This window comes from Alkalihalobacterium alkalinitrilicum (genome assembly GCF_002019605.1).
Lineage (GTDB): Bacteria > Bacillota > Bacilli > Bacillales > Bacillaceae_F > Alkalihalobacterium > Alkalihalobacterium alkalinitrilicum.
Map to the genome: position 1 here is coordinate 4,677,754 of NZ_KV917368.1, position 115,343 is coordinate 4,793,096.

Genomic DNA, 115,343 nt, shown 5'->3' on the forward strand with positions numbered 1-115,343 from the left:
TGAAATGTTAGAAATGGCTAACTTAGGTGCGGGTGTTTTACATCCGAGAGCTGTCGAGTTTGCAAAAAATTATCAAGTGAAGCTAATGGTTGCTTCAAGTATAGTTGAAGAAGTAGGAACCTTAATCGAGGAGGAAGTTTCAATGGAACAAAATTTAGTCGTCCGTGGAATTGCATTTGAAAATGACGTAACGAAAATTACAGTTTCAGGTTTACCAAACGAAATAGGAACATTGTCCGACGTGTTTACATTATTATCAAACCATGGAATTAATGTAGATATTATTATACAAAATCAAATTGCTGAACAAAAATCAAGTGTTTCGTTTTCGACGAGTCGCTCATCGTTAGAAGAGACTTTATCTGTACTGAAAAAGCACCAAGAGGAACTTCAATTTGAAGAAGTAGTACATGAAGGGGATTTGGCCAAAGTGTCGATTATCGGTTCTGGGATGATTTCAAATCCTGGTGTAGCAGCGCAAATGTTTAAAATTTTAGCTGAACATGAAATTTTAATTAAAATGGTAAGTACATCTGAAATCAAAGTGTCCGCTTTAGTTGAAGAAGGTGTTATGGTACCTGCAGTTGAAGCACTTCATCGTGCTTTTCAATTAGATGAACTAGAAGTAATGATTTAAATAATGATGCGGAAGTAGCTAGAAAAGCACGAATATATGAATGCCCCACTTTATCTAATGAAATTAGATAAAGTGGGGTTATTAAACTTTTCTATTCGATAGGGTCTTTTCTATCCCACTTTAGCGTAATAAGTGCTTTATCTTTTTTTTCTTGGACGATAGCTTCTGTTATTAGCTTCTTTTTATATTCATATTGTTCAGCTAAAAAACCAGCTTCTAATTGATACGTCACAGCTAACTTTTCGTTATGATATGGAGAAACGAGTTGAAAGTTGATTTCATCTTTCTTTTCTTTTAGTACAGTAAGATTTCCCCATCCTACTTTTGTAAAAAAGTCAATGATATCTTCTAGGCTTTCTTGTTGATATTTTCTAGCGATACTTTTTCCAGCCCAGTACAAAATACTTTCATGATCTTTACCTAATAAGTCATCCATAAGAATATTTCGAATGATATGGTGCCCAAGTAAGGGAACAACTTGATCACTATTTAATAAGGTCTGTTCATTTATTTTCATTTATGTAAACCCCTCTCTAATCATTTATTATAATCACTCAATTTGTTTTTCTCTATGTTCTATTTGTTGGATTTTAAATTTACTTTCTATTTTTGATCATGGTATACTAAACCGCGAATGAACATGGAGGTAAATTTATGAAATTAGCACTAAACCAGTTTCTTACTCCTTTTCGAATTATATTATTATCCTATATCATTGCAATGGTACTTTTTAGTATTCTTTTGTTTCTACCGATTTCCCAACAATCTGGCGTAAAGCTTACCTTTTCTGAAGCATTATTTACTTCTGTTAGTGCGGTTAGTGTAACGGGTTTAACGGTAGTAAATGTATCAGAAACATATAGTTATATTGGCATTTTATTTTTAGCTCTTGCGATTCAATTAGGTGGAATCGGTATAATGACGTTAGGAACGTTTGTATGGATGCTATTTGGAAAAAAAATTATTCTATCCCAACGTATGCTTATCATGGTTGACCAAAACCAAAATACATTTTCTGGTCTCGTTAATTTAATGAGGGGAATTTTATTTGTTGCTTTAATTATTGAATTAATTGGAGCTGTTATATTAGGTACATATTATATTCGCTACTTTGATACGGTTGGTGAAGCTTACTATCAAGGGGCATTTGCATCGTTAAGCGCATTTACAAATGCGGGATTTGATATTACAGGGCAGTCTTTAATTCCGTTTGCTAATGACTACTATGTTCAATTGGTTGTCATTTTACTAATTTTTGCGGGTGCGATTGGTTTTCCAGTCCTAATGGAAGTAAGAGAATATTTCTCAAAGGAAAACCCTAATTTTAAGTTTAGCTTGTTTACGAAAATTACAACAACAACATATTTTGCTGTGTTTTTAATCGGAGTGGTCGGTATATGGTTACTTGAAGCAGGCCATTTTTATGAAGGTTTAACTTGGCATCAGCAATTATTTTATTCTGTTTTTAATTCAGCCACAGCTAGAAGTGGTGGTTTAGCAACGATGGATGTATCTGACCTAAGTTTAGCGACGTTATTATTCATTTCAGGGTTGATGATAATAGGGGCGAGTCCATCTTCAGTTGGTGGTGGAATTCGTACAACTACATTAGCCGTTATGTTTTTGACCATTTGGAGTTTTGCTTTAGGTAAAACCGATGTAAAAGTTTTTGGTAGACAAATTCACCCAGAAGATCGCCAAAAAGCATTTATTGTGTTAAGTGTATTTATCTTATTATTATTCAGTGCTGTCATTCTTATCGCAGCTTTTGAAAGTGGGAATAACATTCCATTAATGGCGATTATATTTGAAACGGCATCTGCGTTCGGAACGTGTGGCCTTTCAATGGGGATAACAGCTGACTTAAATTTTGCAAGTCAATTTATACTCATGATTTTAATGTTTATAGGACGGGTTGGGTTAATTGCCTTTTTATTCTCTATCCGTCGTAAAGAAACGAAAAGTCATTATAAATATCCAACAGAACGGATTATTATTGGGTAACATAATTCGACAAGAAAAAAATTAGAAAAACCATAACATTGTATGAATAGAAATTTATGTCTATTTTCTTATTTTATATCACAAATAGGGTGAAATGTGAGACAATACGGTGGGAAACCGTATTGTCTCATAGCTGTTATTCGTATTTTTTCTACTAAAAATGTAATCTACTATTATGGAATTTTAAATAAAAGTGAATTTTTTGAATATAACCTGTATACGTTTTCTTGACGATGCAAGTCGATGGGAGTACAATAAATTTGTCGCAATTTATTCACAGAAACTTTACTAAAGTTTCATATTTTACTTATTAATGCTTTACATAAGTCAAAGTAGGGAGGTACAGCATTATAAGCGGACAGAAAAGAGATAATTATAGGACAAGTTGCTAAAAGTCAAAAAAATTTGTGGGGGGACATTAGTATGGCTGGTAATCGAGAGTTTATGAACCGGAAGCTACACTCGTTATTGGGTGTTATTCCAGTTGGAATTTTTTTAATCCAACATTTAGTTGTTAACCATTTTGCTACAAGAGGTGCAAGTGCTTTTAATCAAGCATCTCATTTTATGGAGAGTCTTCCATTTCGTTATTTCTTAGAAATTTTTATCATTTTTATTCCATTACTTTATCATGCAATCTATGGACTTTATATTGCTTTTCAAGCAAGAAATAATGTGAGTCATTACGGTTTTTTCCGTAACTGGATGTTCTTATTACAACGTGTTACAGGGGTTATCACATTGATTTTCGTTGTATGGCACGTATATGAGACTCGAATTCAAGCTGCTTTCGGAGCAGAAGTTAACTATAATATGATGGCTGATATTTTAAGTAGTCCATTTATGTTAGTGTTTTATTTTGTTGGTGTTATCGCTACTATTTTCCACTTTGCGAATGGGTTATGGTCGTTTGCCGTATCTTGGGGTATCACAGTTACTCCTCGTTCGCAAGTTATCTCAACTTACGTAACAATTGGTATTTTCGTAGCCCTAACATGGGTTGGTGTTCGTGCAATCTTAGCATTTATTAATCCAGAATTAGCAAACATTTAAGGAGTGAGTGATAATGAGTAAAGGAAGAGTTATTGTTGTCGGTGGTGGCTTAGCCGGATTAATGGCAACCATTAAAGCAGCGGAAGCAGGCGTACCAGTCGATCTAATTTCATTAGTTCCGGTTAAACGCTCTCACTCCGTATGTGCTCAAGGTGGTATTAATGGTGCTGTAAATACAAAAGGTGAAGGTGACTCTCCGTGGGAGCACTTTGATGATACAGTTTACGGTGGGGACTTCTTAGCAAACCAACCTCCTGTAAAAGCAATGTGTGAAGCAGCGCCTGGAATTATTCACTTAATGGACCGTATGGGGGTAATGTTTAACCGTACACCAGAAGGTTTACTAGATTTCCGTCGTTTTGGTGGTACACAGCATCACCGTACGGCATTTTCAGGTGCAACAACTGGTCAACAGTTATTATATGCACTAGATGAGCAAGTACGACGTTGGGAAGTTGCTGGTCTTGTTACAAAATATGAAGGCTGGGAATTCCTTTCAGCTATTACGGATGACGAGGGTGTCTGTCGTGGGATTACTGCACAAGATTTAAAGACGATGGAAATTCATCACTTTGCAGCGGATGCAGTAATTATGGCTACAGGTGGACCTGGAATTATCTTTGGTAAATCTACAAACTCTGTTATTAATACAGGATATGCTGCAGCTTCTTTATATGAGCAAGGTGTATACTATTCAAACGGTGAGTTCATTCAAATTCATCCAACAGCAATCCCTGGCGATGACAAACTTCGCTTAATGAGTGAGTCGGCACGTGGTGAAGGTGGACGAGTTTGGACGTATAAAGACGGTAAACCATGGTATTTCTTAGAAGAGAAATATCCTGCATACGGTAACCTAGTTCCACGTGATATTGCTACACGTGAAATCTTTGATGTCTGTGTAGAGCAGAAACTAGGTATCAATGGCGAAAACATGGTATATTTAGATCTTTCTCACAAAGATCCAAAAGAACTCGACATTAAACTTGGTGGTATTATTGAAATTTATGAAAAGTTCATGGGAGACGACCCACGTAAAGTCCCTATGAAAATCTTCCCTGCGGTTCACTATTCAATGGGTGGAATGTGGGTAGATTACAACCAAATGACAAATATCCCTGGATTATTTGCAGCGGGTGAATGTGATTATTCTCAGCATGGTGCAAACCGTTTAGGAGCTAACTCCCTATTATCAGCTATTTATGGTGGTATGGTAGCAGGCCCTAATGCTGTTGAATATATTAAAGGCTTAGAAAAATCTGCGGATGCGGTTTCTTCAAGCGTATTTGATGCAGAGAAGAAGAAAGAGCAAGAACGCTATGATAACATCCTAAAAATGGATGGTAAAGAAAATGCATATGTTCTTCATAAAGAGCTAGGTGAATGGATGACTGATAACGTAACAGTTGTTCGTCATAATGATAAGTTATTAAAAACAGATGAGAAAATTCAAGAATTAATGGAACGTTATAAAAATATTAATATCGTTGATACTGCGAAGTGGAGTAACCAAGGAGCTTCATTTACTCGTCAGTTAAATGGAATGTTAAATCTTGCTCGTGTGATTACACTAGGAGCTTACAATCGTAACGAAAGTCGTGGAGCACACTTTAAGCCTGAGTTCCCTGAACGTAACGATGAAGAATTCATGAAAACAACAATGGCTAAGTACAATGCTTCAACTGGAAAGCCTGAATTCCATTATGAAGATATTGACGTATCATTAATTCCACCACGTAAACGTGACTATACGTCGAAGAAGCAAGGAGCTGCTAAATCATGAGTGAAAACAAATTAGTAAAATTTATCGTAACTCGTCAAGAGGATCCAAACAGCGCACCTTATACAGAGGAGTTTGAAGTTCCATACCGTCCAAATATGAATGTTATTTCGGCTCTTATGGAAATTCGCCGTAATCCAGTCAATTCTAAAGGGGATAATACAACACCAGTTAACTGGGAAATGAATTGTTTGGAAGAAGTATGTGGAGCATGTTCAATGGTAATTAACGGCAAGCCTCGTCAATCTTGTACAGCGCTTGTTGATCAATTAGAGCAACCAATCCGTGTGGAACCAATGAAAACATTCCCTGTTGTTCGTGACTTAGTGATCGACCGTAGTCGCATGTTCGACTCGTTGAAGAAAGTAAAAGCTTGGATTCCTATCGATGGTACGTATGATCTAGGTCCTGGACCGCGTATGCCTGAAACAAAGCGTCAGTGGGCGTATGAACTTTCAAAATGTATGACATGTGGAGTATGTTTAGAAGCATGTCCTAACGTAAATAGTAAAGCTGACTTTATTGGACCAGCACCACTATCTCAAGTACGTCTATTCAATGCTCATCCAACTGGAGAAATGAACAAAGAAGAGCGTCTTGAAACGATTATGGGAGACGGTGGACTAGCGAATTGTGGTAACTCACAAAACTGTGTACAGTCATGCCCTAAAGGAATTCCATTAACGACTTCTATCGCTGCTCTTAACCGTTCAACGACAATTCAGTCATTCAAAAACTTCTTTGGTAGTTATTAAAAATCTACTAAAACAGAAACGACTCTCTGAAAATAGAGAGTCGTTTTTTTATATTTGTTTTCAATTGTAATTAACGAAAGTAACTCGATAGAAACCCGATTATCCACAGGTGTTAGAAATCAGATATTTTCTATTCAACTTTTAAATAGAAATACATAAATAGTAGGTGATGAAAGCTAAGAAAGGCACGTTAATCGTTTTGTAATACGTTTCGAATATGCTAAAATTCCTTATATCAAGAAAGTAAAAAATTTCAATATACTTTTTTAAGTTAGAAAGTAGAGGTTATGAATATGTCAACGATTCCATAATTGACAATATAGAAGAATGGGAAAAAACATTTTCATTCTTTTGTCCAGTAAAAGTCCGCTTTTCAGAAACAGATGCGTTTGGGCATTTGAATAATACCCGAGTTTTTGTTTGTTTTGAGGAAGCACGCATAGAATATTTTAAAGCGTTAGGGTTAATGGAGGATTGGATGATTAAAGAAAATGACTTAATTGTAGTTACTGCCGACCTTCAATGCAATTATATTAAACAAGTATTTTTTGATGAAAAATTAAAGGTGTACGTAAATGCGCCACAAATCGGAAATTCGTCTGCTGACCTTCACTATATGGTAAAAAATGAAAAAGGAGAAATTTGTTTAACAGGAAGAGGAAGAATCGTTCAAATTTCTAAACAAACGGGTAAACCAGTCGAATGGGCGCAATCGGTTATCGAAAAAATGAATGAGAATAGGAAAAAAGTTAAGATATAAGCACTTTTTTAGCTCATATGAATTCACAACGTTACTGTACGGTACATATAATATTTTGACTAAATACCTTCTGTAAGAGTTTACCTGAACCTGCATAAAACGTTTGGAATTCTCTTATTTGAAGCCTCTTTGGTGTACAGCCTGAGCAAGAAGGGGTGAATTCATTGAAAGGAGCAGAATACGGACCAAAACCTTTACTTACAAAAAGGGAACGAGAAGTATTTGAGCTATTGGTTCAAGACCAAACGACGAAAGAAATTGCTCAGCAGCTTTTCATTAGTGAAAAAACAGTTCGCAATCACATTTCCAACACGATGCAAAAGCTTGGAGTTAAGGGGCGCTCCCAAGCAGTGATCGAGTTAATACGACTAGGTGAACTCGAGATTTGATTAAAACGAGGTTGACTCTTATGTGTCTTTGTTTAGACTTTTATAGACTACTTGCTGACGTAGCTGTATTGGTAACGCTAAACTTGACACATCACGTTTGGGTCAGCCTCTTTTATTTTTAGTAGGGTTATCACGTAAAATTGATGCATGAAATCGATTCTAGGAGTCGATTTATGAATTAGGCATCCCCATAGCCTTTTTTTAGATACTCGCCATTTGGCGAGTTTTTTATTTTGTAGAAAATTCAATTTTTTAAGTATTGGTATGAAACATAGGATTTATCCAACAAAAAAATAATCCCCCTTCACGCTTAGAACATGAAGGGGGATTTATTATCCCATTTCTTCTGCTTCAATATCTTTTTTCGAAATATAATAACCATGGTCTTCTTTAACAGAACGTGCAATCATCGCTCCAAAGGTTATCACAAATCCAGCGCCAGTCACAATGAATGGGTGAATCCAAGGTTCATTCATGTTCATCATAATAAATCCAAACCCTATGAAGAACAAACCAATCGCTATAATCAAAGGCAGAATGGATCCGTTAGGCATATGAATATCTTGCACTGGTTCTGCAGCTTTAATCTTTCCATTTCCATGTACTTTTTCATAAAATAAAGGATCTAGTGACCGGACTTGTGGTGTTTGTGCAAAATTATATTCAGGCACTGGGTTCGGTGTCGACCACTCCAGTGTTCTCCCATCCCAAGGGTCGCCGTTTTCTACACGTTCTCCTTTATAAGCGGAATATACGATATTAATGACAAGTACGATTACCCCGAAAGACATAAAGAATGTTCCGATCGTACTTATGTAATTCATTGCATCCCAACCTTGGTCACCAAGGAAAGTGTATACACGACGCGGCATACCGATAAGACCAAGAATATGTTGAATAAAGAACGTGAGGTGGAAACCAATATAGAAAATCCAAAACATGAGTTTCCCTAGCGTTTCATTTAAACGATGTCCGAACATTTTTGGATACCAATAGAAGAGTCCAGCAAACAGTCCTAATACGATTCCACCTACAATAATATAATGGAAATGGGCTACGACAAAATACGTATCATGATATAGATGGTCAACAGGGGCCATTGCAACCATAACGCCTGTAACGCCACCAAGTACAAATGTTGGTACGAAAGAGGAAGCAAATAACATCGCTGTATTAAACGTAATCTTACCGCCCCACATTGTAAACAACCAGTTAAATATTTTAATTCCAGTAGGTACCGCAATTAACATTGTTGTAATCGCAAAAACAGAATTGGCAATCGGGCCCATTCCAACCGTAAACATGTGGTGAGCCCAAACCATAAAGCCAAGAAAAGCAATTAAAATGGTTGCAAACACCATTGTAGTATATCCAAATAATCGCTTTCTTGAAAAAGCAGGAATGACCTCAGAAATAATACCAAATGCTGGTAAAACTAAAATGTATACTTCTGGATGTCCAAATACCCAAAAAATATGTTGCCAAATAATAACATTTCCGCTCATGTCAGGCATAAAAAATTGAGCACCGAAAATTCGATCTAACATAAGTAGTAATAACCCAGCTGCTAGTGGCGTAAATGCAAACAATATTAACGTTGATACAACAAATGTCGTCCAGACAAATAATGGCATCCGCATTAAAGTCATACCAGGAGCACGCATATTAATAATTGTCACTAAAAAATTAATGGCAGCAATTAATGTACCAATGCCGCTGACTTGTAAGCCAAGAACATAAAAATCTAGGCCTAATCCCGCGTAATCCCTTCCTGAAAGCGGTACATATGCTGTCCAACCAGCATCAGGACCACCTCCAAAAAACCATGTTAAACTCATTAAAGTAGCCCCAGCTAAAAATATCCAAAACCCTAGGGCATTAACAAATGGAAATGCAACATCTCTTGCTCCTATTTGAAGAGGAACGATAAAATTCATAAATCCTAAAATAAGCGGTGTGACTGCAATAAAAAGCATTAACGTTCCATGCATAGTTAACACTTCATTATACGTTTGTCCACTCATAAACAAGCTTTCAGGATACATAAGCTGAATACGAATAAGGAGTGCCATGATACCAGCCTTAACAAAGAAAAAGGTACCAGCAATTAAATACATAACCCCGATCTTTTTATGGTCTACGGTTGTCAGCCAGTCCCATATTACACTTTTTTCTTTCTTTCCAGTTTCTACTTTTGCAGTTCCTAATTCCACGGATAAGATCCTCCTTTAAATCTTCGAATGAATAGAAGATGTTCACATTAACGGAATAAACTACTAGCTAGCTAAATTTTTCCTTCCTATTTTGTCTCACTTTTATAAACGTTATACTTGAAAAATATGAAGAAGGAGATTACGATGACATACGAAGGCTATTTAGAAAGGAACTGCTAGATGAGGGGTATGTACTTTATCAAAAAAATATTAAATAATAATGTTGTCATCGCAATCAATCCTAAAGATATTGAAGTAGTAATTATTGGGAAAGGTATTGGTTTTGGGAAGAAAACAGGGGAACAAATAAATAATGAAAGTGTAGACCAACTTTTCCAGCTTGTGGATGAACAACAGCAAGAAGAGTATAAACAATTGTTATTACAAATTGATGACTCTATCCTAGATGTAATGAATGAAGCAATTACTTTCATTCGTACGGAACTGAATAAAAAGTTAAATGAGCGAATTCATATTGCCTTAACGGATCACATTGCTTTTGCCATTCGAAGACTCGAGCAAGGTATTTTGATTACAAATCCTTTTTTAGAGGAAACGCAGACGATGTATCCAGAGGAATTTCAGGTTGCTGAACAAGTCGTATCTTTTATTAATGATCGCCTTAACATAAGTTTACCGAAAGATGAGGTTGGTTTTGTTACGTTACACATACAAAGTGCTCTAGATAATAAACCAATATCTCATATGCAAGAGGGGACAAAGCTAATTGCAAAGCTTGTCGAACTCATAGAGGCAGAGTTAATAACGCAATTACCTAAGAATTCTCTTCAATACTCCCGTCTGGTAACTCACCTTCGACATGTAATCGATCGTGTTGTTCAACGGGAGTCGGTTGAATTAAATGATAAATTTGTGAAGTTATTGAAGCAGGAGTACCCATTATGTTATAATCTTGCTTGGAAGTTGATAAAAGTGATTCAAAATCATTATCAATTACCCGTCGCTGAGGCGGAAGCAGTCTATTTAACGATGCATTTGCAAAGGCTTACTCAAAATAAATAATAACACTCGATTTACGTGTTACTGATTCGATCAGGCATGAGTAAAAGAAGTGTATATGTAGTAGAAGTTGGGCAATCTATCGATAGGTTTGCCATATCTACTCGTATGCTCACTTTCACTCATGTCTTTTTTGTGCTCTGAAGAACTACTCCTTTAAAAGGATCAAGGATACAAAAGACAATGGTTTTGGCCAACCTGGGCGATAAATCGGGTTTTTATGTAGGAGTTTAAGAAGATGCCTTCCATGTAGTACTTGGCTTTAAATGTTTTACCTTTAAATCGAGATCCAAAACATATAGAGAGGACTAAGGATAAGAATGTAAAAGATTGCTTTTTCATAAGAGTGACACAAACAACAAGAATGAGGACAAATGGTAAGGAGTGTGACACGATGTTTAAAAAGGCGTTTGGAACTTTACAGCGTGTAGGTCGCGCATTAATGACTCCCGTTTCAGTATTACCTGCAGCAGGTTTACTATTGGGGCTAGGCCATGAAAATGTGTTAGATATTCCGATCATGGCGGAAGCGGGTGGAGTCATCTTTGGTAATTTAGCCCTTTTGTTTGCGGTCGGGGTTGCAATTGGGTTAGCAGATGGTGATGGTGTTGCAGGGTTAGCTGCTGTTATTGGTTACCTTGTCATGAATACCACATTAGGAATAATGGCTGGATATTATGGAGCGGAAACGGTCACCGTTTTAGGAATTGAGACATTGCAAACAGGAGTCTTCGGTGGAATTATTATGGGTCTTGTAGCAGCAGCACTTTATAAACGGTTTTATAATATTGAATTACCACCGTTTTTAGGTTTTTTTGCAGGAAAAAGATTTGTTCCAATTATTACGGCTGCTACAGCAGTGTTATTAGGGATTATCTTTGTCTTCGTATGGCCACCAATCCAAGGTGTCATTGATTGGTTTTCGCATCTGGCAACGGAAACAGGTACGACCGTTGCAGCTTTTGTCTTCGGTTTTACACAAAGAGCACTGATTCCGTTTGGGTTACATCATATTTTCTATCAGCCGTTTTGGTTTGAATTCGGAACTTTTACAAATGCGGCAGGTGATGTAGTAAGAGGCGATATGACGAGATTTTTCGCAGGAGATCCAACAGCAGGTACATTTATGGCTGGGTTATTCCCATTCATGCTCTTCGGGCTTCCAGCGGCAGCCTTAGCCATTTATCACGAAGCGAGACCAGAACGTAAAAAAGCGGTAGCAGGTATTATGGCGTCCGCCGCGCTTACAAGCTTTTTAACAGGTATTACAGAACCTATTGAATTTGCTTTTCTATTTGTAGCACCTGTATTATTTTTAATCCATTGTATCTTTGCAGGTTTTTCGTTTGTCATTATGGATTTACTTGGGGTTAAAGCTGGTTTCACATTCTCGGGTGGATTTATCGATTATGTACTATATTGGGGCTTGTCAACAAACTCTTGGCTAATAATCCCAGTTGGTATTGCCTTTGGTTTTGTTTATTACTTTGGATTTCGTTTTGCGATCCGAAAATGGAATTTAAAAACACCAGGACGTGAACCAAAGGAAGAACAAGTGAGTGAAGAAGTTGCAAAAGGTGGGAAAAGGGAATTAGCGAGCAATGTCTTACATGCACTAGGTGGAAAGCAAAACATTACAGCTTTAGACGCTTGCATTACAAGATTACGGGTATCTGTAAAGGAACCTAGTGAAGTCGATAGTGCACAATTAAAAAAATTAGGTGCTTCAGGTGTACTTGAAATGGGTAATAATATTCAAGCGATCTTTGGTACTCAATCAGATGCATTGAAAGGACAAATTAAAGATCTTATCAATGGAAAAGAAGTAATGAATGATTTAGATGATCAAGAAGTAGATGAAACGAAAGTTGTTGCACCAGATGCACAGCCACCTGAAACAGCAAAGAAAGTTGAGCTAGTCTCACCGATTCAAGGAAAGTTACTCCCAATCACACAAGTACCAGATAAGGTATTTGCAGAGAAAATGATGGGAGATGGGTTTGCGATCGAGCCAACAGAAGGAAAAGTTGTATCACCAGTAGATGGTAAGATCATGAATATTTTTCCGACAAAACATGCGATAGGGATCCTTGCGAATAGTGGACATGAAATATTAATTCATGTTGGGATCGACACAGTTAAAATGAATGGAGAAGGCTTCGAAACATTCGTTAAAGAAGGAGATGAGATCAAGTCGGGTCAAAAACTCCTAGAAATGGATTTGAATTTAATTCAAGAAAAAGCTTCTTCAATCATAACGCCTATTGTATTCACTAACTTAAAAGAAGCAGAAAAAATTACCTTACAAACTGAAGGTAATGTTGATGTAGGAGAAACTGGAATAGTTTCCATTGAAAATAAATAACAAATATAGTTCAAGAAAGAGGTAGATCTCATGGTAGAAAAAACGTTTAAAATTACTGCAGAAACCGGAATACATGCACGTCCAGCAACACAACTTGTTAACAAAGCGGGTCAATTTTCTTCAGATCTCACGTTAGAATATAAAGGTAAATCAGTGAATTTAAAATCAATTATGGGGGTTATGTCATTAGGTGTTGGCCAAGGGGCAGAAGTAACAATTAAAGCCGATGGTTCAGATGAGGCGGAAGCATTACAAGCCATTGAAGGTGTTATTAAGGAAGGGTTAGGAGAATAATGAAACAAATTACAGGAATAGCTGCTTCAACTGGAATCGCGATTGCACAGGCCTATCTACTCGAAGAGCCTGACTATTCCTTTGAGAAAAAGACAGTGGAAGATGTTTCAGGTGAGAAATCAAGACTTGAAACGGCATTAGAAAAAGCGAAAGCTGATCTTACCCTCATAAAGGAAAAAGCAGAAGTCGACTTAGGAGAAGAAGAAGCAGCAATTTTCGCTGCTCATCTCCTTGTATTGAGTGACCCTGAATTTATGGGTGGAATGCAATCTCATATCGACAATGAAAAAGTAAATGCAGAAACAGCAGTACATGAAGTGTCAAAAACATTTATTTCAATGTTTGAATCAATGGACAATGAATATATGAAAGAGCGAGCCGCGGATATTCGTGATGTATCCAAACGAGTATTAGGTCACTTACTTGGAATACAGATGAAGTCATTAGCCGCAATAGATGAAGCAACGATTGTTATTGCGAAGGATTTAACTCCATCGGATACCGCACAACTCAACCCTAAGTTTGTTCAAGGGTTTGCAGCTGATATTGGTGGGAGAACTTCTCATTCCGCTATTATGGCGCGTTCAATGGAAATTCCAGCTGTTGTCGGAACGAAAGAAGCGACTTCATCTATAGTAAATGGCAATATAGTCATAATTGATGGACTTGAAGGAATCGTCATTGTTCAACCTGATGAAGCAACAATACGTGCTTATGAGCAGAAAAAGGAAAAGTATGAACTACAAAAGATAGAGTGGGCAAAGTTAGTGAACGAACCGTCCAAAACAACGGATGGACATCACGTCGAACTAGCTGCAAACATCGGTACACTAGAAGATTTATCAGGTGTTATTAATAACGGTGCAGAAGGAATCGGCTTATATCGAACCGAGTTTCTATACATGGGTAGAGATCAACTACCAACAGAAGAAGAACAGTATAAAGCTTATAAAACTGTTCTAGAGCGTATGGAAAATAAACCTGTTGTTATTCGTACCCTCGATATTGGTGGGGATAAAGAGCTCCCATACTTAGATCTTCCAAAAGAAATGAATCCATTTTTAGGGTTTAGAGCGATTAGGCTTTGTCTAGAGCATCAAGATATTTTCCGTACACAACTCCGTGCACTACTGCGAGCTAGTATGTACGGGAACTTAAAAATCATGTTTCCGATGATTGCAACCATTGAAGAGTTGAGACAAGCGAAAGCTATACTAGCAGAGGAAAAAGCGAAACTTCAAGAAGAAGGGCATCAAGTTTCAGATTCAATTGAAGTTGGAATGATGGTAGAAATTCCTTCAACAGCAGTAACCGCGGACCTGTTTGCTAAAGAAACGGATTTCTTTAGTGTTGGAACCAACGATTTAATTCAATATACGATGGCGGCTGATCGTATGAACGAACAAGTATCTTATTTATACCAGCCGTATCATCCTGCAATTCTTCGCCTCGTGAATATGGTTATTGAGGCAGCACATAAAGAAGGAAAGTGGGCAGGAATGTGTGGAGAGATGGCTGGTGATGAAATCGCAATCCCTATTTTATTAGGATTAGGACTTGATGAGTTTAGTATGAGTGCAACCTCTATATTACCTGCACGTAGTCAAATTGCTAAATTGTCAAAGCAAGAATTAGAAATGTTTGCAAGAGAAATGTTAGGGAAAAGTACGGCTGAAGAAGTAGAGCAAGCAGTAAAAGAGAGATTAACATTGTATACGAGTCAATAATAATAGAAGAAGAAGAGTTGTCATTTGACAACTCTTCTTCACATTTGCCAAGCATTTTCTGTTGCAATTCTCTATGAAAACAGGGAAAATAGTTAAGATAACGTCAATAACAATAAACTTTATATAGAAAAACGATAATAGGAGGGAAGATCATGGCAGAAGTACAGCAAGTAGAGCACATTGAAAAGTCATTAAGAAAAGTCGCTCAAATTATAAAACAAAAAGGTCGTGTCATACTTAATCAATTTCCAATTACCCCACCACAATTTGTAGCTTTACAGTGGTTAAATGAAATAGGTGATATGACGATCGGAGATTTATCAAATAAAATGTACCTAGCGTGCAGTACAACGACTGACCTTGTAGATCGTATGGAAAAAAACGAGTTAGTCGAACGAGTAAAAGATCAAAATGACAGAAGAGTCGTTCGCATTCACTTACTAGAAAAAGGAGAAACGATTATTCAAGAAGTAATAAAGAAAAGACAAGATTATCTAAAAGATGTCCTACAAAATTTTTCCGACGAAGAAATTGCATTCCTAGAAAAGAGTTTACATGTTCTTCATCAGGAAATGGAGTCATCAGCAAAAGACATAAATAACTAAAATACTTTTAAAAGGCAGTCAAAGTGCGCAACGGAAGTGGATATATTTTCTTCATAGGCGAGTTTTTTGACTGATAAAGACAACATAGATAGAAATTGAGGGAGAATATTGGATAGACCGATTGGTGTTATTGATTCAGGACTAGGAGGATTAACGGTTGCAAAAGAAATCCTTCGTCAGTTACCTAAAGAACAAATTATTTATATTGGGGATACCGTTCGCTGTCCATATGGGCCACGACCACAAGAGGAAGTGCGTGCGTTTACATGGCAAATGATTGAACGGCTATTGCAAGAACGTATAAAGATGTTAGTTATTGCCTGTAACACAGCCACTGCAGTCGTTCTAGAAGAAGTGAAGGAAAAATTGTCTATTCCTGTGATAGGTGTTGTTCATCCTGGGGCAATTACTGCATTAAAAGTGACGAAAAATGATCATGTTGCGGTTATTGGAACAACGGGAACGATCCAAAGTAAAGCATATAATAAAGCATTGAAAGATATTAATAGTAATGTAAATGTTGAAAGCATGGCTTGTCCGCCGTTCGTTCCTTTAGTTGAAAGAGGGATATTCAAGGGTCAAGAAGTTATGGATATTGTATCGGAAACGTTAAAGCCACTTCTTCAAAAAAAGTTTGATACGCTAATCCTAGGTTGTACACACTATCCGTTACTACGTCAAGTCATTCAACGTGTAGTTGGCAGTGAGATCACGTTAATTAGTTCTGGGGACGAAACCGCTCGTGAAGTGAGCGCCCTTTTATATCATCAAAAACTACTTTTTACAGATGACCGCCATCCAAATCATGTATTTTACACGACAGGTGATAGTGAAACATTTAAAAAAATTGCAAGTAGTTGGCTCAAAATTGACCTTGATCATGTAGAAACGATTTATTTAGGGTAATACGGAAAAAATAGAAGGCTGGAATTTTCTAGCCTTTTTTGCTCTGTTTCTTTAAAAAGATTATAGGAATTAAAGTCATTTTTTGTTCTCGCGATTAAACGTTTTTTCTACTGAATTAGGGTTAGTTATTTTTTATTTTAGTTAAAATACGTAAAGCCGCTCAAAATGAACTCGCTTTTTTCCCTGTCCTAATTTTCTAGACAAAGATGGTCTATTTTTAAAAATAGGCTCGTATACATACTAGTACAAACTACCTTAGGAGGGAAAAGAATGAGCAAATTGTTCAAAACAGGAGTCCCGCTGCTACTATTTCTAACGCTAATTATATCTGGATGTTCTCTTGGTTCAAATGATGCGATGCAGGAAATGGATGCTCCTCAAATAAATTATGTTGATGAAGGCGAAGCACTCGAGGAGGAGGAATTTGAAACCATCGGAACGGAAGAAGAACCAGTTGAAGAACAAGATGCACCAATGGAAACTGTAAAAAGAGAGTTATACTTAATTGACCAAAACGGAATGGTAGTTTCACAAACATTTGATTTACCGAGGACTCAAGGTGTCTTAAAACAATCATTAGAGTATTTAGTAGATGGCGGTCCAGTATCTAATCTGCTACCTAATGGTTTTAAAGCGGTATTACCTGCAGGTACTGAAGTAGATGTTCATTTTAAAGAAGAAGAACGAACAGCGATTGCTGACTTCTCTGAAGATTTTAAAACATATAACCCAGAACAAGAGTTACAAATTCTACAATCGATTACTTGGACGCTAACTCAATTTGAAAATGTAGATAAAGTACAGATCCGAATTAACGGATACGATCAAGAAACAATGCCTGTTAATAACACTCCGATTGGAGAAGGTTATAGTCGTACCAATGGTATCAACTTTGAACAAAGTGAAGTGGCTGACGTGGTAAATAGTAAAGGGGTAACCCTTTACTTCCTTGCTCAAAATGGGGACAACACTTATTATGTACCTGTAACGAGACGAGTAAAAAATTCTGATGATCTAATTCAAGAAGTCGTTAATCAGCTCCTCGCAGGGCCTTCTATCTACTCTAATTTACTAACGGATATTAGGAATGGAGCTGAGTTACTAGACAGCCCTAGATATGAAAATGGAGTGGTAACCGTTAATTTTAATGAAGCCATTTTAAATCAAATGGAAAACACAGCTATTTCTGATGAGGTGTTAAACTTGCTCGTATTATCTTTAACTGAACAGCCTGGTGTTGAAAAAGTAGCGATTGAAGTGAATGGAGAAGCGAAGGTCTTGAAAGCTTCAGGTGAGCCTTTGTCTGAGCCAGTTGGACGACCAATCAATGTTAATACAGGAAAATTTTAAAGACGAGCATATTAGATTAAAGGAAAATTTGCTATAATAACGAAGTAGTTTAAGAAGGGCAGCAACATTGCTGCCTTTTTACGTGGACAGCGAATTTCACCTTATATTCGAATGAAAAAAGGTGGATACTACATAAGTAAGGCTTTTACAGGGAGGAATTTTATTAAATGAGAATAGATAATAGAGAACAAGACCAATTACGAGAAGTAGAAATTATTAGAGATTACTTAATGCACCCAGAAGGATCTGTCCTTATTTCTTTTGGGAATACGAAAGTGATATGTACTGCTTCAATCGAAGATAGAGTTCCGCCTTTTATGAGAAATCAAGGCAAAGGTTGGATTACCGCTGAATATTCGATGTTACCAAGAGCAACCGAACAAAGAAATATTCGTGAATCGTCCAAAGGGAAAGTAAGTGGACGAACAATGGAAATACAACGCTTGATTGGAAGAGCATTACGGACTGTCATTGATTTAGAAAAATTGGGTGAGAGAACCGTATGGATTGATTGTGATGTTATCCAAGCTGATGGTGGGACGCGAACAGCTGCGATTACAGGAGCTTATGTTGCTATGGTGTTAGCATTACAAAAATATGTTGAGAAAAAGAAACTAATCGAATTGCCTGTTACCGATTTTTTAGCAGCTGTTTCTGTTGGTATTACCAACGAACAAGGTGAAATTTTAGACTTGTGTTATCGTGAAGACGCAAGTGCTGAAGTGGACATGAATGTTGTCATGACAGGTAAAGGAGAATTTGTTGAACTTCAGGGAACTGGAGAAGAAGCGACGTTTTCACGTAAACAGTTAGATAAACTTTTATATTTGGCTGAACTAGGAATTGAAGATTTAATCGAAAAACAAAAAACAGCACTTGGTGAAAAGATATCAGAAGTGCTAACGAAAAAAATAGAAGGAACGCAAGGGGAAGCAACAGAATGAAAGAAATAATCGTAGCTACAAAAAATAAAGGGAAAGTGAAAGAGTTTGAAGCGATACTAGGGCAACTAGGCTATACAATCACTTCTCTTTTTGATTACCCAGACATACCAGACGTTGAGGAAACAGGTGAAACTTTTGTTGATAATGCGCTTTTAAAGGCAACTACAATCGCAAATCATTTGCAGAAGCCTGTAATTGCGGATGATTCAGGGCTTATTGTTGATGCTTTAGACGGGAGACCAGGAGTGTTCTCGGCTCGTTATGCTGGAGAAAGTAAAAATGATGCCGAAAATCTAATGAAAGTATTAACAGAAATGGAAGGAATTCCTGAGAAAGAGAGAACGGCTCGCTTTCATTGTGCGATCGCCCTAGCATATCCAGATGGATATACAGAATGTTTTGAAGGAAGTTGTGAAGGGAAAATAACAAAAGAACCTGAAGGAGTAAATGGCTTCGGTTATGATCCGATTATGTACATAGAAGAGAAACAAAAAACGATGGCACAATTAACATCTGAAGAAAAAAATGAAATTAGCCATCGTGCAAAAGCTCTTCAACAATTAAAAGAGAGATGGTAAGACATCACATAACCAAAATGAAGTGGTAGTAAACGGGAGATGAGCAAATGCCAAAAATTCTAATTATAAGTGATAGCCATGGTTGGAGAACCGAGCTATTGAATGTATTAGAACGCCATCGAAAAGAAGTTGATTACATTGTTCATTGTGGAGACTCAGAATTAGAAATAGATGCAAAAGAGTTAAAAGGTGTAATAGTAGTAAGAGGAAATTGTGATTGGGGAAGTGAATTCCCTGAGGATGTAACATTAAATATATCAGAGCAAATGACGCTTTATGCCACTCATGGTCATCACTATAATGTAAAAATGACGTCTGTTCCATTAAGCTATCGCGCAGAAGAAGTCGGAGCACAAATCGTTTGTTTCGGTCATTCCCATATTGCAACCACTTTTATGGAAAATGGAGTAGTCTATATAAATCCAGGCAGTATTAGGCTGCCGCGAAACCGAAAAGAACAAACGTATTGTATGTGTACGATAGAAAATAATAACCAAGTTGACGTGACGTTTTATTCTATAGAAGGTAAAATCGTAGAAGATTTATCCCGCAACAACTGGCAGTAATACCCCCATTTCAAGACTTCGAGGAATCAAATAAGGATAAGTGGAGGATAAATCACTAGTAATTAGATAAATGAACATAGAATGCGCCACGTCCTGTGGCCCTCAACTAACCATCAGTGGGGGAAGAGGAAACCCCCTAACTGATGGAAGTTTCACTTTATCGAATACTTACGCGATAAAGAGTCGGCTTGTATGGAATACATATTGCATGTAGTTGACTTAAAAATGAAAATACACATTTTACTTATAATGATCCTAATAATATGGTATACTATATAAGTAAAGTCTTTAGTAGTAATTAAATTGAGTCAGCAACATTTAAAAAGTTTTAAGGAACTGTTGACTTTTGATCTGAAATATTATATATTATTAATTGTCGTTACGAACATTGTTTCTAACGCAACACACAAAATCAATAACATGCGGGTGTAGTTTAATGGTAAAACTCTAGCCTTCCAAGCTAATGTCGTGGGTTCGATTCCCATCACCCGCTCCAAATTTATTTGTCCCAGTAGCTCAGCAGGATAGAGCAACGGCCTTCAAGAATAGGAGCCTCTGTAAGAAAAGAGAAACTTGCAGAGTGGACGACACTATATCGGTGAAGCCTTAACAGGTAATGCTGATGGTAATACCGAGGAAACTTACGATCTCCAAAGGAGTGGTTGGATTGAAACACCACACGAAGACTAAAGGAGATTTAGGTGTTTTAAAGGCTCAGCATAATTTCGAAAGATCTATTACACTGAGGGTAAAAACGCCAAAGAATAATCAAACAAAGTATATTCACAATGCTATTGATTATCGTGAGGTTCCGTAGAGACTACACGTGTCGCACCTGAAATGGTGAAGATATAGTCCAGACTACAAACAACAATAGTTGGTGGCGAAAGCCATGGTGGTAAGCTAAGCCGTCGGTCGGGAGTTCGAATCTCTCCTGGGACGCCATTACATAATAATCAAGCACTCTTATCTTTTGATAGGGGTGTTTTTTTATGCCCAACGATAAAGTATTGCATAAATAGCAAAAACGGCGAACGGATCGTTCTCCTCCCTTTTTTACTAACGCTAAGATCTCAACTTCAAGGCATTGAGGAAAAAAGACGAAGTGGGAGACAAGGTTTGAGTTACAAACAAAAGAACACAGACTAAGGAAGCCTCGACCTGTGAGATCCATATCGTGTGGAGCTCGCCTAACATTCAGTGGGGATAAATAAAATCACACTTTGTAATGTAACTAGTCATAAACGTTAAAAGAGAGAGCGGCACCTACCTTATCCGCTCTCTCTTTTAAATAATTAAGAAAGAAGTTGTTTATAGCTGTTTGCTTCTTGATGGATTTGAAGAACGACGTTTTTAACATTGTTATTTAGGTCTTCTTCGTTATAGTAGATAATAGTCCAACCTTCTTTTTTTAACGTTTTCTCAAATTTTTCATCCCTAGCTTGCTTTTCATCGATAATCGCAATTCGAAAAGGGATAAGTGCTAAGTTAATAACGAACCTTCCGCACTCTACATAAGGGGTTACATAATAATTCTGTGAAAAGAGTGCTTGATACAATTTTCGTTCACAATCTTTTTTGCACTTATGTTCTTCTAAATTCACGGGTACGAGAAAAGGTGGTTTTTTTCTTCGAATGGAAAGTGTAGGTAAAGCAATTTTAGTAAATAAAATTTTGTAATTTTTCCATTTAATTTTTAACATATTCATCACCGAACCTAGTTTTTACAATTCTTCTTCTAACTATTACAAAAGAAGTAAAATTCTTTCTAACTAGAGGTAAAAAATTTTAAAATAACATTTTCCTAATGTAGTAATGATGTAAGCGGATACAACAAAATTCACAAATCGAAATAGTCAAAAAATTTTAGAAAAAGTGGTTGACCAGCACCGATAATAAGCGTATTATAATCCTCAAATACAAAATTGTTTGAAAAGAAAAATAACAAACAAAATGCATAGATAAAGATAATCTTTTATAATTAATCACTTAATCATTGTAGAAAATGATATGTTTCTATCTATACGACAAGAATTCAAAATTTTCTAACAATTGTTACGCAACAAGAGGAGTGTATCGTATGAGTGAACAATGGATTTATTTAAATGGGGAATTTGTTGAAAAGCATAATGCGAAGGTTTCAGTATATGATCACGGCTTTTTATATGGTGATGGTGTATTCGAAGGAATTCGTGTTTATGACGGTAACATTTTTCAGTTAAAAGAACATTTAGAGCGACTCTATAATTCAGCAAAATCAATTCTGCTTACTATTCCTCATTCATTAGAGGAGTTAACGCAGATTATTGTCGAAACGATAAAGATTAATGAACTACAAGACGCTTATATTCGCCTGGTTGTTTCAAGAGGAGTAGGTAACTTAGGATTAGATCCAGCATCATGTCCTACACCTAACGTAATTGTTATTGCAGAACAATTATCTATCTTTCCAAAAGAATTATACGATAAAGGGTTAGAGATTGTTACAGTAGCAACAAGACGAAATCGACCAGATGTTTTAAGTCCTAAAGTAAAATCACTTAATTATTTAAATAATATATTAGTAAAAATAGAAGCATCATTAGCTGGAGTAAGTGAAGCATTGATGTTAAATAATGAAGGTTATGTAGCAGAAGGATCAGCAGACAACGTATTTATTGTTAAAGGAAACAAAATTCTTACACCTCCAGGTTATATTGGAGCACTAGAAGGAATTACAAGAAATGCGATTATCGACATAGCTAAAGATCTTGGATATGAAGTCAAGGAAGAGCCATTTACCCGCCATGACGTCTATGTAGCTGATGAAGTATTTTTAACTGGTACAGCAGCAGAAGTCATTGCTGTTGTAAAAGTAGACGGTAGAGTCATTGGTGATGGGAAACCAGGTAAAGAAACAAATAAATTACTTCAAGCGTTCCGTCAAAAAGTCGTTGAAGATGGCGAAAAAGTGTACTCAGCTAATACAGAAGTAGAAGTTAGCTAAAAAAACGTTCAAGTAGAAGATAAGACAAAAGATGTGGGAGAGAACAAATATGAGAAGTAATATGATTAAAAAAGGCATCGATCGTGCCCCACACCGAAGTTTACTAAGGGCTGCTGGGGTAAAAGAAGAGGATATGGACAAACCATTTATCGGTGTTTGTAATTCATACATCGATATCATTCCAGGGCACATGCATTTAAATAAGTTTGCCGAAGTTGCAAAGGAAGCAATCCGAGAAGCTGGAGGTATTCCGTTTGAATTTAACACAATTGGTGTGGATGACGGGATCGCAATGGGACATATCGGAATGCGTTATTCATTACCAAGTCGAGAAATTATTTGTGACGCAGCTGAAACAGTGATCAATGCGCACTGGTTTGATGGAGTATTTTACATCCCAAACTGTGACAAAATAACTCCAGGTATGCTTATGGCATCTGTTCGGACAAATGTTCCATCTGTCTTTGTATCAGGAGGACCGATGGAAGCAGGAAGAACGAAAGATGGAAAGAGTTTATCACTAGCATCTGTATTTGAAGGTGTCGGAGCATTTGCTTCTGGAAGTATGTCACGTGAGGAACTATTAGAAATTGAACAATCAGCATGCCCGACATGTGGATCTTGTTCAGGGATGTTCACAGCTAACTCAATGAATACATTAATGGAAATGCTCGGTGTAGCCCTTCCAGGAAATGGAACACTTGTAGCAACTTCAGAAGGTAGACATCAATTAATAAAAGATGCAGCTAAACATTTAATGACGTTAATAGAAAAAGATATTCGTCCACGTGACATCATTACAAAAGAAGCAATTGACGATGCATTCGCATTAGATATGGCAATGGGTGGATCAACAAATACTGTTCTTCATACATTAGCGATTGCGAATGAAGCAGAAATTGATTATAACATTAGCGACATTAACAAAATTGCTGAACGTGTACCGTATTTAAGTAAAATTAGTCCAGCATCGGACTATTCAATGGATGATGTTCATAAAGCGGGTGGTGTTAGTGCCATCATGAAAGAACTTTGTCAAATTGAAGGAGCGATCCATCCTGAACGTATTACGATTTCAGGTAAAACAATTTGGGAAACTGTTAAAGATGCTGAAATCACGAATGATGAAGTTATTCGTAGAAAAGATAATCCTTATAGCTCAGTAGGTGGATTATCGGTGTTATTCGGAAATTTAGCACCAGATGGTGGAGTTATAAAAGTTGGAGCTGTAGATGCATCCATCAAAGTATTTGAAGGTGATGCTATCGTCTATAACTCACAAGAAGAAGCACTAGAAGGAATTAACAACGGCGATGTAAGAGAAGGTCATGTTGTCGTCATTCGTTATGAAGGTCCAAAAGGTGGACCAGGAATGCCTGAAATGCTAGCACCGACTTCATCGATTGTTGGACGCGGCTTAGGAACAAAGGTTGCACTAATTACTGATGGACGTTTCTCGGGTGCCTCAAGAGGTATTTCAATTGGTCATATTAGCCCAGAAGCAGCTGAGGGTGGACCAATTGCCTTTGTTGAAAATGGAGACAAAATCACATTAGATTTAACCAACCGTACGATTACACTCAATGTTGATGATGTTGAGCTGGCAAATAGAAAAGAAGGTTGGAAAGAGCCAGAACCGAAAGTGAAAAAAGGTTACTTAGCTCGCTATTCTAAACTAGTTACATCAGCTAATACTGGTGGCGTCATGAAAATATAACAATAGATATAAATAACTATAAATATAAAACGTTGAAGAGGAAAAGTAGTTAGTAAGGAACAGCATCTACAGAGAGCCGCATGTGCTGAGAGGCGGCGATGCTCCTACTGATGAACTCACCTCTGAGTGCCAATTCGAACGTAAGCAAGTAGGGTTGGTCGGGTGTTCACTGCACTCGTTATTAAAACTGGATGTGGTTTAAAGCTACGTCTATAAGGTGACACTTGTAAAAGTGTCATAAAAAAGGGTGGTACCGTGGAAAGATAACATCTTTTCGCCCCTTCTGCTAGAACCAATAGGTTCATTGATGGGGTGGAGAGGTGTTTTTATTTATATTTAGTCAAAAATCAACTGGTAGTGAGGAGGAAGAAAATTGAGTACCAAGTTGAAAAACAAAGATCTTTCAGTAGTAGAGGAGCAGCAACCATTATCAGGGTCTAGCATGTTAATTAGAGCACTTGCTAAAGAAGGTGTTGATGTTATCTTTGGCTATCCTGGTGGGGCAATTTTACCGACATATGATGAAATTTATAAGTCTGGCATTCGTCATATACTCGCTCGTCACGAGCAAGGAGCTATTCATGCGGCTGAAGGGTATGCAAGAGTCTCAGGTAAACCAGGGGTTTGTATAGTGACATCTGGTCCTGGAGCAACAAATGTTGTTACTGGTATTGCTGATGCAATGATTGACTCATTACCACTCGTTGTTATTACCGGCCAAGTGGCAACTTCAGTTATTGGTACAGATGCTTTCCAGGAAGCTGACATGATTGGTATCACAATGCCAATTACAAAGCACAATTTTCAAGTAAGAAAGGTCGAGGAACTCCCACGCATTATGAAAGAAGCTTTTCATATTGCAACAACGGGTAGACCCGGACCAGTACTTATCGATTTACCGAAAGATGTTTCAGTTGCTACAGGGTTGTTTAATTATGATAAAGAAGTGGATTTACCAGGTTATCAACCGACTGTCATTCCCAATAAATTACAAATCAGAAAACTTGCCGAAGCAGTTGCTGAAGCAAAAAAGCCTTGTATTTTATCTGGGGCTGGTGTCCTTCACGCACATGCATACGACGAATTATTTGAATACGCTGAAAAAATGCGCATTCCAGTGGCAAGTACATTATTAGGTCTTGGAGCATTTCCAGGTGAAAATGAGTTGTTTTTGGGAATGGCTGGTATGCATGGGACATACGCTGCCAATATGGCTATTCACCAAAGTGACTTATTAATTAGTATCGGTGCCCGTTTTGATGATCGCCTAACTGGAGCCTTACAGCACTTTGCTCCAAATGCAAAGATCGCTCACATCGATATCGATCCAGCTGAAATAGGTAAGAACATAGAAACAGCTATTCCAGTTGTAGGTGATGCGAAAGCAGCATTAAAAATGCTTTTAGAAGAAAATGGTGCCGTAGGAGAAACTGGAGTTTGGTTAGCTGAGTTAACAAAGATGAAAGCAGAGTATCCACTTTGGTATAAAGAAGATGGAGAAACAATAAAACCACAAAAGCTAATGGAGTTAATATATGAAGTAACAAATGGTGAAGCTATTGTTACAACAGACGTTGGGCAACATCAAATGTGGGCAGCACAATATTACAAGTTTAATAAGCCGAACCGTTGGGTTACATCAGGTGGTTTAGGAACGATGGGCTTTGGTTTTCCAGCAGCTATTGGAGCTCAATTCGCAGAGCCTGATACACCAGTCGTTTCTATCTTAGGTGATGCTGGGTTCCAAATGACAGCACAAGAGCTTTCTATCCTTCAAGATTTAAATTTACCAGTGAAAATTATTATCGTAAATAATTCTGCACTCGGTATGGTTCGTCAATGGCAACAGCTTTTCTATGAAGAACGCTACTCGAATTCAGTATTTAATACACAGCCGAACTTTGTAAAACTAGCGGAAGCTTATGATGTTAAGGGGATGCGAATTGATAAAGTCGAGGATGTAAAAGGCGCGTTAGAAGAGGCACTTGCTCACGATGGTCCAGTTTTAATGGACTTTAGAGTTACTCAAGTAGAAAACGTATATCCAATGATTGCTCCTGGTAAAGGACAGCATGAAATGGAGGGAATTAAACCATGAAACGAACAATAACTGCTCTAGTCAATAATACGTCAGGTGTACTTAATCGAATTACAGGGTTATTTGCCAGACGTAATTTCAATATTGAAAGTATCACTGTAGGAATAACTGAAAATCCTTCCATTTCGAGAATGACATTTGTAGTCGTTGTCGATACGATTGGGAATATTGATCAAGTCATCAAACAACTAAACAAACAAGTGGACATTCTTAAAGTAAGGGATATTACTGATGAACAAACAGTGGCTAGAGAACTAGCGTTAATTAAAGTAGGTGTTACTCCACAACAGCGTGGTGAAATAGCAGCTCTTGTCAATCCATTTAGAGCAGCGATCATTGATGTAGCTCGTGAAAATATGACGATTGAAATTACTGGAGATCATGAAAAAGTCGAGGCGTTATTAGACCTCCTTAGACCGTATGGCATTCAAGACTTAGCCCGTACAGGAATTACTGCACTTAAACGTGGAACAAAAAGATCTCTTGATACAAACCGAATTACACTAATTAATTAATTTTTAATTATAAAAAAAACTAAACTAACATTTAAAGAGGAGAGATTTATCATGGCAAACATCTATTATAACGGAGATATCAACGAAGGCGTATTACAAGGGAAAACTGTAGCAATTATCGGATATGGTTCTCAAGGTCATGCTCATGCACAAAACTTACGTGAAAGTGGAACTAGTGTTGTTGTAGGCCTACGCCCAGGGAAATCTTTTGATCAAGCGGTAAATGACGGATTTGAAGTACTACCAGTTCGTGAAGCTGCTGCAAAAGCTGAAGTAATCATGGTATTACTTCCAGACGAAAACCAACCAAAAGTTTATAAAGAATCAATTGAGCCTGAATTAACAGCTGGTAAAGCATTAGTATTTGCTCACGGTTTCAACATTCACTTCAACCAAATTCAACCTCCAGCTGATGTTGATGTATTCTTAGCTGCACCTAAAGGGCCAGGACACCTAGTACGTCGTACGTACACTGAAGGTGCTGGGGTTCCAGGACTTATCGCAGTATATCAAGATGCAACAGGTCAAGCAAAAGAACTTGCATTAGCTTATGCAAAACAAATTGGGTCAGCTCGTGGTGGTGTTATTGAAACGACATTCCAAGAAGAAACAGAAACTGATTTATTCGGTGAGCAAGCAGTACTTTGTGGTGGAACTACAGCGCTAGTAAAAGCTGGTTTTGAAACGTTAGTAGAAGCAGGATATCAACCTGAAGTAGCGTACTTCGAATGTTTACATGAGTTAAAACTTATCGTTGACTTAATGTATGAAGGTGGACTTGAGGGAATGCGTTACTCAATCTCTGATACAGCTCAATGGGGTGACTTCGTTGCAGGACCTCAAGTTGTAACTGAAGATACGAAAAAAGCGATGAAATCAATCTTAAGTGATATTCAAACAGGTAAATTTGCTAAAGGTTGGATCTTAGAAAACCAAGCAAACCGTCCTGAGTTTAACGCAATCAATGAAAGTGAGAAAAAACATCCAATTGAAGTGGTTGGCCGTGAGCTTCGTGAAATGATGCCTTTCGTCAAGGCCAAATCAAAAGGAGTGGTAGGTAGTGCGAAAAATTAATGTATTCGATACAACTTTAAGAGACGGTGAACAATCAGCGGGTGTCAATTTAAACTTTGAAGAAAAAATGGAAATCGCCAAGCAATTAGAAAGACTTGGGGTTGACGTGATGGAAGCCGGTTTTCCGGCTGCCTCCCCTGGGGACTTTAATTCAGTAAAAGCGATTGCTGATACGATTAAAGGATGCTCAGTGATAGGATTATCACGAAGCGTAGAATCAGATATTGATGCTGCTTGGGATGCGTTAAAGGGTGGGGCAGAGCCTCGCCTCCATGTTTTCATTGCTACTTCGCCAATTCATATGGAGCATAAGCTTCGTTTAACACCAGACCAAGTTGTTGAAAATGCAGTAGCAGCTGTAAAATATGCAGCAACCCGTTTTCCAAAAATTCAATGGTCCGCAGAAGATGCGTGTCGTTCAGACTTAGACTTTTTAGTGCGTATCATTGAACAAGTAATTGACGCTGGTGCTTCCGTCATTAACATCCCAGATACAGTCGGATATATTACACCAAAAGAAATTACTCATATTTTCAGTTATTTAAAAAATAATGTAAGAAATATGGATAAAGCAATTCTTTCAACACATTGTCATGATGACTTAGGATTAGCAACTGCCAACTCACTTGCTGCAATTGAAGCAGGCGCTGACCAAGTTGAATGTACGATTAACGGAATTGGGGAGCGAGCAGGTAATGCGTCACTTGAAGAAATTGCCGTTGCTCTTCATATTCGTAACGATTTTTATAAAGCAAATACAGGAATAACGTTGAAAGAAATTAAACGTACGAGTTCACTAGTAAGTAAATTAACGGGAATGATTGTCCCTAATAATAAAGCTGTCGTTGGTAATAATGCATTCGCTCACGAAAGTGGTATTCATCAAGATGGTGTTTTAAAAGAAAAATCAACGTATGAAATTATTACACCAGAACTTGTTGGAGTATCATCTAATCGTATGGTACTAGGAAAACATTCTGGGCGTCATGCATTTAAAGATAAAATTAAAGAGCTCGGATATACAGCTTCTGACGAGCAACTTAACAAAGTATTTAAAGCTTTTAAAGAACTCGCTGATAAGAAAAAAGAAATCACTGAAGATGATATCTTTGCTCTTATGACAGAAGAGAAAATTGGTGCAGCTGTTCAGTACTATGAAGTTGATAGCTTACAAGTTAATTATGGTACAGCGAACATTCCAACAGCAACGATTACGATGAAAATGCCAGATGGCGAAGTGGTTCAAGAAGCGGCAACTGGATCAGGAAGTGTTGAAGCGATTTACAATACGCTGGAGCGTATTATCGCATCACCTGTCAAACTTTTAGACTATCGTATTCAATCAATTACTGGTGGTAGAGATGCCCTCGCAGAAGTATACGTAAAGGTACGTTTCGATGGAACTGAAACGAGCGGACGCGGAACAGCTCATGACGTATTAGAAGCATCAGCGCGTGCATATATCAACGCAGTAAATCGTGTGTTAAATCGGAAATCACGTGAACTAGAACCTGTAGAGTAAAAGAAGTAGTAAATGGGTTAATAAGTGGGAGATGAGTGATTTGAAAAAGAAGATTACAGTTTTACCTGGTGACGGAATTGGCCCTGAAGTGATCCAAGGGGCCCTTCAAGTATTAGATGCGATCGCAGAAAAATATAATCATGAATTTGAATATATTTACGCTAAAATTGGTGGAGTGGCGATAGACGAATGTGATACACCACTTCCGCAAGAAACCATTGATGCATGTAAATCAAGTGACGGTGTTCTACTAGGCGCAGTTGGGGGACCAAAATGGGATACGTTACCAGGTCACATGAGGCCTGAAAAAGGGTTATTAGGTATTCGTAAAGCGTTAGATCTTTTTGCAAACCTTCGTCCTGTAACAGCACATGATAGTTTAGCGGACTCTTCAACATTGAAAAGAGAAGTCATTGACGGTGTTGATTTGATGATCGTTCGTGAATTAACGGGTGGTTTATACTTTGGTGAACCGCGTGAACGTCGTGAAGAGGGTGATGATCTTGTTGTCGTTGACACGCTAGCGTACAAACGAAGTGAGATCGAACGAATTATGAAGCAAGGATTTGAGTTAGCACGAGTACGTAATAAGAAATTAATGTCTGTCGATAAAGCCAATGTATTAGAATCAAGTCGCGTCTGGCGTGAAGTAGCTATTGAAGTAGGTAAAGATTATCCAGACGTTGAACTAGAACATATGCTTGTAGATAATGCTGCGATGCAATTAATTCGCAATCCAAAACAATTTGATGTCATCGTTACAGAAAACATGTTTGGAGATATTTTAAGTGATGAAGCATCGATGCTTACAGGTTCATTAGGTATGTTACCGTCTGCAAGTATCGGAAGTGGTGGACCAGGATTATACGAACCGATCCATGGATCAGCTCCTGACATTGCAGGTCAAAATAAAGCTAATCCACTGGCAACGATTGCATCGGTTGCAATGATGCTTAAGTATTCGTTCGGAATGATTGAGGAAGCGACTGCGATTGATCAAGCGATTAGCGAGGTACTTGAAGCTGGTTTCCGTACAGGAGATATTGCGAAGCCAGGCGAGGAAACTCTTTCTACAACAGAAATGACGGCAAAGGTCATTGAACTGATTAAAGGAGAAGTAGTCGTATAACGTTGAACAACCTCTTATAGGAAAATATGAAAGTGGAGGAAGAGTAGAATGAAACCAAAAACAATTATTGAAAAGATTTGGGAAAACCATACAGTGCTTGATGAACCTGGTAAACCAAATCTACTATATATTGATTTGCACATGGTTCATGAAGTTACTTCACCGCAAGCATTTGAAGGGCTTAGAATTAACGATCGTAAAGTTCGCCGTCCGGATTTAACGTTTGCAACTATGGACCACAATGTACCAACTGTCGATCGTTTAAACGTTACGGATCCAATTGCAAAAAAACAAATGGAGACATTAGAAAACAATTGTAACGAGTTTGGCATTACAATCGCTGGAATTGATAGCCCTGATAATGGAATCGTACATGTTATTGGACCAGAACTTGGCTTAACACAGCCAGGTAAAACCATTGTTTGTGGTGATAGTCACACGGCAACTCACGGCGCATTCGGAGCATTAGCGTTTGGAATTGGAACGAGTGAAGTTGAACATGTTTTAGCGACACAATCTTTGTGGCAAAGTAAACCAAAGACGATGGAAGTTCGAGTTAATGGCCGTTTGGCACAAGGCATTACAGCAAAAGATGTTATTTTAGCGATTATCGCTAAATTTGGTGTTGATTTCGGAACAGGATATGTAATGGAATATACAGGTGAAGCTATCCATGGTATGACGATGGAAGAGCGAATGACGATCTGTAATATGTCCATTGAAGCTGGTGCGAAAGCAGGACTCATTAGCCCAGACCAAGTGACATATGACTACTTAAAAGGTCGTGTATATGTCCCACAAGGTGAAGAATTTGAAAAAGTCGTTGAAAAATGGAAAGCATTGGCTACTGACGAAGGTGCCGTTTATGACAAGTCTGTTGTCATTGAAGCAGATGAAATTCAGCCGATGGTCACATGGGGAACAAATCCATCACAAGGTATTGGTATTGATCAACCAATTCCTAGTCCAGAAGATGTGACGACTACTTCAGAAAAGAAAGCCATTGAACAAGCGCTTGAGTACATGGGCTTAGAGCCAGGTACAAAAATGTCAGAAGTGGGTATTCAACACGTATTTATTGGATCATGTACAAATTCTCGAATGAGTGATCTTCGTGCAGCGGCTGCTGTTGCAAAAGGTAGAAAAGTAGCAGTAGGTGTACGTGCTATCGTCGTTCCAGGATCTCAAAAAATCAAACAACGTGCTGAAGAAGAAGGTTTAGACAAAATTTTTGTTGAAGCTGGATTCGAATGGCGTGAGTCAGGATGTAGTATGTGTTTGAGTATGAACCCAGACTTTGTTCCTGAGGGAGAGCGTTGTGCGTCTACTTCAAACCGTAACTTCGAAGGTCGTCAAGGTAAAGGGGCAAGGACCCACCTTGTAAGTCCAGCTATGGCAGCGGCTGCGGCGATCAATGGAAAATTTGTAGATGTACGTACATTAGATAAATCACCAGTTTAAATAAAACATTATTTACTTCAATCGTGTAGATTGAGCCTAGTACACAAATACTTATCTAAAGTAGAAGAAGGTGGAAAATATGGAACCAATCGTAGTTCATACTGGAAAAGCGGCTGGAATGAACCGAGTAAACGTTGATACTGATCAAATCATTCCGAAGCAGTTTTTAAAACGTATTGAGCGTACTGGATTTGGAAAATTTTTATTCTTTGACTGGCGTTATAATGCAGACGGAACAGATAATCCAAACTTTGAGTTAAACCAACCTCATAATCAAGGTTCAACAATCTTAGTTGCAGCTAATAATTTCGGCTGTGGTTCGTCTCGTGAACATGCTCCTTGGGCATTACAAGATTATGGCTTTAAAGTAGTTATCGCACCAAGTTTTGCTGATATTTTCTATAATAACTGTTTTAAAAATGGGATCCTTCCTATTCGTTTAGAAGAAGCTCAAGTGTATGAATTAATTGAAAAAGCAGACAGAGACATTTATGAACTGACTGTAAACTTGAAAGAGCAAAAAGTTACAGACTCTAAAGGTTTTGAAGCTTCTTTTGAGATCGATCCTTATTGGAAAGAAATGCTTATTAACGGTTGGGATGAAATTGGATTAACGTTACGTTATGAAGATAAGATTTCGGAATATGAAAAAGCAAATGCTTAAATAATCATAGGAGCTGAGGAAATTTTCCTCAGCTTTCTTATATAGTAGTTGTTGCAACAGAAAAAGTATTTTAAAATGGAATAAGTAGATCAATATAAATTAAGGGAAAATAGTTTTCTAACCTTGGATTTATCTAACTAGAACTGTTTTTACGGTTGTTTATTTTTGTAACCGCTTCCAGTAAGAGTGGAGTAAAACTTAACTTCATTTCCAGGCCATAAACAGTTACATTGAAGCCTATGTTTTAGACGGATATCTCCTATGCAAACGTTTGTATTTGACCCTATGAACTGTTAGACTTATTAGTAATTGATCAATTTTCCAAGAGTGGAGCGTTCATATGAATGATGAAACGAAAAGCAAAGAAAATGTAATTCCATTTCCTGGAGTTGTTGAAAAACTAGTGGAGAAAGGAATGGATGCATTAAAGGAAAAACGACTAAATGATGCATTAGAAGACTTCCAACAAGCATTAAAACATAATCAAAACCATCCTCAAGCTCGTTATGGAGTTGTTCTTACTTATATCGAATTAGGTCAATTAGATGATGCCGTTGCTGAGAGTAAGCGAATGTTACAAGAAGGAATTGGCGATTATTTTGATGTATTGCAAGTTCATGTATCACTTCTAGTCCAACTTGCCTGCTATGAAGAGGTTGTTACAATGTTAGAAGCGGTTTTAGCAGAGGGGAAATTACCTTCTACTCAAGCGGAAACTTTTTATCAGTTGTTACATTTTAGTCGCCAAATGAGTGAAGATGATCATCATATTGTAGATGATACGCTTATTAAAGTAAAAGAAGCTGAGGACGAGCCACCAATTGAGCTTATAAACCTTTTAGACGATCAAAATGTAAAGAAACAATGGGCAGCCATTCAAAAATTAAAAAAACATAATCATCCGCTTGTTTTTGAAAAATACATAGAGTTTCTAAAAGATGAAGAAAAAGATCTCATACTTAAAACACTCATTCTTCAAAATTTAAAAGACAAAAACATAGATGAACAAGTTGAAATAAGAAAATTAGGTCAAGTTGAATACATAAACCCGCAAGCTTTAACCGATTTATTTGAAAATCCGTTCGGTCAAAAAGTAGCAAACAGGATTACTTATCACTTAGAACAAGATAATCCGAGCTTGAAAGAGATGGTTTTACAGCTATGGTGGCAATATCTTTTTGCACTCGTTCCCTTTTCACCACAGCCTAAAGAAGAGAATGTTTGGGCAGGAGCTGTCCATTTAGTTGTGGTTGAAAGCTTAGGTGCAGAATTTGATGAAAAAGAAATTTCCGAACAGTATAATGTAAATGTAAATGAGTTGGTGAAGGCAGCTAATGAACTCGTGGCTGTTGAAGAGCAGGTATTTCAAGGGGTTGAGTTGTAAACTGCATTGAACTTTTCTTGAAATGCGTCTCTAGTATGTTATAATAGAGTGGTTGTCAAGTATATATAATAGTCGGAATGAATGTTATTTGAAGTTGGAGGGAAATAATTAATGACTGCTAAATGGGAAAAGTTAGAAGGAAACAACGGTGTCTTAACTATTGAAGTTGACGTTGAAAAAGTAGATGTAGCTTTAAATGAGGCATTTAAAAAAGTAAGTCAAAAAGTAAATGTACCTGGATTCCGTAAAGGGAAAATTCCTCGTTCATTATTCGAGCAACGTTTTGGTGTAGAGTCTTTATACCAAGATGCTCTTGATATTTTATTACCAGAAGCTTATATGGGTGCAGTACAAGAAACAGGTATTGAGCCTGTAGATCGTCCTGACATTGATATCGAGCAAATGGAAAAAGGTTCAAACTTAATTTTCACTGCTAAAGTAGTAGTTAAGCCAGAAGTACAACTTGGTGACTATAAAGGTTTAGAAGTAGAAGAAGTAGAAACATCAGTTACTGATGAAGATGTAGAAGCGGAATTAAAGCAACTACAAGAACGTCAAGCTGAGCTTATCGTTGTTGAAGAGGGTACAATTGGTGAAGGCGATACAGCAGTAATGGATTTCGAAGGGTTCATTGATGGAGAAGCTTTTGAAGGTGGAAAAGGAGAAAACTATCCACTAGAAATCGGTTCTAACCAATTTATTCCAGGGTTTGAAGAGCAATTAATCGGTCTTAAATCTGGAGAAGAAAAAGATGTTGAAGTCTCTTTCCCAGAAGAATACCATTCAGAAGATCTAGCTGGAAAAGCTGCAACTTTCAAAGTAACGGTTCATGAAATTAAGCGTAAGGAACTTCCAGAGCTTAATGATGAGTTTGCTAAAGATGTAGACGAAGAAGTGGAAACACTTGAAGAGTTAAAGAAAAACATTAGAGAAAAGTTAGAAAAAGATAAAGCACAACAAGCTGAAAATCAAAAACGTGACACTGTTGTTGAAAAAGCAGCAGAAAACGCAACGGTTGATATTCCAGCTGCAATGATTGAAACAGAAACAGATCGTATGCTTCAAGAATTTGGACAACGTCTCCAAATGCAAGGAATGAATCTTGAAATGTATGCTCAGTTCAGTGGTACAGATGAAGCTGGAATGCGTGAACAGTTCAAAGTTGATGCTGAGAAGCGTGTGAAAGTTAACTTAACATTAGAGGCGATTGCTCTTGCAGAAAACATCGAAGTAACAGATGCTGATGTGGATGCAGAGCTAGAGAAAATGGCTGAAATGTACAAGCGTTCTGTAGAAGAAATTAAAGGTCTTCTTGCAGCACAAGGCGGTACAAATGCAATTAAAGAAGACTTAAAAGTACAAAAAGCTGTTGAATTACTTGTCGAAAACAGCAAAACAGTTGCATAATATTGTTAAGAACAAGGCACGAATTTTCGTGCCTTGTTTTACAAACCACTTAGATTGTAGTAGGGTGTTTCAATAAATACATACATAATGAATTGCATTTGGTAGGCTTTAGCCTTCATGATAAAAATAAATGCCCTCTACTACACCTTGTCTCGGTTATACAGCTCGCCAATAGGCGAGTTTTCTTTATACATCAGGAAGACTGTCTTTTCTAGAGGTTCATGTGAAAAGTAGGAAGTGACTATTCGCTATTTTTATTGAAAATCCATATTTTTCAAAAAAATCTAAAACATAATAAAATAGTTTGGAATAGGGAAAATGAAGTATGATTTTTGGTGTAGTTGAACAAGATGAATAGAAACGTCTCCAACATAAAATGAATAGCAATACATATTTTTTAACACGGTCATACTAAGAAAGAGGATTTTCCATCACTAATATTGAATGTACTATTAGCGTTAGAATTTTAGTCGACATCAATTTGTAAGGCAACTTCTTTACATTCACTACATAAGCTTTACTATTAACGCTTGCTTTGCATTTTGTGATACAATGCTATACATAATTGGGGTAAAAAGAGATCTTTTATAAATACTTCACTTTTTGATGACCTTTATAGATGGATACGATCTAATTCAACTATTGGCTTTGGGGTGTCGACGAGCCATTAACTGGATAGGGCATCTAAGTGGTACAATTCTGTAAGGGGTGATACGATGTTTAAGTTTAATGACGAAAAGGGACAATTAAAGTGTTCTTTTTGTGGGAAAACACAAGATCAAGTTCGAAAACTAGTCGCAGGACCAGGCGTTTATATATGTGATGAATGTATCGAGTTATGTACGGAGATTGTTGAAGAAGAGTTAGGGACGGAAGAAGAGGTTGAATTTCAAGAAGTTCCAAAGCCCCATGAAATTCGAGAAATTTTAGATGATTATGTTATCGGTCAAGACCATGCGAAAAAGTCTCTTTCGGTAGCTGTCTATAATCACTACAAGCGTATTAATTCATTAGGTAAATCAACAGAAGAAGTTGAACTGGCAAAAAGTAATATTGCTTTAATTGGACCAACAGGTAGTGGTAAAACGTTGCTAGCTCAAACGTTGGCAAGAATTTTAAATGTACCATTTGCTATTGCAGATGCGACATCATTAACTGAGGCAGGTTATGTAGGGGAAGATGTAGAAAATATCCTCTTGAAATTAATTCAAGCAGCAGATTATGACGTTGAGAAAGCAGAAAAAGGAATTATTTATATTGATGAAATTGATAAAGTAGCACGTAAATCAGAAAATCCATCGATTACACGAGATGTATCTGGTGAAGGTGTTCAGCAAGCACTTCTCAAAATTCTTGAAGGTACGACTGCGAGTGTACCTCCACAAGGTGGAAGAAAGCATCCACATCAAGAATTTATTCAAATTGATACGACAAATATCCTATTTATTTGTGGTGGAGCGTTTGATGGAATTGAACAAATTATTAAGCGTCGCTTAGGTAAAAAAGTTATCGGATTTGGTTCAGATACAAAACAAGAAGACTTAAAACCAGGTGAATATTTAACTAAAGTTCTTCCAGAAGATTTATTGCGATTTGGATTAATTCCTGAGTTTATCGGTCGTCTTCCAGTCATCTCTAGCTTAGAGCCTTTAGATGAAGGAGCACTAATTGAAATTTTAACAAAGCCGAAAAACGCATTAGTGAAACAATATCAAAAATTATTGGAGATGGACGAAGTAGAGCTTGATTTTACAGAAGAAGCGCTAAGTGCCATTGCAAATAAGGCCATTGAAAGAAAAACAGGGGCTCGTGGTCTTCGTTCCATCATTGAAGGCATTATGCTAGATGTGATGTTCGACTTACCTTCACGTGAAGATATTGCCAAGTGTATAATCACGAAAGAATCAGTGGTTGATAATCAAATGCCTAAATTATTAACAAAAGATGGAGACGAAATAGAAGTACCAAAAGAAAGTGCATAATAAGTTGATTGAGAAGCTGACCAAGTCGTCAGCTTCTTTTTAAGTTGGAGAAATGTTTTTTTACTACATTCTAGGTCTTGTACCCAAAATTTTCTGTGTTTACCTGTACATTCAACAGGCATACTAAAAGAAAATGGCATACATACAACAAGGGGGTACTTATATGAATTGGACAGGAATTGCGTTGCTTATACAATTAGTTTTCGGAACTATTATCGGGCTTTATTTTTGGAATTTATTAAAAAGCCAGCGAAACCAAAAGTCATCAGTGGATCGAGAATCACGTAAAGAAATGGAGCATTTGAGAAAACTAAAATCGATTACGTTAAGTGAACCGTTGTCAGAACGTGTTCGTCCAGGTAACTTTGATGAAATTGTAGGGCAAAAAGAAGGGATTAGGGCATTGCGTGCTGCCCTTTGTGGTCCCAATCCACAACATGTAATTGTATATGGACCTCCAGGTGTAGGTAAAACGGCTGCTGCCAGGCTTGTGTTAGAAGAAGCTAAGAAAAATGGGAAGACGCCATTTAAACAAGATGCTGTGTTTGTAGAATTAGATGGAACAACTGCGCGCTTTGATGAACGTGGAATTGCTGACCCTCTCATCGGCTCGGTACATGATCCTATATATCAAGGGGCAGGAGCTATGGGACAAGCAGGTATTCCGCAACCGAAACAAGGGGCAGTTACAAAAGCTCACGGTGGTGTTTTATTTATTGACGAGATTGGAGAATTACACCCAATCCAATTAAACAAATTACTAAAAGTACTTGAAGACCGAAAAGTATTTTTAGAAAGTGCTTATTATAATGAAGATAATCAAAACATTCCAAGACATATTCATGAAATTTTCCAAAAAGGACTTCCAGCAGATTTTCGCTTAATCGGTGCAACTACGCGAAATCCGCAAGAATTGCCACCAGCATTAAGATCTCGTTGTTTAGAAGTATATTTTAGGGCATTAACTCAAGAAGAAATTGTTAAGATTGCACGAAAAGCTGTTGATAAAATTGGGTTTGAAGTCGAGGAAGGTGTATTAGAAAAAATCGGTGGATATGCTACAAATGGACGTGAAGCTGTCAATGTTATTCAAATAGCAGCAGGAATTGCTACAGGAGAAGATCGGAAACAAGTCACTCTTGCAGATGTTGAATGGGTTATTCAATCAAGTCAATTGTCTCCTCGACCAGAACGAAAGATTTATCCAGATCCGCGAGTTGGTGTTGTTAATGGCTTAGCTGTATTTGGTCCGAATTTAGGAGCCCTAATGGAAATTGAGGTCAATGTTATTACAGTATCAAAAGGAAAAGGAACGATTAATGTTACAGGGATTGTGGAAGAAGAAAGTACAGGGAGTCAAGCGAGGTCGGTTCGTAGAAAAAGTATGGCCAAAGGCTCTGTTGAAAATGTGGTTACTGTATTACGAAAAATGGGTATACCTACTAATGATTATGATATTCATGTCAACTTTCCTGGAGGGACCCCAGTGGATGGACCTTCAGCGGGGATAGCGATTGCTACAGGTATTATTTCAGCAATTAAAGATGTAAAAATTAGTAATAAAGTTGCTTTAACGGGTGAACTTGGCATTCATGGAACGGTAAAACCGATTGGTGGAGTGGTGGCAAAAGTAGAAGCAGCAATCCAAGCTGGTGCAGAAACCGTGATTATCCCAAAAGAAAATGAACAAGCGATTTTAAAAGAACTAGGAGAAGTTAATATTATTCCAGTTTCTTCAATTGAAGAGGTCTTTGATATTGCGCTAATTCAAGACAAAACAGAAGAAGAAGTCATTCCAGCTAATAGCGCAGTCACCTCCCCAGCTGCATCAGTATAACGTAGTAAGGTAGTTGATCCCTATACTACATGAAAGGTTTCACCTACCTTTTGTTTTAAAAAGATTTTATAAAGAGAGGTTGCAGACAAGAGTAGTCATCAGCCTCTCCTCCATTTGTATAGGTTAGTCATGAACTCAAATTAGACAAAGATTGGGCAATAGGATAGAATTGTATAAAGAAATCTTGGTAAACATTTCTACATATTATCATAGTAGTTAAGAACTAATCCTATCGTTCATTGTGAACATCTCCATAGTATGGTTAGACTAACTATGGTGGTCGGAGGTGCTGTTAAAATGGTTGATAAAAATAAAAGAGTAATTCCACTTCTACCTTTGCGAGGACTGCTAGTATTTCCAACGATGGTCCTTCACTTAGACGTTGGCCGTGAAAAATCAGTCAATGCATTAGAAAAGGTAATGTTAGAAGATCATGAAATATTACTCGCAACACAAAAAGAAATATCTATAGATGAACCAAGTGTGGATGAAATTTATCCAATTGGGACATTAGCAAAAGTAAAGCAGATGTTAAAGCTGCCTAACGGAACAATTCGTGTCCTCGTTGAAGGGCTCAATCGTGCAAAAATTGTAAACTTCAGGGATAACGATGAAATGTTTGAAGTGGAAATCACGGTTCTTGAAGAGGAACACATGGAAAATCCTCTCGAAGAAAAAGCAATAATGCGAAACGTACTCGATCAATTTGAACAATATATAAAGCTTTCAAAGAAAATTTCAAATGAAACCTTAGCTTCAGTTGCTGATATTACCGAAGCCGAAAGACTTGCAGATGTAATTTCCTCACATTTGCCTTTGAAAATTGCTGAAAAACAAGAACTGCTTGAGATGACTTCCGTTAAAGGTCGTCTAACGAAAATCATTGAAATTTTAAACAATGAAAAAGAAGTATTAGGTCTTGAGAAAAAGATCGGGCAACGTGTAAAAAAATCAATGGAAAAAACCCAAAAAGAATACTATCTTCGTGAACAAATGAAAGCCATTCAAAAAGAATTAGGCGACAAAGAAGGCCGTTCAGGAGAAGTGTCTTCGTTACGAGAAAAAATTCTTGAAGCGGAAATGCCAGAAAACATTGAAGCAAAAGCACTTAAGGAATTAGAACGTTATGAAAAAATGCCAGCTTCTTCAGCTGAAAGCTCAGTAATTCGCAATTATATTGATTGGCTCTTAAACCTTCCGTGGACAAGAGAAACAGAAGATTTATTAGACATTAAGCACGCAGAAGCAATATTAAACGAAGATCATTATGGACTTGAAAAGGTAAAAGAGCGTGTCCTAGAGTATTTAGCAGTACAACAATTAACAAAAACGTTAAAGGGCCCGATCCTTTGTTTAGCAGGACCCCCAGGGGTCGGTAAAACGTCATTAGCGAGATCGATCGCCCGTTCTCTTAATCGTGAATTCGTTCGCATATCTTTAGGGGGCGTTCGTGATGAAGCCGAAATCCGTGGTCATCGCCGAACGTACGTCGGAGCGATGCCTGGCCGGGTCATCCAAGGAATGAAAAAAGCAGGTTCCATTAACCCTGTATTCCTATTAGATGAAATTGACAAAATGGCATCAGACTTCCGTGGCGATCCTTCGGCTGCTTTACTTGAAGTATTAGATCCTGAACAAAACAATTCGTTTAGTGATCATTTTATTGAAGAACCATATAATCTTTCGAAAGTAATGTTTGTGACGACAGCAAACAATATTGGAACGATCCCAGGACCACTACTCGATCGAATGGAGATCATTTCAATTCCTGGTTATACCGAATTAGAAAAACAACATATTGCAAAAGAATATTTGTTACCAAAACAAATGAAAGAACATGGTATGACCAAAGGAAAACTTCAAGTAAAGGACGAAGCCATTTTAAAAGTAATTCGTTACTATACTAGAGAAGCGGGTGTTCGTAATCTTGAACGGCAAATGGCGACATTATGTCGGAAAGCCGCAAAAGTATTAGTTTCTGGAGAAAAGAAACGAGTCGTTGTAACAGATAAGACGGTTGAAGAGATGCTCGGAAAACCGAGGTTTAGATATGGAATGGCAGAGGAAGAAGATCAAGTTGGTGCTGCTACAGGTCTTGCTTATACAACCGTTGGTGGAGACACGTTATCAATAGAAGTTTCGGTTGTACAAGGGAAAGGTAAGTTAATTTTAACGGGTAAGCTTGGTGACGTCATGAAAGAATCTGCACAAGCGGCGTTTAGCTATATTCGTTCACGTTCAAAAGAACTTGAAGTAGACCCAAGCTTTCATGAGAAAAATGACATTCATATTCACGTACCAGAAGGAGCGACTCCAAAAGATGGACCATCGGCAGGGATTACGATGGCGACGGCTCTCGTTTCAGCACTTACAGGGCGACCAGTGAAGAAAGAAGTCGGAATGACAGGAGAAATAACTTTACGTGGACGTGTACTACCGATTGGTGGATTAAAAGAAAAGTCGATGAGTGCACACCGAGCGGGGTTAAAAACAATCATCATTCCGAAAGATAATGAAAAAGATTTAGAGGACATTCCAGAAAGTGTACGGAAAGAGCTCACTTTTATAGCGGTGTCACATTTGGATGAAGTCCTCAAAGTTGCGTTGGGAGAGAAAAAACAATAATGAAAGTAACAAAAGCAGAATTAGGAACGGTAGCCGTAAAGCCTGAGCAATATCCTACAACGGGTTTACCAGAGTTTGGACTCGCAGGTCGATCGAATGTCGGGAAGTCATCGTTTATTAATAAAATGTTAAACCGTAAAAAGCTGGCCAGAACGTCACAACGTCCAGGAAAAACACAAACGTTAAACTTTTACTTAATTAATGAACTATTGTACTTTGTCGATGTACCAGGGTATGGTTTCGCTAAAGTTTCAAAAACCGAACGTGAAACTTGGGGTAAAATGATTGAAACGTATATTCAAAGTCGCGACCAGCTAAAAGCGGTAATTCAAATCGTTGATATTCGTCACGAGCCTTCGAAAGACGACCGTGCGATGTACGATTGGTTGAAACACTTTGAAATTCCAGTGATCCTGATCGCAACAAAAGCTGATAAAATCCCTAAAGGTAAGTGGGATAAACACTGTAAAATCATCCGCGAAGTATTAAATAAAGACAAAGACGATCCTTTAATTGTCTTTTCTTCAGAAACCGCCCAAGGAAAAGAAGAAGCGTGGAATACGATTTTGGCTTATATGAAAAAATAACACGATAAAAAAAGAAACACTAGGATTTCATAAAAATCCTAGTGTTTTCTGTATTTTGAGCCATTTTCGTTTTACAACGTTAACTGATAGGGCTAAATTAGAAAATATGATCCGAATTCAAGAGTAATGTAATCCTCCCTCAGAAAATACGATTCGAACTTAAGAAATATGCTCTTACTATAGAGAGGTCAAGCGAGTCTCGCAAGCTTCCAACAAAATCAATCACGCTTACTTTCGGCGAAAAATAAGAAACAACCCAAGAACAATTAATAGAAGTGGCCAAAATCCTTCAAATAAATCAAAGAAGGATACGAACCAATGCATAAGGTCGGTTGAAAAGAAACCGAAGCCTGAAATGACAAGCAAAATAATAGCAGGAATGAGACCGTCTCGGTTCGTTCTGAAGTATAAAAGTAGAAAAGAAATGCCGACAATTAGCGTAAACATTGCCCAATGGTTCGGCCAAAATGAAAACATTACGATTGCATGAAAGTGGATCCCTAACCCAACTAGAAGAACACCAGGGAAAATCGTTCCTGAGTCATGACCTAAATACGATTGACAAAGGAAAGCAATTCCAATAACTAGCAAAATGGAAGGCCAGGTTAAAAGCTGGTTGGCGAATGGAAGGTCAAATTGTTGAAGAAGGAAGTACAGCCCAACTCCGATAAATAGTATGCCAGGAAAAATTCCTTGTTTTTTCATGAAATTCCAGTCTCCTTTCATATATTAACTCGTGTTTGGATAAGCTATAAATATATATTTACAAGTTTTTACTACAATCATAAACATCTTCCAGCAATTAAGGCAGTACCAACATAATATCATAGGCTTTCATCATCTGTTCACAATTTTTTTTTGTGTTCAAAAAAAAGCATGTTATAATGGGGACAGAGTATGTCGGAAAAGAGAGAGAATTCCCGATAATATATAGAATGGACGTAGTGGGGGTGAAGTGTTACCATGCATATTTTAGTTGTCGGATTAAATTATAAATCAGCACCTGTAGAAATCCGTGAACGCTTTGCGTTTCAAGAAGGAGAACTTCCACAGGCGCTTCATCAATTACGTAATATGAAAAGCATTTTAGAATGTACGATTGTGTCAACCTGTAACCGCACAGAAATTTATGTTGTCTCGGACCAATTGCATACAGGGCGTCACTTTACGAAAGTCTTTTTATCTGAATGGTTTAATCTAGCTCGTGAAGAATTCACTAGCTATTTAGATATACGCGAAGATGAGCATGCCATAGAACATCTTTTACGAGTAACCTGTGGGTTAGACTCTATGGTCTTAGGGGAAACACAAATTCTTGGGCAAATTAAAGATAGCTTCTTACTAGCTCAAGAAAATGGAGCAACAGGAACAATTTTTAATCACCTGTTTAAACAAGCTGTTACACTTGCAAAACGTGCGCACTCAGAGACTGAGATTGGTAACAATGCAGTGTCTGTTAGTTATGCTGCCGTTGAGTTAGGAAAGAACATCTTTGGTGATTTTAAAGACAAGCACGTGTTAATTCTTGGTGCAGGAAAAATGAGTGAGCTTACAGCTAAGCATTTACATGCAAACGGCGCGAGTCAAATTACGGTTATTAACCGTACAGAAGCAAAAGCGGCAGAACTTGCAGAACGTTTCTTAGGAACGTCTCGTCCGATGACGCAATTGACTGAGGCGCTTATTGATGCTGATATTTTAATTAGTTCTACAGGAGCTAGAGATTATGTCATCACACCAAGTGTTGCGAAACATGCTATGAAAAAACGCAAAGGTCGTCCACTCTTTATGGTTGATATTGCGGTTCCGCGTGATTTAGACCCAGCACTTGCTGATTTTGATGATATTTATTTATATGATATCGACGATCTCGAAGGGATTGTGCAGGCTAATTTAGCCGAGCGTAAGAAAGAAGCAGAAAAGATAGAACTTATGATTGAAGAAGAAATTGTAGAGTTCAATAGATGGTTAAACACATTAGGGGTTGTGCCACTTATTTCTGCTTTGCGTACAAAAGCGTTAGCGATCCAAGCAGATACAATGGATAGTCTCGTTCGCAAACTTCCAGATTTAACAGAGCGCGATAAAAAAGTATTAAGTAAACATACGAAAAGTATCGTCAATCAGTTACTAAAAGAACCGATTACGAGAGTAAAAGAACTAGCAGCCGAAGAGGATGCAACACGTTCACTTGAATTATTTACGAAGATTTTTGCTCTAGAAGAAGAGTTAGCGGAGCAAAAAATAAAAGAGCAAGAAAAGCTACGTATTGAAATGGCTGAACTTCAGTGGGATAAGAAAAAAGCTGAAAATGTTCATTATACAAATGTAAAAGGTGTTGCTGTACGCTCCTAAGGAGGAGTCTTCGTTTGATCATAAATTGGGTGTATCTTTTAACGGTTATTTTATATAGTTTAAGTGTCTTAGGATACTTTATTGATTTCATACAAAACAACCGGAAGGTCAACCAAATGTCCTTCTGGTTGCTTTCTATTGTCTGGGTTTTACAAACCTCATTTTTTATTACTCGGATGCTAGAAGTCAATCGTTTGCCAGTTCTTACAACATTTGAAGGGCTATTTTTTTATGCATGGCTACTTGTTACATTTTCACTTATTATTAACTTACGCTTTCGCGGAGATTTCCTAGTCCTTTTTACAAATGTTGTTGGCTTTATTTTAATGTCTGTCAGTGTGTTTACACCAACTGGAGATGTTCCAGAAGAACTTTCACAATTACTGATCTCGGAACTTCTCATTATTCACGTTACACTTATTTTGCTATCTTATGCCGCTTTTACCTTATCATTTGTTTTTGCCTTTATGTATACGATTCAACATCAAATGTTAAAGCGGAAATTATGGGGAAAACGTCTCATTCGGTTTGGGAATTTAGCAAAACTCGATAAGCTTTCTTATATGAGTGCATTATTTGCCTTCCCTTTACTATTACTTGGTATCATCCTAGGATTTATATGGGCGTCTATTCAGCTAGGAGAATTACCATTTTTAGATGCAAAAGTGATTAGTTCCCTTATAGTTCTTGCGATGTATGGCTATTACTTATATCAACGTACTGTAAAAAATGCAAAAGGGTATTTGATGGCTTTAACGAATATCGCAACCTTCTTGCTTGTATTAATAAATTATTTTTTATCCAGTAGTTTTTCAAACTTTCATCTATGGTATTAAATTCAGTATAATATGTGTAGGAAAATGAACACAATTGCACAATTGGAGGAAACAATGAGAAAAATAGTGATCGGATCTAGAAAAAGTCAGCTTGCTTTAACACAAACAAATTGGGTGATCGAGCAATTAAAGAAGGCAGGACTTCCTTATGAATTTGACGTGAAAAAAATCGTCACAAAAGGGGACCAAATTTTAGATGTTACTCTTTCAAAAGTGGGCGGAAAAGGCTTATTTGTTAAAGAGATTGAACAAGCGATGAGCGATAAAGAAATTGATATTGCCGTTCATAGTATGAAGGATGTTCCGTCAGAGTTGCCTGAAGGGTTTACGTTAGCAGCTGTGACAAAGCGTGTAGACCCACGTGATGCCTTTATTTCAAATGATCATGTTAAATTAGCGGATCTTCCTGCTGGTTCGATTGTTGGAACGAGTAGCTTACGTCGTTCTGCCCAAATTTTAGCGCATCGACCTGACTTAGAAATTCAATGGATCCGTGGAAATATTGATACGAGACTTCGTAAGTTAAAAGAAGAAAACTTTGATGCGATCATTTTAGCGGCTGCAGGATTACAACGTATGGGTTGGTCCGAAGATGTCGTAACCGAATATTTAGAGCCTGAAGTTTGTATTCCAGCTGTTGGTCAAGGCGCTCTTGGAATTGAATGTCGTTCTGATGATCAAGAAGTCATCGACTTACTGCAACATTTAAATGATGCCGCAACAGCGCGTACGGTAGCAGCAGAGCGTGCTTTCCTCCACAAAATTGAAGGCGGATGCCAAGTTCCGATTGCGGCATATGCAACACTTGAAGAGAATAATGATGTGAAGATTACCGCTTTAGTCGGATCACCTGATGGAAAAACAATTCTTCATGAAACATTAACAGGAAGTAACCCTCATGATCTTGGAGAACTTGCAGCACAAAAGTTACTCGATAAGGGAGCAAAGGAAATTTTAATTCAAGTGAAGAAAGACCTTGATCAGTAATGAAGCTTGATCCTCTTTCTGGTGTTACGATCGGTGTAACGAGAGCTAAGGAGCAGTCTCGTTCTTTTATAAAAAAAATAGAGGCGTTAGGAGGGACGGCTATACCTGTCCCACTCCTCGCGTTTCAACCACCAAAAGACAAGCATAAAATCATAACGGCCTTGTCTGAACTACATACATATGATTGGCTTATCTTAACAAGTGCAAATGGGGTACACTTTTTTTTGAATGACGTCCAAGAACAGGATAAGTTTTCAATATTAAACGAAATGAATATTGCTGTGGTTGGAACGAAGACAGGAGAAGTTTTACAATCGTATGGGTTACAGCCTTCACTTCTTCCTGAAAAATTCGTGGCGGAAAGCCTGCTTGAAGAGTTACGAGTTAAATTACCAACAGACAGCCGAGTACTTGTCGTTAAAGGAAATTTATCACGAGATATTATTTATGAAGGCTTGAAGAACGACGGTTTTGCTGTTGAGGAAGTTGTCGTCTATGAAACGGTGGAAAATGACGGTGTAGATGAAGATATCATGCAAGTTCTAACTCAACAAACATTAGACTATCTCACTTTTACAAGCCCATCTACTGTTAACCATTTTGTTAATATTATGAATAAATATGCTCTATCTATAAGTTCAGACCTCATGTTTGTTTGTATTGGTCCTATTACAGCTCAAGCTGCACAGCATGCCAAATTGCATCCCCTGCTTGTCGCAGAGGAATATACAACTGAAGGAATGATCGAAGAAATAGTACAACATATAAGGAGGCAAAAAGATGTCTGATTTATTTTTTCGTCGTCATCGCAGATTAAGAGGATCTGCTTCAATTCGATCTATGGTCCGTGAAACTCAATTACATAAAGAAGATTTGATTTACCCGATTTTTGTAGTGGAAGGTGAACATATTCAAAATGAAATTCCATCGATGCCAGGAGTGTTTCAACTTTCACTTGACCTTTTAAATGAAGAAGTTAATGAAGTCGTTGATTTAGGTATTCCTGCGATTATTGTATTCGGTGTACCAAACGATAAGGATGATGTTGGTTCATCTGCTTACCACGATCATGGTATTGTTCAAAAAGCAATTAGACAAATTAAAGAAGTGCACCCAGAGTTAACAGTCATAGCAGATACTTGTTTATGTCAATTTACCGATCATGGTCATTGCGGTGTTATTGAAGATGGTAAAGTATTAAATGACCCAACGCTTGATTTACTTGCAAAAACGGCCATTTCTCAAGCTGAAGCAGGTGCGGATATTATTGCACCATCGAATATGATGGACGGATTTGTCGCAGCGATCCGTCACGGGTTAGATGAAGCTGGATATCACGATGTGCCGATTATGTCCTATGCAGTAAAATATGCATCTAGCTATTACGGACCATTCCGTGATGCAGCACATTCATCACCGAAATTTGGTGATCGAAAAACGTACCAAATGGATCCTGCGAATCGTCTAGAAGCACTTCGGGAAGCGGAGTCCGATATGAATGAAGGAGCCGATTTCCTCATTGTTAAACCAGCATTATCTTACTTAGATATTATTCGTGAAGTGAAAGAATTCTCGGGTTACCCAATCGTGGCTTACAATGTGAGCGGTGAATATTCAATGATTAAAGCAGCGGCTCAAAACGGTTGGATCGATGAGAAAAGTGTAGTTCTTGAAACGTTAACGAGTATGAAACGTGCAGGAGCAGATGTGATATTAACATATTTTGCAAAAGATGTTGTCCGTTGGTTAAACGAAAAATAAAACGATAGAGGTGAAGTAGTTGAAAACCTATGAAAAGTCACAAGCGGCGTTTTCAGAAGCAAAACCATTAATGCCAGGTGGAGTGAATAGTCCTGTCCGTGCTTTTAAATCGGTTAAAATGGACCCAGTATTTATGGAGCGAGGCGAAGGAGCACGTATTTATGATATCGATGGCAATGAATTTATCGATTACGTTTTATCGTGGGGACCGCTTATTTTAGGACATGCCGATGACCAAGTCGTTGAAGCACTAAAGAAGTCGGTTGAAAAAGGGACAAGTTTTGGGGCACCAAGTGAGTTAGAAACGCAACTAGCCAAACTCGTTATTGAACGCGTTCCATCCATTGAAGTCGTTCGCATGGTTAACTCTGGAACTGAAGCAACGATGAGTGCGTTACGTCTTGCCCGTGGATATACAGGAAGAAATAAAATTGTAAAGTTTGAAGGCTGCTATCATGGCCATGGCGATTCTTTATTAATTAAAGCTGGTTCAGGTGTAGCAACACTTGGGTTACCTGATAGCCCTGGCGTTCCTGAATCAATAGCGCAAAATACGTTAACGGTTCCTTACAATGACCTTGAAAGTTTACAATTAGCGTTTGATAAATTTGGTGATGACATCGCGGGTGTCATATTAGAACCTGTTGCTGGAAATATGGGCGTTGTACGTCCTGAACCAGGGTTTTTAGAGGCGGTTCGCGAAATGACTCACGCTCACGGTAGCTTGCTTATTTTTGATGAAGTAATGACAGGTTTCCGCGTCGGATATCACTGTGCCCAAGGCGAGTTTGGTATTACGCCAGACTTAACATGTCTAGGAAAAGTCATCGGTGGTGGCTTACCAGTTGGTGCTTATGGTGGTCGTCGCGAGATTATGGAACAAATTGCTCCAGCAGGCCCGATCTATCAAGCAGGTACATTATCAGGTAATCCCCTCGCAATGACAGCTGGTTATGAAACACTATCGCAACTGAAGCCAGAGCATTATGAGGAGTTTAACCGACTCGGAAAACGTTTAGCAGATGGACTTTCTGCAGCAGCTACTAAACATGGAATTCCTCACACAACGAGTCAGGCAGGCTCGATGGTTGGATTCTTCTTTACAGATCAACCTGTGAAGAACTTTGCGACTGCATCCACATCGAACTTAGACTTCTTTGCTGCTTATTTTAAAGAAATGCTTAACCAAGGAATATCTTTGCCACCATCTCAGTTTGAAGGGATGTTCTTATCAACGAAACATACGGAAAAAGACATTGATGCTACAATTGCAGCAGCAGACATTGCTTTTTCGAAGTTAAAATAATTAGAAGAGGTTGTTTTAAAGGGAGATATCCTTTAAAACAACCTCTTTTTTCGCTTTTTTATAAATTTTTTTCATAACCGACAAGGTCTTGTCATACAGTTTAATGTACAGAGCATGAACGTAACTGGGGGTAAACTTTTTGAAACAAGGAGGAACGTCAATTGACACAAGATCATCCATCTAAACTGTCATTTTCCATTGAGGAATCGGTGTGGTTAAATAAAGGGCAAGAAGTTGCAGAGATTCTCTCGATGTCATTAGATCCCGAAATCCACATTGAAGAAAAAAATGATCACGTAGTAATTAAAGGCGGTCTCCGTTTATATGGAGAATATCGTCCTGTTCAAAATGAAACTGAAAGCGCACGAGAGGAAGAAGTTGTTTTTCGATCTTTTGAAGAAGTAACGATAAATAATCAAGACATCGGTGAAATTAAACACTTCTTTCCAATCGATGTTACGATTCCTCTCAGTCGGATTCAAAACATTGATGATGTGTATGTGCAAGTAGAGTCTTTTGATTATGATCTACCAGAAAAAAGTTGTCTGCAACTCACAGCCGATGTAGCAATCAGTGGAATGAGTACGCAACAACAAGAAGTAAAGCAGCCTTATGCAGCACCCGAGCGACGCATTCCAGCGGCTAGACCACCAATTCCTAATTCTGTACCAGAATTTGAGCAACCACCGTCACTGCAACCACTGCCGTCATTTTCATTTGAAGCTAGGAAACAGGCAATGGCAAATCCTCAGGAAGAGGCGCAAACTCCTGAAGTGGAAGCAAAAGAACTCTTACCAACTGTTTCAGCTGAAGATAATAGTGATTTAGCATCGAGCTCTGACGCTCCAAAGTATGAAGTGGAAAATGAAGAACCAATTCCTAACCAAGATCCAGTCATACCAAAACAGGCACAAGAACCGAACATTGAAGTTCGCCCAGAAGTGGGTGAACCAGTAGAAAGTAGTCCGATCGCTAATCTTGTACCGAACAACCAACGTTCATCGGATCAAGTATCAGCGAATATTGAAGTTGAAGCAAATGAAGAGATAGAACAAGTAGAACCAATAGAAGCTACCCAAGAAGAAGATGGCCGTGAAGAGGAGACGAAAATTAATTTTACTCCATTGAAAAAATTATCAGAACGTCCTCCTGCAGCGGTAGAAGTAGAAGAAAACAGTGAAAATCAAGAAGAGCCAGCCGATGAAGCAGTAAAAGCAACTAAATCAAGGCAAGATGAAAATGCACTATATTTAACAAAAATGCTCGCGGATGGTGAGGAACAATTTTCTAAATTAAAAATGTGCATCATCCAAGAAAATGAATCATTAGATACGATTGCTGAACGCTATGAGTTATCAACTAGTCAAATTGTTCGTGTAAATCGCTTAAATGAAGAGCAAGTAGAGGAAGGGCAAATCTTATATATTCCAGTAGGATCAAAGCGTTAATATAAACAATTGATGAGGAGGGTGACTCATAATATTAGTGCCAGACACCTCACGACGAAAAGGTGAAACGTATTAAATCCACCTTGAACGGCCTTGTGAGGAATTTGGAACTTTCATGAGTGACCCTCTATCTTTAAAAAAAGGAGAAAAAAAGTATGGACATTCTCCCGTTAATTAAAGAGAACTATCCGTTTGAGGTTATAGCTGAACAAGCTGATGGAATTATTGATACAACACAAGGTAGAAAAAAATACCGACTTTGGCAAGATGAGAAGTTATTAAACTGGCATCAAGAATGGCGGGATAAATGTAGCGACATTCCATACCAATTAACCGACCGGATGATTCAAACAAAAGATGAAAAAAAAGCAGTACAGATCGAAACTGGTTGGTTGACTGTACATGATGAATTGGTTGAATCGTTTCCTACGAAAAATTATGAACATAAGTGGGCAAACTTCATTGCTCGAATGATTGAATTTGGTGACACAAAGAAAGGCGATCTTTCAACAGTGATCAAACGCGAATTTCCATCCACTTCAGAATGGAAAGTGTGGATATCCGAAACGGCACTTCTTAATGATAAAAAGCGAAATATTTTACAGTCGTGTATTCAGGAAGCGATGCGAAGAAAACATAAAGCGCTCGAATTAACGAAAGAAAGTAAAAATAAAAGACTTCCTATAATGGACAAGGTCTCGTCTCTCAACCAAGCTAAAAAAGTTTTCGAGTTGTTTGTATGGCAAGGTACATCTGAAGCTCCTGAAAGTGGGTTTATAAGTTTAACTCATTTTTTACAACAGTGGGTTGGGCAAAATGGGGAGGAGTCTCTAGTAAAACTATTAGATTGTATCGACGATCAAATTGAATTCCGAAAAAAATTTGGAAATGATTTACTTGCAGAGGCGTGGCTACCGTGGGAGCTCGTCGATGCGATGGATCAATTCCAGCAATGTGAAAGAACAGAAGAAGTAGAAATTCATTTTTCAACGTTTCAAAAGGAATGGAATGAACGCCGTCAACTTGTTCTTACTTTAATCCAATGGTTAAAAGAAGATAGAAAGAAGGTGGCAACATGACCGATCGATCTCTCATAGATCGTTATGCTCCCATTCTGTTTCACTATGATTTGTATCTCGAGCACATAGAGCATTGGGGAAAAGTAAAACAAATCCAAACGAGCCGTGGCATGTTCGCTTTGAAAGAAGCTCATATGAACCGCCAGCAAGGAGAAATGTTTGTCCAAGTGATGCGAAAATTAGATCGGCTTGGTTACCATCAATTAATCCCAATCATTCCAACGAAATATGGGGAATACACTCTGTCAACCGATGATCGTTCCTATTATTTAATGCCCTGGATCGACGATGCCCCTTATCAAGCACGAATTTCAAGAGAAGAGAAAATTGTCGAACAGCTAGGGGTCATTCACCGTTTAACGGCGAAAACGGATGAATATCCAAAGGAAACGATCGAAGAAGCTTATCAAGCGTTATTACAACGATGGGAAATGCGGAGGTTAGAGTTAGAACGATTTGCTGATGAAGCAGAAGGAAGGACGTATATCTCACCGTTTCAACTAACCTATTTAACTCATGTTCATCAAATGCTCTTAATGGTCGAAGATGCAAAAAGGCATTTAAAAAACTGGTATGATATTTGTCTCGAAAAAGGAAAGTATAGAACCGTCCTTTGTCATGGAAAAGCATCGAGAAAACATACGATCTTTAACCAAAATGGCGATCCTATATTATTTAATTTTGAACGGGCGTCGATGGATACTCCTGCACGCGACTTGGCTTTATTTTGTCGCCAATCTTTTGCTTATAATCTGTGGGATGAAGAAGAAATGCTGCGCTGGTTTGGGACGTATGACCGAAACATATCGCTATTAGACGAAGAAAAAGAATTACTGTTTGGCTATTTGTGTTTTCCTGAACCCGTGTTGTTTTCGTTACAACTGTATTTGCAACAAAAACAAGAGAAGCCAGAACTTTATCATGTCCAACGTTTAGAAAAACGTTTTCATATGATGAGAAAGGTACACCGGTTGAAAGGCTATTTAATTAAAAAGGAAGAACAAACCGCACAATTTGAGCAACAACAATAAGAGGCTGTCCCATAAGTGTCTACGCTCCTCGCCTGTAGGATATAAAGAAAATCTCTTTATACCGTTGGCTGAGGTGCTTGGTGCTTGTTGGGGACAGTCCCTTTTCGTTTGGAGTGATCCATTTTAAATAACATTGAAAAGGAACAAGAAATATAATATCGCAAAAGATGCTAATAAAATAACATCAAATGTCGTCGGTAACAGAAGTGTTCGGATAAATTGAAAACATAATAATGGAAGTAGTACTTGTATCAAAATTAACCGAAGTCGCAATAACCAAAAAGGGGGACGAAAACGCTTATATCGCTTACCCATAGCGAAGCTCCTTCCTAGAAACAGTCTATATACTACAATATGCATAGGCGAGGTTGATGTGAAATGCAAAATGGTCATGCATAAAAAAAGAAAAAAATGGCGAAGCTTTTATTGACGAAAAACCTTGAAAAAAGGTAGAATAATATGCAGACTACTATACGTATATGACAACCTCTATACATAAATGCATGGACAGGGAAGAGTAAATTCAAAACCCTTCAGAGAGAAAAATCAATAGCTGAAAGATTTTTCAGGATGTATGAATTGAACGTCACCCTCGAGCAACTCAATTGAACGAGACTGAATTTGAAAGCAATGACTTCGACACAAGTGGATTACTTCAATTCAGCGCCAAGTAGATAGAGTCGGCAGCTGCCGTTATCTGAATGAAGTGTGTAAGCTTTTTTTGCTTGCAAACAAAGGTGGTACCGCGAATACAACTCTCTTCGTCCTTTGGGTGGAGGGGGTTTTTGATGTTTTTACGACGTCACTATCGAACGCTAATTCTAGTTATCGATAGATCAATATTATGGTCGTTTGGACTTAGCGATAAGCCGAGTCTTTTAATACATAAGGGAGGTCAAGGAACCTATGGAAAATCAAGACTTAACAATGCCAACAAAGTATAGCCCACAAGATACCGAAGCAAAATGGTACCCATTTTGGGTTAATGGGAAGTTTTTTGAAGCAACAGGTGATGAAAAGAAGAAGCCATATACGATAGTTATTCCGCCACCAAATGTTACAGGGAAACTACATTTAGGACATGCCTGGGATACAACATTACAAGATATTTTAATACGAACGAAACGAATGCAAGGTTATGATGCATTATGGTTACCTGGGATGGATCACGCTGGGATTGCGACTCAAGCTAAAGTAGAAGGAAAACTTCGCGAAGAAGGACTTAGCCGATATGATCTTGGTCGTGAAAAATTCTTAGAAAAATCGTGGGAATGGAAAGAAGAGTACGCTTCACACATTCGTCAGCAATGGTCGAAACTAGGACTAGCATTAGATTATTCACGTGAAAGATTTACGTTAGATGAAGGCTTGTCCAAAGCCGTTCGTGAAGTGTTTGTTCGTCTTTATGAAAAAGGCTTAATTTACCGCGGCGAATATATCATTAACTGGGACCCACAAACGAAAACAGCCTTATCCGACATCGAGGTTATTTATAAAGATGTTCAAGGTGCGTTTTACCATATGAAATATCCACTTGTCGATGGCAGTGGCTATATTGAAGTAGCGACAACTCGTCCTGAAACGATGTTAGGAGATACAGCGGTTGCGGTTCATCCTGAAGATGATCGGTACAAGCATTTAATTGGTAAAAAAGTGAAACTACCAATCGTCGGCCGTGAAATTGAAATTGTCGGTGATGATTATGTTGATATGGAGTTTGGTTCAGGTGCGGTAAAAATTACTCCTGCTCACGATCCGAATGACTTTGAAATTGGAAATCGCCATAACTTAGAACGCGTACTCGTAATGAGCGAAGATGGAAAAATGAATGAAAATGCTGACAAATATCAAGGGCTAGATCGATTTGAATGTCGTAAGCAGATCGTGAAAGACTTACAAGACATGGGAGTTCTCTTTAAAATAGAAGAACATACGCATTCTGTCGGTCATTCTGAGCGTAGTGGCGCTGTTGTTGAACCGTATCTATCAACGCAATGGTTTGTGAAAATGGAGCCATTAGCAGAAGCGGCGATTGAATTACAAAAGTCAGAAGGAAAAGTAAATTTTGTTCCTGACCGTTTTGAAAAAACATATCTTCATTGGATCGAAAACATTCGTGATTGGTGTATTTCTCGTCAATTGTGGTGGGGACATCGTATTCCAGCCTGGTACCACAAACAAACAGGGGAAATCTATGTTGGTCATGAAGCACCAGCAGATATCGAAAACTGGGAGCAAGACCAAGACGTATTAGATACGTGGTTCTCATCAGCTTTATGGCCATTTTCAACTATGGGCTGGCCTGACAAAGAAAGTGCCGACTTTAAACGTTACTATTCAACCGATGTGCTTGTAACGGGCTATGACATCATTTATTTCTGGGTTGCACGAATGATTTTCCAAGGGCTAGAATTTACTGATGAGCGTCCGTTTAAAGATGTCCTCATTCACGGTTTAGTCCGTGATTCACAAGGACGTAAAATGAGTAAATCACTCGGTAACGGTGTTGATCCAATGGACGTTATCGACAAATACGGTGCAGATGCGCTTCGTTTCTTCTTAGCGACAGGAAGTTCACCAGGAAATGATTTACGCTTCTATTGGGAAAAAGTAGAATCAACATGGAACTTTGCGAATAAAATTTGGAACGCTTCACGTTTCGCCTTAATGAATATGAACGGAATGAAGTATGAAGAAATCGATTTAACAGGTGAAAAATCAATCGCGGATCAATGGATCTTAACACGTCTTCAAGAAACGATTGAGTCCGTTACTCGATTAACCGAAGCGTACGAATTCGGCGAAGTGGGCCGTGTGCTTTATAACTTCATTTGGGATGATTTCTGTGACTGGTATATTGAAATGGCGAAGCTACCGCTTTATGGTGATAATGAAGAAGCCAAGAAAACAACACGTTCTGTTCTGGCGTACGTTTTAGATCAAACGCTTCGTTTATTACACCCGTTAATGCCGTTTATTACCGAGGAAATATGGCAACATTTGCCGCATGATGGCGAATCAATTACGGTTGCGGCTTGGCCTGAAAAACAACAAGACTTCATGTTTTCCAATGCTGTTGCGGACTTCAACTTATTGAAAGACATCATTCGTTCTGTACGTAATACGCGTTCTGAGTTGAATGTACCAATGAGTAAGCAAATCGAACTTCACATTAAAGCGAAAGATGAGCAAGTACTTGATCAATTAAACCGTGGACTTCTGTATATTGAAAAGTTCTGTAACCCAAGTGAACTAAAAATCGGAACGGATATACCGACACCTGAAAAATCGATGTCTAACGTCTTAACAGGGGTAGAGTTATACTTGCCACTAGCTGGATTACTAGACCTTGATGCGGAAATTGCTCGTCTCCAAAAAGAACTCGAAAAGTTTGATAAAGAAGTTGACCGTGTGCAGAAAAAGTTAAATAACCAAGGCTTTATCGCTAAAGCACCTGAAAAAGTCATCGAAGAAGAAAAAGCGAAAGAAAAAGATTATATCGAAAAACGTGAAACAGTGAAAGCGCGTATTGCGGAGTTAAGAGGATAATCGAAAAAGAAAAGACTGCCCCAGAAAAGTGTCTACACTCCTCGTCCTTGTGACGAGGGGCTAGCGCATAGGGTCAGTCCTTTTTTAATTTACGAATAATATGGTGTAAATACAGTTCAACAATATTAATGTCAGACGTTGCACTTAACGTTCGGCTTCCGACAACATCTTCAATCTCATTAAATAATAGATTACCTTCTTCATCGAATAAAAAGTCAATGCCGACAAAATCAAACTCAAACTCATCAATAATCGTATAGATGATCTGTTTTTCAGAATCAGATAATGTGTACAGGTGAGCAGAACCACCGAGTGTAAAATTAGCTTTGAAATCAGTTTCTGAACTTCGCAGCACCGCGGCAATAATTTCATCACCAATGACAAACACACGTAAATCTTTCCCGGTCGTACCTGCTGGTCGTTGGACAACGACGTCACGTCCAACAAAAGCATCCACATTTTGTATGAAATCATTTTCATCAGAAATAAGGACCACTTGCTTACCACCACGACCTTCGGCTTCTTTTAAGATCACAGGAAAAGGAAATGGAATGGAAGAACGTTCACCAGAAAAGCGCTGTAAAAAGATCGTATCAACAGTCGGAACAGATAATTGGGCAATAATTTGATGGGTTTTTGCTTTATGGTTACAAACCTCAGAAACGAAAGAAGAATTAAATACTGGGATGTCTAACAACTCTAGTTGTTTACTAAAAAAAGGATCCATGACACGAACAATAGCAAAATTAGGTAGATCGATTTTTTTTCCCTTATAAGTTATCGTTAAGTTTGAATCAATAATGCCTAGCTGAAAGTTTTCCCGTAAAAATAACTGGATGGATAGATTTAGTTTTTCTCCTTCTTCAATCACCCAATTAATAAAGGCTTCGTTTCTAATCGCTTCTGCTTCTGGATAAATGAGCCAGCCGTTCATATTAGGACGCACCTTTTAGCTTTCCAAGGATATATTCGATCATCCAATCCGCCACATTAATTCCAGTACAGTCATAAATATTGCGAATATGTGCATTAGAATTCACTTCGCATACGTAGCGTTCACCATCTTCACCGAATAATAAATCAACACCCGCAAAATCGGTTCCCATAACTTTTGAACATCTTACCGCCAGTTCCACTTCTTCAGCAGTCGGTTGATAAGGTTCCATTGTTGCACCTGCACTCACATTCGCACGGAAATCGGTGGTGGATTGTCTGAGCATCGACGCAACGACTTGATTACCGACAACGTTCAAGCGAATATCTTTTCCATAACTCGCTTCAATTAATTGTTGAATAACAAAGGGGGTCGTACCTAATTGCTTCACTTTGGTGAAAAAAGTTTCGAAGGTATCAATAAGATATACTTGTTGACCGAACGATCCAAAGGCTTCCTTCATAACAAATGGATACCCAAGTTCATTCGCGATCTCACGATAGTAAGAAGCATCGGCATCTTCAACAGGAAAAAAGCGCATCGGTGAAAGAATTGTTTTCGGGATCGGTAATTGATGGTCTGCTAATACTTGATACATTAGGGTTTTATCATCACAGTTTTCGATCGACTGTGCAGAGTTGAACAAAGGAATTCCAAGTGTTTCGAGCTGCTTTGCGAGGCGAATATCTTTATCTGCAAACACGACAAAGTCAGGGTGTTCGCCTTCATAAGGCCCTTTAATGGAAGAGTTGCCGTCTTCAATCGTAATGACGAGTTCATCGTTTTTGATAAGCGTTGTCTGGATTTGATGACGACTGGCTGCTTCTTGAACCCACTTGGCAAAATCTAAAAATTTGTTTTCCTTTAAGCTTCCGTTATAAATGATCCAACCTTTATATTGACTCATAGTTTTCCTCTTTCATTTAAAAAGTAAATAATTTCTGTAAGACAATCAAGAATACGATAAAAGTCTGTCGCATTTCTTTCTAATTTTAAAAAGCGCCAATTGATTTCGATTTGTATTGCTGCGATCCCACATGTTCTTGCGATCGTAGAAGATACGGTATGAGCAAAACCTGCCGTAAAAATATGATCAATCTTTACATTCTCAAATTGATGCTTTAAAAAAAACGCTTGAATCGTTTCACCTAGTTCGATCTGATGTTGAATATTACGCCCTCTCCCTGTTCCAATATCGAATGAGTGGGGGCGTTGGTCTGACATAATATGTAAGTCTAACACATAGCGAATCTCGTGATGCTCTACTTTTTCACGGAGCATGTCTTTATAAGGATTCGTTTTATCGTAATTCGCATCATCTTGATTGTTTTTCGTTTTATAAGCCGCGTGACAGCCTGTCCGCTCGTGAAGAAAGTGAGTGAGAACACCAGTCAAATACTCGGCCCTCTTTTCCAATCCTTCACGTATTTGTGGAACACTATGTGGAGCCGACACAAGTGTAGCGCCTGTTCCTTCTAAAAATATAAAATGATTATCTATACATAAATCTTCATTGATGAACCGTTGCAAAAGTGCATGAATATCTTCTATTGTAGGTAGTTGCATTGATCATTCCCCATTATCAATCATTTGAAATACTTTCTCTCACTTTTGAAAACGATATGTAAACAGAAATCGGTATTAAGATACATAGTATCATTATCATATAGTCTAGGGAAAGACCCGTAGACATCGTAGCTAATACAGCGGCAATAATTGAGAAGAATTGTAAGTTTAAGTTTTTGCGAAATAAATATGGCAAACAACGTTGGACTTCAATAATTTTACCGACATTTTTTAAGCCTAACTCATTGCGGATCGGTGCAGGGATTCCGATTGACACATTCATCGAACTTTCAGACGGAATAATACTCGTTTCTCGTACGAGATCAACTGAATCCATCGCGAGTACGCGAACTTTTACTTCTGTTGCACGATTTTTTAAAATAATCGTATCAGTTTCTTCAAGTCCTAATAGTTTTAATGAATGGGGCGACACCCTCACAATATTACTAGCTTCATCTGTCGAATATGGACGGATTACTTTAAGTTGTAATGTTGCTTGTCGGATCATTTTCTCGGCGATCTCGTTGTTTATTCTTTTAAATATGGAGCGGTTCTCTGTTTTCTTTGAATAATCATGCAAAGGATACAACTTAGCATCCACGTAGCCGACTTTTTGTAAAGATGCTTTAAAAACTTGCCGTTCAATATACGGAAAAAAAGGCACCGCTTCGCCATTTTCGTAATACTTAAGAACTTCATGAACTTGTTCGTCCGCTTTCGGGTGGGTATAGAATTTTTGATAATAATAATCGGACAAAATATCAGGTGGCAGTTCATAGTCAATAAACTGTCTCTGAAGGAAATTTAATTTTACGGTTTCATCATCGAGAGTAGCATTATATGTAATGTTCGAGCGATGAATATCAAAAGAAGCCCCTGTGACTGTGTTCACCATCTCAAACATCGTACACTGTTGGTCGAGAGCGTCATAGATGTTTTTCGATACAATAATGTTTCCATCTTTAATTGCATTAACATTCATGACCCCTATTTTATTGAAAGAAGCGCACGGATATTTCTGAATTAAGAGTTTTGCAACGTTGTTAGCAGTGACTTCTAGCTTGTTTTTTGTCGATAATCCAATTTGGATATCATCTTCGAGGGTGAACTGATCATTCGCTTGCACGACACAACGTCTACACTTCCCGTTAAGAGGGTTCCAAACCGTGACATAATCATTTTCTGCTAATCCGAGTTTCTGCATTTGCTTCGGATGAAGGTCTACTCGATGATGAGGGAAAATGCCTTTCAAGCGAGTGTCGGTTGAAACATTCACTTTTGTCATTGGTCCATTCATAAACACATTACTTTGCTGACTAACTAATGTCAACGCGATGAAAGCTTTTAGTAAGTTATAAAATGATTTCTCTTCGTAATGAGTGTTATGAAAATTTTCTGGAATATGCACCTTGATTGTGACGACGTTGTTTTCACGAGGTTGATCAAGAGATTGAATGTTTACGATAGGGTTTAAGCCGTTTTGTATCCAAATAGCTTCTATTAACTGTTGAAAGGGAACCAGTTTACTAGAATTATGACCTTCTATTGAAATTACTATACGATGTGACTGTTGTTCAGTAGGGTTGCCAATTTGAATGATCGTATGAGGGTGATCTGAGTCTTTCATTTGGTTTATTAATGTAGACAACGAGTTTTCCGAATGTGTCCGTTTCTTTCGGACTCGATAATAAAAAGGACAGCTGGCGAGCTCTTGTATGACACTTCCGATTATATAACTGTTAGGAACGACCTCACTAATCTCATGACCGACTGTAAAGGGTGCATAGAGCATAGCATTACCAATCCCTTTTTTATATTTAAATGATGAAAGTGCAAAGCGTGAGCCACGATAACTAGATTTTAATAACTGCATCTCATGGGTTGAATGGCTCGTAAGCACATTCATAATAGCTTCATCGTTGATCGTTGGCTCAGTACGTTTTACTAACATAACCTATCTCCCTTTGTAGTTGTTCGGAAATTCTATTTTCGTTATAGTTACAATATCATTATTGTACCAAACAATGGACAATCGAAAAATAGGAGAGAAACTCATAATGAAACCATCATTTGAAGAAATCATCACATTGATTCAAAACCGAAACATTATTCAACTCGGCTTAGAAAATATGACAGGGTTTTTAGAGGAAATTGGAAATCCTCATCGAAAACTTAAAGTTATCCATATTGCGGGAACGAACGGTAAAGGCTCTACACTCAATTTTATAAGAGAAATGTTGCTAGAAGCTGGTTATCAAGTGGGAACTTTTACAACGCCAGCCGTCTTCAGCTATGAAGAGCAAATTTCCATCAATAAAGATCCGATAAGTAAAGAGAATTTTGTTGAGGTGTTTCAACATTTAACTCCTCCTCGCGAAACATTTGAACAGCGTGAACAAGTTGTGCTGACAGAATTTGAATGTTTAACCGCGATGATGTTTTACTTTTTTGCAGAAGTTCGGCCTGTTGATTTTGTACTCGTCGAAACAGGAGTAGGAGGAAGACTAGATGCAACGAACGTTACGATGCCTTTATTGACCGTCATTACGAATATTGGGAGGGACCATATGCAGTTGCTCGGTGAATCGAAAGAAGATATTGCTAATGAAAAAGCAGGGATCATCAAACGAGGTGTCCCACTGATTACCGCAGAAGAAGACGAGGCGATATTGGCGAATTTTAAACAACATACCGCCGATAAAAAGGCAAAGCTATATGCATTACATCATGACTTTGCCATTAGTGATCGTGAAGTAGGCAAGGCTAACCAATCGTTTTCGTTTGTATCCCCATTTCGAAAAGTAGATAGCCTCCAACTTTCCATGCTCGGCGAACATCAAGCGAAAAACGCTGCTCTAGCTTTAATGACCGTAGATTACTTAAAAACGTATCAAGCCCTCATGATCAAGGAAGATGATATTCGAAAGGCCTTGAAGAATGCAACTTGGAAGGGACGTTTTGAAAAAGTAAGCGAGCGTCCTCTCATTTATGTAGACGGTGCTCATAATCGTGAAGGAGTAGCTGCATTAGCGAGTATGTTACAGGACCACTTTCAAGAAAAAAACATTAACGTATTGTTTGCGGCGACAAAGGAAAAAGAAATTGAAGCGATGCTCAGTCCTTTATATGAAATCGTTAATGAAATTAGCTTTACTAGTTTTGAATTTCCACGAGCCGCATTAGCAACCGATTTATTTCAACAATCTAGTTTTACAAATAAACGGTTAGTCGAAGATTGGCAGGATGAGATCGAACACCAACTCTCTACGTTAAAAGAGGGTGACTTATTCCTTATAACAGGTTCTTTATATTTTATCGGACAAGTTAAAACGTTTATTATCGAACACCAAAGAGATCATAAATAGTAAAAAAATACTATTGAACAGATTAACACTATACTTATAGCAGGAATTTATACACTGATGTAGTAATATAATATAGATAAAATGAACTTTTTAGAAAACATCGTAGTAGACAAGGGCGGGTGATATAGTGACAAAGAAAGTAAAAAAATCTTTATGGATTATTTGGTTAGTAATGACGGTCATCTTTATTACAGCGTTTGAACAATATGCTCTCTCTTTGCTTGTTGAAAATAAAATGGAGCTTCTATCTTTATTTATTTTAGCAGGTATTACCGCCCTATTCCCAATCCAATACAAAGGATATTCCTTCGTTCTATTCCAATGGGTATCTCTCGCAAGTTTTCTACTGTATGGTCTTTTTATTGAAATAATTGTCACGCAATTCGCACTAGTTATTTCATTGATTGTTATGAAGATTAATCGAGAAAACTTGTACCGAATTCCTCTAAACTCAATCATGTTTTATATAACGTCACTTTCGTCAGCGGGAATTTATTATTTGATGGTTGGACTTTCACTACCAAGCGCTTTAGAAGTAATCGTACCATTAGCCGCGTATGTCGGCACATTTTTATTTGTAAACCATGTGTTAATTTATTCAATTCGCAATTATTTAGTTAAAGTCAAAACGAAGTTTATTGATAAAGGAACCGTTTGGGAACTCTCAACAGCTGCCCTCGTTTTGCCCATGAGTATCATTTTGGTCATGCTTTACCAAGAAATTGGTTATACAGCATCTGGAATGGTTGCCGTAGCTTTTATCGGCATATCGATTATGTTGAAAGTGTACCGAAGAAGTGAACGAATGAATGAACGACTAAAAAAAGTAAATGAGCTCGGCATTGAGTTAAGTAGTACGTGGGAAGTACAAGAAACCGCTCACTTATTTGTGAAAAAAATGAAAGAGTTATTCAAAAACAACTATATTTATATATATACGGTTGAAGACAGAATGTTAAAGTTGTTAGCTTCATATCAAGAACAACCGAGTGAAATTTTATCAATCGAAAAAACAGTTGATTCGATCACAGAGAAAGCCTACCGAAAGAAAAAAGGAGTTGTCTACCAAAAGCGCAGTCAATGGCCAGGACCGGAGCGACTTCTGTTAAAAGGAGCGCATTCTGTTATGATTGTCCCGATTATTCAACATAGTGAAATAAAAGGAGTTATCACAATTGCTGTCAGTGAAAAAAATGCATATAAAAAACAAGATGTCACGTTAGTTGAGATTCTCGCCAATTTTCTCGGTGTTGCTATGGATAACGCCCGCCATTACGAACAGACGATAAAAGAAAGTGAGCGTTGTTCACTAACCGACCTCTACAACTATCGATCATTTGAACGAACATTAATTGAAGAATATGAACGAAGCATCATTCAGAATGAAAAACTAGCTGTTATTTTATTAGACCTCGATCACTTTAAATCGGTCAATGATACGTATGGTCACCAAGCAGGAAATGAAGTACTCTGTCAATTGGCAAAATTAATGGAGAACATCATAGGTGATGATGGCTCTGTAGCCCGTTACGGTGGCGAAGAGTTTGTGATCATGTTAACCAATACAAATCTAACGAATGCACATAAGATAGCCGAACAATTGCGAAGTCAAATTGCCAATAACAGTTTCAATATTCATAATGATCTTAATCATGGTGAGAAAAAGATCATTCACGTTACAGCGAGTATCGGTTTCGCCATAAGTGACAAAGAAGAAACCAATCCCGTTTCACTCGTCCGTCAAGCCGACCGCGCCATGTATACGGGTGCTAAACAAAAAGGAAGAAATCGTGTAGCGCTGTATAGGGATGATTGTGAAGTCGTAAAAAATGTAGATTTTTTAGCGGATACTTTAACGAGATAAAGACTAGAAAGTAGAGGAGATAGAGACAAAGTACGTGAAATGATTTCTACTTTTTGCTAATTATAAAACTCACATTTAAAACTAATGTATCTTTTGTGACTTTAGTCTTAAGATGTTTTAAAAACGCTCATAATTTTTTTTGAAAAACTCTTTAATTTTAAAGATTTCTTGTTATAATCAAAAATATAAGGGTAAGACATTCAGACTAGTGAATAACTGGAAATTCACTAGTTAGTATTACCTGAATTTAATAATTTGCTATAATAGGTTTGGAGCTACTGTAATTAGGGTAATAACTCTTAGAGGTAGTTTGAAAAGGAGCGATGAGTTACGACTTGTAAGTGGGCGCCTAAGTCGTAAGGAGCTAGTGGTGCAACCGACTTTTACATATGACATCTGCGGAGGTGGTCAAAGGTAAAAGTTATTTTTTTGCTTTAAATTTGTCGCATTTTGACAGATTAAGGTAAAAAAGTTAGCGAAACAAGGGGAATCACGCACAAGGACAAGCCAATCTATTAACGATTTTGAGAGCCAAGAACAGCTCTGAAAATAAATTGAAACTATGAGGAAAAAGGGAGAGATAAGAATGAGAGCACTTATTCAAAAACGTCTTAAAAACCAACGCGGTTTAACACTAATCGAGTTACTAGTAGTAATTGTTATTTTGGGGATTATTGCAGCGATAGCGGTACCAGCACTAATGGGGCAACGTGAATCTGCGGCAGAAAATACAAATGCGCAAACTTTAAAAATAGCAGAAGATGCTTTTCAAAGGTATTCTGTGGTAAATGGAGAAGAACCAACATTAAAGTCTCAACTTGTTGGTGATTACTTAGAAAGTTGGCCAAAGTGTGCTGATGGAACTGATCTTCCTGCTGCAGAAGTAGCAGACACTCCTTTAGCGATTACTGAATGTCAATAGACTGTTATTATAAAAGCTGCCGTAAAAATGCGGCAGCTTTTTAACCAGAATTGATAAAAATGCGTAAACTTTAAATCAAAAGGTAATGAATGTAGTTATTTATTAACTGGGTCCTTTTAGACATAATATATTTTAGGAGGAGAGTTAATTGTGATTTTCATAGATATATATGTCATTCTAATAGGATTATTACTCGGCTCCTTCTTCAACGTTGTAGCCATCCGTCTATTAAATAAAAAATCAATCGCCTTCCCTCCTTCTCATTGTCCACATTGCAAACACAAATTATCGGTATTAGATTTAGTTCCTGTCTTCAGTTATGTATTTCTAAAAGGCAAATGTCGTTATTGTCAAACAAAAATATCACCTTTATACCCATTCGGTGAACTTTTAACAGCTACATCGATTTTTATCGTGTATAAATTTGTCGGTCTACAACTAGAGCTAATTCCAGCACTTCTCCTAACTGTTTTACTTGTCATTTCTGTATTAACTGACATTCGTAAACAACTTATTCTAGATGTAGTAACGTTACCAATGCTTGGTGTACTTATCATTTCTCACCTATTTATAGGTACAGAACCATTTTGGTACTATTTACTTGGTGGGGTTGTTGGTTTTGCATTGTTACTACTCATTGCCATCGTTAGTCGAGGTGGAATGGGTGGTGGTGATGTAAAGCTGTATGCGGCGATTGGTGTCGCGTTAGGACCATGGATGACGGTGATGAGTCTCGTTTTAGCATCATTTGTCGGTACGGTCATTGGTGTACTACTATTGGCACTTGGCATCGTGAAGCGTAAACAACCGATTGCGTTTGGGCCGTTTATCTTTATTGGAACGCTTTTAGCTTATTTATTTGGACAGGATATTTGGAATTGGTATATTAACTTCTTATGGTAAGGGTGTGAGAATATGAATAATCAAAAAGGAATTACATTAATTGAGTTACTCGTAACGATTGTTATATTGGGGATTATTGTAATTCCTATTCTCACGTTAATGACCAATGCCTTTACGAACACGGTTTCTCAAGGAAGAGAAACGCAAACTCTTTATTTTGCTCAGCAAGTGATCGAAGAAGTGAGAGTCAATTCGTACCCAAGTGCTTTAAAGGATGAAATAATTTACGGCACTTGTTCCCCTAATAGTGGCTGTACGGAAATTAACATAGCTCAACTTGAACCGCCTTTGTTAGGAGATACAGAAGTACTTTATGAAATCTCATTTAGTGAGTTATCTGACGTAACTGATGATGAGGAAAGAAATCAGATATTAGCAGCTAGCTTTTTTGAAGTAGAAGTAACCGTAAAATCAAACGCACCAAACAGTCAAGATGTTTCTTTAGTTACGGTGGTGAAAAAGCAACCATGAGAAATCAACGAGGTATTACTTTAGTCGAGTTACTTTTGACGATTACCATTATGTCAATGATTTCTATTCCTGTTTATATGTTAGTAAATAGTACATTGAAAGTCCATCAACAAACGAGTATTGATAATCAACTGCAACATGAAGCGCGGTTTATCTCGCAATATATGAGTGAAAAAATTCGCGATGGAGCACAAATTTATAATACTCCTGGAAAATGGGAGTTAAGAAAAGATGGAGAGGTATTTATCCGCTATGATGAGGTTACAAAAGAAGTTTTTCTTAAAGATAGTGGCCATCTATTATCGAATCAAGTAGAAAGTTTTGATGTAACACCTGAGCCAGCCGAAGACCCTGTCAAATACAATATATCCTTATCGTTACAAAATCGAGACCAGTCATATCGATTGCAGTTAACCGTTTATAATAATGCGTACTCACGTTATAAAAAATGAGGGATGGTGAGTCATTATGAATACCTGCTTAAGAAATGAAAAGGGAGCGGCTCTACTTTTAACATTATTTATTATTGTATTTGTTGGAATTGTAGGAGCTAGTTTAATAAATACAACTTTGTACGGTCAAAAAAATACAGTAACTTCTGTTGCAGAACAAGATGAGTTTTATAAACTTGAAACGGGTTTAGATTTTATGTTGCATGAAATGGCAACATTTTCGATTGAAGACGGGATCCTAATGTATGATGATGGGGTTAATGCACCGTATCCAGTTGAAGACGAAAACGGTAACCCACAAAAAATCGTTAAGCGTGGACCGTACTATTATATAGAAACAGGCCAACCATTGAATGTTACATATGAAATTGATAATCAGGAGGTAGAAGTATCAGTTTCATATGAGCATGAAGTGATAGGAGAAGAGACGGAGTATACTTATAAAGTCATAGCTCAATTCCCAAATAGTAAGTTTGAGAGATCACTAGATATGATTGTGAGAGTTCCTGTTAAAAGTGAGTTGATCGAGATCCCTCCCCCACCTCCTGGGCATGTGGGACCCCAAAAACCTCCAAAATTTCCTGGAAATAATGGAGATTTAATAATTTATACAGATAAACATAATATACACAGAGATGATTGGAAAAGTATCTCGGTAAAAAGAAACTCAACGTTTCAAAGCTTTATTGATTATTATGAGTTAGATACTTCAAAAGCAACAACAGTTTGGAATGGTGTTCCTAAACCAAGTAATAATAGTGTTAGATATTATAGTTTAATAAAAGCTAGTGGGAATGAAGTTGGGATAGCAATCCAACCTGGGCATTTAACCTATGCAAAAAACGTAGAAATTAGTGGATGTGGAAGTTCAGGAAGTGTCACAATTCATGGTGTACTAATAGCAGAAAATATCGATATAGGTGGTAATTGTAAATATATCTTATCTGGTGGGATTATCGCAAAAGATTTTACGCAAAGATCAAATGCAACTACATTAGAAGTTGATCCTAATGGAGGTTTTGATGAAGATGGTGGTGCTGACGGTTATGAACCTCCTCCAAGAGAAATCCCGACCATTAAAGATTCGGACTACAACTGGGGGCTCAACACGCATTTTGAAATTACGAACATGGAAACGAACAGAAAGTAACATAAGATAATTTGAACTTCGAGGTGACTTCATGTTATTCAACAACAAATACTCAGGCATTGATTTTCGCGAAAAACGAGTGACGTTTGCGACGGTGAGAATGGACAAGCAGCTTCCTGTACTTCAGGAAGTGTATGAAACGGAATTAACGGACTCCATCGTTGTAGCTGGGAAAGTTCAAGAAAAGGGCTTGCTTGCGACGTCACTTCGTAGTTATTTACAACAAAATAAAAACGTATCAAAGCATGCTCATTTAGCGATACCGACGCAGCATTCGTTAATTCGCAAAATCAACTCCTTACCTGATGTAGGAGAGCCTGAGCTTGCGAAGTTGCTTCACTTTCAAATTGGGGAATCGATTCATCTTCCGTTTGAAGAGCCACTTTATGATTTTGTAAAAATTGGATCGATTTTACCTGAAACAAAACAGGAGACAAGTAACGACTCAGGAGAAGAGGATGAATTCACGTTAGAAGAATTAACTAAAAGCGTTGAAAAGGAACTGCAAGGTCCGCGAAGTGAAATTTTATTTTTTGCGACCTCTCGTCAGTTATCAGAAGGTTTGCTTGAAGTTTGTGAGGATGCAGGATATAAACCGTTAACGGCGGAATTACGAGCTTTAGCGTTACAACGGTTGTTGATGTATACACATCCGAATTGGTTAAAAGGAACTGAGATGATCTTGGATGTTTCTAATGATTCAGTTGATATTCACATATTTAAAGAAGAGCTGATCGTCTTTTCTCGTACGATGGAAATGAATCGCAATGACTATTTTAATAGTTTAAATTCAGCTTCTGAAGACGTCCTATCCTTTAATTCGGATACGTTTACCGTTCATGAGGAAATTGCCGCTACGACTGAAAGACCCAAGAACTTCCAAGAGGATGCCTATCTTGATGATTTACTCAATGAAATTCAAAAGGCGCAAAACTTTTATCGATATTCGTTAGGAGAACGAGATAGTGAATTTGATCGTATCATCGTGACGGGTGAAAATACTAAACTCATTTTTTCTCGTTTAGTTGAGCGGCTCCCGAATGAAGTTGTTCAAATAGATTACAGCTCGATAGTTGATTTTGGATTTATGCAACATGATTTACTTGATAGTTGCAGTGTTGCGATTGGTCTTGCCATGCGTGGGAATGAAAAAGGAGAAAAGAAAAAGAAGTAGCAACGAATTTTAACGTTTCATAAGATTGGAGCGATAACAGTGAATATTAACATAGATTTATTACCACAACGAGTCAAGACAAAAGAAGGGGGATTCCCCGTCATTCCTGTAGCTGGTGTTTTAACGGTTGTCGCCACCGCCAGCCTTCTTACGTACACGTATTTTGATACGAAAAGCTCGGTGCAATCGTTAGAAGAACAAATACTCGCACAAACGGAAGTTCAAAACACGTTACAACAAGATTTTCTAACGAAAACGACGGGTCTAACAGAATATAACTATGTTGAGCAGTATACCCATATGAACAGGTTATTAGGAAGTATTTATAAAGATACGATCGATACGAAAGAACGTGTGTATATGCTGTTACCTGAAAAAGCTGAAGTCAATAATTATTCTTTCGTCAATAGTGGTGAACTTTCGATGCAAATCACGTTTCAGTCAAAAGGCGATGCTGCAATTTATTTAAATCGATTATTAAATGCTGATCTTGTGTCAAGTGCGGAAGTACAAACGATTTCAACAAATGATCAAGATTTGGTGTATCAATCTCAATTTACTTTAATGCTTCATACGTTAGTAGGTGAAGAGTCATGAGTGAATGGGTGAATGAAAATAAAAAACAAATTTTATATAGTGTTCTTATTTTCTTTTTAGCATTAGCAGCATTTTATTTATACTTTGTTCGACCATTACAAGCTGAGGAAATTAGCCAAGAAGAAGAGTTACAGCGAATTCAAACAGACATCACTTATTATGAAACACAAATAAATAAGTTATCACCGCAAACATTAACTCGATTGGAGATAAAGAACTTACTCGATCGTGTTCCGATGCGGCCGAATGTAGAGCAAGTCATCGCAGATTTAGAACGAACCGAGCTTGAAACGGGTGTTGTCATTAATAACGTTTCGTTCAGTATTTACCCAAACGAAAGCCAAGAACAAACATGGAAACATATATTATCAGATGATTTATATACTTTACTCGAAACTCAAGTCGCTGATGTTGACGCTCTTTTCGTGTCTTATATAGAAATGAACGTAAATATAAATGGCGAAGAAGAAGATGTGCACACCTTTATAGAAGAAATTGAAAAACTCAAACGTATTATGCATGTCAAAAGTTATAATTATTCGATTGATAATGAGAATGATCGACTACAAGGATTGGTAACGCTACGCGCGTTTTATAGTGAGAACTTTGCTGAGTTTATTGAAGTTGTTGAAGATTTCAAGCTTGATTATGATTTTGACCCGAGCAAGCTCAATCGATATATTGAGGTAGCTTCGGAAATTGGTGACAGAACAGAAACGAGTAGTGATCAACCTACTGACCCTACTTCATCAACAGGTAACGGCCAAACATCGACTTCTGCAGAGCTAAAACCTATTAATCAGTCTCAAAGGTATATTCAACCGCATCCTACAGATGTGAATTCGGATGCTCAGGCGTTCTATGTCGTCCAAACCGGTGGTTATAATACGGAAACGTCATTATATGAACAAATTACGAAGCTAAGAAATGCGGGGATTTACCCAAGAGAAATTGAACGAGATAAAAATCAAACCGAATCTAGTGAAACAAAATTTGTGATTTATACTGGAATATCACATGATCGAGCTTCTGCTGAACGATTAGCGAGTTATGTTTCATCCTTAAATCCAGATTTTACTTCGTGGATCGATCAAATTTCTTATCAAAACCAGGGGTTGTCTTCTTTAGGACAAGCTGCCCATGATGTTGTAGTAGAAGCGACAGATGTGGTGACGAAAGGCATGGCGCAAGAAAATTACCAATTGTCATCCGAACAACTCGAACTTCTTTCGGCAAAAATTCGTGTCTATGAATTAAAAGCCAAAGAGGAAATTAATAAAAGTTCCGATACTACATCAAAATATCAACTAGAAGATACATTGGTGCAAATAAAACAAGTAGAAAATACGTTAAAGCAATATCAAAGTCAAAACCAACGTTCATTGCTATTGCAATCACAAGGAGCGTTGCTTGACTTTATGCTAACGTTGAATGGATATGTAAGTCTTACAGAAAAGTAACATTAGCCTTAATAGCTAGTTTGATAGAAAAGGAGCTATGGATATGGCCATACAAAAACGTAGACGGTTAGGCGATTTGCTCGTTGAAGCAGGTGTTATTACAGAAGACCAATTGATGGAAGCTCTTCATGAACAAAAGGCGACGAAAAATCGTTTAGGTGACCAGCTCGTTCAAATGAATTTCGTCGATGAACAGCAAATTATTGAGGTTCTCGAGTTTCAACTTGGTATTCCTCATATTAATTTATATAAACAAAAAATCGATCCCAAAATCATTGGAATTATTAATGAAGAATTAGCACGTCGCTACCAACTGCTTCCTGTAAAACGAACAGGAGACCGTCTTATGATTGCGATGGCAGATCCACTCGATTATTTTGCAATTGATGACATTCGCTTAAGTACAGGATTTGAAATTGAGCCAGCGATTGCAAAAAAAGATGAGCTTCGGTTAGCAATCAATCGTTATTACGGCATGCAAAAGTCAATTGATCAAATGTTAAAAGATATTAATTCAAATGATGATGAAGAGCTTTTACTTGAAGTTCAACAGTCGGACGATTCTCCTGTTGCGAAAATGATTAATCAGCTCATTAGTCAAGCGGTTCAAGTCGGTGCGAGTGACATTCACTTTGATCCATTAGAAACAGATACAGTCATTCGGTTTCGTGTAGACGGTGTGCTTCGTCCTGAACGTACGCTCCCGAAAAATATGCACAATGTTCTTGTTTCAAGGGTGAAAATTTTATCGGATTTAAATATCGCCGAAAAACGACTGCCTCAAGATGGACGTTTTAAGATGGATATTGACCTTCGTAAAATAGACCTGCGTGTTTCTTGTTTACCAACTATTTTTGGCGAAAAAATCGTTATGCGACTTTTAGATACAGGAAATGTTTTATTAGGAATTGATCGTTTAGGTTTCTCTGAAGTAAATCAAACCAATTTCAAAAAAATGTTAAAGCAAGCATACGGAATTCTTTTAGTTACGGGACCTACAGGAAGCGGAAAATCAACTACGTTGTATTCAGCTTTATCTAATATCAATTCAGAAGATGTGAATATCATTACTGTTGAAGATCCTGTTGAGTATCAGTTAAGAGGAATTAACCAAGTTCAAGTAAATTCAAGTATTGGCATGACGTTTGCTGCAGGTCTGCGTTCGATTTTACGACAAGATCCAGATATTATCATGGTCGGGGAAGTCCGTGACTCAGAAACCGCTGAAATTGCATTGCGATCGGCGATGACAGGACATTTAGTCTTAACGACTCTTCATACGAATGATGCGGTAAGTGCTATTAGCCGTTTGATTGATATGGGAGTTGAACCATTTCTTGTTTCTTCAGCATTGACGGGTGTTGTTGCACAACGGCTTGTTCGGCGTGTTTGTCCTTCGTGTGCAGCGTCTTATGAATTAACGGACAAAGAGCGACAATTGTTTGCTTCAAGAGGGATAGAAACAACGAAAATTGTAAAAGGGCAAGGCTGTGCAACATGTAATAGTACGGGATATAAAGGTCGAATGGCGATTCACGAAACGGTACTAATTGATGATTTTTTACGTGAAATGATTACGAAAAAAGCATCGGATTCAGAGTATCGTCACTACGTCGAGCAAAAGGGCTTTGTCGCTATGTTTGAAGATGGATTAATGAAAGTAGCTAAAGGTTATACGACGTTAGATGAAGTCTTTAGAGTAACTGTTGGAGAGTAGGTGATGTAAATGGATATGAATAAACTTTTATATTTTGCTTTTCAGAACGGAGCTTCCGATTTACACATCACAGTTGATACGACACCGATCGTTCGAATAAACGGTAAGTTGAAAAAAGTTGGCTCACAGATATTAACACAAGAAATAACTCTCAGTTTAGCGAAGCAAATTACGACGGAAAGCCAATTTGAAAAGTTTCAACAAACGAGCGAATTCGATTTTTCTTATACGCTTGAAGATGCATGTCGTTTTCGTGTGAATTTATTTAAACAAATGGGAGCAATCGGTATTGTTTGTCGTGTCATTAATAGTAAAGTACCGACGCTTGAAGATTTAAAACTACCAGACATCGTTAAATATTTTGCAAGACAAACCCAAGGACTCCTACTTGTTACAGGTCCTACTGGAAGTGGTAAGTCAACAACACTGGCGGCGATCATTAATTATATTAATGATAATATGAGTAAACATATTTTAACATTAGAAGATCCAATTGAGTATTTACATCATCATAAAAAAAGTATTATTAACCAGCGTGAAATTGGACAAGATAGTCAATCGTTTTCCATCGGTTTACGTGCTGCTCTTCGTCAAGACCCAGACGTTATTCTAGTCGGTGAGATGCGTGATTTAGACACGATTCATACGGCAATCACGGCAGCGGAGACAGGTCATTTAGTACTCGGTACGCTTCATACGACAACGGCGTCTCAAACCGTTCATCGGATTATTGACGTATTTCCTGGAGAACAGCACCAACAAATTCGGATGCAATTAGCGAGTACGTTATCAGGCGTGATTTCTCAACGACTTATGCCGACAGCTGATGAAAGAGGACGTACAGCGGCATTAGAAATTTTAGTGAGTAATCCTGCGGTCGCTAACTTAATTCGTTCAGATAAGATCCATCAAATCTTAACAATCTTAGAAACGAGTCGAAGTAGTGGCATGCAAACGATCAACATGGCGGTGTTAGATCTCGTCAATAAAGGTATTGTTACGCGGGCAGTTGCTGATGAATTTGTACCAGGCTGGGATAAACACGAGTAAAAATTTGGTATGAAAGGGAGAACAAGATGCTCTATCTCTATAAAGCAATCGACTCCAAAACGGGAAAAGAAGTCAAAGGAAAACTATATGCCGCTAGCCAAGATGCCGCCGTGAAAGAATTAAAAGGCCAAGGTCTTTACATTGCGGAATTGTCGAAGCGGAAAGATACTATTTGGAATAAAGACTTAAAAGATTTAAACATCGTGATTGGAAAGCCAGTTAAAAATCGTGATTTCGTTGTGTTTTGTCGCCAGTTAGCAACATTACTCAAAGCAGGAACACCGATTACAGAAGCGATCCGCATTTTATCTGAGCAAGTTTCTTCGAAAATTTTCCAAAAAGCACTTGATGACGTTTATAACGATATTCGTTCAGGAACTGCGTTTTCTGATGCCTGTTCTGATTTTCCTAAAATCTTTGATAAAGTGTTCGTCAATATGGTACGAGCAGGTGAAACAAGTGGAGACCTAGAAAACGTTATGGACCGTTTAGCAACGTTCTATGAAAAAGAACATCGGGTAAAAGAAAAAGTGAAATCAGCAATGATGTATCCGATTGCCGTTTCTATTATAGCGGTCGTAGTTGTCATCATTTTATTAACGAACGTATTACCGAGTCTATTAAATAACTTGACGAGTATGGGTGGAGAAATTCCTGTGCCAACGTTAATCGTCATGGGTATTTCTGATTTTCTCATTCACAGATGGTATTTAGCTTTAATGTTTGTCACTTTGTTCATTGTTGTATTTATAGCGATCTATCGAAATCCTAAAGGCCATTTTATGCTAGACTATGTGAAATTACGAATTCCTGTCTTTGGAGTACTTATGCAAAAAACGATCATTGCTCGCGTCACACGAACGATGGCTTCCCTTTTTGCCAGCTCTGTTCCCGTATTACAAACGTTAACGATGAGCTCTGAAATTGCCAATAATGATGTTGTTGCTAAAGTACTAGAGGAGTCAAAAGAATCTTTACGAGCAGGGGAAAGTCTATCAGAACCTTTAGCGAAAAGTTGGGTGTTCCCCAAAATCGTCAGTCATATGATTAAAGTCGGGGAAGAAACAGGTCAATTAGATACGATGCTAGAAAAAGTTGCAGATTTTTACGAGGAGGACGTTGAACAAATGGCTTCGCGAATGAGTGCGATCATCGAGCCATTAATGATCGTTATTCTCGGGGTTGTCGTTGGAACGATCGTTCTTGCAGCGATGTTACCGATGTTCTCAATTTATAATAATTTTAGTGGCTAACGATAAGAACAAGACATACTTCTACGTCTTGTTCTTTTTATATCCCGCAACAACTGGCAATAATACCCCCACTTCAAGACTTCTAGGAATCAAAGAAGGATAAGTGGGGGATAAACTGCCAGTAAAAGCTTAATGAACACAGACTAAAGGCGCCACGTCCTGTGGCAACGTCTGTGTGACCCACATCGTGTGGGCCTCAACTAACCGTCAGTGGGGGAAGAGGAAAACCCCTCACTGATGGAAGTTTCACTTTATCTTTAACAATAAGTTTGAGGCGATACCATTGAAACTTAAATAAACATTTTACCAGTAATTAGGTATAATAATAAGTAAATGAGATTTAAGTTCATATTCTTCTTATAAATGGATATGATCGTAACTAACCGAACGTTTAATGAAAAATAATTTCAATAACTAAAAGAGTTCTTCCCCCAATCTCTCCCTGTCGATCATCACAAAAACATTTTCAATAAAATTGTCCTAGATCATAAGAAAACTAGCTATTTTATGTGGCTAAGCAGGAACTCTGCTGCTTACCCTTTTTCTCTATTAAATTTTTACTTTTAGTTCTATCTACTAATTCAAATTAATAGAATAGGAATAAGAAAATAAGAAGTAGGAGAGGAGCGAGTGATGTGGAGCAAGGTAAGCAACGAATTTCGGTAAAGTTGAACGGTAAAGAACATTCGTTTCATGAGATAGAGAAATCAAATGAACCTAAGGTACTTAAAGAACTTAGCGAAAGTGAATTCAGACAACCTCTAGATTTTAGCGAGGTGTCTCAACCTATACAACCGACTCCATGGAAATTCCCTAGTGAGCGAGAAATAGTGGAACCGCCAAATCTAGAGGAAATTCGCGAGAGTGATGAAGAAGAACCACGTATTAACGATAGCTCTAAAGGTTGGTTTAGCAATAACATTATCGACTTTAACAAGTTAAAAGAAGCGAAAGAAGAGAGAAGCCAACCCTTCTGGGATGATGGTAATAGAGGTTGGAGTCCTAAACTCCCCCCTGTAAACCGAAAGAAAAAAGGAACAAATCGTTTCAAAAGTACATTGGCGCAATTACCCATTTCACTCATTGTGGCTGGATTATCCGCCATTATCGTTGGGGTAGGATTTGGATTTATGGTGTTGACCGCCTTTACTGGGGAAGCTGACGGGAATACGGCCTCACTTACGCCAGCGAATGAAGTCGTTGAGACAATAGCGACTGGACAGGCTGTTCAAGCTGCGACTCTCCCAGATTTGTCGGTCGAAATTGTTCAAGGCGGAGCTTTTTCAACATCAGAAAAAGGAAATGAAATTGTCTCAGCGATTAAAGCAAGAGGACAAGCCGCGGTCTTAAAAACAGGCAGTGACCCGATGTATATGTTCATTGGACTCGGACTTCAAAAAGAAGAAGCAGGCCGGTTAAGTCAACTGTATCAAGCGCAAGGGCAAGATACGTATGTGAAACCTTTTGCAGTAAACGGTTCTATTGCTTCGGTTGATAGTGAAGCGGGAAAACAGTTTTTCACACAAGCGGGTAACATGTTTAATGAACTCGTGCGTTTTTCGGTGGCAGGCCTTGCAGGACAAAGTGTAGAGATTGGAAATATAGAAACGTTTCTAAATCAATTTCAAGAGTGGAACAATAATGGAGCCACTGTTCTGTCGGCACTACCAGAAGAAGTTAGAGGACAGGCTCAACAATTCATCACGAGTATGTCAGGAGCTGCCGCCGAATTAGAAGGATATAAAGGGGAACAACAAGAAATCAAGCTGTGGGGTATCCAACAACATTTGTTAGAAGCGCTATTATCATATGAAGCGTTGATACACGTATTAAAATAATAAATTAGAATTAGTTAAGACTCATCTTCGTAAGGTGAGTTTTTTTGTTCTGAGGTAAGTCCGAATTTCTTTATAGGGTTAATTATTATAGAAGACAATAAATTCACGAATATTTATGAGCACTTGCATTAATATATTGGAAAGCTGTTGGGCATCACAAATCAGAGAAATTATTAAGTTAATGTAAAGATTTACTCTGCTATCTTTCATTTAATAAGTATCATTTGTTATCATTTAACTAATCCTTGTACAATAAACATATGAATTGTAAGTTCAGAAAGGTCTTTTTTGAGCTTAATCATAGATTATTGTAAAGGATGTGCCCTTCATGAAACCATTCGTATTAGCCTCAGGTTCACCTCGCAGAAAAGAGTTACTAGAACAAGCGCAAATTTCATTTACCGTACAAACCAGTGATGTTGATGAAACGATCAATTCCAATTTATCTTCAAAAGAATTAGTTCAGTCGTTAGCTTATCAAAAGGCAGAAGCTGTTTTTGCTATGAACCAAAATGCAGTCGTATTAGGCGCAGATACGATCGTCGTATTAGATGGTCAAGTGCTCGGGAAGCCCAATGACCGTAACCATGCAAGAGAGATGCTTTTGAGTTTGTCTGGAAAGAAGCATTCTGTTCTTACTGGAGTATCGATTTTAAGTCAGGAACAACAACGTACTTTTTTTGTTGAAACTTACGTGCAATTTTGGGAATTGTCGAATAAGGAGATTGAACGTTACCTTGATACAAATGAACCTTTTGATAAGGCTGGAGCTTATGGAATTCAAGGCTTTGGTGCAACGTTAGTCAAAGAAATCTCAGGTGACTATTTTTCCGTTGTTGGTTTACCACTGGCTTTGACTGTACGAGAGTTGATCCACTTTGGAATCACCCCCAATTTTTAGTATAAAAATCCCTTTTCGATAGGATGAAATGAAGAATATTGGCAAACGCTAGGAAAGTGAGGATATTACTTTGACCAAGCAGTCCTTATTGATTCGTGATGTACCGTTTCATGAGCGCCCTCGCGAAAGACTTCTCGCAGAAGGGGCCAAGTTTTTATCGAACCAAGAACTGCTTGCGATTATTTTACGAACAGGTTCAAAAGAAGAATCGGTATTACAATTAGCTCAGCGAGTGTTACAAAAGTTTGATGGGTTAATGTTGTTAAAAGATGCGACTGTCGAAGAACTACAAGAAATCAAAGGGATCGGTGAAGCAAAAGCAGTAGAAGTTTGTGCAGTACTTGAGTTGGGTAGGAGAATTAGTAGCTTAAAATTTGATGAACGATACGTCATACGATCACCTGAAGATGTGTCTCGATACGTAATGGAAGACATGCGGTCTCTAACGCAAGAGCATTTCGTATGTCTTTATTTAAATACGAAAAATCACGTCCTTCATCGTGAAACGATTTTTATCGGCAGCTTAAACGCTTCGATTGTTCATCCACGTGAGGTTTTCAAGGAAGCGTTGCGGCGCTCCGCAGCTTCATTCATTTGTCTGCATAATCATCCTTCTGGAGACCCAACTCCGAGTAGGGAAGATATAGAAGTGACGAAACGGTTAACGGAATGCGGAAGAATTCTTGGAATTGAGCTGTTGGACCATGTCATCATTGGTGATCGAACGTATATCAGTTTAAAGGAGAAAGGATATTTGACATGAAATTTTAAGAAATCCACAACATCATAAGAAAAATAAACGTGTAAAATTATCGTATAGGTACTTTGAGACTATTCTTTTGCCTTGATATTCAGTATAATATACTTTATGAGTTTTGGGTTTCATGAAGGGAGATACATAGATGTTTGGTGGCTTTTCAAAAGATTTAGGGATTGATTTAGGTACTGCCAATACTCTTGTATATGTGAAGGGTAAGGGCGTTATTGTTCGTGAACCATCAGTAGTTGCCTTGCGAACAGATACAGGATCGATAGAAGCGGTCGGGAACGATGCAAAAAATATGATCGGACGTACTCCAGGGAATATCGTTGCCATTCGTCCAATGAAGGACGGCGTTATTGCTGATTTCGACACAACTGCAACAATGTTAAAACATTTCATACGACAAGCGCTTCGACAACGTTCAATTTTCACAAGAAAACCGAATGTAATGGTTTGTGTGCCTTCTGGTATTACGGCTGTCGAAAAAAGAGCTGTCGAAGATGCGACAAAACAAGCAGGCGCTCGCGAAGCGTATACGATTGAAGAGCCTTTTGCTGCAGCGATCGGTGCAGATTTACCTGTCTGGGAGCCAACGGGAAGTATGGTTGTCGATATCGGTGGCGGTACGACTGAAGTGGCGATCATTTCACTAGGTGGGATCGTTACAAGTCAGTCGATCCGTGTCGCTGGGGATGAAATGGATGATTCCATTATTCAATACATTAAAAAGACATATAATTTGATGATCGGTGAACGCACAGCTGAGGCTCTTAAGTTAGAAATCGGTTCGGCAGGTTCTCCAGAAGGCGTTGAAGATATGGACATTCGTGGACGTGATCTTGTGACAGGTTTACCGAAGACGGTAACAGTCACTGGTGCAGAGATTTCTGATGCCTTAAAAGATACGGTTGATTCGATTGTCGATGCAGTGAAAAACACATTAGAAAAATCACCACCTGAATTAGCAGCTGACATTATGGATCGAGGAATTGTGTTAACTGGTGGAGGCGCGTTGCTTCGTAATTTAGATCGTGTCCTTAGTGATGAAACAAATATGCCAGTTATTGTTGCTGAAGATCCGCTCGATTGTGTGGCACTCGGTACGGGTCGTGCATTAGAAAATCTTCATTTATTCCGCTCGAGGGCAGGTATCACAGTTCGTTCGGGTCGCAAATCGTAATTGTAAGTAGGTGTAGACAATGACATTTTTTTCAAATAAACGGCTCATTGTCTTAATGGTGAGCATTATTATACTTGTTGCGTTAATTGGATATTCCATGAGTGACCGTGACCGACTAACTTGGCCAGAGCAATTTATGAAGGACACTGTTGGATGGGTTCAAACCCTCGTTTCCAAACCCGCTCATTTTGCAGCGGGTTTCTTTGAGAATCTGAGTGAACTACAAGGAATCTATGCAGAAAATCAAGTATTAAAAGCAAGATTAGAAGAATATGCTCAAGTTTCTGTTGAGCGAAATATGTTGAAAGTAGAAAATGATACGTTAAAAGCAACCCTTGAAATTGAAGAAACACTAAGTGATTACCAAATGCGTACAGCAACTGTCATTCATCGTAATCCTGATCGCTGGAGTGAGTATATTGGAATTAATCGTGGCTCAGAACACGGGATCGAGCGAAATATGGCAGTTATTACATCTGGTGGTTTAATCGGTAAAGTCCATCAAGTCGGTCAATTTTCATCCAAAGTACAGCTCTTAACGGATAATGATCGAACAAATCGAGTATCTGCGATGGTACAAGCAGACGATCCTGTATATGGATTTATTGAAGGGTTCGATCAAGAGTCGGGATTACTTATGTTGAAGAAAATGGATATTGATGCGGATATTGAAGTGGAACAAACGGTAACGACATCAGGACTAGGTGGTGTATATCCGCGTGGCTTGATCATCGGTGAAATTGTGGAGATTGTACCTGATGAATACGGTTTGACAAAAAATGCTTACATTCAGCCTGCGGCTAATTTTTATGGATTGGATTATGTCCTTGTTATTGAACGTACGAGTACGAGCTTACAGCCAGAACTTATGGAGGAGGACGGATCGTGAATCGTATTCTTCTTCCTTTAATCATGCTGTTCTTTTTTGTCGTCGAAGGGTCTCTATTTCAAGTATTTGCCCCAGAGCAATATGGCAGTGGTATACTGTATATTCCTAGGTTTGTCGTCGTTGCAATTGTGATTATCGGTATTTTCTTAGGTCGGACTCATGCAATTATTTACGGATTAATTTTTGGAATTCTGTATGATGTTGTTTATACAGAATTGTTAGGTGTCTATATGTTTTGTCTTGGGTTGATTGGCTATTTGTTGTCGTTATCACACCCTTATGTTAGAAGAAGCTATTCTCTTGTCGTCATTCTCACCTTAGCGGCCGTGCTAATCGTTGAGTATTTCACTTATGGGATTAATTGGATGTTGAATATAACTGGAATGATGCATGATGAATTTTTACGACAACGTTTATTATCAACTTTAGGTATGAACTTTCTTTTTTCACTGATCTTATTGTATCCTTTACGAAAGTATCTTCTTTATTTAAAACGAATGGAAGAAATTCAAAAGCACTAGTCATTGCAATTTTCTCTATAGAAAAAGAGGAGATTTTAGTCTTTTTGTAGAATTAACAGTAATGGTGTAAATGGATTTAACCTATTTTGAGGTGAAATATAAATGGTACAAAAGAAACACCACGTTACAATAAAAGGAACGAAAGACGGATTAACATTTTTATTGGATGATAATTGTTGTTTTGAAAATGTGATGGAAGAACTAAAAGAAAAATTATCATCGAAGCATTATGAAAAATCAGATGGTCCAGCAGTCAAAGTTCATGTAGTTACTGGAAATCGTTATTTAACAGAAGACCAAGAAAACACACTTCGTCAACTTGTTTGTCATGAAAAAAATTTAGTTATTGATAAACTTGAAACCAATGTCATTACCAAAGAAGAAGCTGAAAGAATTGCAGAAGAAAAGCAAATGGTCATGGTTTCAAAAATTGTACGTTCAGGACAAGTCTTTAAAGTCAATGGCGATTTATTACTGATTGGCGACGTAAATCCAGGTGGAACGGTCATTGCGACAGGTAATATTTTTGTCATGGGAGCTTTGCGTGGAATGGCGCAAGCTGGGAGCGAAGGAGATGAAACGGCGGTGATCGCAGCCGCAGTTATGGCACCTTCTCAGTTGAAAATTAATGAGCACTTACGTCAAGAGCCAAATCGAAATGAACAAGTGGACCGACAAATGGAATGTGCCTACATAAATACGAAAGACGGTGCGATTGTCTTAGAACGTATTCAACAATTGCCTTGGCTACGTCCAAGCTTAAATCGATCACCAGAAAAAGTGTTTTCGTAAACGGATAAACCGTATTGGAATTTGACATAGAGGAAGAAAGGGGAAATATGTGTGGGAGAGGCTATCGTAATTACTTCTGGAAAAGGGGGCGTCGGGAAAACGACAACTTCCGCTAACATCGGAACAGCCCTAGCCCTTTCAGGTAAAAGAGTGTGCTTAATCGATACAGATATCGGCCTTCGTAACCTTGATGTTGTTATGGGGCTTGAAAACCGAATCATTTATGATCTTGTCGATGTTGCAGAAGAGCGTTGTCGCTTACAGCAAGCCCTGATTAAAGACAAGCGCTTTGAATGTTTATATTTATTGCCAGCTGCACAAACAAAGGATAAATCGTCAATTAATCCAGATCAAATGAAAATAATCGTTGAAGAGTTAAAACGAGATTATGATTACGTTTTAATCGATTGCCCTGCAGGTATCGAACAAGGATTTAAGAATGCCGTTGCTGGAGCAGATAAAGCGATTGTCGTGACAACTCCTGAGTTGTCAGCCGTTCGTGATGCAGACCGAATTATTGGTCTACTAGAAAAAGAGAATGTGGAACCACCATTGCTCATCGTGAATCGTATTCGAAATCATATGATGAAAAGTGGAGAAATGCTAGATGTTGACGAGATTGTTAGTATTTTAGCTATTGAATTACTAGGAATTGTCGTTGATGATGAAAATGTTATTAAACATTCTAATAAGGGAGAGCCTGTCGCTCTTCATCCTGGAAGCAAAGCATCGATTGCTTACCGGAATATCGCAAGACGTATTTTAGGTGAAACAGTCCCTCTAATGGCATTAGGAGAGGAAAAAGGTGTATTTAACAAAATGAAAAAATTCTTTGGAATTCGGTAAAAACTAGCGAATATAATAACTCGTTTGTAGACCAATTTTAGGGTGATATAAAAGTGATTAAGAAGTGTAGTGGACTTTTCCATTACGCTTCTTTTTTTATCCGTTTTACTGGCGCTAAGACTCCGCCACTCAAGGCAAGTAGGAGAATAAGGATAGTAAAGGTAAATGATAAATAACAACTGATGGTAGTTATTATCATGTTATTTGTAAACTTTTAACAAAATAATCAATGAAGACTCATTTTATGAGTAAAAAACTAACAACCTTCGAAAAAGGCTAAGTTCCTTATTTTATAGCTATTTTGCTAAGTAATTTCACTTACAAAATACTGTTTTCATTGTATGGATAGGGTAAAACCTTGTCAGATCTTCTTTCAATTGAGAACACAGTCGTCATCTTTTATGGCAAAATGACAGTAATTCAAATAGTCAGAAACTTCTTACGGATGTTCACCCAGTATTAGTCAAACAAGAAAAGGACCAAGTGGTCGTCTTACTGTTACTATAATTCCTTGTATCCATATTTGAATAAGGGGAATTAGGTAACCTTACAACCATTCGTAAGAGTAAAAAAAGAATGTTTAGGGGGAATACGAGTTGAAAGTTTCTGATCTTTTTACCTTTAAGGACGAGAGGACGAAAATTTTACACTTTACCTGGTTTGCCTTTTTTGTATCTTTTTTCACCTGGTTCAATATGGCACCACTAGCGACGACGATGCTTGAGAGCTCAGACTGGTTGACGAGTGAACATATTGCAGCATTAGCCATTATCAATGTTGCCTTAACGATCCCAGCTCGAATTGTTATCGGGATGTTGTTAGACCGATTTGGTCCGAGACTTGTCTATTCAAGTTTATTAATTCTAATGTCAATACCAACGTTTGTGTTTGCTTTCGGAGATAGCTGGTCACAAATGATGATTTCGAGGTTATTACTAAGTAGTATTGGTGCAAGCTTTGTTATTGGTATTCGAATGGTAGCAGAGTGGTATCCGCCAAAAGATGTCGGCTTTGCTGAAGGGGTCTACGGTGGTTGGGGGAATTTTGGTTCTGCTGCTGGTGCAATGTTACTTCCTTGGGTTGCCTTAACGATGTTCGGTGGCGATAATGGGTGGCGTTATGCTGTAGCGTTAACAGGAGTCTTTTGTCTCGTGTATGGTGTCATTTACTACTTGAATGTCCGTGATACACCAGAAGGAAAAGAATACGTTAAACCGAAACGAACTGGAGCAATGGAAGTAAGTAGTTGGGGCGATCTAGTCCAACTCATTATTTGGACAGTCCCACTTGGTGGAGCTCTAGCCGTCCTTTCTTGGAGATTGGAAGGGATGGGCTTTATCTCAACGAATGTGCTGTATGCACTATATACGGCAATCGTACTTACTTTTGTTTATCAAGTTTATAAGATATTGAAAGTGAATGTTCCTATCTTAAAAAAAGGTGTGCCAAAAGATGATCAATATAAATTTAAAAATGTAGCTGCATTAAACAGTACCTATTTTGCAAACTTTGGTGCAGAATTAGCGATTGTTTCAATGCTCCCAATGTTTTTTCAACTGACGTTTTCACTAAGTGCAACATCAGCAGGTTTAATTGCGGCATCGTTCGCTTTTATTAACTTAGTCGCACGACCACTTGGTGGTATGCTTTCAGACCGCATGGGCAGCCGAAGGAAAGTGATGCTTGTCTATATGATTGGAATCACTATAGGCCTAGTAGCAATGGGCTTTATAGACTCATCTTGGCCACTTATTGCTGCTGTTGCAGTTATAATATTAACGTCCATATTCATACAGGGTGCTGAAGGCGCAACATTTGCAGTTATTCCGATGATAAAAAAACGGATCACAGGGCAAGTCGCTGGGATGACAGGTGCTTACGGTAGTGTAGGATCAACGATTTATTTAACTTTATATACACTCGTCACACCACAACAATTCTTTTTCATTTTGGCAATAGGTGCATTTCTTAGCTTTTTAGCTTGCTTCTTTCTATTAGAAGAGCCTGAAAATTCGTTTGGTGAGGAATATCATCTCTCATCAGTCGATATGGAAGAGGATGAAGTGGAAGAACAGGTATTAACGAAGAAAGCTCAATAAAAATAGTTTCTTAGAAAATAAATCAAATGGATTTCAGGAGGGGTTACGTTGGAGAAGAAAAAACTTGTACTAATTGGAAATGGTATGGCAGGTGTTCGTAGTATTGAGGAAATTTTAAAGTTGAATGGTCAAGAGGCATTTGATATTAAGATCTTTGGTAGTGAGCCACATGTTAACTATAACCGCATTATGCTTTCCGCTGTATTAGCTGGAGATACAACGATAAAAGATATCGAAATCAACAGTTTAGAATGGTATGAAGAGAATAATATCGAGCTTTTTACGAACGAAACTGTGACAAAGCTAGATACAGAGCGAAAAATTCTTTATACCGATAATGGAAGAGAAATGAGCTATGATCACGTTATTATGGCGACGGGATCGAACCCGTTTATTCTCCCTATACCAGGTGCTGAGTTAGAGGGTGTTATCGCGTTTCGAGATATTAAGGATTGTGAGACGATGATCGATGCATCGAAAAACTATAAAAAAGCTGTTGTTATTGGTGGGGGATTGCTTGGTCTAGAAGCGGCACGTGGTCTATTAAATTTAGGAATGGAAGTAGATGTTGTTCATTTACAAGACTATTTAATGGAAAGACAACTTGACCAAGATGCTGCCAAGTTACTTCGTATTGAACTAGAAAAGCAAGGCATGAACTTCCTTATGCCACAGTTGACAGATAAGATTGTTGGAACAGACCGTGTAGAAAAAGTGGTTTTTAAAGATGGGAGCGAAACAAAGGCAGACCTCGTCGTCATGGCTGTAGGTATCCGTCCTAATACGACATTGGCGAATGAAAGTGGAATTGAAGTGAATCGAGGTGTCGTTGTTAACAACTATATGCAGACAAATGTGTCAAATGTGTATGCGGTTGGAGAATGTGCTGAGCATCGGGAAGTCGTTTACGGACTCGTTGCCCCGCTGTATGAGCAAGGCAAAGTGTTGGCAAAACATATTGTCGGTCAGGATGCTGGCGAAGGATATCAAGGTTCGGTCCTTTCAACGAAATTAAAGGTGTCTGGAGTTAACGTATTTTCAGCTGGCGAATTCATGGACGATGGCTCAACAAGGAGTGTTCGAGTTTATGATGAGTTTGAAGGTATTTATAAAAAAGTAATGATCCGTAATGAGAAAGTGGTCGGCGCTGTGTTATTCGGTGATACGAAGGAAGGTACGAAGCTACTCAGTATGATTAATGAGGGCGCTGACGTTTCAGGTATGGCTCCGATTAATATATTGCAAAGTAGTAGTGGTGGGGAGTCTGAGAGTTTAACAGCAGCACTAGCCGATGGTGATCATGTATGTGGATGTAATGGTGTATCCAAAGGGGCGATCGTTTCAGCGATACGTGAGCAAAGTCTTTGTTCAGTTGAAGAAGTTAGTGGCTGTACAAGTGCAGGACGTTCGTGTGGAACGTGTAAGCCAATGATTTCTGAGCTACTGGCGGATACGCTAGGCGATGAATTTGACGCCGCAGCAAAATCAGAAGCGGTTTGCGGATGTACTGATTTAAGTCATGAACAAGTTGTAGCTGAAATACGTGAAAAAGGTTTAACACATACAAAAGAAGTCATGAATGTCCTCGGATGGAAAAATGAAGGCGGTTGTTCTAAGTGTCGCCCAGCGATTAACTACTATTTAGGAATGGTTCATCCGAAAAACTATGAAGATGAAAAAGAATCTCGATTTGTAAATGAAAGAATGCATGCCAATATTCAAAAAGACGGGACATACTCCGTTGTTCCAAGAATGTACGGTGGCGTAACAAATCCTAAGGAATTAAAGCGAATTGCGGAAGTCGCTGAAAAATATAATGTTCCTCTCGTTAAATTAACAGGAGGTCAACGGATTGACTTGCTCGGAATTAAAAAAGAAGATTTACCGAATGTGTGGAAAGAAATAGGAATGCCATCAGGGCATGCATATGGTAAAACGCTAAGAACGGTGAAAACATGTGTCGGTGAAAGTTTCTGTCGCTTTGGTACCCAAGATTCGATTGGGATGGGGATTGCACTAGAGAAAAAATTCGAAGGGTTGAATACACCACATAAAGTTAAGATGGCTGTGTCCGCTTGTCCAAGAAACTGTGCGGAATCTGGAATCAAAGACGTTGGTATAGTCGGTGTCGAAGGCGCATGGGAAATTTACGTCGGAGGAAATGGCGGCACCGAACTGCGAAAAGGCGATCTTCTATGTAAAGTAAAAACAAGTGAGGAAGTGCTTGTAATAACAGCGGCTTATTTACAACTTTACAGAGAAACGGCTCGTTACTTAGAGAGAACATCTCACTGGATTGAAAGAGTTGGCCTAGATTATGTTATAGACCATATTATTTCCAATGAACAAAACCGTAAAGAACTAAGCGCTAGAATGGATGTTGTTTTATCTACAGTGAAGGATCCTTGGAGTGAAATTTATGAAAGTGATGAACTTCAAAATGAGTTATTTAAAAATAAACACGTTGAAATCATTCAATAAAAGGGGGAACTGTTGATGAGTAAGATAGAAGCAGGGAATAAAGTGATGATTGGAAAATTAACTGATCTTCCAGATAAAGTAGGTAAAGAAGTGATCGTTGGAGACCAGAGTATTGCTGTTTTTCGCTTAGCTAGTGGAAAAGTACGTGCTGTTGAAAATAAGTGCCCGCATAAAAACGGGCCTCTCTCTCAAGGGATTGTAGCGGGTGAACATGTTTTCTGTCCGTTGCATGATTGGAAAGTTTGTTTAGATGATGGGTTAGTTCAAAAACCAGATATTGGTTGTGTGAAGACGTTTGAAACGGTAATTGATGGAGACGCAGTGTTTCTACTAGTTGACTAGAAAATTTACCGATTAGTAGTAGTTTGAACAACCCTTATAAGGGGACCAAGAGGGTGTAAAGTGAATGAGTGATTTAATTCAGTATTTTCGTGAAAAGCAACTAAAGCAAAGCTCTGAACAACTTATGAAAGGGCGCTGCCCCTACTGTAGTATGCAATGTTCGATGGAACTCATTGAAGAGCACATCATTAAACGTAAACGATTTAAAGTAAAGCCGAATAAACAAGATCCAACTTCAGAAGGGCGACTGTGTATAAAAGGTCTTCAAGCCCATCAACATGCGATTAATAGCGAGCGAGTAAAATACCCTCTTTTTAAAATCGATGGAGAATGGGTTCGAATTTCATGGGAATTAGCCATTGAAATGATCGCGGAACAATTTTCGCAAATGCAAAGTGAATATGGAAAAGATTCAATCGGGGTATACGGTGGTGGTTCGTTAACGAATGAAGAAGCTTATTTACTAGGCAAATTTGCTAGAGTCGGTTTGCAAACGAAATATATTGATTACAATGGACGCTTCTGTATGAGTGCAGCAGCGTCTGCAGCCAATGCTACTTTCGGTATCGATCGTGGCATGACAATGCAGTTAACCGAAATTGCTGATGCTAAATGTATTATTTTAGCGGGAACGAACATTGCAGAGTGTCAGCCAACGATCATGCCGTATTTCCGTAAAGCCAAAAAGAATGGAGCTTTTATAATTGCAATTGACCCTCGTGAAACTGCAACGACGAAATTTGCGGATTTGCACATTAAAGTGAAACCAGGGACGGATGCCAATTTAGCGGTAGGCTTACTGAAAGTACTCGTTGACGAAAATTATTGTGATGAAACATTTATTAGTGAGCGAACAAAAGGTTTTGACCAAGTCATTGACGAGTTAAATGGACTTTCGCTATCCGAGATTGCAAAACAATGTGATATTCCAAAGTCAGAGATACTTGAAGCCGCTCGTATTTATGGGAAAGCTGAAACAGGGATGGTCTTTACGGCTAGGGGTGTAGAGCAACATGCCAATGGCTATCAGACAGTTCGTCATTTTTTAAATCTCGTCCTAGCGACAGGAAAGATCGGCAAGCACGCATGTGGTTACGGAGCGATCACGGGTCAAGGAAACGGGCAAGGTGGTAGAGAACATGGTCAGAAAGCGGATCAATTGCCAGGTTATCGCTCGATTGAAATTGAAGCAGATCGTAAATATATTGCTGATGTATGGGGTATAGAAGAAGCTGAACTTCCGCGAAAAGGAGTCTCGGCTTACGAGTTAATAGAGAAGATTGATCAAGAAGAGATTAAAGCATTGTTTTTGATGGGCTCAAATCCAGTTGTTTCAAGTCCGAATGCTATTTTTGTTGAAAAAGCATTGGAAAAGCTAGATTTTTTAGTCGTTGTGGATATGTTTGTTTCAGAAACGGCTCGAATGGCAGACTTAATTTTACCCACTACATCTTATTTAGAAGATGAAGGTACGATGACAAACCTAGAAGGTCGAGTCGTCTTCCGGCATGCGGAGCGAAAAGCACCGAAGGAAGTTAAACACGATTGGGAAATTCTTTGTGAAATTGGGAAGGCTCTTGGGAAAGAAGAATACTTTTCATACGAAAATGCAGAAGACATTTTTACTGAATTGCGAAAAGCAAGTAAAGGTGGAACCGCTGATTACTATGGAATAACGTATGAACGAGTTAAGGATGGGGGTGTCTTTTGGCCGTGTCCAGAGGAAGATCACCCTGGTACACTCCAATTATTTGAAAAAAACTTTCATACTAAAGATGGTTTTGCTTCGTTTAACCTAAGCAACGATCTAATACGAAGTGAGAAGGCCTCGAAGAAATTTCCACTTGTCTTAACGACGGGGCGATTAATGGAACACTATTTAACAGGTGTTCAAACGCGAAGAAGCCAAGAATTAGTCGAGAGGTCTAAAGAACCGTATGTAGAAATTCATCCTGAAACAGCTGAACAATATAACATAGAAGATGATGTTATGGTACGCATTGAGTCGAAACGAGGTTCAGTGATTGTAAAAAGCAAAGTGACAAACAGGATACGTAAAGATACGCTATTTGCCCCATTTCATTGGGGAGACACACAATGTATCAACCGTGTGACAAATCCAGCGTTAGATCCTGTTTGCCGAATGCCAGAATTTAAAATGAGTGCCGTCAATATTAGTCCTATTCAGCTAAGTAAAGAAAAGGTTGAAAAACAATCGGTCGTCATTTAAAAGATAAAGAGGGGGCAAAGGAGATGAAAACAAAAGGGAAGGTGTTCCTTGTCGGAGCAGGACCTGGTGATCCAAAGCTCCTTACAATTAAAGGGTTAGAAGCCATTCAAAAGGCAGATGTTATTGTTTATGATCGTTTAGTAAATTCCGAGTTGATTAAATATGCAGAGCAAAAAGTAGAATTGATATATTGTGGGAAAATGCCCAACCAACATACGATCCCCCAGCACCATATTAATGAGATCTTAGTATATCAAGCAAAAAGAGGAAAACGAGTGGTTCGCCTTAAGGGAGGGGATCCTTGCATGTTTGGTCGAGGTGGTGAGGAAGCAGAGTTTTGCGCTGAACATCATATTGAATTTGAGTTCATCCCAGGAATTACATCAGGCATTTCTGCACCGATGTATGCGGGTATCCCAGTTACCCATCGAGATTATAGCTCTTCAGTTACATTTATTACAGGTCATAAACGTACAGATAAAAAGAGCCTAAGTATTAATTGGGAACAACTTGCGCCTGGTGGTGATACGCTCGTTTTTTATATGGGATTGTCCAACTTAGCAATGATTTGTGAAAAGTTAATGCAATATGGTCGCACGTCGAGTACGCCAGTGGCATTAGTTCAACATGGAACAACCATTCACCAGCGCACGGTGGTAGGTGACCTATCGACAATCGTTGAAAAGGCGGCCGAAGCTAAGATTCAATCTCCAGCTATTATTGTCGTAGGAGAAGTTGTGAAACTAAGAGAGCAACTGGCTTGGTTTGGTGAAGAAAGTATTGAGGAGTTTTCTAGTTTACAAGAGTCAAATATTAGCTAAAAAACGAATATTCATTTTACGGCACACAGTTTGTGTGTCTTTTTATTTTTCTAGGTAGATTTCTCTCCATTCTTAAATGATTTGAGTCATATAAGCAGCGGACAAGTCATAAGATAGAGTAAAAAAGTGGGACGAGACTAGAAGAATTTGTGGGGAAAAGGATGGGGTATGCGATGTCTAAGCGAATTGATAAGATCAAAAAACAAATAGAATCGAGACGACGAGAAGTTCAAGGAAAAGGGGCACGCAAAGAACGAGAACGTTCAGCGCCCCTTTTCTACGATCGTCATGACGAATCGAGAGACGATCCAGATTTTTATGTTTTTCAAGAAAAGAAAGAAGTGTCTCAAGATAGGTGGAAACAAAAAGATTGGTTTTTAATGCGCTCACTCATCGCAGTCGCTCTATTTTTGATGATCGCTATTATGTTTAATAGTGGTATGCCACAACTTGAAAGTGCGAGGCAAGTCGTAAAACAATCCTATGAGCAAGAGTTTCAATTTGCGGCAATTTCAAATTGGTACGAAAATCAATTTGGTCGTCCGTTAGCACTTTTGCCAATGTCGATGGATGTGGCACTTGAAGATACCGATGAAGCCCCACCAGTAGCCTACGCGGTCCCAGCAACGGGACAAATCCGTGAGAACTTTGAACAAAATGGAACTGGAATTTTAGTAGAAACAGCGAAAGATGCAAACGTCGAGGCTGTGAAATCTGGGCTTGTCATTTTCGTAGGCGAAGAGGAGAGGTTAGGACGTACGGTTGCTATTCAGCATTATGATGGTGGACAATCATGGTACGGGATGCTAGAAACGGTCGAGGTAAAATTATATGATCATATCGAAGCAGGTAAACCAGTAGGAAAAGTTTCTAGTGGTGAAGAAAACAAAGGTATTTATTACTTATCAATTAAAGAAGGCGAAGACTATATTGATCCGAACGATGTGATAAGCTTTGAATAATGCGCTTCTTTCAAAAATAAAAATAAATCCTCTATTTTGGTTTGTACTCGGTATCGGTATTTTAACAGGCTATTTTCGAGAAGTCATCATGGTTTTTACGATCGTTTTTATACATGAAATGGGGCATGTGTTGGCTGCGAGATGGTTTAAATGGAGGATTGCTAAAGTGGAGTTGCTTCCATTCGGAGGAGTGGCAGAAATGAATGAGAGCTCGAATCGACCGTTTCGTGAGGAGTTCATCGTTATCGTTTCGGGCCCTGCACAGCACCTTTGGATGATAGGAGCTTCTTTTCTTTTGGTGCAAACCCCTATCTGGTCAACAGCAGATCACCAACTGTTTGTTTGGCATAATGTAATGATACTCGGGTTTAATTTATTACCGATCTGGCCGTTAGACGGTGGAAGAATTATGCATTTAGCTTGTACGTACAGGCTTCCATATAAGCAAGGACAAAAGCTAACATTATTATTTTCTATTATTGGGATTTTGCTAATTGGGATCATAAGCTACCAGTTGTTTCCATTCCATCTCAATCTCTGGGTTGTGCTATTATTTTTATGTGTTTCTAATTACTTAGAATGGAAACAACGCCATTATGTATTTATCCGCTTTTTATTAGACCGTTTATATGTTGAAGATCGTCCTTTAAAGCGTCACTCGATTGCAGTTCATCAACATATGAAGATTCGCCAAGTGTTAGAACAATTTCGTAGAGGGTGTCACCATACGATTACGATTGACCGACGGCACTGTGTTTCTGAAAAAATGCTCCTAGAAGCATATTTTCATAAGAAAGCAGTTGATCGTAATATAAAAGAAGTTTTTATTCCTTAGGTAGAAGTGCCAGTGTACTACTCACCACTTAGCTATCGCTTGAAGAGGAAGGCTTCTTTCTAGGAAGCGTTAAAATTTACGAAAACGAATAAATACTAGCCAAAATAAAAGCAGACGAAGTTTATTCGTCTGCTAACTATATTTAGTCTCATGAACATAGTTATTATGTAAGAGAGTGGTGTTGAAATGTATAATTTAGTTTTTCTTTTAAGTCTGTAATTGAAAATGGCTTTTGTAAAAAAGAAGCAAAGGAACTGCATTCACAAGGTTGATTAGTTACTCCAGTACTTGTAATAATCATGCGAATGGGTTTATTGAGTTTGTCACGGACGATTTGACAGAGTTTTGTAGCTGCCATATCCGCTAATTGGTCGCTAACAATCAAGAACTCAAGGTCTGCTGGCAATGCATCGAGAAAATCTACACTATTTTCAAAATGAATAACCTCATACCCTAGTTTTTCAATATGATAGGTTAGTAACATAGCATGAGCTGGCTCATCCTCAACCAAATAAATAAATGGTTTCCTACCCATAACTCCTCCTATAGTATGAAAAAAAATGTATATCTATCTATCTCTATATGATTAATATTAACTCTTTGTAAAAAATATATCAATTTTTTTAGTGAAAAATTAACAATTTAAAAGGGAATACTATCGAATAATGTGGTTTTTATGTTGAACACCGTTATTCGATGTTATCTTTAACTGATATAAGGGTGTAGAATGAGGAAAGACGATTGTGCGACTTGAACGGTTTTAACGTCGAAGTCTCCCTCTTCAAGCGTGTGAAGGGCGTAGCCCAACGGTAAGGGGGAGATGAATTTCGGTTGGGCTTTAGCCCAAAGGCTTTTTTCTTTTGTCTTTTTTCTCGTTATGTTATAATCAGTCTTATAAAGAATAAGGATTGATATAACAATGAAGTTAGATAGTAATAACCATTCAGTATTCTTGATGTATTATCACCTTGTATTAGTTGTGAAATATCGAAGAAAGGTCATTGATGATACTATTTCAAACTATGCAAGAGATAAATTCGTGTCGTTGAGTGAGAAATACAATATTACATTAGTCGAGTGGAACCATGATATTGACCATGTACATATTCTTTTCAAAGCACAACCTAATAGTGAATTGTCCAAATTTATCAACGCCTACAAAAGTGCAAGTTCAAGACTCATCAAGAAGGATTTTCCTCATGTTCGTAAAAAGTTGTGGAAAGAAATGTTTTGGTCAAGAAGCTTTTGTTTATTGACTACTGGTGGTTCGCCTATTGAAGTGGTGAAAAAATATATTGAAAATCAAGGAATGAAGTGAGGTGATTTGATATGGCTAAACAAAACAAGGCTTATAAGTTTCGACTGTATCCAACAGATGAACAGGCTTTGATGATACGCAAAACTTTTGGTTGCGTTCGTTTTGTCTACAATAAAATGTTAGCAGAACGAAAAGAAACGTACGAAAACCTGAAAGATGATAAAGAAGCATTGAAAAAGGTGAAGCATCCCACTCCTGCTAAATATAAAAAGGAGTTTGCATGGTTAAAAGAAGTAGACTCATTAGCCCTAGCAAATGCACAACTAAACTTGAATAAGGCATATAAAGCATTCTTCAAAGGTAATGCAAAGTTTCCAAATTTCAAAAGTAAGCGACATAACCAAAGCTACACAACGAATGTCGTAAATGGGAATATTCAGTTGTTGGATGGTCATATCAAATTACCGAAACTAAAAATGGTGAAAATCAAACAACATCGAAACATTCCTTCTGACCATACAATCAAATCTTGTACAGTTTCTATGACTTCATCAGGAAAATACTATATTTCCATTCTCACAGAGTACGAAAAAGAGATTAAGAGTAAGGACATTGAAAATGTTGTAGGTTTAGATTTTGCGATGAATGGGTTATTTGTTGATAGTGAAACAGGTAAGAAAGCCAATTACCCACGTTTCTATCGACAAATGATTGATAAATTAGCAATTGAACAACGTAAACTTTCTCGCAAAAAGAAGGGGTCCTCAAATTGGAACAAACAACGTATTCGAGTGGCTAAAATCCAAGAAAAAGTCGCCAATCAACGAAAAAACTACTTACATCATCAATCGAAAGCATTAGTTACATCTTATGATGCGGTTATTATCGAGGACTTGGATATGAAAGGGATGTCACAAGCTCTAAAATTCGGGAAAAGTGTCGCTGATAACGGTTGGGGAATGTTCACTTCTTTCTTACACTACAAGCTAAAAGAACAAGGGAAACAACTTGTCAAAATAGATAAATGGTTCCCATCTACTAAAACTTGTTCGAGTTGTGGTTCGATAAGAGAAATACGATTATCGGAACGTACCTATCAGTGCGATTGTGGGCTAAATCTTGATAGAGATTACAATTCGGCGCTAAATATCAAAAAAGAAGGCATACGCTTATTAGCAACTGCCTAATGCAAATATAAACTCTTGGAACAAGAGGGTTAGCTTGGTCAAATTCGTCAGCTACCAAAAGTGGCGATTACCCAAGAAGCCCCCACTTCAAACAACCCGTAAGGGTGGTAAGTGGTGGGTAGTTCACTTCCGTTTCACTTTATGATAGCTTTACAGTACAATAATAGGATATAAATCGAAGTTGGTGATAGTAGTTGTATCGTATTTACTTTAATATGGCAACAAGAGAAAGACGTGCAGCGATTGTTGAGGACGATAAAGTAGTTGAACTACTGATTGAACGTTCAATAGAAAATCGTATTGTTGGTAATGTATATAAAGGCCGAGTGGTAAACGTTCTTCCTGGAATGCAGGCAGCTTTTGTAGACATTGGTCGTGATAAAAATGCATTTTTATACCGAGATGATTTACTGTCGTTTCAAAAGCTCTCAGTAAGTGATGAAGAGAAGAAGAAAAAGAATATTAGTGAATTAGTGAAAAAAGGGGAAGAGCTTCTTGTTCAAGTAACAAAGGAAGGTTTTGGAACAAAAGGTCCAAGGTTATCGGGTGTAGTTTCATTTCCTGGCAAGTTTGTCGTTTATATGCCAAACGGTAATTACATAGGCGTTTCGCGGAAAATACGTTCAGAAGAAGAGAGAGAAAGGTTACGTATTTTGGGAGAGGAACTTATTGAAAAAGATGAAGGGTTAATTATTCGTACGGTATGTGAAGGCGCAACACATGAAGAAATTGATGAGGATATTCGCATTTTACGTGGCTTCTGGGAGGAAACCTGGAAAGAAAAGAAGGATGAAAAACCGCCTGCACTGATCCATCAAGATACGGGATTAATTGAACGGATTATCCGTGATTTTTCATTAGATCTTGTCGCAGATATTTATATTGATAATTTTCGGGATTACAAAAGACTTGTTGACCTTTTAGGGCCTGAAAGAAAGGAAAAGCTCCATTTTTATCAAGGAAAGGAAAATATTTTTTCTGCTTTTACGATCGATAAAGATTTAGATAAGGCATTAAAACGCCAAGTTTGGTTGAAAAATGGAGCCTATCTTATGATTGATCAAACCGAGGCATTAACGGTGATCGACGTCAACACAGGAAAATTCATTGGGAAAAATGATTTACAAGATACGATTAAGAGGACCAACATTGAAGCGGCAAAAGAAATCGCGAGACAACTCAGGTTAAGAGATATCTCAGGTATTATTATTATCGATTTTATTGATATGAAAGCTGAAAAGGACCAAGTTCAAGTGCTGAATTTTTTCAAAAATGCACTAGAAAACGATCGCACGAAGACAAATGTTCTGGGTATAACAGGTCTTGGGCTTGTTGAGATGACAAGAAAAAAAATAAGACAAAACTTGCAAGATAGCCTTTCAAAAGTTTGTCCGACATGTAAAGGGAAAGGTTCAGTTCTTTCAAACGAAGCGCAAGCGTATCGCGTTGAACGGTTATTATGGGAATACCGCGGTATGGATAATGAAGCATTAGTACTTGAATTACCACCACATATTGCTACTGTTTTACGTGGGAAAAAGGATGAGCATTTAAAACGGTTAGAAGAAGCTTTACATTTTCAAATTCTTTTATTTGAAAATCGAGAACTAGCAGAGGAACAGTATGAAATTCCTTTCATGGGAAGCGTTCCTGAAGCTAAGAAAAAGCTTGAACGCCTCATGAAAGAACATTGACTTTTCTTTTTCATTTATGGTATTATATTTTTTGTTAGTTATTTGGATCGCACCCAAAAAGCTACAACCGCACAGAACAGGTTTGTTAAAGCTACGATTGTAGCTACCTGCAATTGGCGAGTCTTAGAAATCGAGGAGGTGCAAGTACATGTACGCAATTATTGAAACAGGCGGAAAGCAAATTAAAGTACAAGAAGGTCAAGAGGTTTACATCGAGAAGCTAAATACAGCTGATGAGCAAGTGACTTTCGATAAAGTACTATTTGTCGGTGGTGACGATGTTAAAGTCGGAGCTCCATTTGTTGAAGGTGCATCAGTAACGGCTAAAGTTGAAAAACACGGTCGTGCTAAGAAGATCACTGTTTACAAATACAAAGCTAAGAAAAACTACCGTCGTAAGCAAGGTCATCGTCAACCTTACACTAAAGTTGTGATTGAAAAAATCAACGCTTAATAGGCAAACGATGATTACAGTTCAAGTAGAACGTAATGATAAACGACACATACATTCTTTTACAATGAGTGGTCATGCGGACGCTGGTCCTTATGGTCATGACATTGTTTGTGCTGGTGCTTCTGCAGTTTCATTTGGAGCAATCAATGCAATCGCAGAGCTATGTCAAGTGGAACCCCACATTGACATAGAAGGGGACGGTGGCTTTCTCCGCTGTACGGTTCCAGATGGACTAGACGTACAAACATACGAGAAAGTACAACTTCTATTAGAAGGAATGATCGTTGCCTTACGTTCCATTGAAGCAGAGTACAGTAAGCATATTACAATTCAAAACTAGGGGAGGTGAATTCAATGTTAAAAATGAACCTTCAATTTTTCGCAAGTAAAAAAGGGGTAGGTAGTACTAAGAACGGTCGTGACTCTATCTCTAAACGTCTAGGTACAAAGCGTGCTGACGGTCAAACAGTAACAGGTGGTTCTATCCTAGTACGTCAACGTGGAACTCGTATTTACCCAGGTGTAAACGTAGGTAAAGGTGGAGATGACACGTTATTTGCGAAAGTAGACGGCGTTGTAAAATTCGAGCGCGTAGGTCGTGATCGCAAACAAGTAAGTGTATACCCAGCAGCTCAATAATGTTGCCAAAGCTCCTGTACTCTTTTGAGTGCAGGAGCTTTTTCGTCGTATGAGGCATCTTTATCGGAATAATACTGACTGAAACGATGCTAAGCAGGAAATTTATGTATAGGAAGCGAATTATTAATACATGATGAAGAAAGAAGTAAGAGAGGTGAGCGAGCGATTGAAATTTCTATCGGAAATGGAAAAGTTGGTCGTAGACGAACTTGTTCCTCGTCTAAATCCTTCGATTATTTATCTTTTTGGCTCTTATGCCAAAGGTACAGCAACAGAAAGTAGTGATATTGATATAGCTTATTTCTCAGAAACGTCATTAACAAATTATGAAAGATTTATTCTAGCTCAATATCTAGCTGATTTGGTAAAAAAAGAAGTGGACTTAGTCGATATAAAACAAGCATCTACTGTATTTCAAGCGCAGATCGTGGGTTTGGGAAAAGTCATTTATTGCTCTAATGAAAAACAGCGTCATGAATTTGAGATGCTCACATTAAAAATGTATGCAAAATTAAATGAAGAACGTAAACCGATATTAGACCAAATTAAAGAGAGTGGAAAAATCTATGAATGATGATGTAATTATAAATAAGGCCAATATAATTGAACGTTGTTTAAAAAGAATTAACGAAGAATATGATAACAATCCTGAGAATTTGAAGAATTATACTAAGCAAGATTCTATAATCCTAAATTTACAAAGGGCATGTGAAGCATCGATTGACTTAGCAATGCACTTGATAGCAAAGAAAAAGCTTGGAGTTCCTCAAACAAGTAGAGAAGCTTTTGACGTTCTGCACCAACAAGACCTCATACCTGAAGAATTAGCAAAAAAAATGAAAGCGATGGTCGGCTTTAGAAATATAGCCGTTCATGATTATCAAAAAGTAAATTTAGATATTTTGAAAAGTATTCTAGAAAATCATTTAATTGATTTTCAACAATATACAAAAGTTATTATGCAAACTTAAGGAGTGTGAATGAAGATGAGGTTTACTGTACTTGGTTTTTGGCATGGCTTCCCTGAAGCTGGAGAAGCTTCGAGTGGATATTTACTTGAAAAGGATGATTTTCGTCTACTCATTGATTGTGGTAGTGGAGTAGTAAGTCAACTGCAAAAGTATTGCCCGATTGAGGAAGTAGATGCCTTAATTTTATCTCATTACCATCACGACCATTTTAGTGATATTGGTGTTCTTCAATATGCACGGTTAGTTCATAATGCATGGAAAGCTGAAGATAGGAAATTAATGGCTTATGGCCATCTGCTTGATAAAGAAAAATACAATTTGTTATCTTATGAGCCGCATGTTACAGCAATGCCATACAATCCTGACAAAGTATTAAACGTAGGCCCGTTTACAATTTCTTTTTTACGAACTAAACATCCTGCACCATGTTGTGCAATGAAGATAACCGATGGTAATACTACAATAGTGTATACTGCTGATACAAGTTATTTTCAAGAATTACATCAGTTTGCACTAGATTGTGACCTTTTAATTGCGGAATGCACTTTCTATGAACATCAAGATCCGACCGCGGCTGGTCATATGAACAGCCGAGATGTTGGGATACTTTCTCAAAAAGCGAATGCAAAAAAATTGTTACTAACGCACTTACCACACTTTGGAGATCGAAACCAATTAGTGAAACAAGTGGAGTCTTACTATCAAGGTCCTACAGAATTAGCGAAATCAGGGTGGTCATATGAACGCTAACGAATAAGAAGGGTGGAAACATATTATGTTCCACCCTTTTATTTATTCGTAAAAAGTTTTACTTATATTTAACGTATTAAAGAAGATATCGTTTAACAGGACTTAGAGACAATTCGAGTTTTTCCTTGTGATCTTTTAATCTGTTGTTTCAGATTCTTCAATAGGAATTTCCTCATTTTGATCTTCAATCATTTCATTATCGACTTCCCCACATGCGGCTAAAACACTAACAGCTAAAGCTCCAGACATTAAGGTGAGTAACCATTTTTTCTTCATTGTTCTCCCTCCATTGAGATCCATTTCCCGAATGTTTTGACTCACGGGCAAGGTAACGTTGAAGTCACATTAACGATTAGCTAATGTGCTATTGCCTATCTTACTAGAAAAGGTGAGGGAATATAAGTGAAAAAAGGAAATTTTTAGATAATTACAAACCATTTTCATACTTTCACACAATTAGTTAGAGAAATATTAATGGCTGTTTATATTAGTTTAACGTTTTATTAACTCCAACTCATGAATCCCTTAATAATTAAAATCTATACTTGTAATCGAAATGAAACAAAAGAAACAAAAATAACAAAATGGGATTAGGAGAAGGAGGAGCAATATAATGAAATTTAGAGGTAGAATTTTATCAGTTATTTTAGGGGCTTCAATTATGACGCTAGCTGCATGTGGTGGAGGGAACGCTTCAGAACCGACTACAACTGATGATGGGACAACAGGTGGTGACAATACTGAAGATACCACTCCGACAGAAGAGGTAGCAGAGTTACCATCAGGTGCGCTTGACATTCGTGGATCAGACACAATGGTAAACCTCGGACAAGCGCTTGCGGAAACATACATGGAATACAATGAACTGGCTGGTCTTTCAGTAACAGGCGGTGGGTCAGGTACGGGTATTGCGGCCATGATTAATAACAATGTAGACATAGCTCAATCTTCACGTGCGATGAAAGATGAAGAGTTAGATGAAGCAGAAGCCAATGGAGCAGATGCGCATGAATTTATTGTAGCTCAAGACGGTTTAGCAGTGGCTATTCATAACGATAATCCTGTAACTGAAATGACGATGCAACAAGTAAAAGATATTTTCACGGGTAAAACGACAGATTGGTCTGACTTGGGATGGGAGGAAGGCGGAGAAATATCTGTATATTCTCGTCAATCGAACTCAGGTACTTACGTTTATTTCAATGAAAATGTAATGGATGGTGAAGACTTCGGGGCAGGAACTAAATTTATGCCAGGTTCTTCTGCTATTAAAGAAGCGATAGAGCAAGAAGTAAATGCAATTGGCTATATCGGTATTGGATATATTGATGGAATTAATGCTGCTAACATTGCACTTGATGAAAATAGTGAGTATGTAACGCCGTTTGAGGCAAATAACGTTAACACTGGTAAATACCCGATTGCACGGCCACTGTATTTCTATACAAATGGTGTACCTGAAGGTTTACTTTTAGATTATTTAAAATGGGTTATCACTTCAGAAGATGCTCATCAAGTCATTTATGATGTTGGTTTCTATCAAATTGGTCAATATGAAGACCAAAATAACCAAGTAATCGCAAATTTAGGTTTAGATTTTTAATTTTTATCTTTGAAAAAAATCATAGCAGGGAATTATCCAACTGTGGATAATTCCCCGTGTTATGTTAAGACATTTTCGATATGGAGGGGACATAGTGGCATTACATGCTGAAAAGACAAGGGATGACACTCAAATGGATGAGTTGAAGCTTGTTACAAAAGAAAAGTTAACCCAGAAATCGTTCAAATCAAACATTCTAGATTTCATGATTGAAAAAGCATTTTTTATTTTTGGGATGATGGCGATTTTTATTCTGTTTCTATTACTCTTTTTTTTAGTGAGGGAAGGATCAGGAGCAATTCGAGAAGTAGGATTAATGGAGTTTTTAACAGGGACACGTTGGTATCCATCTTCACCACAGGGAGCTGGTTATGGTGCATTACCATTTATCATTAGTTCCTTTATGGTGACTACAGGGGCATTGTTAATTGCTATTCCTTGGGGAATATTCACAGCAATCTATATCGCAGAAATAGCACCGAAAAGAATAAGAGAAGTCTTAAAACCAGTCGTAGAAGTATTAGCCATTTTTCCATCAGTTGTATTAGGATTTATTGCACTAGTTATTTTATCGCCAATCATTGCAAATACCTTTAATTTATCAAATGGTTTAACGGCATTTACAGCATCCGTCATCTTATCGGTAATGGTATTACCTACTGTTATTAGTATTTCTGAGGACTCAATTAAAAGTGTACCGAAAGACTATCGCGAAGCAGCATATGCGCTAGGTGCATCAAAGTGGGAAACGATTAAAATGATTGTCGTTCCAGCTGCAAAGTCAGGAATTGTCGCAGGGATTATGTTAGGCTTTGGTCGAGCAGTTGGTGAAACGATGACCGTGCTAATGGCAGCAGGTAATGCAATAGATATGCCATTACGAGAATTTTTCGGCGTGGTTATTCCAGACTTCTTTACATCTGTACGTACTTTAACAGCCAATATTGCAATTGAAGGATCTGATGTAGCTTGGGGGAGCTTACACTATAGCGCTTTATTTGTTACAGCGCTCATTTTATTTGCCATTACATTCGTCGTCAATTTAATTGCAGATCTTCTTATTTCTAGACAAAGGAGAAAACTCCAAAATGACTAAACAAATGACAGAGAAAATTTGGTTTACAATTTGTGGCCTGTTTGCAGCAATGACCATCGGTGCACTCCTACTATTACTCTATTGGATAGTTAGTAATGGAGCCCACGTATTGAGTTGGACCTTTATTACAGATACCCCTCGAAAAAATATGACAGAAGGTGGAATTTGGCCAGCAATCGTAGGTACCTTTTATGTTGCTTCATTAACAATTTTAATATCAGTACCTGTAGGGATTGGGGCAGCAATTTACTTAAATGAATACGCAAAGCAAGGCCCGGTTGTACAAATAATTCGAATGAGTATTCGCAACCTTGCAGGAGTACCATCCATCGTATATGGTTTATTCGGCTTAGCCATCTTTGCTTCAATGTTAAAGTTAGGAACGGGATTAATTACAGCAGCTATTACTCTAGCTATTATGGTGTTGCCATGGGTAATTACCTCTACAGAAGAAGCATTAAAGGCTGTACCAACCTCATTTAGGGAAGGGGGATTAGCTTTAGGAGCTACAAAGTGGCAAACGATACGTCAACTCGTTTTACCTTCAGCTATTCCAGGAATGGCAACAGGATCTATTCTTGGATTAGCACGTGCGGCAGGGGAAACGGCACCCATTATTTTAACAGGAGCAGCTTACTTTTTACCTGTATTACCTGCTTCTATTCAAGATAATTTCATGGCCTTACCTTATCATTTATATATTTTAGCAACACAGCACGCACAGTCATCTGTTGTCCGTCCAATCGCATATGGTACAGCGTTAGTGCTTATTTTGATGGTCGTTCTCTTAAATTTATCAGCAATTCTATTAAGAAATCATTTCCGTAAAAAGAATGAATTATTGTAGGAATAGTAAGGAAATGTAAAAGTAGCTTTTTAGTTGAAGTAATATGAAGGTAAAAATAATAAGGAGGCATCCATAATGGCGATATTAGAAACGGTTGTAAAATCAAAAGAAACGGTACAGATTGAAACAGGCTTACAAGAAAATATTTTCGATGTCAGAGGTTTAAACCTTTGGTATGGTAATGATCAAGCTTTAAATAATATTAATTTGCAAATTCCAAAAAATGGTGTGACAGCGATCATTGGCCCATCAGGTTGTGGGAAGTCAACATTCTTAAAAACTCTTAATCGAATGGTTGAACTCGTGCCTATCGTAAAAATTAGTGGTGAAGTTGAGTATCATGAAACGAATATATTTGATCCATCTGTTAACCTTGTAGAGTTACGTAGTGCAATAGGGATGGTGTTTCAAAAACCGAACCCATTTCCGAAGACTATTTTTGATAACGTCGCATTTGGACCACGCGTTCATGGATTAAAAGATAAGAAAAAGTTAGCTGTAATTGTAGAGAAAAGTTTACGTGGCGCAGCTTTATGGGAAGAAGTTAAAGATCGTTTAAATGAATCTGCTCTCGGGTTATCAGGAGGGCAACAACAACGTTTATGTATCGCCCGTTGTCTTGCGGTACAACCAGAAGTAATTTTAATGGATGAACCGACCTCGGCCCTTGATCCACGTTCAACAGCAAATATTGAAGAGTTAATTCAAACGTTAAAAGAACAGTACTCGATCATCATTGTTACTCATAATATGCAACAAGCTGCGAGAATTTCCGATAAGACAGCATTTTTCTTAAATGGGGACTTAGTTGAATTTGATAAAACAAATACAATTTTTACAAATCCACAGCACGAAAGCACGGAGAATTACATTACGGGACGTTTCGGTTAATAGAAAGATATATCTTTGCTACTGTATGATGGCGACAGAGATTTGCGTATTATGAAAAAGGTTTACCTTTTAAAGTAAACTATCATTAGTTATACGTTATACTGTAATTAATTATAGGGGAAACACCATGATTGAATTATGAGGTGTTTGGAGGGAGAAAATATGAATGAAAATAACATCCTCTTAATTTCTACTGATCATTCTCTCATCAAGACTTTACGTTATCGACTTGAAGAAGTAGGCTATATTTTATTTACTGCGTCACGTGATGAGGAAGCTCTTGAAATAATTAAAGTGAAAAAGCCATTAACAATTATTACAGAAATGCATGGCTCAGAAATTGATGGAATTGAACTCTGTCGTGAAATGCGTTATGAAGAAAAAAATTGGACACCTATCATCTTAATATCAGAGCATTTCCATGAATTAGATGCAGTGCTGGGGTTAGAGCTCGGAGCAGATGCTTATTATGCAAAGCCACTTCATATGAAAAAGCTTGTTGCAAAAATTAAAGCCATTTTACGACGTGCCCAAGTCGGGTTTGGAGAAAAAACTAAAGTAACTGAAATGGTTTCCTTTCAAAAGAAAAATCGGAAATGTACTGTTGGTGAAATTGATATTTTTCCTGATAGTTTTACTGTTTATTATAAAAAGGAACCGATTGACCTTACACAAAAAGAATTTGAAATTTTAATGTATCTGTACGAAAATCGGGGAAAAGCTGTTTCGCGAAAAAAGCTACTCACAGCTATTCGTGGTTATGAAGAAAAAGGGGATCATCGCATCATTGATGTATTTATTAATCGGATACGTAGCAAAATTGAACCATCGAAGAGTGAAAATAAATATATAAAAACGATTCGTAATGTAGGGTATATGCTTCAAGAAGCAAGTTCAAAAGTATTAGGATTTAGTTGGGTAATTATCATTTAATCGAATGAAAAAACTGTTGACTACATCGTCAGCAGTTTTTTTTTATTGAAGCATTATTTTGAAGAGAAAAAAGAACAAAGTGATCTAATAATTGTAAGGTATTAAATATTGTAAACCTCGTCTAGATAAAGAAACCACTAGTTATAGTGGTAAATCGTGTAATAAAAAGGAAGCTGATAAATTTAAAAATGTTGATACTTCAACGTTTATAAAAAAATGTGTCAAAAAATTATTAAATGAATTCAATAAAATTTACAAAATGTTTACATTACATTCATATCACGTTAATAGATAGGGAGTATTCTTAGAAACGTAGTAGGAAACACAAGCGTCTGAGGAGGGATGGTAGAGGGGGTCTAAACAAATTAACCAATCTATCAAATATAACTATTAATCTAAAAAACAATTAACTCTTAGGGGGAAATATTAATGAGATTTTTCAAACGTTCAGCATTAACATTAGGAATGGCATCAATGATGATGATCGCTACAGCATGTGGCGCAGGTGGAAACGAAACAAGTGGTTCAGGATCTACAACTGATAACAGTAGTTCAGAACCAGCACAAGAAGAACAACAGGATCAAGACGATGCAACATTATCTGGAGAAATTGCAATTGATGGATCGTCGACAGTTTTTCCAATTTTAGAAGCAGTATCTGAAGAATATACTCAAGTTCAGCCAGGTGTACGAGCTCCCGTCGGTGTATCAGGTACTGGTGGTGGATTTAAACGTTTCGTGGTTGGAGAAACAGATATGAGTAATGCATCACGCCATATTAAAGAAGAAGAAGCGGAACTTGCTAAAGAAAATAGTATTGAATATATTGAATTAGAATTAGCATATGACGGATTGTCTGTCGTAGTTAGTCAAGAAAACGACTTCGTTGATTACTTAACAGTTGAAGAGTTAAGTAAAATGTGGACTGATGGTACTGAAGTAGAAACTTGGGCGGATGTGCGTGAGGGATGGCCTGAAGAAAAAATTGAATTTTACAGCCCAGGAACTGACTCAGGTACTTTTGATTACTGGAAAGAAGTTATCTTAGGTAAAGATGCAGACCTTCGTAGAGATGCTACTCTTTCTGAAGATGACAATGTTCTAGTTAATGGTACAGTTGCAAGTCCATATGCTATTGCATATTTCGGTTATGCTTACTATGAAGAAAACCAAGATAAATTAAATATCGTTCCGATTGATAATGGTGATGGAGCAATCATTCCTACAATTGAAACAATTAACGATGGAACTTATGCACCACTTTCTCGTCCGATCTTCACTTATGTGAATGTTGAGTCGGTGAAACGTACTGAAGTTTATGATTACTTGAAATTCTTAAACGAACACGTTGGAGATTTGGCGCTTGAAGTTGGTTATATCAACCTTCCGCAAGAAAGATATGATGCTAACCTAGAGAAAATTGAAGCAGCAGCAAAAAATTAAATTTGAGAGGTAAGGTGTGCTACTGCGCACATCTTACCTTCACTTTTGAAAAATCAAAGGGGTGTAATAAATGGCTTTGCAAAGCCCTAAGGGGAAATCAGTTGCACAAATGATTGAAGACCAACAATCATCAAGACAATTAGGAAATATTATAGAAAAAACTATGCCTAAGTTATTTTTAACTTGTGCGATTGTTTCGATATTAACTACTTTCGGCATTGTATTTACATTGTTGAGTGAAACGTTCACTTTCTTTAACCAAGTATCATTTATTGAATTTATAACTAGTAAAGAATGGTATCCAATGCATAGTAATGCTAGCTTTGGTATTGCACCTTTAATCGTGGGGACATTAAAGGTTGCCATCATTGCGATGTTAGTTGCTATTCCAATTGGATTAGGCGCAGCGATATTTTTGAGTGAGTATGCTTCAGATCGTACTAGAAGAACGGTAAAACCGATATTAGAAGTTTTAGCGGGTGTTCCAACCATCGTTTATGGTTTTTTCGCCTTAACATTTGTTACTCCAATCTTACAAAAAGTTGTTCCTGGTCTTTCTCTTTTTAACGCATTAAGTCCAGGTATAGTTGTTGGTATCATGATTATTCCGATGATCGCTTCATTATCTGAAGACGCAATGAGCTCTGTACCGCGTTCTATTCGTGAAGGTGCTTATGGAATGGGATCTACAAAGTTTGAAGTTGCGATTAAAGTTGTTTTACCTGCAGCACTTTCTGGTGTTATTGCATCGTTTGTTTTAGCGATTTCTCGTGCGATTGGTGAAACGATGATTGTTACAGTTGCTGGTGGAGCAAATCCAAGTATATCTTATGATGTGACTTCGGCAATACAAACACTAACAGCTTATATTGTTCAAGTAAGTTTAGGTGACGCGGGTTATGGAACTATTGAATATTACAGTATATATGCAGTAGGTATGACATTATTTATTTTCACACTCATTATGAACCTATTAGCACAATACATTTCCAAGCGTTTCAGGGAGGAATACTAAAATGAATCTTATCGACCAGCAGAAAGTAATTGATCACATTTCTGGACGATTAGTTAAGAACAAACTATACAAAGGAATTTTCATCATTGCCACGATTTTTGCTTTGTTTGTTTTGTTTATACTTCTTTATCGGATATTCACTCAAGGAATTGGCTATTTAAATTGGGACTTTTTATCGAGCTTTCCATCTAGACGTCCAGAAGATGCTGGAATAAAATCAGCAATTTTTGGAACGATTTGGTTAATGGTTGTTACAGCACCAATAGCATTTATATTAGGTGTGGGTACTGCTGTCTATCTAGAGGAATACTCTAAAAAAGGAAAATTTACTAGATTTGTACAGATGAACATTTCCAATTTAGCAGGAGTGCCATCGATTGTCTTCGGTTTACTCGGGTTAACATTATTTGTTCGTGGTATGGACTTGGGGAGAAGTGTATTAGCAGGTGGATTAACTATGGCATTATTAATTCTACCTATTATTGTAGTAGCTTCACAGGAAGCTATACGTTCTGTTCCAAAAGAGTTACGAGAAGCGTCATTTGGAATGGGAGCGACAAAATGGCAAACAATCCGCCGCGTAGTATTCCCATCGGCTTTACCAGGAATTTTAACAGGTAATATATTAGCACTTTCTAGGGCGATTGGTGAAACCGCACCACTAATTATGATTGGAGCACTTTCATATGTTGCGTTTGTTCCAGATGGAATCCTGTCACAATTTACAGTCATGCCAATTCAGATATACAACTGGACGAGTCGACCACAGGAAACGTTCCATTTCGTTGCTGCAGCGGGAATTATCGTGTTACTTGCAATGTTACTTTTTATGAATTCGATCGCAGTTTGGATCCGGAACAAATTTCAAAATCGTTTTTAATTATTTTGATATAAAAACTTTTCAATTTCAAAAGGGGATGAATTGAAATGGCGGTATTAACAAAGGAAATTCAAGTTAATGTAGATGTAGTTGAAAATGAGTCTACGAACAATAAAACAGCAACCATAGAATCAGTATATAATGTAAAAGGTTTGAACCTATGGTATGGAAATGATCATGCGTTAAAAAATATTGATATGGATATACCGAAAAATCAAGTTACAGCTATTATTGGTCCATCAGGATGTGGGAAATCGACATTTATAAAAACTTTAAATCGAATGGTAGAAATGATTCCGATTGTAAAAACATCTGGAGAAATCGAATATCGTGGTCGTAATATTTTCGATAAAAATTATCGGGTTGAAGAACTTCGTACGAAAGTAGGGATGGTATTTCAAAAACCAAATCCATTTCCTAAATCGATTTACGAAAATATTGCCTATGGACCGAAAATTCATGGAATTCGGGATAAAAGGATTTTAAATGAAATCGTTGAAAAAAGCTTACGTGGCGCAGCTATATGGGATGAAGTAAAGGATCGTTTGCATGAAAATGCTTATGGCTTATCTGGAGGACAGCAACAACGTGTATGTATTGCACGTTGCTTAGCGATTGAACCCGAAGTAATTTTAATGGATGAACCAACATCAGCATTAGATCCAATTTCAACACTAAAAGTAGAGGAGCTTGTCCAAGAGTTAAAGAAAGAATTTAGTATAGCTATTGTTACTCATAATATGCAACAAGCTGCTCGGATTTCAGATAAAACTGCATTCTTTTTAAGTGGTGACTTAGTAGAGTACGATCAAACAGGAAAAATCTTTTCAAACCCTACTGATAAGCGGACGGAAGACTATATTACAGGTCGTTTTGGATAAGGAAAGTGAAGTGATAAGACATGATGATACGAGGCGGATTTGAAAGTGAACTTAAAGAAATAAAATCAAAAATTCTAGAAATGGGTCAAGTCGTCGAAATGGCACTCCAAAGGTCGATTGATTCATTTAAAGTGAATGACCATATAGGTATGGATGAGGTAATACGCAATGATCATAAAATAAATCAGTTTGAACTCAATATTAATGAGAGTGTCACTTTACTAATTGCGAAGCAACAACCAGTAGCATCGGATTTACGCAAACTTATTGTGGCTCTCAAAATTTCAAGTGATCTTGAACGAATAGGAGACCTTGCAGTAGACATTGCAAAAGTTGGGAAACGAGTACGCCCATCTGATTTGAAAGAGTATCGTAGCCAATTGATATCGATTTCTCAACGAGCTACTGAAATGCTTTCAAGCGCAATAGCTGCTTATTATCATAGTGACATATTAAAGGCTCAGAAGATAGCGAATTTAGATGATACGGTTGACAGGATGTATGGTGAATTTATTCAAAGCCTATTTAAATTAGAGAGCAATTCTAGACAAGTGGAGAATGTTATTAATTTAGCTTTTATTGGTCGCTATATTGAGCGAATTGCCGATTATGCCACTAATTTAGCTGAATGTATTGTATATGAAGTGAACGGACAATATTTTGATTTAAATTAAGCATTTAAACTACAAGATATCTAGAATTCTTTAGTTTATTGTCAAATGAATCTTTGTTTCCTTGTAGCACTGCCTTTTTTGGTGGTGCTATTATTTTTTGCTGTTTTCGTAAACTTTGTTGCTTGGCTTTGGTACGAAGGCAAGGAGCACATTCATTGAGAAGAGAGCCTTAATTTAACTGGACATCATATCGAAGATTCCTTTGATAAAAACAATAATTCCTGATACTAACACTTATCTTTGGAAACACTAGGGAATGTCATAACTTAGAGTAAAATTCAAGGAAAATATTTAAAATTAAATAAACTTTACATAATCTTTACATTAATTTATATTTACAATTTCTTAACATACCATTAGTATTGATGAGGGGTTCTTGTAGAGATTTGTCGAAGGGTTATATCATTATTGAAGGGATGATTTGAAGTTGGATACACAAACAATACTATTTATGTTTTTTGGTGGTCTTGGTATCTTTCTATTTGGAATAAAATACCTAGGGGATGGTTTACAAAAGGTAGCAGGTGATGGACTAAGAGACATGTTAGACCGCTTCACTACTAATCCAATTATGGGAATAATTGCTGGTATTTTTGTAACTATTTTATTACAAACGAGTACCGGTACAACTGTATTAACAATTGGATTAGTTAATGCAGGTTTTATGACGTTACAACAAGCTATAGGTGTTATTTTAGGAGCTAATATAGGTACAACAGCAACGGCATTCATTATCGGTATTAAAATATCAAAATATGCATTACCTATCGTTGCCCTCGGGACATTTTTTATTTTCTTCTTTAAAAACCGTAAAATAAATAATTATGGACAAGTTATTTTTGGATTTGGGGCTTTATTTTTAGGTTTAAATTTTATGGGGGATGGCTTAAAACCATTGAGGGAATTACAAACATTTGCTGATTTAACAGTGAGTATGAGTGATAATCCACTATTAGGTGTCCTAATCGGTACAATCTTTACAGTGGTCGTTCAAAGTTCCTCAGCGTCTATAGGTTTGCTACAAACCCTTTTTGCACAAGGAGCAATGACATTAGATGCAGCTTTACCTGTTCTTTTTGGTGACAATATAGGAACAACAATTACGGCTGTATTAGCAGCAATTGGTGCTTCAGTCGCTGCGAAAAGAGCAGCAGCAACCCATGTTATTTTTAACATTATTGGTACAATAATTGTATTAATATTATTGAAACCATTTACTTATTTAATTGCAAATTTACAAGAAACACTTAGTCTTAATCCAGAAATGACGATTGCATTTGCTCACGGAATATTCAATGTTTCTAATACACTTATTCAGCTACCGTTTATCGCAGTGTTAGCATGGATTGTTGTAAAACTTATTCCAGGTAAAGACTCTGCGGTTGAATATAAAGCTGTTCATTTAGATGAAACATTTATCAAACAGTCACCAGCAATTGCCCTTGGTCAAGGGAAGAAAGAGATATTGAGAATGGCTGAGTTAGCAGAAAAGGGACTAGAAGAAACAGGACTTTATTTAAAAACTCATCAAAAGAAGCATGGTGAAATTGTGCCACAATTTGAAGATGCCATTAATAACTTAGACCGTAAAATTACGGATTACCTAATTCAATTATCTTCTCATTCGTTATCTGCTCATGACTCTAAATTACATTCAACACTAATGAGTACGATTCGTGACATAGAACGAATTGGTGACCATATGGAAAACATAATGGAATTGGTTGATTATCAAATAACAAACAAAGTGAAATTCTCAGATACAGCAATTGAGGATTTGGATAGAATGTTTGATTTAACACTCTCAACAATTAGACAATCGATCAAGGCATTAGAAACCAATGACCTTGAAGAAGCTCGAGCTGTTCTCGAAAAAGAAGAAAGAATAGATAAAATGGAACGAGAACTACGGAAAAAGCATATTATCCGCTTAAATGAAGGTAAATGTACAGGACAATCTGGTATCGTTTATGTTGATATCGTTAGTAACTTAGAACGTATCGGTGATCATGCTGTAAACATTGCAGAAGATGTTATCGGAGAAGAAGATTAGATCAATATTTTAAGGCTGACAAGATATTTATTGTCAGTCTTTTGTTTTTCGACAAGGAATTACAAAACTCTTATCGAATATTATAATATCATCAGAGAATAGATAGGAGTTGTCTTTATGGGGGAGAACGCTGACCGATTTTTGGCAGCTTTTAATTCAATTGAAAAAGGGCTAAAAGACCAGTTAAACATGCACCGTCATTTTTCGTTTTCAAGGATGATTGATGGGGCAAAGAAAAAACATCCGATTGTTGCGAAATATGAAATTGATTTAAAAAAGTTTGCGGAACTTAGAAACGTTATTGTTCATGAACAAACTTCACCAGACTTTATCATTGCTGAACCACATAAAGAAATAGTAGCACTGATCGAAAAAATTCATAAAGAACTAATTGAACCTGAAAAAGTAATTCCAAAATATAAGCGGCAAGTCAAAACATTCAGTATCAATGATCCGTTTAGCATTGTTTTAGATACGATAGAGCGACATGCTTATACTCAGTTTCCAATTTATGATCATGGTATTTTTAAGTGTTTACTTACGAATTACGGTATTACTGCTTGGCTAGCGCATCATAAAAATCAATTTGCTTTTGAATTAGACAAAGTGAAACTTTCAGATGTTATTATTTATGAGAAACATATGAACAATGTAAAGTTTGTTTGTAAAGAAAAGTCTATTTATGACGTAAAGGAATTATTTCTGCATTATCTTGATAAAAAAATTACTCGTCTCGAGGCGGTACTAGTTACAGAAAATGGAGATCCAAATGAACCTTTACTTGGTATTGTTACCCCATTTGATGCCATTCGAATTCCTTGATGAAAATGAAGTAGAATTTTTTGGTTTATTGTCGCTGTTATATTATAATAGTAGAGGTTGAAATTTTACGTAATTGTAGGAGGAAAAAATGTATACAGGTTTATTACATACCCACTCGGGTTCTTGGGCGATCACAGTGTTATTATTTTTCATTGCTTATTTTTTATTGAAAGCAAATAAAGAAAAAGGTGCAAAAATTGTTCACATGGTTTTACGCCTGTTCTATGTGATTATGGTTGTTTCTGGAATCGGACTATTAATCCAGTGGAATTTTGCTTTCACATACGTTCTAAAAGGTATTTTAGCAATATCGTTAATTTACTTTATGGAAATGTTATTAGTACGTACAAAAAAGGGAACACTCGCAGGCAAGGAAACATACTATTGGATCATGCTTATTGCTACATTAGTACTCGTCGTATTAATTGGTTTTCGAGTATTAACTTTTTAAATGAAAGAAAAGCAGCAGACTTTGCGGAGTTTGCTGCTTTTCTTTGTATGATTTAATTCGTTGATAAGCTCTTTTCGAGTAGTACCTTCCAATCGTCTGCTGTAATGATTTTACCATGTCCGAGTTCAACTTGACTCGCGATATCTAATAAAATCGGTGCAATATCTTTCGGATCTTCGCCAATTGCTTGAATTCCTGTTTTCATAACTCCAGGATTAAATGCAATCGCTGAAATTCCATTTTGGTATTCCTCTTCTTCAACTGTAAAAGTTAGGGTCTCTAATGCGGCTTTACTTGCACTATAAGCACCAAACCCACTCGAGCCTTGTCTCGCTAGTCCAGTAGTCAGTGAAATAATTCTCCCATTTTTTTGCTTCCGCATCACTGGAAGACATTCTCGTATCATTAAAAATGCACTTCTTACGTTGTTATCAAAATGGTATTGCCAAGACTCAAGTGAAGAGTCAGCAATGGAATAGTTTTCGAAGATAGCGGCATTGTTAATTAATACATCAATCTTTCCAAATCGATCCACGGTTTCTTGTACAAAACGATGAACATCTTCTTCAAGAGAAACATCGGCTTGAACTGCTAAAACATTAGGGGAATGAGTAGATAACAGTTGTTCTACTTCTTGAATACGATTTAAATGTCGGCAGCAAATCGCAACGTTAGCCCCTGCTTGAACGGCTTGGAATGTTGTTTCACGGCCTAATCCAGTACTCGCTCCTGTAATGACAACAACTTTGTTTTGTAATTGATTCATTATAATCCTCCTTAAAACAACTTATTTCATAAAATTTGGGCCAACGTCCATAGGATATTTACGTTAATTCATATATGTTTACTTAGTTTAAGGTTTCACCTTTAAACTGTCAATCTATTTCGAATGTTATCTGTGCGAATGTTCAAAAATTTATGTATTATTTACAAAAAAAGCATTTACAAATATTTCATAGTTGGTTATAATTTCCTTTGTAAGATTTATAACGTAAAAGAAAGGGGCTGAACAACATGATGAGAGCTGTTGCAATGAATGACATACAACTAAATACTTTTATCATTCGTTTGGTTCCTAATTATAGAGTGTTTTCTATTTGAGATTATAATTTCTTTATGTTATAGAAAGCCACGGGT

General features: G+C 37.7%; 103 protein-coding genes, 1 tRNA gene, 1 riboswitch and 3 other annotated features (1 of these 108 running past the window's edge). Of the genes, 93 read left to right on the forward strand and 11 right to left on the reverse strand.

Features of this window, described 5'->3' with window-relative positions; genetic code table 11:
- Positions 1-637, forward strand: the 3' portion of a protein-coding gene (locus BK574_RS22615; RefSeq protein WP_078430173.1) for an aspartate kinase. 593 nt of this gene lie to the left of the window's left edge; 637 of the gene's 1,230 nt are visible here — the last part of the coding sequence; the start codon falls outside the window, past its left edge; it ends in the stop codon at positions 635-637.
- Positions 638-728: 91 nt separating this feature from the next.
- Here the strand turns inward: BK574_RS22615 and BK574_RS22620 are convergent, their stop codons facing one another.
- On the reverse strand, positions 729-1,154 hold the full coding sequence (locus tag BK574_RS22620) for a YslB family protein (RefSeq protein WP_078430174.1): 426 nt from the start codon (positions 1,152-1,154) through the stop codon (positions 729-731).
- 137 nt (positions 1,155-1,291) lie between these two features.
- On the opposite strand from BK574_RS22620, the gene BK574_RS22625 reads away from it, so the two are divergent.
- The 6 genes from BK574_RS22625 (at position 1,292) to BK574_RS22650 (ending at position 7,378) form a co-directional block, all read left to right on the forward strand.
- Positions 1,292-2,641 (forward strand): TrkH family potassium uptake protein, encoded by a 1,350-nt coding sequence (locus tag BK574_RS22625; RefSeq protein WP_078430175.1) that lies wholly within the window; start codon positions 1,292-1,294, stop codon positions 2,639-2,641.
- A gap of 423 nt (positions 2,642-3,064) precedes the next feature.
- Entirely contained in the window at positions 3,065-3,694 is a 630-nt protein-coding gene (locus BK574_RS22630) for a succinate dehydrogenase cytochrome b558 subunit (protein ID WP_075388293.1), read from the forward strand.
- 13 nt (positions 3,695-3,707) lie between these two features.
- Positions 3,708-5,477, forward strand: a complete 1,770-nt coding sequence (gene sdhA / locus BK574_RS22635; RefSeq protein ID WP_078430176.1) for a succinate dehydrogenase flavoprotein subunit — start codon at positions 3,708-3,710, stop codon at positions 5,475-5,477.
- Positions 5,474-6,229, forward strand: coding sequence for a succinate dehydrogenase iron-sulfur subunit (gene sdhB / locus BK574_RS22640; RefSeq protein WP_075388291.1), 756 nt, complete (start codon positions 5,474-5,476; stop codon positions 6,227-6,229). The genes sdhA and sdhB overlap by 4 nt, the downstream gene beginning before the upstream one ends.
- A 256-nt stretch (positions 6,230-6,485) precedes the next feature.
- The gene (locus BK574_RS22645) at positions 6,486-6,989 is read left to right on the forward strand and encodes an acyl-CoA thioesterase (RefSeq protein WP_078430177.1); all 504 of its coding nucleotides are present in this window, start codon (positions 6,486-6,488) and stop codon (positions 6,987-6,989) included.
- Between the two features lie 164 nt (positions 6,990-7,153).
- The gene (locus BK574_RS22650) at positions 7,154-7,378 is read left to right on the forward strand and encodes a helix-turn-helix domain-containing protein (protein WP_075388289.1); all 225 of its coding nucleotides are present in this window, start codon (positions 7,154-7,156) and stop codon (positions 7,376-7,378) included.
- 332 nt (positions 7,379-7,710) lie between these two features.
- Here BK574_RS22650 and ctaD read toward each other — a convergent pair whose 3' ends face one another.
- Positions 7,711-9,591, reverse strand: coding sequence for a cytochrome c oxidase subunit I (ctaD, locus tag BK574_RS22655; RefSeq protein ID WP_142248018.1), 1,881 nt, complete (start codon positions 9,589-9,591; stop codon positions 7,711-7,713).
- A gap of 180 nt (positions 9,592-9,771) precedes the next feature.
- Here ctaD and glcT point away from each other — a divergent pair, with 180 nt between their 5' ends.
- From glcT to BK574_RS22710, 11 genes are all read left to right on the forward strand, one after another.
- A complete protein-coding gene (glcT, locus tag BK574_RS22660) occupies positions 9,772-10,614 on the forward strand; it encodes a glucose PTS transporter transcription antiterminator GlcT (RefSeq protein ID WP_078430179.1) in 843 nt (280 codons plus the stop codon).
- Positions 10,615-11,005: 391 nt separating this feature from the next.
- Positions 11,006-12,976: a glucose-specific PTS transporter subunit IIBC gene (ptsG, locus tag BK574_RS22665; RefSeq protein ID WP_078430180.1), complete on the forward strand. Its 1,971-nt coding sequence runs from the start codon at positions 11,006-11,008 to the stop codon at positions 12,974-12,976.
- Between the two features lie 30 nt (positions 12,977-13,006).
- Positions 13,007-13,270, forward strand: coding sequence for a phosphocarrier protein HPr (locus BK574_RS22670; RefSeq protein ID WP_078430181.1), 264 nt, complete (start codon positions 13,007-13,009; stop codon positions 13,268-13,270).
- A complete protein-coding gene (gene ptsP, locus BK574_RS22675) occupies positions 13,270-14,997 on the forward strand; it encodes a phosphoenolpyruvate--protein phosphotransferase (protein ID WP_078430182.1) in 1,728 nt (575 codons plus the stop codon). The genes BK574_RS22670 and ptsP overlap by 1 nt, the downstream gene beginning before the upstream one ends.
- Positions 14,998-15,149: 152 nt before the next feature.
- Complete coding sequence (locus BK574_RS22680) at positions 15,150-15,602, forward strand: MarR family winged helix-turn-helix transcriptional regulator (RefSeq protein ID WP_075388283.1); 453 nt, start codon at positions 15,150-15,152, stop codon at positions 15,600-15,602.
- Positions 15,603-15,710: 108 nt separating this feature from the next.
- On the forward strand, positions 15,711-16,508 hold the full coding sequence (racE, locus tag BK574_RS22685; protein ID WP_078430183.1) for a glutamate racemase: 798 nt from the start codon (positions 15,711-15,713) through the stop codon (positions 16,506-16,508).
- Between the two features lie 270 nt (positions 16,509-16,778).
- Positions 16,779-17,858, forward strand: coding sequence for a GerMN domain-containing protein (locus BK574_RS22690; protein WP_078430184.1), 1,080 nt, complete (start codon positions 16,779-16,781; stop codon positions 17,856-17,858).
- 167 nt (positions 17,859-18,025) lie between these two features.
- A complete protein-coding gene (rph, locus tag BK574_RS22695) occupies positions 18,026-18,802 on the forward strand; it encodes a ribonuclease PH (protein WP_078430185.1) in 777 nt (258 codons plus the stop codon).
- Positions 18,799-19,380 (forward strand): XTP/dITP diphosphatase, encoded by a 582-nt coding sequence (locus BK574_RS22700; protein WP_078430186.1) that lies wholly within the window; start codon positions 18,799-18,801, stop codon positions 19,378-19,380. The genes rph and BK574_RS22700 overlap by 4 nt, the downstream gene beginning before the upstream one ends.
- 47 nt (positions 19,381-19,427) lie before the next feature.
- Positions 19,428-19,946, forward strand: a complete 519-nt coding sequence (locus BK574_RS22705; protein WP_078430187.1) for a metallophosphoesterase family protein — start codon at positions 19,428-19,430, stop codon at positions 19,944-19,946.
- Between the two features lie 422 nt (positions 19,947-20,368).
- Positions 20,369-20,442, forward strand: a tRNA-Gly gene (locus tag BK574_RS22710).
- 799 nt (positions 20,443-21,241) lie between these two features.
- Here BK574_RS22710 and BK574_RS22715 read toward each other — a convergent pair.
- The gene (locus BK574_RS22715; RefSeq protein WP_158211728.1) at positions 21,242-21,655 is read right to left on the reverse strand and encodes a hypothetical protein; all 414 of its coding nucleotides are present in this window, start codon (positions 21,653-21,655) and stop codon (positions 21,242-21,244) included.
- Positions 21,656-22,026: 371 nt separating this feature from the next.
- On the opposite strand from BK574_RS22715, the gene ilvE reads away from it, so the two are divergent.
- The 15 genes from ilvE (at position 22,027) to yihA (ending at position 42,934) form a co-directional block, all read left to right on the forward strand.
- A complete protein-coding gene (gene ilvE, locus BK574_RS22720; protein ID WP_078430189.1) occupies positions 22,027-22,932 on the forward strand; it encodes a branched-chain-amino-acid transaminase in 906 nt (301 codons plus the stop codon).
- A gap of 49 nt (positions 22,933-22,981) precedes the next feature.
- Positions 22,982-24,649: a dihydroxy-acid dehydratase gene (gene ilvD, locus BK574_RS22725; RefSeq protein ID WP_078430190.1), complete on the forward strand. Its 1,668-nt coding sequence runs from the start codon at positions 22,982-22,984 to the stop codon at positions 24,647-24,649.
- A gap of 23 nt (positions 24,650-24,672) precedes the next feature.
- Positions 24,673-24,934, forward strand: a binding site (T-box leader).
- Between the two features lie 88 nt (positions 24,935-25,022).
- Positions 25,023-26,747, forward strand: a complete 1,725-nt coding sequence (gene ilvB / locus BK574_RS22730; protein WP_078430191.1) for an acetolactate synthase large subunit — start codon at positions 25,023-25,025, stop codon at positions 26,745-26,747.
- Positions 26,744-27,262: an acetolactate synthase small subunit gene (ilvN, locus tag BK574_RS22735; RefSeq protein WP_075385747.1), complete on the forward strand. Its 519-nt coding sequence runs from the start codon at positions 26,744-26,746 to the stop codon at positions 27,260-27,262. Before ilvB ends, ilvN begins: the two co-directional genes overlap by 4 nt.
- 51 nt (positions 27,263-27,313) lie before the next feature.
- The gene (gene ilvC / locus BK574_RS22740) at positions 27,314-28,336 is read left to right on the forward strand and encodes a ketol-acid reductoisomerase (RefSeq protein ID WP_075385748.1); all 1,023 of its coding nucleotides are present in this window, start codon (positions 27,314-27,316) and stop codon (positions 28,334-28,336) included.
- Positions 28,323-29,858, forward strand: a complete 1,536-nt coding sequence (locus tag BK574_RS22745; RefSeq protein WP_078430192.1) for a 2-isopropylmalate synthase — start codon at positions 28,323-28,325, stop codon at positions 29,856-29,858. Before ilvC ends, BK574_RS22745 begins: the two co-directional genes overlap by 14 nt.
- Before the next feature lie 40 nt (positions 29,859-29,898).
- Positions 29,899-30,987, forward strand: a complete 1,089-nt coding sequence (leuB, locus tag BK574_RS22750) for a 3-isopropylmalate dehydrogenase (RefSeq protein ID WP_078430193.1) — start codon at positions 29,899-29,901, stop codon at positions 30,985-30,987.
- 48 nt (positions 30,988-31,035) lie between these two features.
- A complete protein-coding gene (gene leuC, locus BK574_RS22755) occupies positions 31,036-32,448 on the forward strand; it encodes a 3-isopropylmalate dehydratase large subunit (RefSeq protein ID WP_075385751.1) in 1,413 nt (470 codons plus the stop codon).
- Between the two features lie 79 nt (positions 32,449-32,527).
- Entirely contained in the window at positions 32,528-33,112 is a 585-nt protein-coding gene (gene leuD, locus BK574_RS22760; protein WP_075385752.1) for a 3-isopropylmalate dehydratase small subunit, read from the forward strand.
- Positions 33,113-33,452: 340 nt separating this feature from the next.
- A complete protein-coding gene (locus BK574_RS22765; RefSeq protein WP_075385753.1) occupies positions 33,453-34,496 on the forward strand; it encodes a tetratricopeptide repeat protein in 1,044 nt (347 codons plus the stop codon).
- Positions 34,497-34,607: 111 nt separating this feature from the next.
- A complete protein-coding gene (tig, locus tag BK574_RS22770) occupies positions 34,608-35,903 on the forward strand; it encodes a trigger factor (RefSeq protein ID WP_078430194.1) in 1,296 nt (431 codons plus the stop codon).
- Between the two features lie 716 nt (positions 35,904-36,619).
- The gene (gene clpX / locus BK574_RS22775) at positions 36,620-37,885 is read left to right on the forward strand and encodes an ATP-dependent protease ATP-binding subunit ClpX (protein WP_075385755.1); all 1,266 of its coding nucleotides are present in this window, start codon (positions 36,620-36,622) and stop codon (positions 37,883-37,885) included.
- A gap of 163 nt (positions 37,886-38,048) precedes the next feature.
- A complete protein-coding gene (gene lonB, locus BK574_RS22780) occupies positions 38,049-39,722 on the forward strand; it encodes an ATP-dependent protease LonB (protein ID WP_078430195.1) in 1,674 nt (557 codons plus the stop codon).
- 297 nt (positions 39,723-40,019) lie between these two features.
- A complete protein-coding gene (lon, locus tag BK574_RS22785) occupies positions 40,020-42,347 on the forward strand; it encodes an endopeptidase La (protein ID WP_078430196.1) in 2,328 nt (775 codons plus the stop codon).
- Positions 42,347-42,934 carry a ribosome biogenesis GTP-binding protein YihA/YsxC gene (gene yihA / locus BK574_RS22790; RefSeq protein WP_075385758.1) on the forward strand — a complete coding sequence of 196 codons (588 nt, stop codon included), beginning with the start codon at positions 42,347-42,349 and terminating at the stop codon, positions 42,932-42,934. The genes lon and yihA overlap by 1 nt, the downstream gene beginning before the upstream one ends.
- 228 nt (positions 42,935-43,162) lie before the next feature.
- On the opposite strand, the gene BK574_RS22795 is transcribed toward yihA, so the two are convergent.
- A complete protein-coding gene (locus BK574_RS22795; RefSeq protein WP_078430197.1) occupies positions 43,163-43,639 on the reverse strand; it encodes a LiaI-LiaF-like domain-containing protein in 477 nt (158 codons plus the stop codon).
- Between the two features lie 258 nt (positions 43,640-43,897).
- Between BK574_RS22795 and hemA the strand changes: the two genes are divergently transcribed.
- The 10 genes from hemA (at position 43,898) to BK574_RS22850 (ending at position 57,286) form a co-directional block, all read left to right on the forward strand.
- A complete protein-coding gene (hemA, locus tag BK574_RS22800; protein ID WP_078430198.1) occupies positions 43,898-45,289 on the forward strand; it encodes a glutamyl-tRNA reductase in 1,392 nt (463 codons plus the stop codon).
- A 20-nt stretch (positions 45,290-45,309) separates the two neighbouring features.
- Positions 45,310-46,125, forward strand: a complete 816-nt coding sequence (locus BK574_RS22805; RefSeq protein WP_078430959.1) for a cytochrome C assembly family protein — start codon at positions 45,310-45,312, stop codon at positions 46,123-46,125.
- Between the two features lie 54 nt (positions 46,126-46,179).
- Complete coding sequence (gene hemC / locus BK574_RS22810; RefSeq protein ID WP_075385761.1) at positions 46,180-47,112, forward strand: hydroxymethylbilane synthase; 933 nt, start codon at positions 46,180-46,182, stop codon at positions 47,110-47,112.
- Positions 47,112-47,900, forward strand: coding sequence for a uroporphyrinogen-III synthase (locus BK574_RS22815; protein ID WP_078430199.1), 789 nt, complete (start codon positions 47,112-47,114; stop codon positions 47,898-47,900). Before hemC ends, BK574_RS22815 begins: the two co-directional genes overlap by 1 nt.
- Positions 47,893-48,873 carry a porphobilinogen synthase gene (hemB, locus tag BK574_RS22820; protein ID WP_075385763.1) on the forward strand — a complete coding sequence of 327 codons (981 nt, stop codon included), beginning with the start codon at positions 47,893-47,895 and terminating at the stop codon, positions 48,871-48,873. Before BK574_RS22815 ends, hemB begins: the two co-directional genes overlap by 8 nt.
- Positions 48,874-48,892: 19 nt before the next feature.
- The gene (hemL, locus tag BK574_RS22825) at positions 48,893-50,179 is read left to right on the forward strand and encodes a glutamate-1-semialdehyde 2,1-aminomutase (RefSeq protein WP_075385764.1); all 1,287 of its coding nucleotides are present in this window, start codon (positions 48,893-48,895) and stop codon (positions 50,177-50,179) included.
- Between the two features lie 161 nt (positions 50,180-50,340).
- Positions 50,341-51,627, forward strand: a complete 1,287-nt coding sequence (gene spoVID, locus BK574_RS22830) for a stage VI sporulation protein D (protein ID WP_078430200.1) — start codon at positions 50,341-50,343, stop codon at positions 51,625-51,627.
- Between the two features lie 155 nt (positions 51,628-51,782).
- Positions 51,783-52,706, forward strand: a complete 924-nt coding sequence (locus tag BK574_RS22835; protein ID WP_078430201.1) for a hypothetical protein — start codon at positions 51,783-51,785, stop codon at positions 52,704-52,706.
- Entirely contained in the window at positions 52,703-53,737 is a 1,035-nt protein-coding gene (gene ysxE / locus BK574_RS22840; RefSeq protein ID WP_078430202.1) for a spore coat protein YsxE, read from the forward strand. Before BK574_RS22835 ends, ysxE begins: the two co-directional genes overlap by 4 nt.
- 495 nt (positions 53,738-54,232) lie before the next feature.
- Positions 54,233-54,509 (forward strand) — a binding site (T-box leader).
- Positions 54,510-54,643: 134 nt separating this feature from the next.
- Positions 54,644-57,286: a valine--tRNA ligase gene (locus BK574_RS22850; RefSeq protein ID WP_078430203.1), complete on the forward strand. Its 2,643-nt coding sequence runs from the start codon at positions 54,644-54,646 to the stop codon at positions 57,284-57,286.
- 73 nt (positions 57,287-57,359) lie between these two features.
- On the opposite strand, the gene BK574_RS22855 is transcribed toward BK574_RS22850, so the two are convergent.
- Genes BK574_RS22855 through BK574_RS22870 form a run of 4 tightly spaced genes read right to left on the reverse strand, consistent with a single transcriptional unit; the run spans position 57,360 to position 61,737 of the window.
- The gene (locus BK574_RS22855) at positions 57,360-58,220 is read right to left on the reverse strand and encodes an ATP-grasp domain-containing protein (protein ID WP_078430204.1); all 861 of its coding nucleotides are present in this window, start codon (positions 58,218-58,220) and stop codon (positions 57,360-57,362) included.
- Between the two features lies 1 nt (position 58,221).
- Positions 58,222-59,127, reverse strand: coding sequence for an ATP-grasp domain-containing protein (locus tag BK574_RS22860; protein WP_078430205.1), 906 nt, complete (start codon positions 59,125-59,127; stop codon positions 58,222-58,224).
- Positions 59,124-59,786 (reverse strand): hypothetical protein, encoded by a 663-nt coding sequence (locus BK574_RS22865; protein WP_078430206.1) that lies wholly within the window; start codon positions 59,784-59,786, stop codon positions 59,124-59,126. Before BK574_RS22865 ends, BK574_RS22860 begins: the two co-directional genes overlap by 4 nt.
- Before the next feature lie 16 nt (positions 59,787-59,802).
- Positions 59,803-61,737 (reverse strand): hypothetical protein, encoded by a 1,935-nt coding sequence (locus tag BK574_RS22870; protein ID WP_078430207.1) that lies wholly within the window; start codon positions 61,735-61,737, stop codon positions 59,803-59,805.
- 106 nt (positions 61,738-61,843) lie between these two features.
- On the opposite strand from BK574_RS22870, the gene BK574_RS22875 reads away from it, so the two are divergent.
- The 28 genes from BK574_RS22875 to BK574_RS23010 all read left to right on the forward strand — a co-directional run bounded on the left by BK574_RS22875 (position 61,844) and on the right by BK574_RS23010 (position 93,664).
- Entirely contained in the window at positions 61,844-63,151 is a 1,308-nt protein-coding gene (locus tag BK574_RS22875) for a bifunctional folylpolyglutamate synthase/dihydrofolate synthase (RefSeq protein ID WP_158211729.1), read from the forward strand.
- Positions 63,152-63,278: 127 nt separating this feature from the next.
- Positions 63,279-65,015: a sensor domain-containing diguanylate cyclase gene (locus BK574_RS22880; RefSeq protein ID WP_078430209.1), complete on the forward strand. Its 1,737-nt coding sequence runs from the start codon at positions 63,279-63,281 to the stop codon at positions 65,013-65,015.
- A 307-nt stretch (positions 65,016-65,322) separates the two neighbouring features.
- Positions 65,323-65,406: riboswitch (cyclic di-GMP riboswitch) on the forward strand.
- A gap of 195 nt (positions 65,407-65,601) precedes the next feature.
- Positions 65,602-65,937, forward strand: a complete 336-nt coding sequence (locus tag BK574_RS28945) for a type II secretion system protein (protein WP_078430210.1) — start codon at positions 65,602-65,604, stop codon at positions 65,935-65,937.
- 150 nt (positions 65,938-66,087) lie between these two features.
- On the forward strand, positions 66,088-66,840 hold the full coding sequence (locus BK574_RS22890; RefSeq protein WP_238458075.1) for a prepilin peptidase: 753 nt from the start codon (positions 66,088-66,090) through the stop codon (positions 66,838-66,840).
- Positions 66,841-66,852: 12 nt separating this feature from the next.
- A complete protein-coding gene (locus BK574_RS22895) occupies positions 66,853-67,311 on the forward strand; it encodes a type IV pilus modification PilV family protein (protein WP_078430212.1) in 459 nt (152 codons plus the stop codon).
- Complete coding sequence (locus tag BK574_RS22900) at positions 67,308-67,763, forward strand: PilW family protein (RefSeq protein ID WP_078430213.1); 456 nt, start codon at positions 67,308-67,310, stop codon at positions 67,761-67,763. The genes BK574_RS22895 and BK574_RS22900 overlap by 4 nt, the downstream gene beginning before the upstream one ends.
- Positions 67,764-67,779: 16 nt before the next feature.
- Positions 67,780-68,913 (forward strand): hypothetical protein, encoded by a 1,134-nt coding sequence (locus tag BK574_RS22905; protein ID WP_078430214.1) that lies wholly within the window; start codon positions 67,780-67,782, stop codon positions 68,911-68,913.
- 31 nt (positions 68,914-68,944) lie between these two features.
- Positions 68,945-70,087 (forward strand): type IV pilus biogenesis protein PilM, encoded by a 1,143-nt coding sequence (gene pilM / locus BK574_RS22910; protein WP_078430215.1) that lies wholly within the window; start codon positions 68,945-68,947, stop codon positions 70,085-70,087.
- Between the two features lie 39 nt (positions 70,088-70,126).
- Positions 70,127-70,684, forward strand: coding sequence for a hypothetical protein (locus BK574_RS22915; RefSeq protein ID WP_078430216.1), 558 nt, complete (start codon positions 70,127-70,129; stop codon positions 70,682-70,684).
- The gene (locus tag BK574_RS22920; RefSeq protein ID WP_078430217.1) at positions 70,681-72,144 is read left to right on the forward strand and encodes a hypothetical protein; all 1,464 of its coding nucleotides are present in this window, start codon (positions 70,681-70,683) and stop codon (positions 72,142-72,144) included. Before BK574_RS22915 ends, BK574_RS22920 begins: the two co-directional genes overlap by 4 nt.
- 43 nt (positions 72,145-72,187) lie before the next feature.
- On the forward strand, positions 72,188-73,861 hold the full coding sequence (locus BK574_RS22925) for a GspE/PulE family protein (protein WP_078430218.1): 1,674 nt from the start codon (positions 72,188-72,190) through the stop codon (positions 73,859-73,861).
- A gap of 15 nt (positions 73,862-73,876) precedes the next feature.
- Positions 73,877-74,911 (forward strand): type IV pilus twitching motility protein PilT, encoded by a 1,035-nt coding sequence (locus tag BK574_RS22930; RefSeq protein ID WP_218970611.1) that lies wholly within the window; start codon positions 73,877-73,879, stop codon positions 74,909-74,911.
- A gap of 26 nt (positions 74,912-74,937) precedes the next feature.
- Entirely contained in the window at positions 74,938-76,164 is a 1,227-nt protein-coding gene (locus BK574_RS22935) for a type II secretion system F family protein (RefSeq protein ID WP_075385786.1), read from the forward strand.
- 635 nt (positions 76,165-76,799) lie between these two features.
- Positions 76,800-78,002 carry a hypothetical protein gene (locus BK574_RS22940; RefSeq protein WP_078430220.1) on the forward strand — a complete coding sequence of 401 codons (1,203 nt, stop codon included), beginning with the start codon at positions 76,800-76,802 and terminating at the stop codon, positions 78,000-78,002.
- A gap of 328 nt (positions 78,003-78,330) precedes the next feature.
- Positions 78,331-78,903, forward strand: coding sequence for a Maf family protein (locus tag BK574_RS22945; protein WP_078430221.1), 573 nt, complete (start codon positions 78,331-78,333; stop codon positions 78,901-78,903).
- Positions 78,904-78,973: 70 nt separating this feature from the next.
- The gene (radC, locus tag BK574_RS22950) at positions 78,974-79,666 is read left to right on the forward strand and encodes a RadC family protein (RefSeq protein ID WP_075385789.1); all 693 of its coding nucleotides are present in this window, start codon (positions 78,974-78,976) and stop codon (positions 79,664-79,666) included.
- Between the two features lie 139 nt (positions 79,667-79,805).
- Positions 79,806-80,846 carry a rod shape-determining protein gene (locus BK574_RS22955; protein WP_078430222.1) on the forward strand — a complete coding sequence of 347 codons (1,041 nt, stop codon included), beginning with the start codon at positions 79,806-79,808 and terminating at the stop codon, positions 80,844-80,846.
- A 19-nt stretch (positions 80,847-80,865) separates the two neighbouring features.
- Positions 80,866-81,735: a rod shape-determining protein MreC gene (gene mreC / locus BK574_RS22960; RefSeq protein WP_078430223.1), complete on the forward strand. Its 870-nt coding sequence runs from the start codon at positions 80,866-80,868 to the stop codon at positions 81,733-81,735.
- Positions 81,732-82,256, forward strand: coding sequence for a rod shape-determining protein MreD (gene mreD, locus BK574_RS22965; protein WP_075385792.1), 525 nt, complete (start codon positions 81,732-81,734; stop codon positions 82,254-82,256). Before mreC ends, mreD begins: the two co-directional genes overlap by 4 nt.
- A 102-nt stretch (positions 82,257-82,358) precedes the next feature.
- Positions 82,359-83,048, forward strand: a complete 690-nt coding sequence (minC, locus tag BK574_RS22970; RefSeq protein WP_078430224.1) for a septum site-determining protein MinC — start codon at positions 82,359-82,361, stop codon at positions 83,046-83,048.
- 51 nt (positions 83,049-83,099) lie between these two features.
- Positions 83,100-83,894 carry a septum site-determining protein MinD gene (gene minD / locus BK574_RS22975; protein WP_078430225.1) on the forward strand — a complete coding sequence of 265 codons (795 nt, stop codon included), beginning with the start codon at positions 83,100-83,102 and terminating at the stop codon, positions 83,892-83,894.
- A 596-nt stretch (positions 83,895-84,490) separates the two neighbouring features.
- Positions 84,491-85,993 (forward strand): NarK family nitrate/nitrite MFS transporter, encoded by a 1,503-nt coding sequence (locus BK574_RS22980; protein WP_078430226.1) that lies wholly within the window; start codon positions 84,491-84,493, stop codon positions 85,991-85,993.
- 48 nt (positions 85,994-86,041) lie between these two features.
- Positions 86,042-88,474: a nitrite reductase large subunit NirB gene (gene nirB, locus BK574_RS22985; protein ID WP_078430227.1), complete on the forward strand. Its 2,433-nt coding sequence runs from the start codon at positions 86,042-86,044 to the stop codon at positions 88,472-88,474.
- Between the two features lie 15 nt (positions 88,475-88,489).
- Entirely contained in the window at positions 88,490-88,816 is a 327-nt protein-coding gene (gene nirD / locus BK574_RS22990; RefSeq protein WP_142248020.1) for a nitrite reductase small subunit NirD, read from the forward strand.
- A gap of 64 nt (positions 88,817-88,880) precedes the next feature.
- Positions 88,881-91,046, forward strand: a complete 2,166-nt coding sequence (gene nasC, locus BK574_RS22995; RefSeq protein ID WP_078430229.1) for an assimilatory nitrate reductase catalytic subunit NasC — start codon at positions 88,881-88,883, stop codon at positions 91,044-91,046.
- Between the two features lie 23 nt (positions 91,047-91,069).
- Positions 91,070-91,867, forward strand: coding sequence for a uroporphyrinogen-III C-methyltransferase (gene cobA / locus BK574_RS23000; RefSeq protein WP_078430230.1), 798 nt, complete (start codon positions 91,070-91,072; stop codon positions 91,865-91,867).
- 173 nt (positions 91,868-92,040) lie between these two features.
- Entirely contained in the window at positions 92,041-92,829 is a 789-nt protein-coding gene (locus tag BK574_RS23005; RefSeq protein WP_078430960.1) for a peptidoglycan DD-metalloendopeptidase family protein, read from the forward strand.
- Positions 92,822-93,664, forward strand: coding sequence for a M50 family metallopeptidase (locus tag BK574_RS23010; protein WP_078430231.1), 843 nt, complete (start codon positions 92,822-92,824; stop codon positions 93,662-93,664). The genes BK574_RS23005 and BK574_RS23010 overlap by 8 nt, the downstream gene beginning before the upstream one ends.
- 163 nt (positions 93,665-93,827) lie before the next feature.
- Here BK574_RS23010 and BK574_RS23015 read toward each other — a convergent pair whose 3' ends face one another.
- Positions 93,828-94,199: a response regulator gene (locus BK574_RS23015; RefSeq protein ID WP_078430232.1), complete on the reverse strand. Its 372-nt coding sequence runs from the start codon at positions 94,197-94,199 to the stop codon at positions 93,828-93,830.
- A 384-nt stretch (positions 94,200-94,583) separates the two neighbouring features.
- Between BK574_RS23015 and tnpA the strand changes: the two genes are divergently transcribed.
- From tnpA to BK574_RS23060, 9 genes are all read left to right on the forward strand, one after another.
- A complete protein-coding gene (gene tnpA, locus BK574_RS23020; RefSeq protein ID WP_078428632.1) occupies positions 94,584-94,982 on the forward strand; it encodes an IS200/IS605 family transposase in 399 nt (132 codons plus the stop codon).
- Positions 94,983-94,993: 11 nt separating this feature from the next.
- Entirely contained in the window at positions 94,994-96,109 is a 1,116-nt protein-coding gene (locus BK574_RS23025) for an RNA-guided endonuclease TnpB family protein (protein WP_078430233.1), read from the forward strand.
- Between the two features lie 215 nt (positions 96,110-96,324).
- On the forward strand, positions 96,325-97,803 hold the full coding sequence (locus BK574_RS23030; protein WP_078430961.1) for an Rne/Rng family ribonuclease: 1,479 nt from the start codon (positions 96,325-96,327) through the stop codon (positions 97,801-97,803).
- Between the two features lie 55 nt (positions 97,804-97,858).
- Positions 97,859-97,937: a sequence feature (ribosomal protein L21 leader region), on the forward strand.
- A 14-nt stretch (positions 97,938-97,951) separates the two neighbouring features.
- Positions 97,952-98,257, forward strand: a complete 306-nt coding sequence (gene rplU / locus BK574_RS23035) for a 50S ribosomal protein L21 (protein WP_075385802.1) — start codon at positions 97,952-97,954, stop codon at positions 98,255-98,257.
- A 10-nt stretch (positions 98,258-98,267) separates the two neighbouring features.
- Positions 98,268-98,597 carry a ribosomal-processing cysteine protease Prp gene (locus tag BK574_RS23040; RefSeq protein WP_075385803.1) on the forward strand — a complete coding sequence of 110 codons (330 nt, stop codon included), beginning with the start codon at positions 98,268-98,270 and terminating at the stop codon, positions 98,595-98,597.
- 14 nt (positions 98,598-98,611) lie between these two features.
- Positions 98,612-98,896, forward strand: coding sequence for a 50S ribosomal protein L27 (rpmA, locus tag BK574_RS23045; RefSeq protein ID WP_026671451.1), 285 nt, complete (start codon positions 98,612-98,614; stop codon positions 98,894-98,896).
- A gap of 184 nt (positions 98,897-99,080) precedes the next feature.
- On the forward strand, positions 99,081-99,470 hold the full coding sequence (gene mntA, locus BK574_RS23050) for a type VII toxin-antitoxin system MntA family adenylyltransferase antitoxin (protein ID WP_075385918.1): 390 nt from the start codon (positions 99,081-99,083) through the stop codon (positions 99,468-99,470).
- On the forward strand, positions 99,463-99,867 hold the full coding sequence (gene hepT / locus BK574_RS23055) for a type VII toxin-antitoxin system HepT family RNase toxin (protein ID WP_078430234.1): 405 nt from the start codon (positions 99,463-99,465) through the stop codon (positions 99,865-99,867). Before mntA ends, hepT begins: the two co-directional genes overlap by 8 nt.
- Positions 99,868-99,882: 15 nt before the next feature.
- Complete coding sequence (locus BK574_RS23060; RefSeq protein WP_078430235.1) at positions 99,883-100,617, forward strand: MBL fold metallo-hydrolase; 735 nt, start codon at positions 99,883-99,885, stop codon at positions 100,615-100,617.
- Between the two features lie 135 nt (positions 100,618-100,752).
- Here BK574_RS23060 and BK574_RS27945 read toward each other — a convergent pair whose 3' ends face one another.
- Positions 100,753-100,893: a hypothetical protein gene (locus BK574_RS27945; RefSeq protein WP_169917362.1), complete on the reverse strand. Its 141-nt coding sequence runs from the start codon at positions 100,891-100,893 to the stop codon at positions 100,753-100,755.
- Between the two features lie 337 nt (positions 100,894-101,230).
- Between BK574_RS27945 and BK574_RS23065 the strand changes: the two genes are divergently transcribed.
- The 13 genes from BK574_RS23065 (at position 101,231) to BK574_RS23125 (ending at position 114,206) form a co-directional block, all read left to right on the forward strand.
- Positions 101,231-102,220 carry a phosphate ABC transporter substrate-binding protein gene (locus BK574_RS23065; RefSeq protein WP_078430236.1) on the forward strand — a complete coding sequence of 330 codons (990 nt, stop codon included), beginning with the start codon at positions 101,231-101,233 and terminating at the stop codon, positions 102,218-102,220.
- A 94-nt stretch (positions 102,221-102,314) separates the two neighbouring features.
- Complete coding sequence (gene pstC / locus BK574_RS23070; RefSeq protein ID WP_078430237.1) at positions 102,315-103,316, forward strand: phosphate ABC transporter permease subunit PstC; 1,002 nt, start codon at positions 102,315-102,317, stop codon at positions 103,314-103,316.
- The gene (pstA, locus tag BK574_RS23075) at positions 103,309-104,163 is read left to right on the forward strand and encodes a phosphate ABC transporter permease PstA (RefSeq protein WP_078430238.1); all 855 of its coding nucleotides are present in this window, start codon (positions 103,309-103,311) and stop codon (positions 104,161-104,163) included. The genes pstC (BK574_RS23070) and pstA (BK574_RS23075) overlap by 8 nt, the downstream gene beginning before the upstream one ends.
- Before the next feature lie 75 nt (positions 104,164-104,238).
- Positions 104,239-105,054 (forward strand): phosphate ABC transporter ATP-binding protein PstB, encoded by an 816-nt coding sequence (pstB, locus tag BK574_RS23080; protein WP_142248021.1) that lies wholly within the window; start codon positions 104,239-104,241, stop codon positions 105,052-105,054.
- Positions 105,055-105,216: 162 nt separating this feature from the next.
- A complete protein-coding gene (locus BK574_RS23085) occupies positions 105,217-105,987 on the forward strand; it encodes a response regulator transcription factor (protein ID WP_158211730.1) in 771 nt (256 codons plus the stop codon).
- A gap of 429 nt (positions 105,988-106,416) precedes the next feature.
- Positions 106,417-107,430, forward strand: a complete 1,014-nt coding sequence (locus tag BK574_RS23090; protein ID WP_078430240.1) for a PstS family phosphate ABC transporter substrate-binding protein — start codon at positions 106,417-106,419, stop codon at positions 107,428-107,430.
- A gap of 70 nt (positions 107,431-107,500) precedes the next feature.
- Complete coding sequence (pstC, locus tag BK574_RS23095) at positions 107,501-108,445, forward strand: phosphate ABC transporter permease subunit PstC (RefSeq protein ID WP_078430241.1); 945 nt, start codon at positions 107,501-107,503, stop codon at positions 108,443-108,445.
- A gap of 1 nt (position 108,446) precedes the next feature.
- Positions 108,447-109,325 (forward strand): phosphate ABC transporter permease PstA, encoded by an 879-nt coding sequence (gene pstA, locus BK574_RS23100; protein ID WP_078430242.1) that lies wholly within the window; start codon positions 108,447-108,449, stop codon positions 109,323-109,325.
- A 47-nt stretch (positions 109,326-109,372) separates the two neighbouring features.
- Positions 109,373-110,206 (forward strand): phosphate ABC transporter ATP-binding protein PstB, encoded by an 834-nt coding sequence (gene pstB, locus BK574_RS23105; protein ID WP_078430243.1) that lies wholly within the window; start codon positions 109,373-109,375, stop codon positions 110,204-110,206.
- Positions 110,207-110,229: 23 nt separating this feature from the next.
- Positions 110,230-110,880: a phosphate signaling complex protein PhoU gene (gene phoU / locus BK574_RS23110; RefSeq protein WP_078430963.1), complete on the forward strand. Its 651-nt coding sequence runs from the start codon at positions 110,230-110,232 to the stop codon at positions 110,878-110,880.
- Positions 110,881-111,307: 427 nt separating this feature from the next.
- On the forward strand, positions 111,308-112,933 hold the full coding sequence (locus BK574_RS23115; RefSeq protein ID WP_180320600.1) for a Na/Pi cotransporter family protein: 1,626 nt from the start codon (positions 111,308-111,310) through the stop codon (positions 112,931-112,933).
- A gap of 117 nt (positions 112,934-113,050) precedes the next feature.
- The gene (locus BK574_RS23120; RefSeq protein ID WP_078430244.1) at positions 113,051-113,755 is read left to right on the forward strand and encodes a CBS domain-containing protein; all 705 of its coding nucleotides are present in this window, start codon (positions 113,051-113,053) and stop codon (positions 113,753-113,755) included.
- 88 nt (positions 113,756-113,843) lie between these two features.
- Positions 113,844-114,206, forward strand: coding sequence for a YisL family protein (locus BK574_RS23125; RefSeq protein ID WP_075385816.1), 363 nt, complete (start codon positions 113,844-113,846; stop codon positions 114,204-114,206).
- Between the two features lie 52 nt (positions 114,207-114,258).
- On the opposite strand, the gene BK574_RS23130 is transcribed toward BK574_RS23125, so the two are convergent.
- The gene (locus BK574_RS23130; protein WP_078430245.1) at positions 114,259-114,972 is read right to left on the reverse strand and encodes an SDR family NAD(P)-dependent oxidoreductase; all 714 of its coding nucleotides are present in this window, start codon (positions 114,970-114,972) and stop codon (positions 114,259-114,261) included.
- Positions 114,973-115,343 lie beyond the last annotated feature (371 nt).

Coding starts and splice junctions, on each gene's coding strand:
- BK574_RS22620 (WP_078430174.1), bottom strand. CDS start 1,154: ATGAAAATAAATGAACAGACCTTATTAAATAGTGATCAAGTTGTTCCC.
- BK574_RS22625 (WP_078430175.1), top strand. CDS start 1,292: ATGAAATTAGCACTAAACCAGTTTCTTACTCCTTTTCGAATTATATTA.
- BK574_RS22630 (WP_075388293.1), top strand. CDS start 3,065: ATGGCTGGTAATCGAGAGTTTATGAACCGGAAGCTACACTCGTTATTG.
- sdhA (WP_078430176.1), top strand. CDS start 3,708: ATGAGTAAAGGAAGAGTTATTGTTGTCGGTGGTGGCTTAGCCGGATTA.
- sdhB (WP_075388291.1), top strand. CDS start 5,474: ATGAGTGAAAACAAATTAGTAAAATTTATCGTAACTCGTCAAGAGGAT.
- glcT (WP_078430179.1), top strand. CDS start 9,772: ATGAGGGGTATGTACTTTATCAAAAAAATATTAAATAATAATGTTGTC.
- ptsG (WP_078430180.1), top strand. CDS start 11,006: ATGTTTAAAAAGGCGTTTGGAACTTTACAGCGTGTAGGTCGCGCATTA.
- BK574_RS22670 (WP_078430181.1), top strand. CDS start 13,007: ATGGTAGAAAAAACGTTTAAAATTACTGCAGAAACCGGAATACATGCA.
- ptsP (WP_078430182.1), top strand. CDS start 13,270: ATGAAACAAATTACAGGAATAGCTGCTTCAACTGGAATCGCGATTGCA.
- BK574_RS22680 (WP_075388283.1), top strand. CDS start 15,150: ATGGCAGAAGTACAGCAAGTAGAGCACATTGAAAAGTCATTAAGAAAA.
- BK574_RS22690 (WP_078430184.1), top strand. CDS start 16,779: ATGAGCAAATTGTTCAAAACAGGAGTCCCGCTGCTACTATTTCTAACG.
- rph (WP_078430185.1), top strand. CDS start 18,026: ATGAGAATAGATAATAGAGAACAAGACCAATTACGAGAAGTAGAAATT.
- BK574_RS22700 (WP_078430186.1), top strand. CDS start 18,799: ATGAAAGAAATAATCGTAGCTACAAAAAATAAAGGGAAAGTGAAAGAG.
- BK574_RS22705 (WP_078430187.1), top strand. CDS start 19,428: ATGCCAAAAATTCTAATTATAAGTGATAGCCATGGTTGGAGAACCGAG.
- BK574_RS22715 (WP_158211728.1), bottom strand. CDS start 21,655: ATGAATATGTTAAAAATTAAATGGAAAAATTACAAAATTTTATTTACT.
- ilvE (WP_078430189.1), top strand. CDS start 22,027: ATGAGTGAACAATGGATTTATTTAAATGGGGAATTTGTTGAAAAGCAT.
- ilvD (WP_078430190.1), top strand. CDS start 22,982: ATGAGAAGTAATATGATTAAAAAAGGCATCGATCGTGCCCCACACCGA.
- ilvN (WP_075385747.1), top strand. CDS start 26,744: ATGAAACGAACAATAACTGCTCTAGTCAATAATACGTCAGGTGTACTT.
- ilvC (WP_075385748.1), top strand. CDS start 27,314: ATGGCAAACATCTATTATAACGGAGATATCAACGAAGGCGTATTACAA.
- leuC (WP_075385751.1), top strand. CDS start 31,036: ATGAAACCAAAAACAATTATTGAAAAGATTTGGGAAAACCATACAGTG.
- leuD (WP_075385752.1), top strand. CDS start 32,528: ATGGAACCAATCGTAGTTCATACTGGAAAAGCGGCTGGAATGAACCGA.
- BK574_RS22765 (WP_075385753.1), top strand. CDS start 33,453: ATGAATGATGAAACGAAAAGCAAAGAAAATGTAATTCCATTTCCTGGA.
- tig (WP_078430194.1), top strand. CDS start 34,608: ATGACTGCTAAATGGGAAAAGTTAGAAGGAAACAACGGTGTCTTAACT.
- clpX (WP_075385755.1), top strand. CDS start 36,620: ATGTTTAAGTTTAATGACGAAAAGGGACAATTAAAGTGTTCTTTTTGT.
- lonB (WP_078430195.1), top strand. CDS start 38,049: ATGAATTGGACAGGAATTGCGTTGCTTATACAATTAGTTTTCGGAACT.
- lon (WP_078430196.1), top strand. CDS start 40,020: ATGGTTGATAAAAATAAAAGAGTAATTCCACTTCTACCTTTGCGAGGA.
- yihA (WP_075385758.1), top strand. CDS start 42,347: ATGAAAGTAACAAAAGCAGAATTAGGAACGGTAGCCGTAAAGCCTGAG.
- BK574_RS22795 (WP_078430197.1), bottom strand. CDS start 43,639: ATGAAAAAACAAGGAATTTTTCCTGGCATACTATTTATCGGAGTTGGG.
- hemA (WP_078430198.1), top strand. CDS start 43,898: ATGCATATTTTAGTTGTCGGATTAAATTATAAATCAGCACCTGTAGAA.
- hemC (WP_075385761.1), top strand. CDS start 46,180: ATGAGAAAAATAGTGATCGGATCTAGAAAAAGTCAGCTTGCTTTAACA.
- BK574_RS22815 (WP_078430199.1), top strand. CDS start 47,112: ATGAAGCTTGATCCTCTTTCTGGTGTTACGATCGGTGTAACGAGAGCT.
- hemB (WP_075385763.1), top strand. CDS start 47,893: ATGTCTGATTTATTTTTTCGTCGTCATCGCAGATTAAGAGGATCTGCT.
- BK574_RS22835 (WP_078430201.1), top strand. CDS start 51,783: ATGGACATTCTCCCGTTAATTAAAGAGAACTATCCGTTTGAGGTTATA.
- ysxE (WP_078430202.1), top strand. CDS start 52,703: ATGACCGATCGATCTCTCATAGATCGTTATGCTCCCATTCTGTTTCAC.
- BK574_RS22850 (WP_078430203.1), top strand. CDS start 54,644: ATGGAAAATCAAGACTTAACAATGCCAACAAAGTATAGCCCACAAGAT.
- BK574_RS22855 (WP_078430204.1), bottom strand. CDS start 58,220: ATGAACGGCTGGCTCATTTATCCAGAAGCAGAAGCGATTAGAAACGAA.
- BK574_RS22860 (WP_078430205.1), bottom strand. CDS start 59,127: ATGAGTCAATATAAAGGTTGGATCATTTATAACGGAAGCTTAAAGGAA.
- BK574_RS22865 (WP_078430206.1), bottom strand. CDS start 59,786: ATGCAACTACCTACAATAGAAGATATTCATGCACTTTTGCAACGGTTC.
- BK574_RS22870 (WP_078430207.1), bottom strand. CDS start 61,737: ATGTTAGTAAAACGTACTGAGCCAACGATCAACGATGAAGCTATTATG.
- BK574_RS22875 (WP_158211729.1), top strand. CDS start 61,844: ATGAAACCATCATTTGAAGAAATCATCACATTGATTCAAAACCGAAAC.
- BK574_RS28945 (WP_078430210.1), top strand. CDS start 65,602: ATGAGAGCACTTATTCAAAAACGTCTTAAAAACCAACGCGGTTTAACA.
- BK574_RS22895 (WP_078430212.1), top strand. CDS start 66,853: ATGAATAATCAAAAAGGAATTACATTAATTGAGTTACTCGTAACGATT.
- BK574_RS22900 (WP_078430213.1), top strand. CDS start 67,308: ATGAGAAATCAACGAGGTATTACTTTAGTCGAGTTACTTTTGACGATT.
- BK574_RS22905 (WP_078430214.1), top strand. CDS start 67,780: ATGAATACCTGCTTAAGAAATGAAAAGGGAGCGGCTCTACTTTTAACA.
- pilM (WP_078430215.1), top strand. CDS start 68,945: ATGTTATTCAACAACAAATACTCAGGCATTGATTTTCGCGAAAAACGA.
- BK574_RS22920 (WP_078430217.1), top strand. CDS start 70,681: ATGAGTGAATGGGTGAATGAAAATAAAAAACAAATTTTATATAGTGTT.
- BK574_RS22925 (WP_078430218.1), top strand. CDS start 72,188: ATGGCCATACAAAAACGTAGACGGTTAGGCGATTTGCTCGTTGAAGCA.
- BK574_RS22930 (WP_218970611.1), top strand. CDS start 73,877: ATGAATAAACTTTTATATTTTGCTTTTCAGAACGGAGCTTCCGATTTA.
- BK574_RS22935 (WP_075385786.1), top strand. CDS start 74,938: ATGCTCTATCTCTATAAAGCAATCGACTCCAAAACGGGAAAAGAAGTC.
- BK574_RS22945 (WP_078430221.1), top strand. CDS start 78,331: ATGAAACCATTCGTATTAGCCTCAGGTTCACCTCGCAGAAAAGAGTTA.
- BK574_RS22955 (WP_078430222.1), top strand. CDS start 79,806: ATGTTTGGTGGCTTTTCAAAAGATTTAGGGATTGATTTAGGTACTGCC.
- mreC (WP_078430223.1), top strand. CDS start 80,866: ATGACATTTTTTTCAAATAAACGGCTCATTGTCTTAATGGTGAGCATT.
- minC (WP_078430224.1), top strand. CDS start 82,359: ATGGTACAAAAGAAACACCACGTTACAATAAAAGGAACGAAAGACGGA.
- nirD (WP_142248020.1), top strand. CDS start 88,490: ATGAGTAAGATAGAAGCAGGGAATAAAGTGATGATTGGAAAATTAACT.
- nasC (WP_078430229.1), top strand. CDS start 88,881: ATGAGTGATTTAATTCAGTATTTTCGTGAAAAGCAACTAAAGCAAAGC.
- cobA (WP_078430230.1), top strand. CDS start 91,070: ATGAAAACAAAAGGGAAGGTGTTCCTTGTCGGAGCAGGACCTGGTGAT.
- BK574_RS23005 (WP_078430960.1), top strand. CDS start 92,041: ATGTCTAAGCGAATTGATAAGATCAAAAAACAAATAGAATCGAGACGA.
- BK574_RS23015 (WP_078430232.1), bottom strand. CDS start 94,199: ATGGGTAGGAAACCATTTATTTATTTGGTTGAGGATGAGCCAGCTCAT.
- tnpA (WP_078428632.1), top strand. CDS start 94,584: ATGAAGTTAGATAGTAATAACCATTCAGTATTCTTGATGTATTATCAC.
- BK574_RS23025 (WP_078430233.1), top strand. CDS start 94,994: ATGGCTAAACAAAACAAGGCTTATAAGTTTCGACTGTATCCAACAGAT.
- BK574_RS23030 (WP_078430961.1), top strand. CDS start 96,325: ATGGCAACAAGAGAAAGACGTGCAGCGATTGTTGAGGACGATAAAGTA.
- rplU (WP_075385802.1), top strand. CDS start 97,952: ATGTACGCAATTATTGAAACAGGCGGAAAGCAAATTAAAGTACAAGAA.
- BK574_RS23040 (WP_075385803.1), top strand. CDS start 98,268: ATGATTACAGTTCAAGTAGAACGTAATGATAAACGACACATACATTCT.
- rpmA (WP_026671451.1), top strand. CDS start 98,612: ATGTTAAAAATGAACCTTCAATTTTTCGCAAGTAAAAAAGGGGTAGGT.
- mntA (WP_075385918.1), top strand. CDS start 99,081: ATGGAAAAGTTGGTCGTAGACGAACTTGTTCCTCGTCTAAATCCTTCG.
- hepT (WP_078430234.1), top strand. CDS start 99,463: ATGAATGATGATGTAATTATAAATAAGGCCAATATAATTGAACGTTGT.
- BK574_RS23060 (WP_078430235.1), top strand. CDS start 99,883: ATGAGGTTTACTGTACTTGGTTTTTGGCATGGCTTCCCTGAAGCTGGA.
- BK574_RS27945 (WP_169917362.1), bottom strand. CDS start 100,893: ATGAAGAAAAAATGGTTACTCACCTTAATGTCTGGAGCTTTAGCTGTT.
- BK574_RS23065 (WP_078430236.1), top strand. CDS start 101,231: ATGAAATTTAGAGGTAGAATTTTATCAGTTATTTTAGGGGCTTCAATT.
- pstA (WP_078430238.1), top strand. CDS start 103,309: ATGACTAAACAAATGACAGAGAAAATTTGGTTTACAATTTGTGGCCTG.
- pstB (WP_142248021.1), top strand. CDS start 104,239: ATGGCGATATTAGAAACGGTTGTAAAATCAAAAGAAACGGTACAGATT.
- BK574_RS23085 (WP_158211730.1), top strand. CDS start 105,217: ATGAATGAAAATAACATCCTCTTAATTTCTACTGATCATTCTCTCATC.
- BK574_RS23090 (WP_078430240.1), top strand. CDS start 106,417: ATGAGATTTTTCAAACGTTCAGCATTAACATTAGGAATGGCATCAATG.
- pstC (WP_078430241.1), top strand. CDS start 107,501: ATGGCTTTGCAAAGCCCTAAGGGGAAATCAGTTGCACAAATGATTGAA.
- pstA (WP_078430242.1), top strand. CDS start 108,447: ATGAATCTTATCGACCAGCAGAAAGTAATTGATCACATTTCTGGACGA.
- pstB (WP_078430243.1), top strand. CDS start 109,373: ATGGCGGTATTAACAAAGGAAATTCAAGTTAATGTAGATGTAGTTGAA.
- phoU (WP_078430963.1), top strand. CDS start 110,230: ATGATACGAGGCGGATTTGAAAGTGAACTTAAAGAAATAAAATCAAAA.
- BK574_RS23120 (WP_078430244.1), top strand. CDS start 113,051: ATGGGGGAGAACGCTGACCGATTTTTGGCAGCTTTTAATTCAATTGAA.
- BK574_RS23125 (WP_075385816.1), top strand. CDS start 113,844: ATGTATACAGGTTTATTACATACCCACTCGGGTTCTTGGGCGATCACA.
- BK574_RS23130 (WP_078430245.1), bottom strand. CDS start 114,972: ATGAATCAATTACAAAACAAAGTTGTTGTCATTACAGGAGCGAGTACT.